This is a genomic window from Streptomyces sp. NBC_00984 (assembly GCF_045162475.1).
GTDB lineage: Bacteria > Actinomycetota > Actinomycetes > Streptomycetales > Streptomycetaceae > Streptomyces.
Genome location: NZ_CP108734.1, coordinates 5,948,102 through 6,063,444 on the forward strand (window position 1 = coordinate 5,948,102; position 115,343 = coordinate 6,063,444).

Annotated in this window: 96 protein-coding genes and 2 tRNA genes (2 of these 98 running past the window's edge); 37 read left to right on the forward strand and 61 right to left on the reverse strand. The window is 70.8% G+C overall.

What is annotated here, in order from left to right:
• Both OG520_RS26615 and OG520_RS26620 read right to left on the reverse strand, forming a co-directional pair.
• Positions 1 to 273, reverse strand: partial view of an HNH endonuclease family protein gene (locus tag OG520_RS26615; RefSeq protein ID WP_406014876.1) — the beginning only. It extends 1,365 nt beyond the left edge of the window; the window shows 273 of its 1,638 coding nt (coding positions 1–273); the start codon lies at positions 271 to 273; its stop codon lies beyond the left edge, outside the window.
• Positions 274 to 680: 407 nt separating this feature from the next.
• Positions 681 to 1,049, reverse strand: a complete 369-nt coding sequence (locus OG520_RS26620; RefSeq protein ID WP_406014877.1) for a hypothetical protein — start codon at positions 1,047 to 1,049, stop codon at positions 681 to 683.
• A 214-nt stretch (positions 1,050 to 1,263) separates the two neighbouring features.
• Here OG520_RS26620 and OG520_RS26625 point away from each other — a divergent pair, with 214 nt between their 5' ends.
• Complete coding sequence (locus OG520_RS26625) at positions 1,264 to 1,491, forward strand: hypothetical protein (RefSeq protein ID WP_406014878.1); 228 nt, start codon at positions 1,264 to 1,266, stop codon at positions 1,489 to 1,491.
• An 859-nt stretch (positions 1,492 to 2,350) separates the two neighbouring features.
• Here OG520_RS26625 and OG520_RS26630 read toward each other — a convergent pair.
• The 4 genes from OG520_RS26630 to OG520_RS26645 form a co-directional block, all read right to left on the reverse strand.
• Positions 2,351 to 2,695: a hypothetical protein gene (locus OG520_RS26630; RefSeq protein WP_406014879.1), complete on the reverse strand. Its 345-nt coding sequence runs from the start codon at positions 2,693 to 2,695 to the stop codon at positions 2,351 to 2,353.
• A complete protein-coding gene (locus OG520_RS26635) occupies positions 2,692 to 3,423 on the reverse strand; it encodes a GntR family transcriptional regulator (protein ID WP_406014880.1) in 732 nt (243 codons plus the stop codon). The genes OG520_RS26630 and OG520_RS26635 overlap by 4 nt, the downstream gene beginning before the upstream one ends.
• Positions 3,424 to 3,431: 8 nt before the next feature.
• Complete coding sequence (locus OG520_RS26640) at positions 3,432 to 3,656, reverse strand: hypothetical protein (RefSeq protein ID WP_406014881.1); 225 nt, start codon at positions 3,654 to 3,656, stop codon at positions 3,432 to 3,434.
• Between the two features lie 508 nt (positions 3,657 to 4,164).
• The gene (locus OG520_RS26645) at positions 4,165 to 4,443 is read right to left on the reverse strand and encodes a hypothetical protein (protein WP_406014882.1); all 279 of its coding nucleotides are present in this window, start codon (positions 4,441 to 4,443) and stop codon (positions 4,165 to 4,167) included.
• A gap of 77 nt (positions 4,444 to 4,520) precedes the next feature.
• On the opposite strand from OG520_RS26645, the gene OG520_RS26650 reads away from it, so the two are divergent.
• Complete coding sequence (locus OG520_RS26650) at positions 4,521 to 5,276, forward strand: GntR family transcriptional regulator (RefSeq protein WP_351253872.1); 756 nt, start codon at positions 4,521 to 4,523, stop codon at positions 5,274 to 5,276.
• A gap of 25 nt (positions 5,277 to 5,301) precedes the next feature.
• Here OG520_RS26650 and OG520_RS26655 read toward each other — a convergent pair whose 3' ends face one another.
• The gene (locus OG520_RS26655) at positions 5,302 to 5,769 is read right to left on the reverse strand and encodes a DUF4240 domain-containing protein (protein ID WP_406016570.1); all 468 of its coding nucleotides are present in this window, start codon (positions 5,767 to 5,769) and stop codon (positions 5,302 to 5,304) included.
• A 457-nt stretch (positions 5,770 to 6,226) separates the two neighbouring features.
• Here OG520_RS26655 and ettA point away from each other — a divergent pair, with 457 nt between their 5' ends.
• Genes ettA through OG520_RS26670 form a run of 3 tightly spaced genes read left to right on the forward strand, consistent with a single transcriptional unit; the run spans position 6,227 to position 9,005 of the window.
• Positions 6,227 to 7,891, forward strand: a complete 1,665-nt coding sequence (gene ettA, locus OG520_RS26660; protein ID WP_406014883.1) for an energy-dependent translational throttle protein EttA — start codon at positions 6,227 to 6,229, stop codon at positions 7,889 to 7,891.
• 5 nt (positions 7,892 to 7,896) lie between these two features.
• Positions 7,897 to 8,319: a thioesterase family protein gene (locus OG520_RS26665; RefSeq protein ID WP_266419053.1), complete on the forward strand. Its 423-nt coding sequence runs from the start codon at positions 7,897 to 7,899 to the stop codon at positions 8,317 to 8,319.
• A complete protein-coding gene (locus tag OG520_RS26670; protein WP_399329501.1) occupies positions 8,316 to 9,005 on the forward strand; it encodes a hypothetical protein in 690 nt (229 codons plus the stop codon). The genes OG520_RS26665 and OG520_RS26670 overlap by 4 nt, the downstream gene beginning before the upstream one ends.
• A 49-nt stretch (positions 9,006 to 9,054) precedes the next feature.
• On the opposite strand, the gene OG520_RS26675 is transcribed toward OG520_RS26670, so the two are convergent.
• From OG520_RS26675 to OG520_RS26700, 6 genes are all read right to left on the reverse strand, one after another.
• Positions 9,055 to 10,251 (reverse strand): serine hydrolase domain-containing protein, encoded by a 1,197-nt coding sequence (locus tag OG520_RS26675; RefSeq protein ID WP_406014884.1) that lies wholly within the window; start codon positions 10,249 to 10,251, stop codon positions 9,055 to 9,057.
• A complete protein-coding gene (locus tag OG520_RS26680; RefSeq protein WP_406014885.1) occupies positions 10,248 to 11,807 on the reverse strand; it encodes an alpha/beta hydrolase in 1,560 nt (519 codons plus the stop codon). Before OG520_RS26680 ends, OG520_RS26675 begins: the two co-directional genes overlap by 4 nt.
• 112 nt (positions 11,808 to 11,919) lie before the next feature.
• A complete protein-coding gene (locus OG520_RS26685) occupies positions 11,920 to 12,882 on the reverse strand; it encodes an ATP-binding cassette domain-containing protein (protein ID WP_406014886.1) in 963 nt (320 codons plus the stop codon).
• Positions 12,879 to 15,692, reverse strand: coding sequence for an FtsX-like permease family protein (locus OG520_RS26690; RefSeq protein ID WP_406014887.1), 2,814 nt, complete (start codon positions 15,690 to 15,692; stop codon positions 12,879 to 12,881). The genes OG520_RS26685 and OG520_RS26690 overlap by 4 nt, the downstream gene beginning before the upstream one ends.
• Position 15,693: 1 nt before the next feature.
• On the reverse strand, positions 15,694 to 18,996 hold the full coding sequence (locus OG520_RS26695) for an FtsX-like permease family protein (RefSeq protein WP_406014888.1): 3,303 nt from the start codon (positions 18,994 to 18,996) through the stop codon (positions 15,694 to 15,696).
• A 169-nt stretch (positions 18,997 to 19,165) separates the two neighbouring features.
• Complete coding sequence (locus tag OG520_RS26700; RefSeq protein ID WP_266419070.1) at positions 19,166 to 19,570, reverse strand: globin; 405 nt, start codon at positions 19,568 to 19,570, stop codon at positions 19,166 to 19,168.
• A gap of 113 nt (positions 19,571 to 19,683) precedes the next feature.
• Between OG520_RS26700 and OG520_RS26705 the strand changes: the two genes are divergently transcribed.
• A complete protein-coding gene (locus tag OG520_RS26705) occupies positions 19,684 to 20,664 on the forward strand; it encodes a methyltransferase domain-containing protein (protein WP_406014889.1) in 981 nt (326 codons plus the stop codon).
• A gap of 6 nt (positions 20,665 to 20,670) precedes the next feature.
• Here OG520_RS26705 and OG520_RS26710 read toward each other — a convergent pair whose 3' ends face one another.
• From OG520_RS26710 to OG520_RS26775, 14 genes are all read right to left on the reverse strand, one after another.
• Positions 20,671 to 21,939 carry an FHA domain-containing protein gene (locus tag OG520_RS26710; RefSeq protein WP_406014890.1) on the reverse strand — a complete coding sequence of 423 codons (1,269 nt, stop codon included), beginning with the start codon at positions 21,937 to 21,939 and terminating at the stop codon, positions 20,671 to 20,673.
• Positions 21,940 to 22,072: 133 nt separating this feature from the next.
• A complete protein-coding gene (locus OG520_RS26715) occupies positions 22,073 to 23,431 on the reverse strand; it encodes a vWA domain-containing protein (protein ID WP_406014891.1) in 1,359 nt (452 codons plus the stop codon).
• Positions 23,432 to 23,553: 122 nt separating this feature from the next.
• Positions 23,554 to 24,954: a protein phosphatase 2C domain-containing protein gene (locus OG520_RS26720; RefSeq protein WP_406014892.1), complete on the reverse strand. Its 1,401-nt coding sequence runs from the start codon at positions 24,952 to 24,954 to the stop codon at positions 23,554 to 23,556.
• Positions 24,955 to 24,956: 2 nt separating this feature from the next.
• A complete protein-coding gene (locus OG520_RS26725; RefSeq protein WP_406014893.1) occupies positions 24,957 to 27,779 on the reverse strand; it encodes a tetratricopeptide repeat protein in 2,823 nt (940 codons plus the stop codon).
• Positions 27,780 to 27,840: 61 nt separating this feature from the next.
• Positions 27,841 to 29,166 (reverse strand): hypothetical protein, encoded by a 1,326-nt coding sequence (locus OG520_RS26730; RefSeq protein WP_399329490.1) that lies wholly within the window; start codon positions 29,164 to 29,166, stop codon positions 27,841 to 27,843.
• 104 nt (positions 29,167 to 29,270) lie between these two features.
• Entirely contained in the window at positions 29,271 to 30,314 is a 1,044-nt protein-coding gene (locus OG520_RS26735) for a glutamate ABC transporter substrate-binding protein (protein ID WP_406014894.1), read from the reverse strand.
• Positions 30,315 to 30,325: 11 nt separating this feature from the next.
• Positions 30,326 to 31,720 (reverse strand): hypothetical protein, encoded by a 1,395-nt coding sequence (locus OG520_RS26740; RefSeq protein WP_406014895.1) that lies wholly within the window; start codon positions 31,718 to 31,720, stop codon positions 30,326 to 30,328.
• 313 nt (positions 31,721 to 32,033) lie between these two features.
• Complete coding sequence (locus OG520_RS26745; protein WP_399329487.1) at positions 32,034 to 33,008, reverse strand: N-acetylglucosamine kinase; 975 nt, start codon at positions 33,006 to 33,008, stop codon at positions 32,034 to 32,036.
• Positions 32,999 to 34,264 (reverse strand): 6-phospho-beta-glucosidase, encoded by a 1,266-nt coding sequence (locus tag OG520_RS26750; protein WP_406014896.1) that lies wholly within the window; start codon positions 34,262 to 34,264, stop codon positions 32,999 to 33,001. Before OG520_RS26750 ends, OG520_RS26745 begins: the two co-directional genes overlap by 10 nt.
• A gap of 3 nt (positions 34,265 to 34,267) precedes the next feature.
• Positions 34,268 to 35,170: a carbohydrate ABC transporter permease gene (locus OG520_RS26755; RefSeq protein ID WP_329838480.1), complete on the reverse strand. Its 903-nt coding sequence runs from the start codon at positions 35,168 to 35,170 to the stop codon at positions 34,268 to 34,270.
• Between the two features lies 1 nt (position 35,171).
• Entirely contained in the window at positions 35,172 to 36,113 is a 942-nt protein-coding gene (locus OG520_RS26760; protein ID WP_406014897.1) for a carbohydrate ABC transporter permease, read from the reverse strand.
• A 7-nt stretch (positions 36,114 to 36,120) separates the two neighbouring features.
• Positions 36,121 to 37,458 carry an ABC transporter substrate-binding protein gene (locus tag OG520_RS26765; RefSeq protein WP_406014898.1) on the reverse strand — a complete coding sequence of 446 codons (1,338 nt, stop codon included), beginning with the start codon at positions 37,456 to 37,458 and terminating at the stop codon, positions 36,121 to 36,123.
• Between the two features lie 62 nt (positions 37,459 to 37,520).
• A complete protein-coding gene (locus tag OG520_RS26770; protein WP_266419105.1) occupies positions 37,521 to 38,744 on the reverse strand; it encodes an ROK family transcriptional regulator in 1,224 nt (407 codons plus the stop codon).
• Between the two features lie 218 nt (positions 38,745 to 38,962).
• Positions 38,963 to 40,027, reverse strand: coding sequence for a mechanosensitive ion channel family protein (locus OG520_RS26775; RefSeq protein ID WP_406014899.1), 1,065 nt, complete (start codon positions 40,025 to 40,027; stop codon positions 38,963 to 38,965).
• Positions 40,028 to 40,369: 342 nt separating this feature from the next.
• Between OG520_RS26775 and OG520_RS26780 the strand changes: the two genes are divergently transcribed.
• Positions 40,370 to 40,906 carry an HNH endonuclease gene (locus OG520_RS26780; RefSeq protein WP_406014900.1) on the forward strand — a complete coding sequence of 179 codons (537 nt, stop codon included), beginning with the start codon at positions 40,370 to 40,372 and terminating at the stop codon, positions 40,904 to 40,906.
• 44 nt (positions 40,907 to 40,950) lie between these two features.
• On the opposite strand, the gene OG520_RS26785 is transcribed toward OG520_RS26780, so the two are convergent.
• A complete protein-coding gene (locus OG520_RS26785) occupies positions 40,951 to 43,965 on the reverse strand; it encodes a beta-N-acetylglucosaminidase domain-containing protein (RefSeq protein ID WP_406014901.1) in 3,015 nt (1,004 codons plus the stop codon).
• 311 nt (positions 43,966 to 44,276) lie between these two features.
• Here OG520_RS26785 and OG520_RS26790 point away from each other — a divergent pair, with 311 nt between their 5' ends.
• From OG520_RS26790 to alc, 5 genes are all read left to right on the forward strand, one after another.
• Complete coding sequence (locus tag OG520_RS26790; protein ID WP_399329480.1) at positions 44,277 to 44,546, forward strand: hypothetical protein; 270 nt, start codon at positions 44,277 to 44,279, stop codon at positions 44,544 to 44,546.
• Positions 44,547 to 46,739, forward strand: coding sequence for a 4-alpha-glucanotransferase (gene malQ / locus OG520_RS26795; protein WP_406014902.1), 2,193 nt, complete (start codon positions 44,547 to 44,549; stop codon positions 46,737 to 46,739).
• A 67-nt stretch (positions 46,740 to 46,806) separates the two neighbouring features.
• Positions 46,807 to 47,037: a hypothetical protein gene (locus OG520_RS26800; protein ID WP_124717671.1), complete on the forward strand. Its 231-nt coding sequence runs from the start codon at positions 46,807 to 46,809 to the stop codon at positions 47,035 to 47,037.
• 110 nt (positions 47,038 to 47,147) lie between these two features.
• Positions 47,148 to 48,071 carry a LysR family transcriptional regulator gene (locus OG520_RS26805; RefSeq protein ID WP_406014903.1) on the forward strand — a complete coding sequence of 308 codons (924 nt, stop codon included), beginning with the start codon at positions 47,148 to 47,150 and terminating at the stop codon, positions 48,069 to 48,071.
• A gap of 55 nt (positions 48,072 to 48,126) precedes the next feature.
• Positions 48,127 to 49,266: an allantoicase gene (alc, locus tag OG520_RS26810; protein ID WP_389971426.1), complete on the forward strand. Its 1,140-nt coding sequence runs from the start codon at positions 48,127 to 48,129 to the stop codon at positions 49,264 to 49,266.
• A gap of 157 nt (positions 49,267 to 49,423) precedes the next feature.
• Here alc and pepN (OG520_RS26815) read toward each other — a convergent pair whose 3' ends face one another.
• The 5 genes from pepN (OG520_RS26815) to pepN (OG520_RS26835) form a co-directional block, all read right to left on the reverse strand.
• Positions 49,424 to 52,000 (reverse strand): aminopeptidase N, encoded by a 2,577-nt coding sequence (pepN, locus tag OG520_RS26815; protein WP_399329477.1) that lies wholly within the window; start codon positions 51,998 to 52,000, stop codon positions 49,424 to 49,426.
• A 146-nt stretch (positions 52,001 to 52,146) separates the two neighbouring features.
• Complete coding sequence (locus OG520_RS26820; protein ID WP_406014904.1) at positions 52,147 to 53,187, reverse strand: aspartate-semialdehyde dehydrogenase; 1,041 nt, start codon at positions 53,185 to 53,187, stop codon at positions 52,147 to 52,149.
• A 190-nt stretch (positions 53,188 to 53,377) separates the two neighbouring features.
• A complete protein-coding gene (locus OG520_RS26825) occupies positions 53,378 to 56,689 on the reverse strand; it encodes a S8 family serine peptidase (protein ID WP_406014905.1) in 3,312 nt (1,103 codons plus the stop codon).
• Positions 56,690 to 56,877: 188 nt separating this feature from the next.
• The gene (locus OG520_RS26830; RefSeq protein ID WP_406014906.1) at positions 56,878 to 57,948 is read right to left on the reverse strand and encodes a hypothetical protein; all 1,071 of its coding nucleotides are present in this window, start codon (positions 57,946 to 57,948) and stop codon (positions 56,878 to 56,880) included.
• 188 nt (positions 57,949 to 58,136) lie between these two features.
• Positions 58,137 to 60,752, reverse strand: a complete 2,616-nt coding sequence (gene pepN, locus OG520_RS26835) for an aminopeptidase N (RefSeq protein ID WP_406014907.1) — start codon at positions 60,750 to 60,752, stop codon at positions 58,137 to 58,139.
• 133 nt (positions 60,753 to 60,885) lie between these two features.
• On the opposite strand from pepN (OG520_RS26835), the gene OG520_RS26840 reads away from it, so the two are divergent.
• Positions 60,886 to 61,533, forward strand: a complete 648-nt coding sequence (locus OG520_RS26840; protein ID WP_399329472.1) for a DsbA family protein — start codon at positions 60,886 to 60,888, stop codon at positions 61,531 to 61,533.
• A 128-nt stretch (positions 61,534 to 61,661) separates the two neighbouring features.
• On the opposite strand, the gene OG520_RS26845 is transcribed toward OG520_RS26840, so the two are convergent.
• Positions 61,662 to 62,912: an MFS transporter gene (locus OG520_RS26845; protein WP_406014908.1), complete on the reverse strand. Its 1,251-nt coding sequence runs from the start codon at positions 62,910 to 62,912 to the stop codon at positions 61,662 to 61,664.
• 74 nt (positions 62,913 to 62,986) lie between these two features.
• Between OG520_RS26845 and OG520_RS26850 the strand changes: the two genes are divergently transcribed.
• Complete coding sequence (locus tag OG520_RS26850; protein ID WP_406014909.1) at positions 62,987 to 63,964, forward strand: ArsR/SmtB family transcription factor; 978 nt, start codon at positions 62,987 to 62,989, stop codon at positions 63,962 to 63,964.
• Positions 63,965 to 64,041: 77 nt separating this feature from the next.
• Positions 64,042 to 64,695 carry a hypothetical protein gene (locus tag OG520_RS26855; protein ID WP_406014910.1) on the forward strand — a complete coding sequence of 218 codons (654 nt, stop codon included), beginning with the start codon at positions 64,042 to 64,044 and terminating at the stop codon, positions 64,693 to 64,695.
• A 245-nt stretch (positions 64,696 to 64,940) separates the two neighbouring features.
• Here the strand turns inward: OG520_RS26855 and OG520_RS26860 are convergent, their stop codons facing one another.
• Both OG520_RS26860 and OG520_RS26865 read right to left on the reverse strand, forming a co-directional pair.
• Positions 64,941 to 66,122 carry a serine hydrolase domain-containing protein gene (locus OG520_RS26860; protein WP_406016571.1) on the reverse strand — a complete coding sequence of 394 codons (1,182 nt, stop codon included), beginning with the start codon at positions 66,120 to 66,122 and terminating at the stop codon, positions 64,941 to 64,943.
• A 350-nt stretch (positions 66,123 to 66,472) separates the two neighbouring features.
• Complete coding sequence (locus OG520_RS26865; RefSeq protein WP_406014911.1) at positions 66,473 to 67,900, reverse strand: erythromycin esterase family protein; 1,428 nt, start codon at positions 67,898 to 67,900, stop codon at positions 66,473 to 66,475.
• 699 nt (positions 67,901 to 68,599) lie between these two features.
• Here OG520_RS26865 and OG520_RS26870 point away from each other — a divergent pair.
• Positions 68,600 to 69,676 carry a protein kinase family protein gene (locus OG520_RS26870; protein ID WP_406016572.1) on the forward strand — a complete coding sequence of 359 codons (1,077 nt, stop codon included), beginning with the start codon at positions 68,600 to 68,602 and terminating at the stop codon, positions 69,674 to 69,676.
• A 162-nt stretch (positions 69,677 to 69,838) separates the two neighbouring features.
• Here OG520_RS26870 and OG520_RS26875 read toward each other — a convergent pair whose 3' ends face one another.
• Positions 69,839 to 70,306: a nuclear transport factor 2 family protein gene (locus tag OG520_RS26875; protein ID WP_406014912.1), complete on the reverse strand. Its 468-nt coding sequence runs from the start codon at positions 70,304 to 70,306 to the stop codon at positions 69,839 to 69,841.
• Positions 70,307 to 70,616: 310 nt separating this feature from the next.
• On the opposite strand from OG520_RS26875, the gene OG520_RS26880 reads away from it, so the two are divergent.
• On the forward strand, positions 70,617 to 71,537 hold the full coding sequence (locus OG520_RS26880) for a hypothetical protein (RefSeq protein ID WP_406014913.1): 921 nt from the start codon (positions 70,617 to 70,619) through the stop codon (positions 71,535 to 71,537).
• Here the strand turns inward: OG520_RS26880 and OG520_RS26885 are convergent.
• Complete coding sequence (locus tag OG520_RS26885; RefSeq protein WP_406014914.1) at positions 71,494 to 71,838, reverse strand: hypothetical protein; 345 nt, start codon at positions 71,836 to 71,838, stop codon at positions 71,494 to 71,496. The genes OG520_RS26880 and OG520_RS26885 overlap by 44 nt on opposite strands.
• On the reverse strand, positions 71,835 to 72,239 hold the full coding sequence (locus OG520_RS26890) for an ATP-binding protein (RefSeq protein WP_406014915.1): 405 nt from the start codon (positions 72,237 to 72,239) through the stop codon (positions 71,835 to 71,837). Before OG520_RS26890 ends, OG520_RS26885 begins: the two co-directional genes overlap by 4 nt.
• 211 nt (positions 72,240 to 72,450) lie before the next feature.
• Between OG520_RS26890 and OG520_RS26895 the strand changes: the two genes are divergently transcribed.
• Positions 72,451 to 73,332, forward strand: a complete 882-nt coding sequence (locus OG520_RS26895) for a helix-turn-helix domain-containing protein (protein ID WP_406014916.1) — start codon at positions 72,451 to 72,453, stop codon at positions 73,330 to 73,332.
• Entirely contained in the window at positions 73,329 to 73,538 is a 210-nt protein-coding gene (locus OG520_RS26900; RefSeq protein WP_406014917.1) for a DUF397 domain-containing protein, read from the forward strand. The genes OG520_RS26895 and OG520_RS26900 overlap by 4 nt, the downstream gene beginning before the upstream one ends.
• A gap of 20 nt (positions 73,539 to 73,558) precedes the next feature.
• On the opposite strand, the gene OG520_RS26905 is transcribed toward OG520_RS26900, so the two are convergent.
• From OG520_RS26905 to OG520_RS26925, 5 genes are all read right to left on the reverse strand, one after another.
• On the reverse strand, positions 73,559 to 74,212 hold the full coding sequence (locus OG520_RS26905; RefSeq protein ID WP_406014918.1) for a TOPRIM nucleotidyl transferase/hydrolase domain-containing protein: 654 nt from the start codon (positions 74,210 to 74,212) through the stop codon (positions 73,559 to 73,561).
• A gap of 189 nt (positions 74,213 to 74,401) precedes the next feature.
• Positions 74,402 to 74,638, reverse strand: a complete 237-nt coding sequence (locus tag OG520_RS26910; RefSeq protein ID WP_406014919.1) for a tectonin domain-containing protein — start codon at positions 74,636 to 74,638, stop codon at positions 74,402 to 74,404.
• A 248-nt stretch (positions 74,639 to 74,886) separates the two neighbouring features.
• Positions 74,887 to 75,507: a DJ-1/PfpI family protein gene (locus tag OG520_RS26915; RefSeq protein WP_406014920.1), complete on the reverse strand. Its 621-nt coding sequence runs from the start codon at positions 75,505 to 75,507 to the stop codon at positions 74,887 to 74,889.
• Positions 75,508 to 75,552: 45 nt separating this feature from the next.
• Positions 75,553 to 76,392 carry an MOSC domain-containing protein gene (locus OG520_RS26920; protein ID WP_406014921.1) on the reverse strand — a complete coding sequence of 280 codons (840 nt, stop codon included), beginning with the start codon at positions 76,390 to 76,392 and terminating at the stop codon, positions 75,553 to 75,555.
• Positions 76,389 to 77,048 carry a CatB-related O-acetyltransferase gene (locus OG520_RS26925; protein WP_406014922.1) on the reverse strand — a complete coding sequence of 220 codons (660 nt, stop codon included), beginning with the start codon at positions 77,046 to 77,048 and terminating at the stop codon, positions 76,389 to 76,391. The genes OG520_RS26920 and OG520_RS26925 overlap by 4 nt, the downstream gene beginning before the upstream one ends.
• Before the next feature lie 77 nt (positions 77,049 to 77,125).
• On the opposite strand from OG520_RS26925, the gene OG520_RS26930 reads away from it, so the two are divergent.
• The 3 genes from OG520_RS26930 to OG520_RS26940 all read left to right on the forward strand — a co-directional run bounded on the left by OG520_RS26930 (position 77,126) and on the right by OG520_RS26940 (position 80,341).
• Positions 77,126 to 77,794, forward strand: coding sequence for an O-methyltransferase (locus tag OG520_RS26930; protein WP_406014923.1), 669 nt, complete (start codon positions 77,126 to 77,128; stop codon positions 77,792 to 77,794).
• A gap of 394 nt (positions 77,795 to 78,188) precedes the next feature.
• Positions 78,189 to 79,400, forward strand: coding sequence for an enoyl-[acyl-carrier-protein] reductase FabV (gene fabV, locus OG520_RS26935; protein ID WP_406014924.1), 1,212 nt, complete (start codon positions 78,189 to 78,191; stop codon positions 79,398 to 79,400).
• Positions 79,401 to 79,468: 68 nt separating this feature from the next.
• Positions 79,469 to 80,341: an alpha/beta fold hydrolase gene (locus tag OG520_RS26940; RefSeq protein WP_406014925.1), complete on the forward strand. Its 873-nt coding sequence runs from the start codon at positions 79,469 to 79,471 to the stop codon at positions 80,339 to 80,341.
• A gap of 122 nt (positions 80,342 to 80,463) precedes the next feature.
• Here the strand turns inward: OG520_RS26940 and OG520_RS26945 are convergent, their stop codons facing one another.
• The 9 genes from OG520_RS26945 to OG520_RS26985 form a co-directional block, all read right to left on the reverse strand.
• Positions 80,464 to 81,105, reverse strand: a complete 642-nt coding sequence (locus OG520_RS26945; protein ID WP_356479639.1) for a superoxide dismutase — start codon at positions 81,103 to 81,105, stop codon at positions 80,464 to 80,466.
• A gap of 115 nt (positions 81,106 to 81,220) precedes the next feature.
• Positions 81,221 to 82,636, reverse strand: a complete 1,416-nt coding sequence (locus OG520_RS26950) for an FGGY family carbohydrate kinase (protein WP_406014926.1) — start codon at positions 82,634 to 82,636, stop codon at positions 81,221 to 81,223.
• Positions 82,637 to 82,650: 14 nt separating this feature from the next.
• Positions 82,651 to 83,697, reverse strand: coding sequence for an NAD(P)-dependent oxidoreductase (locus tag OG520_RS26955; RefSeq protein WP_406014927.1), 1,047 nt, complete (start codon positions 83,695 to 83,697; stop codon positions 82,651 to 82,653).
• Positions 83,694 to 84,770, reverse strand: coding sequence for an ABC transporter ATP-binding protein (locus OG520_RS26960; RefSeq protein ID WP_406014928.1), 1,077 nt, complete (start codon positions 84,768 to 84,770; stop codon positions 83,694 to 83,696). Before OG520_RS26960 ends, OG520_RS26955 begins: the two co-directional genes overlap by 4 nt.
• A gap of 20 nt (positions 84,771 to 84,790) precedes the next feature.
• Positions 84,791 to 85,609, reverse strand: a complete 819-nt coding sequence (locus tag OG520_RS26965) for a DeoR/GlpR family DNA-binding transcription regulator (protein ID WP_266419210.1) — start codon at positions 85,607 to 85,609, stop codon at positions 84,791 to 84,793.
• A complete protein-coding gene (locus tag OG520_RS26970) occupies positions 85,606 to 86,727 on the reverse strand; it encodes an ABC transporter ATP-binding protein (protein ID WP_406014929.1) in 1,122 nt (373 codons plus the stop codon). Before OG520_RS26970 ends, OG520_RS26965 begins: the two co-directional genes overlap by 4 nt.
• Entirely contained in the window at positions 86,724 to 87,554 is an 831-nt protein-coding gene (locus OG520_RS26975) for a carbohydrate ABC transporter permease (RefSeq protein WP_266419216.1), read from the reverse strand. Before OG520_RS26975 ends, OG520_RS26970 begins: the two co-directional genes overlap by 4 nt.
• Entirely contained in the window at positions 87,551 to 88,522 is a 972-nt protein-coding gene (locus OG520_RS26980) for a carbohydrate ABC transporter permease (protein ID WP_406014930.1), read from the reverse strand. Before OG520_RS26980 ends, OG520_RS26975 begins: the two co-directional genes overlap by 4 nt.
• A 3-nt stretch (positions 88,523 to 88,525) precedes the next feature.
• On the reverse strand, positions 88,526 to 89,953 hold the full coding sequence (locus tag OG520_RS26985) for an ABC transporter substrate-binding protein (protein ID WP_406014931.1): 1,428 nt from the start codon (positions 89,951 to 89,953) through the stop codon (positions 88,526 to 88,528).
• Between the two features lie 156 nt (positions 89,954 to 90,109).
• On the opposite strand from OG520_RS26985, the gene OG520_RS26990 reads away from it, so the two are divergent.
• Both OG520_RS26990 and OG520_RS26995 read left to right on the forward strand, forming a co-directional pair.
• Positions 90,110 to 91,549 (forward strand): FGGY-family carbohydrate kinase, encoded by a 1,440-nt coding sequence (locus tag OG520_RS26990; RefSeq protein ID WP_406016573.1) that lies wholly within the window; start codon positions 90,110 to 90,112, stop codon positions 91,547 to 91,549.
• A gap of 64 nt (positions 91,550 to 91,613) precedes the next feature.
• Positions 91,614 to 92,291, forward strand: a complete 678-nt coding sequence (locus tag OG520_RS26995; protein WP_399326692.1) for a histidine phosphatase family protein — start codon at positions 91,614 to 91,616, stop codon at positions 92,289 to 92,291.
• Here OG520_RS26995 and OG520_RS27000 read toward each other — a convergent pair.
• Positions 92,281 to 93,705: an amino acid permease gene (locus OG520_RS27000; protein WP_406014932.1), complete on the reverse strand. Its 1,425-nt coding sequence runs from the start codon at positions 93,703 to 93,705 to the stop codon at positions 92,281 to 92,283. The two genes, OG520_RS26995 and OG520_RS27000, sit on opposite strands and share 11 nt — an antisense overlap.
• 605 nt (positions 93,706 to 94,310) lie before the next feature.
• On the opposite strand from OG520_RS27000, the gene OG520_RS27005 reads away from it, so the two are divergent.
• Positions 94,311 to 94,907: a biotin transporter BioY gene (locus OG520_RS27005; RefSeq protein WP_406014933.1), complete on the forward strand. Its 597-nt coding sequence runs from the start codon at positions 94,311 to 94,313 to the stop codon at positions 94,905 to 94,907.
• Here OG520_RS27005 and OG520_RS27010 read toward each other — a convergent pair.
• The gene (locus OG520_RS27010; protein ID WP_406014934.1) at positions 94,888 to 96,195 is read right to left on the reverse strand and encodes an FAD-binding oxidoreductase; all 1,308 of its coding nucleotides are present in this window, start codon (positions 96,193 to 96,195) and stop codon (positions 94,888 to 94,890) included. The two genes, OG520_RS27005 and OG520_RS27010, sit on opposite strands and share 20 nt — an antisense overlap.
• 72 nt (positions 96,196 to 96,267) lie before the next feature.
• Positions 96,268 to 97,749, reverse strand: a complete 1,482-nt coding sequence (locus OG520_RS27015) for an amino acid permease (protein ID WP_399326687.1) — start codon at positions 97,747 to 97,749, stop codon at positions 96,268 to 96,270.
• Positions 97,750 to 98,033: 284 nt separating this feature from the next.
• Between OG520_RS27015 and OG520_RS27020 the strand changes: the two genes are divergently transcribed.
• Together OG520_RS27020 and OG520_RS27025 are read left to right on the forward strand one after the other, a co-directional pair.
• Positions 98,034 to 98,522, forward strand: coding sequence for a ribose-5-phosphate isomerase (locus OG520_RS27020; RefSeq protein WP_351204603.1), 489 nt, complete (start codon positions 98,034 to 98,036; stop codon positions 98,520 to 98,522).
• A 107-nt stretch (positions 98,523 to 98,629) separates the two neighbouring features.
• Positions 98,630 to 99,439, forward strand: coding sequence for an Fpg/Nei family DNA glycosylase (locus tag OG520_RS27025; RefSeq protein ID WP_406014935.1), 810 nt, complete (start codon positions 98,630 to 98,632; stop codon positions 99,437 to 99,439).
• Between the two features lie 7 nt (positions 99,440 to 99,446).
• Here the strand turns inward: OG520_RS27025 and OG520_RS27030 are convergent, their stop codons facing one another.
• Positions 99,447 to 100,679, reverse strand: a complete 1,233-nt coding sequence (locus tag OG520_RS27030) for a GNAT family N-acetyltransferase (RefSeq protein WP_406014936.1) — start codon at positions 100,677 to 100,679, stop codon at positions 99,447 to 99,449.
• Between the two features lie 105 nt (positions 100,680 to 100,784).
• Here OG520_RS27030 and OG520_RS27035 point away from each other — a divergent pair, with 105 nt between their 5' ends.
• The gene (locus tag OG520_RS27035) at positions 100,785 to 101,930 is read left to right on the forward strand and encodes a PP2C family protein-serine/threonine phosphatase (RefSeq protein ID WP_406014937.1); all 1,146 of its coding nucleotides are present in this window, start codon (positions 100,785 to 100,787) and stop codon (positions 101,928 to 101,930) included.
• Between the two features lie 164 nt (positions 101,931 to 102,094).
• Here OG520_RS27035 and OG520_RS27040 read toward each other — a convergent pair whose 3' ends face one another.
• Positions 102,095 to 103,291: a cation:proton antiporter gene (locus OG520_RS27040; protein ID WP_389971347.1), complete on the reverse strand. Its 1,197-nt coding sequence runs from the start codon at positions 103,289 to 103,291 to the stop codon at positions 102,095 to 102,097.
• 328 nt (positions 103,292 to 103,619) lie between these two features.
• On the opposite strand from OG520_RS27040, the gene OG520_RS27045 reads away from it, so the two are divergent.
• From OG520_RS27045 to OG520_RS27055, 3 genes are read left to right on the forward strand one after another with little or no spacing between them, the layout of a single operon-like run.
• Positions 103,620 to 104,465, forward strand: coding sequence for an ABC transporter ATP-binding protein (locus OG520_RS27045; protein ID WP_406016574.1), 846 nt, complete (start codon positions 103,620 to 103,622; stop codon positions 104,463 to 104,465).
• Positions 104,465 to 106,939, forward strand: coding sequence for an FtsX-like permease family protein (locus OG520_RS27050; RefSeq protein WP_406014938.1), 2,475 nt, complete (start codon positions 104,465 to 104,467; stop codon positions 106,937 to 106,939). Before OG520_RS27045 ends, OG520_RS27050 begins: the two co-directional genes overlap by 1 nt.
• Before the next feature lie 9 nt (positions 106,940 to 106,948).
• Positions 106,949 to 107,455 (forward strand): HD domain-containing protein, encoded by a 507-nt coding sequence (locus OG520_RS27055; protein WP_406014939.1) that lies wholly within the window; start codon positions 106,949 to 106,951, stop codon positions 107,453 to 107,455.
• A gap of 18 nt (positions 107,456 to 107,473) precedes the next feature.
• Here OG520_RS27055 and OG520_RS27060 read toward each other — a convergent pair whose 3' ends face one another.
• Complete coding sequence (locus OG520_RS27060; protein WP_406014940.1) at positions 107,474 to 108,625, reverse strand: acyltransferase family protein; 1,152 nt, start codon at positions 108,623 to 108,625, stop codon at positions 107,474 to 107,476.
• 478 nt (positions 108,626 to 109,103) lie between these two features.
• On the opposite strand from OG520_RS27060, the gene OG520_RS27065 reads away from it, so the two are divergent.
• Positions 109,104 to 109,298: a hypothetical protein gene (locus tag OG520_RS27065; protein ID WP_266419258.1), complete on the forward strand. Its 195-nt coding sequence runs from the start codon at positions 109,104 to 109,106 to the stop codon at positions 109,296 to 109,298.
• Between the two features lie 125 nt (positions 109,299 to 109,423).
• Here OG520_RS27065 and OG520_RS27070 read toward each other — a convergent pair.
• A tRNA-Gly gene (locus OG520_RS27070) sits at positions 109,424 to 109,497 on the reverse strand.
• Positions 109,498 to 109,663: 166 nt separating this feature from the next.
• Here OG520_RS27070 and OG520_RS27075 point away from each other — a divergent pair.
• From OG520_RS27075 to clpX, 5 genes are all read left to right on the forward strand, one after another.
• Positions 109,664 to 109,740 (forward strand) — tRNA-Pro (locus tag OG520_RS27075).
• Between the two features lie 210 nt (positions 109,741 to 109,950).
• The gene (tig, locus tag OG520_RS27080) at positions 109,951 to 111,357 is read left to right on the forward strand and encodes a trigger factor (RefSeq protein ID WP_406014941.1); all 1,407 of its coding nucleotides are present in this window, start codon (positions 109,951 to 109,953) and stop codon (positions 111,355 to 111,357) included.
• 265 nt (positions 111,358 to 111,622) lie between these two features.
• Positions 111,623 to 112,228: an ATP-dependent Clp protease proteolytic subunit gene (locus tag OG520_RS27085; protein ID WP_177328013.1), complete on the forward strand. Its 606-nt coding sequence runs from the start codon at positions 111,623 to 111,625 to the stop codon at positions 112,226 to 112,228.
• A gap of 80 nt (positions 112,229 to 112,308) precedes the next feature.
• Positions 112,309 to 112,989 (forward strand): ATP-dependent Clp protease proteolytic subunit, encoded by a 681-nt coding sequence (locus OG520_RS27090; protein ID WP_323180181.1) that lies wholly within the window; start codon positions 112,309 to 112,311, stop codon positions 112,987 to 112,989.
• A 157-nt stretch (positions 112,990 to 113,146) separates the two neighbouring features.
• Positions 113,147 to 114,445: an ATP-dependent Clp protease ATP-binding subunit ClpX gene (gene clpX, locus OG520_RS27095; RefSeq protein WP_072483632.1), complete on the forward strand. Its 1,299-nt coding sequence runs from the start codon at positions 113,147 to 113,149 to the stop codon at positions 114,443 to 114,445.
• Positions 114,446 to 114,517: 72 nt separating this feature from the next.
• Here the strand turns inward: clpX and OG520_RS27100 are convergent, their stop codons facing one another.
• Positions 114,518 to 115,343, reverse strand: partial view of a hypothetical protein gene (locus OG520_RS27100; protein ID WP_406014942.1) — the 3' portion only. Its footprint extends 182 nt past the window's final position; only the last 826 of its 1,008 coding nucleotides appear in the window; the start codon falls outside the window, past its right edge; its stop codon occupies positions 114,518 to 114,520.

Consider the following 115,343-nt stretch of genomic DNA (forward strand, 5'->3'; position numbering starts at 1 on the left):
ACTCTTAGGGGAGCGCCATAGAATGACAGCCGGAATTAGGTCACCCTCTAGGAAACTTCGAACCAGTGCGGCTACTTTGTCAGGCGTCCAATTCGCGGTTTCTCTCTGAAAATCCGGCTTTCGAAGGACGTTATACATGAAACTCTCGGGGCCCAACTCGGATACACCAAGATTTGCCATCAGGCCCGATGGTTGAGCAAGCACATCAGGTGCTGCAGCATCGAAATCTTCACGACGGATCAGAGCGTCAAGGTTGACCAAATGTTTCGCCATACAGTGCTCCCATGGAGTGACCGCGCTGATATCCCGCTAGCCTAGCGGTTCCAGAGTAAAAAGATACCGGTCTCGCAATAAATCGTCTGGGCATGGGAGCGCGGTTGCGCTCTCGCGATCGAATCAGCCTCTGATGCAACGCTGTACTTGGGGACCTTTGACATCCACTTCTGACATAATGGGTGCGGTCGCTCACGGCTGGGACGCTGCTTGAGCATGTGGTCCAGGTTACTCACGGCCTCGCACTGAACGTCCTGGACGACGTGGGTATAAATGTTCATCGTGACCGCGATCGGGCTGTGGCTGAGGATTTATCGGCCATCCGGTCCAGGTAGTGAAGGCGAAGCGGGTACAGACCCGGAGTGTGCTAGTCCTCAAACCGTGATTACGTAAGAGGCCGCGTGCGATCACATCCAGAGGATCAACGCGACAATCACAATGAGCACCAGAAAAGGGCCGGCTACTGCCTTGCGGAGCTCCCGTTCTCCTTTTCCGGAGAACATCGGGTCGTCGCCTTCGTCGGTAAACCTTGTGGGTCCGCTTGCCGCGCTGGTCAAGATATCGCTGGCCTCCTTGACAATCGCCGCCGCCGATTTTACGTCGCCGGACTCCTTTAGCATCGCATCCAGCTTGGATAGCATCTCAGGTGATGCAACCGCGAGACGCCGCACTTGCTGCTTGGTCGCCTCATCGACTCCCGTATTATTGATGATCGTCTGGTAGACGCTTCCGTTGTTCGTCTGAATGTACTGATCAATTGCCGGAATTTCTGCCACCCCCGCCACACTTCGTTTTACTCACAAGCGAAGGTGCCTTATTTAAACTCAGTTGAAATGAAGATTCGCATTCACCCTTGGATCGAGACTGTCCGAGTGGGCCCGCCAAAATAAGCGCCACCAGTACGGCCGCGACGGCTGAGACGGTAGCTACGCCAATCCTCGCAAATGGGTTAAGGGCCTGGCCCGCTGTCTTGATCAGGGTTGGCCATTTATGCGTAACCCACAGAAGGAAAGCGACGCCAACGACAGCGAAGACGAGGATCCGATCACGCGCAAAGGTGGCAACATGTTCATCAGACGAGAGTTGCACCACGTAATCTATGAACTTCGCGATTTCGGGAACCGCGTTGGGAAAAAACCTATGAATCAGCCCAATGCTGAAAAAAATCATCAATGCCGCGAGGATGACGCGAAGAACCGAGTAGGCTATCTCGATTAGGCCTTCGCCTGGAAATCTCAACGCTTACCGTCTCGGTAATTCGTTTGCGAGACGGTGCCGTTATTGTTCTGAATGTACTGTCCAGCGTTAATCGAAGCATCCGGCTGAGAGTTCCCGTGTGCAGGGGGCGTGTTCGGGCTTGAATTGCTCGATCCGGTATCGCTGGTAAGGGCTGGCTGGTTCGATGTAGAGTCACTGGCTGAGCGCGATCGCGCCCACCGCACAGTGACTACAGCAGCTCCGACCCCGAACACTCCAGTGACGAATGCTGCAATGATCTCGGTCATGACGTTCCCCCCTGGAATTGCTCGACTCATCAGCAAAGCCCCGCTCGGGGACAGCGTTTGGCGAACGCCACTGAAGATCAACGGCTGAGGCGACGAGACGCTAGATAGCATCATCAAGTCAATTGCCGCCTGTCGCCGCCCCAACGACCCCTGGTTCAACAACCACTCCCCGACCTCTGATTTTGACACATCGTGCGCCAACTGGTTAGAGAAACCTGCCGAAGTGGCTGGATCTTGTATCACGGCATCCGGAAACAGGCAGGTCAGCGGCCGCCCAGAACCGTGGGTTCCCTCGCGCCTTGCGCAGCCGTGATCGAACTTACAAGCAGATGTCGGTGGTTCGAACCGCCCACTCCAACCATTGCGAAGGCCCCGACCAGCCACGGGCGTGCCACTTCTGGTGGCCGGCGGGTTCAGCGGTCCGCTGCCGGGGCGCCGGGAGGAATCTCTTCGGATCCGCTCGTTGTCCTGGCCTTTTGTCCGCGCTGTCGACTGGCGGTGAGCAGAGGAGCGGACCCAACCGAGGAGCCCCAGAACCGGTCTGAGGCTCCTCGGTTGGGTGTGTGTTACCGCTAGCCGAAGGCTGCCGCAGGGAGCCGAGGGCCTTCGTTGCCTCCTTCGTGGGCGGGCGTCGGTATCGGTAGGCGTTGGCCGCGGCTTGTTGCCACACGGAGCACGTTGTGGAGGGCTTCAGTCAGGTCCGTCGCCAGGTGTCGCAGCTCTTCTGGCTCGGCCTCTTCGTCTCCGAGTACTTCGGACGCGTGCTCCAGGAGCTCGGCCGTCATGCCGAGTTGTACTGCTTCGATGTTGTCTGCCAGGCGGGACAGGTGGCCGCTGTTGTCGTCGGTGCTCAGGAAGCAGGGCTTGCCCTCGGGGCTCGGCCACGGGAGGAGTCGCATTTCGTTGTGGGGTGTCATCCTTCTGTCCTCCTGCCTCCGCTCATCGTGTGGTGCGTGAAGAGCGCATCGGCGCGATCGCCGGGAAGTACTAGGCGCGCTGCCTCGACGACGCGTCCAGTGGTGTCGGTCGCCACGCGGGTGACTGCGAGTACGGGGAGGGCTGAGCTGATGCGAAGGGTTGCCGCCTCTCTAGGGGTTGGGAAGCGTGCGCCGACCCGCTCCTGTACCTCGGCAAGCGGGGGGCGCAGATCCGTCAGCCTCACCAACACCCCCTCGCAGAAGGATGACTCGCTTGGACCGTCGGCCGGCGCCAAGTCGCGGGGGACGTAGATCCGAGCCAGGCTGTGCGGTGACTTCCCCTCGTGGCTGAGGCAGAGGAATTCGGTCAGTGGGCTGCTCGCTGACACCCTCAGAAGAACGGTCAGGTTTCCTCGCGCCGGGAGATGCCTGGTGCGGACGGTCATGCGTAGTGCCGCATCGGTCGCGGTCTGAGCGTCGGGCGTGCGACCGCCGCCGACGTACGTGATTCTTTGGACGGGGTGGCGGACGAAGTTTCCTCTGCCGTGAACCTTCTCGACGAGCCCTTCGCCTTGGAGTACGGCGAGGGCGCTCCGCAGCGTCGGCGTGCTGACTGCATAGCGGGAGGCGAGTTGTGCCTCAGAAGGGAGGCGTTCGCCGGCCTTGATTCGTCCGGTTGAGATCTGCGTCCGGAGGTCGTCGGCGATGGCATGGCGGCGGGAAGCCATGGATTGAATCACCTCCTTCTCAGCATTCGAAGGGCGACGAATCGAGTCCGGGAGTGCATGGTCAGCAGCTCGCCCGTCTCGAAACGAAGTCGCTTTGCCTCACCTGGCAGTTGGAAGAGGTCTGCCACGCGGCACGGCTGACCGCCGATCTGGATGACGTCGCCACGCTGCACGCTGGCCGAGGTGATCTCGACGTTGGCGGCCAGTGCGCCGCTGGGTGCCCATCTCCTCACTGGGTCACCTCTCCCGGTGCGATGGGGGCGACCGCCGGGTGGCAGGGGCAGTCGCATGCTTCGTAGACCACGGGGACGCCGACCGGTGCCACGGCGGGGGAGGAATGCGCGCACTGACGGTGCGTACCAATCAGGCACGAGCTTGACCTGTAGGGAGTGGCATTCGCCTTCGTCACGCCTGGTCGCTTGTGAGAAGGCATCAGTTCGCCTCCATCGGTGCGGGCCAGGTTCGCGCGAAGGGTGTGTGAGCTACGGACGTTGAGCGCTGCCTCGCACCTTCGCAGCTGGCTAGCACGTACGGGCGGACGAGCTGGTTCTCCTCGTCGGCGAGGACGTCCATTCTGTCCCGAAGCTGCCCCATGCGCAGAGTGGGGGAGTCGGTGAGGTCGAGGGGAGCGACCCCGGAGCAGAAAGCCGTTAAGGGGCGGCGGTGACGGCCCCTCGGGAAGTACCGCTCACTGGTGCGTGAGACGGCACCGCGGATACGGTTGAACATGCTGATCAGCTCCTATCGCTGATGGCCAGGTCCCCGGACATCGCCCGTCGCGGGGACCGCTTTGTGTACGGCGGCCCATAAGACGCGGCCGTCCACGTTGCTCGCGAAGAGGCCGAATCGATCGGCCTTCGCCACTGCATCCAGGACCTCCCGCCATGAGTCGGCGGGGAAGTCGTCCGGCACCTCCGCTTCGATCGATATGTGGTGGTCGTGCTGTGTTACGCGTGTGGTCAGTCCGGCGGCGGACAACCGGGCGGCGATGTCCTCGACGCTCAGTTCAGAAGCGGGCACAGGTATCTCCGTCGCCGAGTGATCACGTTACGTGAAGCTAGTTAACTAGGTTAGAGCTAGTGGACTAGATTTTCCATATGCCTGAGCAGCCGCCTTATCTCCGCATCGCGGACGTTCTCCGACAACGGATCGCGGAGCATGAGTGGACACCGGGGGACCGGCTGCCCTCACGTGCTCAGATCGGCGAGGAGTGCGGCGTCGGCGAGAACGTGGTCCGTCGGGCGCAGGAGCTGCTGATCTCGCAGGGCGTTCTGGAAGGCCGCGCAGGTTCCGGTACGTATGTCGCCGAACCACGTCGGCGTGTCCGGGTGGTGCGTTCCTCGGCACGCGAGCAGCGTGACGATTCCCCGTTCCGTGCGGACATGCAGGCTGTGGGCAGGCACGGGGACTGGGAGAGCCGGACCGAGGCCAAGATCCCGGCACCGGCGGAGATCGCGGCGCGGCTCGGTGTCGCCGATGGCGATCTGTGTGTCCGGACCGTGTATGAGTTCCTGGCCGACGGGAAGCCGGTGCAGTTGTCGACGAGCTGGGAGCCGTACGACCTCACTGCCGGCACGCTCGTCGTCCTCCCCGAGGGAGGGCCGCACGCCGGGGCGGGCGTCGTGAACCGTATGGCTGCGATCGGCATCACGGTCAGCCACGCCGTCGAGCAGCCGGAGCCGCGGCAGGCGACTGCCGAGGAGGCATCGCTCCTCGGCATCCAGAAGGCAGCTCTCGTCACCCACATCAGGCGGACGTACTACAGCGACCAAGGTCGACCCGTGGAGACTGCGGACATCGTCGTGCCCGCAGCCCTGTGCGAGATCGTTTACGAGATTCCCACCGGGCGATAGCGGGGTAGCTGTGGCTGTGCCGACCTCAGTTCTGCAGGTGCGGCCAGCCGTCCTTGTTGGAGAAGGTCTCGAAGCAGTACCGGGTTGAGCGGTCCCACTCCTGGCCAGTGGCCAGCTCGTATGCCTTGTCCGGCACGTAGAGCAGCCACTCGGCGTCGTACTTGGTGGAGGTGTACGGGGCGAACTTGTCGACGTCGAAGAAGACGCTTTCCCAGACGGCTCGGCCAGCGGCGACCACGGCGCAACGCGTGTACAGGAACTGGTCGGTCGACTGAGGGAACGGGCTCCCGTCGCGATCCGTCAGGTCGGCGACTGGCAGGACACCGAACTTTTCCTGGTCCAGACGGTAGAGAGCCTCGGCATGGCGTTCGGTGAAGCCCACGATGTCCGCGACCGAGCGAGAGCCCAGCTCTTCGGCGAGCCGCTGGCAGTTCGCCTCGCTGGCCTCACCGTTCAAGGTGTCTATAAGTGCCCAGAAGGCGACCCATGTCATTCTCACGGACGCAGGATGCCAGGTTGGGAACCGACCGTACCCGGCGGGCCGAGAAGCTGTCTGTCAAGGACGGCCTTGCAGTCTTTCCGCTCCGGACGGTCTTGATGGTCCTCGACCGCTTTCCGGAGGCGGCGGCACTGGCCGCAACCGGAGCTGCCCGCTCTCAACCCCCACGTGGGCGGTGACGTCCTCCGGCGCGCCGGGCACAACCACCACAGGTGCAGGCCGGGCTCGGCGAGGGGACGACGTACGCCGAGTGATCGTTCCTGGGCCGTCCCTGGGCCGTGCGAGGGCGCTCAGTACTGATCGAGGGCGACAACGAGTGACAGGTCAGCTACCAGCGTGGATGGCGAAGGGGCAGGTCACAGGTCCCTGCTGATACGGGTTTCCGTCAAGAGGTAGCCGTCAGGCAAGATGGGGTGTATCTGCCCACACATCGATTGCCGGACGGTTTCTCTTGGCTGAGTACATCTACACGATGCGCAAGACGCGCAAGGCGCACGGCGACAAGGTGATCCTTGACGACGTCACGCTGAGCTTCCTGCCCGGGGCGAAGATCGGTGTGGTGGGTCCCAACGGTGCCGGTAAGTCCACGGTGCTGAAGATCATGGCGGGCCTGGAGCAGCCCTCCAACGGTGACGCGTTCCTGACGCCCGGTTTCAGCGTCGGCATCCTCATGCAGGAGCCGCACCTCGACGAGACCAAGACGGTCCTGGAGAACGTCCAGGACGGCGCCGCCGAGGTCATGGGCAAGCTCAAGCGCTTCAACGAGGTCGCCGAGCTCATGGCGACCGACTACTCCGACGCGCTCATGGACGAGATGGGCAAGCTCCAGGAGGACCTGGACCACGCCAACGCGTGGGACCTGGACGCCCAGCTGGAGCAGGCCATGGACGCGCTGGGCTGCCCGCCCGGCGACTGGCCGGTCAACAACCTCTCCGGTGGCGAGAAGCGCCGTGTCGCGCTCTGCAAGCTGCTGATCGAGGCCCCCGACCTGCTGCTCCTCGACGAGCCCACCAACCACCTCGACGCCGAGTCGGTCAACTGGCTGGAGCAGCACCTCTCGAAGTACGCGGGCTGCGTCATCGCCGTCACGCACGACCGGTACTTCCTGAACAACGTCGCCGAGTGGATCCTCGAACTCGACCGCGGCCGCGCCATCGCCTATGAGGGCAATTACTCCACGTACCTGGAGAAGAAGCAGGCCCGCCTCAAGGTCGAAGGCCGCAAGGACGAGAAGCGCGCCAAGCGGCTCAAGGACGAGCTGGAGTGGGTCCGCTCCAACGCCAAGGGCCGGCAGACCAAGTCCAAGGCCCGTCTCGCCCGTTACGAGGAGATGGCGGCCGAGGCGGACAAGATGCGGAAGCTGGACTTCGAGGAGATCCAGATCCCGCCGGGCCCGCGGCTCGGTTCCATCGTCGTCGAGGTCGAGAACCTCTCGAAGGCCTTCGGCGACAAGGTCCTCATCGACGACCTCTCGTTCACGCTGCCGCGCAACGGCATCGTCGGCATCATCGGTCCGAACGGCGCGGGCAAGACCACGCTGTTCAAGATGATCCAGGGCCTGGAGACCCCGGACACCGGCTCCATCAAGGTCGGCGACACGGTCAAGATCTCCTACGTCGACCAGTCCCGCGCCAACATCGACCCGAAGAAGACCCTCTGGGCCGTCGTCTCGGACGAGCTGGACTACATCAACGTCGGCCAGGTCGAGATGCCCTCGCGCGCCTACGTCTCCGCGTTCGGCTTCAAGGGCCCGGACCAGCAGAAGCCGGCCGGTGTCCTCTCCGGTGGTGAGCGCAACCGCCTCAACCTGGCGCTGACGCTCAAGGAGGGCGGCAACCTGCTGCTCCTCGACGAGCCCACCAACGACCTCGACGTCGAGACCCTGTCCTCGCTGGAGAACGCCCTCCTGGAGTTCCCGGGCGCCGCAGTGGTCATCTCCCACGACCGCTGGTTCCTGGACCGCGTCGCCACGCACATCCTGGCGTACGAGGGCGACTCCAAGTGGTACTGGTTCGAGGGCAACTTCGAGTCGTACGAGAAGAACAAGGTCGAGCGCCTCGGCGCGGACGCGGCCCGCCCGCACCGTGCCACGTACAAGAAGCTCACGCGAGGCTGATCGTCTTGGCTCGTCACATCTACAACTGCCCGCTGCGCTGGTCGGACATGGACGCCTTCGGCCATGTGAACAACGTGGTCTTCCTCCGTTACCTGGAGGAGGCACGCATCGACTTCATGTTCCGGCTGGCGCCGGGGGACGGTTCGCCGTCCTTCTCGGGCGGTTCCGTCGTGGCCCGGCACGAGATCGACTACGTACGGCCGCTGGTCCACCGGCACGAGCCGGTGACCGTCGAGTCGTGGGTCACGAAGATCGGCGCGGCGTCGCTGACGATCGCGTACGAGGTCAAGGACCCGGACCAGGTGTACGTACGGGCCTCGACCGTCGTCGTGCCGTACGACCTGGCCGAGGAGCGGCCCCGGCGGATCTCCGCCGAGGAGAAGCTCCACCTCCAGCAGTACCTGGCCGAGGAGCCGGCCGCAGCATGACGGTGCCCGTACGGTCGCTGGAGTTCGCCGACCCGAGGGAGGCCGCGGATCTCGCGGCCTTCCTCGGCCGGCTGCTCCACTACGACCGGGCCGCCGCGGTGCGGATGCAGGCGGGCGGCGGTGCGCTGGCCGTGTTCGGCAGGCCGCCGTCGTTCGAGGTCCTGGCGATCCGGGCGGCGCGGCTGGCCGTGCCGGACGACTTCGACATCACCGTGTCCGCCGGTGAACTCCTCGAATCCCTCGACGTCGAGGGCACGGCAGCCGGTTCGGGCACCCTGCCCGCACCCGTCACCGGGCCGCCGTGGACGGGTGTCCTCCCGCCCCGCGGGGGCTGGCACGAACTGCCGGGCCTGCCCGACCCGGTCTCCCTGCGCACAGCGGTCACCGCCGCGGTGGCGGAGTTCCGCTCCCGCGACGAGGCCCTGCCCGAGGACCGCCGCACCCGGGCCGAGCGGGACCTGATCGGCCGCGAGATCTGGTCGCGCACGGTCGCCGGTACCGAACTTCCGCTGCGGGCCGTGCACGCCGCCCAGTCCCTCGGCTTCCTCCGCCCGGCGCCGGACTTCCCGGTCGCCCTGCTCGCGGCAGGGGCCTGGCTGCGGCTGCGCACCCCGTTCGGCTCGATCGCCCTGCGCGGCCCCGGCAGCGGACTCGGCACGCTCGCGGTGACGGTCGGCGCGGGCTGAACGACCGGCCCGACGACAGGACCCGTCCGGACGGACCGACTGACAGGACCTAACCGGTCAGGGCCCTGTCCACCAGCCGGAGCGCGGCCAGGTCCTGGGCGTCCTGTGCCGGATCGCCCATCCGCAGGGTGAACGTGGCGCTGGTCGCGGCCCGCGCGCCGTCCGGCGTCACCCCGCTCTCGGAGACGATCCCCAGATGGGTTCCGCCGTGGAACCAGATCCCGCCGCTGCTCCCCGCCACCGGGCGCCAGGCGATGCCCAGTCCGTAACGCACCCCCGGCGCCGGACTCCAGTCCTCTGCCACGACCGTCTCCTTCATCGCGGCCAGCTGGGCCGGGCGCAGCAGCCGGCCGCTCATCAGGGCGCGCAGGAAGACACCGTGGTCATGGGTGGTGCTGATGACGGAGCCGTCCGCCCCGCCGCCGGACGTCAGCGTCGTGTCGGTCGGCCGGGCGCAGCCGGGGAACCAGGTGTACGAGGTGGCCGTGGGGCGGGGGACGTACGGCGAGGTTCCCGGTGTGACCGTGTGGCGCAGGCCCAGGGGTTCGATGATCCGGTCGTGGATCTCCTGCGCCCAGGGGTTGCCGGTCACCTGCTCGATGATCAGGCCCGCCACCACGTAGTTGGTGTTGGAGTATCCCCAGCGCCGTTCCCCGGTGGGTTGTCCGGGGTCCGGCACCCACAGGGGCGGCCGGCCCAGAGCCGCCTTCAGCTGGTCCTCGGGGGCCGTGGTGCGGAACCGCGACCGGCGGTAGCCGTCCGGGGTGAACGCATCGGCCGAGTCCGGTGCGACGGCGAGATAGTCGTTCAGCCCGCTGGTCTGGCGCAGCAGATCGGCGACCGTGATCCTGCGGCCGTCGTTTCCGTTGCCCCGCACGGCACCGGGCAGCCACCGCTCGACGGTGTCCGTGAGCGCGAGCCGCCCCTCACCCGCCAGTTGGAGGGCGAGCGTGGCCGTGAAGGTCTTGGTGTCGCTGCCGATCCGGTAGTAGGCGTCCCAGGGGACCGGGTGGTGCGGGGCCCGCAGGCCGGCGGATCCGGCACGGGCCGTCGTCCGGCCGTGGGCGCTCTGCACCTCGGCCAGTACGCCGGTGGCGCCGGTGGCCAGGATCGCGTCCGCATCCCTCTGGAGACGGCCGCGGAGGCCGGGGGCGCGGTGGGGTGCGGCGGCCGTCGCCGCGGTTCCGGACGCTCCGGTGAGCAGGGCGGCCGCCGTGGCCGCCAGGCCCGTACGTCTGCTGATCACCGGTCCTCCCCGGTGCGGGGACAGGTCAGGTCGGCGCCGGGCAGTGTGCCGTCGCGCAGATAGTCGTCGACGGCTTCGTCGGCGCAGGGTACGGGGGTGAGGCCGTCGAGTCCGCGCCCGTACACCCCGTGCGAGCGGATGTCCGCCGTCACCAGCCGTGAACCGGTCAGCCGGTGGTGCAGAGCCAGCGCCCCTTCGTAGGGGACGTTGTTGTCCCGCCGGGCCTGGAGCATCAGTACGGGTACGTCGTTGCCGATCACCGTGGCGGGTTCACGGGATGTGCTCGTCCAGAACGCGCACGGGGCCATCATGCTGTTGACGAGCGGGCCGAAGACGGGCTGGGTGGCGCGGCTGCGCTCCATGTTCTTCCAGTACGTCTCCGGGTTCTTCGGCCAGCCACCGGCCGGCCAGCCGTTGTCGCCGCACATGAAGAGGGCCCCGCCCAGCATGCTGTCCGCCAGCTCGGGCGACGCGAGCAGTTCGAGCATGGCGGCGAGCTCCGGACCGGGCTCGACCGGCCTGCCCGCGGCGGCATCGGTCAGGTCGCGCACCGTACCGGCGAGCGCCGGGTCGTACTCCTCGTGCTGGATGAGCTGCCGCAGCACCAGCCGCAGCAACGGCGCGTCGAGCCGGACGCCGGAGACGGTGACCGGGCGCTGCTCGGCCCCGTCGAGCAACCGCTGGACATTCGACCGCACTTGGGCGGGCGTCCTGCCGAGCCGGTACGTGCCGTCGTGCCGTGCGGTCCATCCGGCCCAGGCGTCCAGCGCCTCTTCCAGCGGCCTGCCGGCCCGCTGGAAGAGTTCGTACTGGGTGGCCGTCGGGTCGGTCGAGGAGTCGATGACGATGCGGTCGGCGCGGCGGGGGAACATCTGGGTGTAGACGGCGCCCAGATCGGCACCGTACGAGACGCCGTAGTACGACAGTCTGCGCTCGCCCAGCGCCGCGCGGATCGCATCCATGTCGCGGGCGACGTTCCTGGACGTGGCGTGCGGGAGGAGCCGTGCGTTGTCCCCGTGCTCCTCGCAGCGGCGTGCGGTGTCGCGGGCGGACCGTACCGACCGCTCGAAGTCCTCGCGGCGGGTCGTGGCCGGGCCGGGCGCGGGCGTCGGGGCGGCGGGGTCGCAGGCGATGGGGGTGGACTCGCCGAGGAAGCGGGGATCGAAGCCGATCAGGTCGTAGCGGTCCGCGACGTCCTTCAACGCGGGCCGCAGGTAGAGGGTGTTGGCGAGACCGGTGCCGCCCGGACCGCCCGGATCGGACAGCAGGACGCCCCGCCGCTTCCCGTGCTTCGCGCCGGCCTTGATGCGGGAGATCGCGATCTCGACCGTCGGGCCGCCGGGGTCGGAGTAGTCGAGGGGAACGGTCACCTTCGCGCACTGTGCGCCCGCCTCGTTCAGCTCCTGCTGCTGCGGCGAACAGGGGCCCCAGACGAGCCGCTGGTGGGCGGGTGCGGCGGGTGCGGCGGGTGCGGCGGGGGTGGCCGACGCGGGCACACCGCCCGCGAGTAAGCCGGTCAGGCCGAGACCGGCGGTGAGCAGTGGGGCGACGCGCATCGTGCTCCTCGGATCAGGTGGATGACTCCCGCACGACGCTAGGGGCGTACGCGGTGCGAGAACATCGGGCCACCCGGCCGAAGCGACCTGGGGCCAGCACCACCAACACCCGTCACGGGCGCGACTGGTCGTCCGGCCAGACCCCGATGTGGTCGTGCTCCAGCTCCAGCATCACCCGGTGCTCCATGCCGAGCGCCTCCGTGTAGTCGGCGGGCAGTTGCAGCCGGCCCGCCCGGTCGAGCATCGCGTACTCCCGGGCCACCTGGGACTCCAGGCCCGTCGCGGCGTCGACCTCGGTGCGGCGCAGCACCTCGGAGGAGGTACGGCCGTCGCGGATGGCGACCGTGCGGCGGACCTCGTCGGCCACCGCCTGGTCGTGCGTGACGATCACGATCGTGGTGCCGAGCTCCTCGTTGGCGCGGCGGAACGCCGCGAAGACCTGCTCGCCGGTGGCCGAGTCGAGCTCGCCGGTCGGTTCGTCGGCGAGCAGCACCGACGGGTTGTTGGCGAGCGCGACCGCTATCGCCACCCGCTGCTGCTGGCCGCCGGAGAGCTGCTGCGGGCGCCGGTCGCGGCAGTCCGCGACCTCCAGGATCCGGAGCAGTTCTTCGGCGCGGGCGGCCCGTTCGGCACCCCGGACCCGGCCCCGGCCGCGCAGCTGCATCGGCAGGGTGACGTTCTGGATGGCGGTGAGGTACGGGAGCAGATTGCGGGCGGTCTGCTGCCAGACGAACCCGACGACGTCCCGCCGGTAGCGGAGCCGTTCCTTCGGCCCCATCGACAGCAGATCGCAGCCCGCCACCTTCGCCGAACCGGCCGTCGGCACATCGAGGCCCGCCAGGATGTTCATCAGGGTCGACTTGCCACTGCCCGACGCGCCGACCAGGGCCATCAACTCGCCCTCGGTGACCAGGAGATCGAGGCCCTGGAGGGCCTGCACCTCCACCCCGTCCGCCGAGAAGATGCGGACCAGCCGGTCGCAGGCGATCAGCGCGTCGTGCCCGTACGAGGGCCGGTCGCGGCGCGTCGCGGCGCGCTGTTCGAGCTCGGCGAGCGTGGTGTCGGGCGACGTCATCGGGGGTCTCCTGACCTGAGTTCGTTGATCGGTCCGCGGCGGCCGGCCCACCAGGCCTGGACGGTGGCCACCGCGGCGGTGAGGACGACCACGCCGAGCGCCGGGAGCGTCAGCGACCACGGATCGGCCCGCAGCGGAGCGGCGTCGAGTGCGGTGGAGCCGGGCCCGGCGGAGAGCGCCAGGTCCAGCAGATCGACGCCCGGCGCCAGCAGGGCGATCGTCGCCCAGCCGACGAGCACCCCGCCGAAGGCCGCCAGCAGGGCCTGCGGCAGCGATTCGAGGCCGAGCAGCCGCCTGCCCTGCCGGGAGGTGAGGCCCATGGTCCGCAGCCGGGACAGCAGGGCCGTGCGTTCCGGGGCGGTCCGCAGCAGCGACAGCAGCACGGCGATCAGGGCGTAGCCCGCGCCGGCCGCGATCGCCGCCGCGTAGATCGCCCAGGCACCCCGCTGCAGGGGGGTGTCGACGAACGTCGCGCGCTCCTGGGAGCGCAGCCGGACGGAGAAGCCCTCGCCCGCGTGCCGTGCCGCCGCCCGCAGCGCCTTCGCGTCCGGGGAGCCGCCGGTGACCAGCAGGGCGGTGGTCTGCTTGCGGGTCAGCGACGCGGCGTCGACGATCAGGAAGTCGCTGTCGGGGACGGCGGCGGTGCGCGGGACGACGCCGGCCACCCGCACCGTGAGGTCCCCGGCCGGCGTGGACAGCTCGCGCGGCCGGTCGCCGAGCTCCGCGGCGACGGACGGCGACGCGATCACGGGCAGCACCGCGTCCTTCGACGGGGCGGCCCCCTTCGCCGCCGCGCCGCCCGCGGCCCTCAACCGGTCGGCGGGGAACGGGCCGAGGCCCGTCGACCGGGCCAGCCGGGCGTACGCCGCCGGGTCGACCCCCAGCACGGTGGCGCTCTTCATGCGGCCGTTCCCGTCCTGGTCGGCGGGCAGCGGCACGCCGGACACGACCTGGACCGCCGCCACCTCCCGTACGCCGTCCGCCGCCCGGACCTCACGGATCAGCCGCTCCGGCAGTGGCACGGCGTCGAGCACGCCGCTGATCCGGGCGTCCGCGCCGACCGTGTGCAGGGCCGCCCGGTCCCGCGCGTCCGCGACGCCCGCGAGCACCGAGCCGCCGAACGCCGCCGTGGTCAGCGCGAGCAGCAGCGCCAGCAGCGGCAGCGCGCCGCCTGCCGATCCCCGCCCGGCGCGGGCCAGCGACAGGAAGCCGACCGCACCGCGCCGCCGGGCGACGGCGCGCGAGGCGAGACGCAGCGGCAGCGGAAGGAGCCGTACCAGGACCAGGGCGGCGATCAGCCCGACGAGTACGGGGGCGGCGCTGACCAGCAGGTCGCTGCCGCCGTCGCCGCCCGTGCCGCGTCGGCGCAGGCCGACGACCGCGCCGACGGCCAGCACCAGCAGGGTGAGTTCGGCGACCGTGCGCCGCCGGGACGGGCGGGCGTCCATCAGGTCGTCGCGGGCCCCGGGCAGTCGCGGCCTGCGGTGCGGCAGCACCGAACCCAGCGGCAGGGCGACGCAGACCAGCGCGGCGACGGCGGCCGGCCCGACGACGGAGGGCCACAGCCGGGCCCGGTCGAAGACCGCCACGGCGATCAGCAGACCCAGTGCCGCCGCGGGCACCGCGATCACCACCGTCTCGGCGAACAGCCGGCCGCCGATGCCGCGCAGCGATCCGCCGCGCGCACGCAGCAGCGCCAGTTCGGCGCGGCGCCGCCCGCCGATCAGCCCGGCGATCATCAGCAGCACGACGCCGGCGACGGCCCCGATGCCCACCGCGGCGACCGTGACGACCGGGCCGATCGCCGTACGCAGGGTGTCGTACCCGGTGAGAATCTTGTCCAGATCGGTGGTGAAGGTGGCGTTGTCGCCGGCCACCGCGCGCATCCTGACCAGCCCGGGACCGCCCTCCAGCGAGGCGATCGACGAGCGCAGCCCCGTTACGTCGGAGGCGGTGAGGCCGGAGGCGTCCGGCGCGAACCGCCAGAACATCTCCGGCTCGCCCGTCGTGGCGAGCAGCGCGGGCGCGGCGTCCGGCGGCAGCAGCACGGCCGCGGTCCAGTAGTTGCGCGGGGGGTACAGATTCGGTTCGGGGACCAGTGCCGGGGTCCGCAGCAGCGGCTGGGCCGACCAGTAGGCCGTCCGGGGGTGCTTCGGGGCGACGATGCCGGTGATCCGGACGGTCAGCCGCTTCCCGTCCTGGGTCGGTACGGTGACGGCCGCGCCGGGCTTCGCCCGCAGCGCCTTCGCCGTCTCCTCGGTGACCGCGCCCTCCACCTCGGGCGTGTTCTCGGTGACCTCGCCGCGGACGGCGGGCCATTTCCCGGCCCGCAGGATGGCGTGGCCCGGGAGGTCCGACAAGGTGGAGTAGCTCAGCTGGGGGTCGACGAGGTCCGGCCGCGGCAGCCAGCGGTCCTGCGCGGCGATCGGCTTGCCGGTGCGGAAGCCGTACGCGGAATCGGCTGTGCCGGGCAGCACCGCGGCGGGCAGCACGGACCGCACCTGGTGATGGACGGACGCCAGCGCCGCCTCACGCACGGCCGCCTCGCGCTCGTCCGGAGGGCTCTGGAGTTCGGGCTGCGGATTGTTCAGCTCCAGCACACTGTGCCGGGGGTCCGCGGCGGCGATGTCGTGGCGCAGTCCCTCGTTCGCGTGCTGCTCGACGGCGCGCGGGAAGGCGGCGGCGAGGCACGAGGTCAGCAGTACGAGCAGGCCCAGCGCCCAGGCCGTGCCGGGAGCGGTGCGCAGCCGGGTACGGACCCAGGGCGCACCGGCGGGGGCGCCGCCGTCTCGAACGGAACGCGGAGTCATGTCAGTTGTCCCCCTGGACACGCAGCGAGGCCGCGGGGTCGGCGCCGCGCAGAGCGAGGGATACGACGATCACCAGCGGCAGCGCGGCCACGCCTGCGAGCAGCGCCGCGATCTGCCCGGCCGGCAATTGCACCAGCACCCCGGGCACCGGCGCGGTGGCCTGTCCGGTCAGTACGACGAGCGGTACGACGGCGCGGTTCAGCACCGCCCCGAGCACGGTCCCGACCAGCAGCGCGATGGCGATCAGCACGCCCTGCTCGACGGCGATCATCCTGGTCAGCCGTCGGCGCGGGGTGCCCAGCGCCCGCAGCACGGCGAACTCGGCGGCCCGTTCCCGCTGCGCGCCGACCGCGCTCACCGCGAAGCCGACCGCCGCCAGGGCCGCGGCGACCACCGCCACCGCGGGCAGCGCGGACTGCGGCCCGGCGCCCAGCGGATCGCCGACCAGCTCCCGCGCGATCTCGTCCCGCACCAGGACCTGGGCCGGCTCGGTGTCGGGCTGCGCGCGCAGCGCGGCGGCGGCCTTCGCGGTCTGTCCGGGGGCGGTGCTCAGCCACCACTCGTTGGCGGTGAGCACGGCGCCGGGGCGTTGCGCGAAGACCTGGCCGACGGCCCTGAAGTCGAGCAGCAGGGCCCCGCCGTCACGGTCCTTGACGCGCCCGGGAGCGGAGTCGTCCGCGCCGGTGCCGGTGGTCGGCAGCCGGCGCACCACGTCCACGATCCTCACCCGGACCGTCTCGCCGGCCAGCGTGACATCGACACTCTGTCCCTTCTTCGCTCCGGCGGCCTTCAGATACGCGTCGGTGACGACGGCCTTCGGCATCGGCGCCTCCGGGCGGGGCGCGGTGACCCGTACGGAGAAGGAGGGCGTGTAATCCCACATGTTCGGGGCGGAGCCGGTGTCGTACCCGAAGGCCAGCGGGCTCTTCGCGGAGGCCGTCGCGTCCACCGCTTCGCCGGGCTGCGCCTCGGCACCGGATCCGGTGGCGGTCATCTCGGCGTGCCAGCCGAACCCCTCGGGGACCGGGACCGGTCGCTCGGTGCCGTCGGCCGTCACGGTCCGCAGGCCGCTGACGTCGAGCCGGTGCGATTCTCCCGGGCCGGTCGGCCGGTTGCCGTTCAGCTCGAAGCCGGTTACGGCAAGGTCACCCGCGGCCGCCACCGCGAAGGTGACCGGATGCGCCTTGCCGTCCACGGGGACGGCTCCGGCCGGCACCCGGTAGGGCAGGCCGTAGCGGTCCTCCAGCAGCACGGCCAGGACCGGATCGTCGCCCTTCCCCGCGTGCGCCCCGGCCGTCGTGATCCGTACGTCGAACCGGAGCCGCTCGCTGTTCCCCGGCAGCGCCAGCCCGGCCCGCGCGGTCCTCGGCGGATCGAGCGGGTCGAACAGCCGCTCGCGCGGCCGGTCGCCGAGGTCGTCGCGGATCAGCATCCGCTCGGTGGCGTGCGCGGTGTCCAGGGCGAGGACCGCGGCGGTGCGGTCGCCCGAGAGTTCCGTGGTCGCGCGGAACGCGGGCGCGGCGTCCCGTACCCCCGGCAGCCGCGCGTACCGGCCCGACTTCGCCGGATCGTCGTCGGCACCGGTCAGCACGCGCACCGACGCACCGGCCCTGAAGTCCGCCTGGTCGCCCTGCGAACGGTCCCAGGACGCGCGCTGCCCGATGGCCAGCATGCCCATCGCCACCGCGAGGACCAGCAGCAGCACGGGCCCCGCATTGCGCAGCGGGCGCCGGCTGAACTGCCAGCCGGACAGCGCCGCGATCAGCCCCCGGCCGCCCGCCGCACCACGCTCCGCGAGCCGGGCCGCGGGCGGCAGCAGCCGCAGCGTCAGTACGGTGCCCGCCAGCAGCAGCAGCGCGGGAGCCGCGACCAGCAGCGGATCGACGCCGAGCCGGCCCTGCCGGTCCCCGCTCAGCGCACCGCCGCCGACATCCGTGGCCCGGCGGTCGAGTTGCCAGTACGCCACCGCCGCGATCACCAGCAGGCCGAGGTCGGCACCGGCCCGCAGCGGCGCGGGCAGCGATGCGGCACGGCCGCCCCGACGCTCCCCGGCACCCGCCGCCAGCGCGGGCGCCACGACGGCCAGCGCGCAGGCGAAGGCGGTGACCACGGCGACCAGCCAGACGGTGGCGGTGGCGCCGCCGTCGAGCCGCAGCCCGATCCGGGACAGCGCGCCGCGCCCCGCGAGCAGCCGGGTCAGCGGCCCGGCGAGCAGCGGGGCGACGAGCGCGGCGGGCAGCGCGAGCAGCAGCGCCTCGATCGCGGCGAGTGCCGTGATACGGCCGCGCGATCCGCCCCGGGCGCGCAGCACACGGGTCTCCCCGTCGCGCTCGCTGCTCAGCAGCCGGGCCACCAGCAGCAGCGCGTAACCCGCGAGCAGCACCAGCTGGACGGCCACGATCATCAGCGTCGAGCGGGAGACCAGCAGCGCCCGGTCGATCTGCTCCAGCACCCGGGGGAGCGAAGTCCGCGCGGTGGCCCCGCTCTTGAACTCGGGGGCCGAGGTCACCGTCTTCGGCGCAGCCGTGGCGGCGCTGTGCAGCGAGTCGATGCGGCCCGTGGTGACCGTGCGGAAATCGGCGGCGGCCAGCCAGGACATCGTCCCGGAACTGACCCGTCCGGAACCGGTCGTGCCGGGGGCGGTGAGCAGCGGACCGTAGGTCGTGAAGGCGAGTTTGCGGATGCCGCGCCCGCCCAGCTCGTCCAGCTGCCAGTACGGATCGGCCGGGTCGGACACCTCGTACACGCCCGTGACCAGGACATGCAGCGGCTTGTCGGTCAGCCGGTCGGTGACGGTGATCCGCGCACCGGGCTTCAGCTTCAGCGCCTCGGCGGCCGTCCGCGGCAGGGCGACCTGGACGGGATCGCCGGACTTCCCGCCGCCCGACGCCGGCATGCGGCCCGCGGCGATCCGGACCCGGCTGCGGTCGAGCGAGGCGAAGTGGGTGAGATCGGGCTCGCCGCCCCGGGCCCGGGGGGCCCGCAGATCGCGCGGCAGCGCGTACGCCCCCGAGGTCTCCAGCGTCCGGACGGTCACCGGAAGGCCGTCGAAGGCCTCACGGGCCGCTCTGCGGGCGATCACGTCGGCCGCGTCCCGCTGCGCGGGCGCCACCTGCGCGGACATCACGAGGGAGGCGGCGGCAGCCGAACGGTGGGTGAGGGCGTGGCGGAGCGCCGCGTCGCCGACGGAGCCGGAGAAGGCGGTGAGTGCGGCCAGCACCGATGTGGTCAGCAGCACGGCGAGGACGGCCGCGGAGAGCAGGAGCCGATGGGCCCGCACCCGGAGAAAGACGAACCCCGTCACTCACGCCCCCCTGGGCCCTCAGCACACACACGCCCCCCGGCGTTGTATGGATGCTTTCAAGCCGCAGGGGTTCTTGGAAACCGCTTGCGTACGTACTTGATGCGATTGTGATCGTTTATCGGTGATGGAAGACCGAATTCCGCGCCGACGGCGGCGGACGGGTGGGGGTTCAGCCCTGGGTGTTCACCATCGAGGCCGCGGCGTAGGTCAGGTAGTCCCACAACTGCCGCTCGTGCTCCGGCGCGAGCCCGAGCTCGTCGAGGGCCACCCGCATATGGCTCAGCCAGGCGTCGTGCGCCGCCCGGTCCACCCGGAACGGGACGTGCCGCATCCGCAGCCGGGGGTGTCCCCGCTGCTCGCCGTAGGTACGGGGCCCGCCCCAGTACTGGATCAGGAACAGCCTGAACCGCTCCTCGGCCGGGCCCAGATCCTCCTCCGGGTACATCGGCCGGAGCAGCGGGTCATCGGCGACCCCCTGGTAGAAGCGGTGCACCAGGCGCCGGAAGGTCTCCTCGCCGCCGACCTGCTCGTAGAAGGTCTGCTCCTGCAGCGTGTCGCGCGGAATCTCTGTCACCCGTCCATCGTCGCAGACGCACCGGCCGAGGACCCGGGTCCTAGGACTACCCGACGGTCCCTCGCCCGCCCGGCTTCCTGGCCCCCGGGCCCCCGGCGCAGGAAGGTGGAGACATGGACGCGCACACCGACCGGTTCGCCGCGGCCGCCGCCGAGGAGCGGTGGGCGATGGTGCGGGGCATCGTGGCCGGCGGGGCGCTGGGCGATCCCGGCTGGCGGGCCGCCTTCGAGGAGGTGCCGCGGCATCTGTTCGTGCCCTACTACTTCGTGGCCGGCGGCTACGACCGCCTGTGGTGCGAGGACCCCGACCCGGACCGGCGGGCCCGGTGGCTGCGCGGGGCGTACGAGGACGGGCCGCTGGCCACCCGGATCCGGGACGGCGAACTGATCTCGTCGAGCAGCCAGCCGTCGCTGATGGCCCGGATGCTGGAAGAGCTGGACGTACGGGAGGGGCAGCGGGTCCTGGAGATCGGCGCGGGCAGCGGCTACAACGCGGCGCTGCTCGCCCACCGGCTCGGCGACGACGCCGTGACCACCGTCGACCTCGACCCGGAGATCACCGAGTCGGCCCGCCGGCACCTGGCCGCGGCCGGGTACCACCCCGCGGTGATCACCGGGGACGGGACACGGGGCTGGCCCCGGCGCGGCCCGTACGACAGGATCATCGCGACCTGCACCCTGCCGTGCGTACCGTGGCCCTGGCTGGAGCAGTGCGTACCGGGCGCCCGGATACTGGCCCCGTTCGCCACCGGACTGATCGCGCTGCGGGTACGGGAAGGGGCGCACGGGAAGTACGCCGAGGGCCGGTTCCTGCACACGGCCGCCTACTTCGTACCGCTGCGCGGCACACCGGCGCAGACCGCACGGCGCCCGCACACCGGCTCGGTGCCGAGGCGCATCAGTGAGAACGATCTCTTCCGGTTCATGCTGGCGCTGACCGGGGGCTCCCTCGATCCGCGCGAGGCCCACTCCCTCTGGCAGCGCGAGAAGCGCCCCGAGCGGGAGAGATTCGGCATCACGGTCACGGACGGGCGGCAGTGGGCCTGGCTGGACGACCCCGAGGGACCGTACGCCTGGCCACTGCCCACCGTGTGACGCGGATCAGCCCCGGCGGATCGTGATCGTCGTCCACGCCCCGACATGCACCCGGTCACCGTCCTGGAGCGGGACGGGGACATAGGGCTGGATCGGGTCCTCGGCGCCGTTGAGCGTGGTGCCGTTGGTGGAGTTCTGGTCGACCACGGCCCAGCTGCCGTCGGGCTGCTGCACCAGCACCGCGTGCTGGTGCGAGACGCCCGGGTCCTCCGGCGGCACGGACAGATCGATGTCGGGGGACTCGCCGGTGCTCTGCCTGCGGCGACCGATGGTGATCTGGTTGCCGGACAGCGGAAGCTGCTGTTCCGGGGAGTACGCGGGCAGGTTCAGCCCGGTCGCCTCGGGACCGCTGCGCTGCATCATCGCCAGGAAGTACTCACGGTCCGGGGCGATGACCGCGGTCCAGCTCGCGGGCGGCTGGTTCTGGCCCTGCCCCGGGAACGGCGGCTGCTCCTGTTGCGGCGGGCCCGGCTGCTGCTGCGGGGCCTGGGTACGCGACGGCGGCGACAGCATCCAGTCGTCGTCGCTCTGCGGCCCCTGCGCTCCCTGCGGCCCCTGCGGCGGGGCGGGCGGCTGCGGAGCCGGTGGACCGGGCTGCTCGAACACGGGCGGCGCCGACTGCCGCTGGAACGGCGGCGGTGCGGACTGCTGCTGGAACGGCGAGGGCGGCGGGGACTGCTGCTGGAACGGCGAGGGCGGCGCGGACTGCTGCTGGAAGGAGGGCGGAGGCGGCGGAACCTGCTGCTGGAACGGCGGCGGGGGCGACTGCGGGCCGGGGGCCGGGTGCGACTGCGGGCCCGGACCGGGCGCCGGGGGACCCGGGCGGTTTCCCTGTTCGGAGGAGAGCGGCTCGGCCGGGCGGTTCATCTGCGAGGGCCGCGAGCCCTGGTACTCGAACGGATCGCGCTGCTGCGGCGGAGCCGGCGGCTGCTGCGCCTGGAAGCCGGGCGGCAGGTTGAGTCCGGGCGGCGGGCCGGGAACGCCGTGGGCCGGGGCCAGCGGCGTGTACGACGTCGCGGTGTTCGTGAGGAAGTTCCAGCGGCACTCCTCGCAGAACGGCGCCATCGCCTCGCGGGGCGTCCGGCACTGCGGGCAGAGCTCCGCCTGCTGGGTCGCGTCGGATCCCGGGCCCGGCGGGTAGCCGTAACCGGGAGCGGGCGGCGGAGGCGGCGGGGGGACCGCACCCGCAGGCGCGCCCGCGCCGGTCATGCGATGGCCGCAGACCTCGCACCAGTCATCGGAACCCGACTGGTGTCCGTTCGGGCAGGTCGGCATGTCGGCGCTTCCCCCTCTCCTGGGCCGGCCCCGGGGCCGGCGATTTTTCTTGCTCTTCGCCTCCCGGTGGATCGCTCCCGGCCGGGCGGCTCGACTGTGTGGCTCTGTGGTTACTTGCTGTACGGCTCTGTGTTCACTTCTTGACGCGAACGGTCTTGGTCGAGCGCGTTTCGAGCGTCATCTCGTCGGCGTCCGCGACCTTGGCCTTCAGCCGCACAGTACCGGTCGCCGCGTCCACGACGTCCACCACCTTCGAAAGCAGTTTCGCAGTGTCCTCGTTCCCGGACGCCGACGCCAGCTGCACCGCGCGGCCCAGTTTCGCGGTCGCGCCGTCGAAGTCTCCCGACTTGCGGGCATCGAGCCCCTGCTGGATGACTTGTGCCAGTTCCGCCTGGCCGGTGTAGTGCGCGACCTGCGGATTGATCGAGGTGGACGCCACCATGTCCTCGGTCCACACGGCCCGGACCAGGCCCTGCGAAAGCGTCTGCGGAGCCCCGCCCGCGGGGTCGGGGAGGACCAGCGAGACCCGGGACGCCAGCATCTCCTGCCCGATCCCGGCCTGCGGCACCTGCACGCACACGTGGTAGTCGCGGGACTCGTCGCCCCAGGAGCCCGTGGGGTAGTCCCCGGCGCGGGGGCCCGCCTCGGTGCGCCGGCCGGTCAGGTCGACGACCGTCGGTGCGACCTGTTTCACAAACTTGATCTCGACCCCGACGGGCGTCCAGAGCCGCAGCGCGACATCCGCGACCTCCTTGCCCATCGCGTTCTCCATCATCTGCGTGAAGTCGGTGGCCAGCCCCGAGGGGTCGGCGACGATGTCGGCCGTGCCGAGCAGCGCGGAGGCGATGGCTGTGACCTCTTTCACCTCCCAGTCGGTGCCGACACCGCGGGCATCACAGGTGAAGCGGCCCGCGCAGGATTCGAGCGCGGCCCGCAGGTCCTCCGGCGCCTCGTGCTCGTTGCGGCCGTCGGTGAGCAGGATGCCGTGCCGGATGTTCACATCGGCCGCGCCGAGCAGCCGGTCGGCCAGCCGCAGCCAGGTGCCGATCGCCGTACCGCCACCGGCGCTGAGCGCGCGCAGGGCCTCCTTCGCCTGGGCCTTGGTCCGCGAGTCGGCGATGGCGAGCCTGCCGTTGCCGGGGTAGACCTCCTTGGCGACGTGCGTACCGCCGACGACGGCGAACGAGGTGCCGTCGCGCAGGGTGTCGATGGCCGCGGCCGTCGCGTCGCGGGCGTTGCGCATCTTCGTCGGCGGATAGTCCATCGAGCCCGAGCAGTCGACCATGATCACCACAGCGGCGCCCGGCGCCTGCCCGGGAACGCGCGGGGGCGGCACGGCCGCACCGGACAGCGGGACGCCGCCGGTGGTGCCGCCCCCGGTCGAGGTGACCGTGACGATCGCGTTGACCTCGCGACCGCCTTCCGGCAGGCACTCGTTCTGGTACACCTCGACGGAGAACTGCGGCACGTTCGACTTGGAGAAGTTGGCCATCTGGTCGGCTCCTTGGGGCTCCAGGTGTCGGATGAAGACAGCTGTGAGCGAAGAAAAACGGGCGAAGGCGGCGGTGGCGGGCTGGGCGGTCGGAACTGGAACCAAGCGTTACGGAACGGGACTCACGTGGTACCGCAGGCCGATCCTGCCCCCTGAGGCTCCACGGCGAACGGCAGCAGAGCCACTGTTACGTTGTCGTGGCCCCCACCGTCGAGCGCGTGACCCACCAGCACCTGGGCGCCGTGCAGCGGCCGTTGATGCGCGTCGGCCGGCACCGCCGCGGCCATCTCGGCCGCCGACTCCGCGTAGTTCCACAGGCCGTCCGTGCAGACGACCACGAGACCGGACCGGTCCGGTTTGAAGGACGCGGTGTGCGGTTCCAGCTCGTACGCGTCGGCGCCGAGCCATCCCGTGATGGCGTGGGCGCGCTCGTCCGCGTACGCCTCGGCCTCGTTCATCAGGCCCGCCGCCACCATCTGCGCGGCCCAGGAGTCGTCCTCGGTCAGCCGGGCGGGCGGGTTGGCGCGGTCGTCGGGCACCCAGTAGACGCGGCTGTCGCCGACCCAGCCGACGACCAGCAGGTCGCCCGCCATGATCGAGCCGACCAGGGTGCACGCCGGGGCGTTCTGGTGGCGGTGCCGGTCGTGCTCCATGGCCCGGCCGGGCTCCTGCGCCAGCACGTTGACCGCCTCGGCGGCCACGAGGATCGCCTCGTGCATCGCCTGCTGCGGATGGGTGCCGCGCGGCAGCGACTCCAGAAGCGCCTCGTTGGCCGCGCTCGCGGCGGCCGCCGACGCCTCGTCGGGGCGGCTGGCGGAGGAGACGCCGTCGCAGACGATCGCGACGACGGCCGGCGAACCGTCGGGCAGGGCGGTGGTCGACACCGCGAACGAGTCCTCGTTGCGGTGATGGCGCAGCCCCCGGTCGCTGACGGCGGCCACCGAACCGAGCTCCTGCTCCATGTGGTCGCGCTCGCGCGGCTGGGCGTGACCGCAGTTCTCGCAGTAGCCGTCGATGTCGACACTGCCGGCCCGGCAGGCCACACACAGTCTGGTGCCGGCCGACGGCGTGGCCGCCACCGGTTCCGCGGCGGGGGTACGGGGGTCGGGCGCGGGCGCCGGGACATCGGCGGACGGCGTACCGGCGGACGGCGTACCGGCCGGCGCGGGCGCGGCCAGCTCGAAGTCGCCCGAGCCGCCCGGTCCGGCCGATTCAGGCGGCCCGTCCGATTCAGCGGGCCCGTCCGGTCCGTCCGATCCAGCCGGTCCGTCCGATCCAGCCGGTCCGTCCGATCCAGCCGGTCCGTCCGATTCGGCCCGCCGGTCGAAGCGGACCTCCGCCGCGCGGCCCGCCGCACCGTTCTCCGCCGGTGCGGCCATGGCGATCGTCGGGTGGTCCTGCGGAGCGGGGGGCACGGCCGACAGGTCGTACCCGCACGCACCGCAGAACAGGTCCCCCGGCTCCAGCGGCTCCTCGCAGCCGGGGCACTTCGACAGGGCCGTCTCCTGGGGCTTCTGCGACATTTTCACACCCACGTCCGGGGGCGGAAACGGTTGGCCCGCTCCACCAGTTCGATCCTCTCATCGCCTGGCTCCGCAAGCCTGGCGAGCATCCGGTACGAACGCTCGAGCCCGAAGCGCAGGCCCCGCTCGTCCAGCTCACTGCCGAGCAGCGTTCTCGGCCCGGTCGTCCCGGCAGGCGCGGGCGACTGGGCCGAGGGCCGGGCCGTGGGGCTACCGGAGAGTACCCAGTCGAGCGCCGTACCCAGCACCTCGGTCGACAACTGCTCCCGGCGCACCGCGTCCAGCCCGAAACCGGCCAGCCCCGAGACCTGGGCCGAGGCGGCCATCAGATCGACGATCAGCGGCTCGTCCGGGGCCCGCTCACGCAGCCGGGCACGTACCGCGGCGACCCGTGCCGCGGTGTAGTGGATCGACGCCTCCGGCACCGACTCCAGCGCCCCGACGGCCCCGGCCCGGTCCCCGGCTGCCATCTGCACCCGGGCCAGCCCGAAGGCGGCGCTGACGAAGCTCGGGTCGGTCGTCCACACCAGCCGGTAGTACTCGGCGGCGTTGTCCAGCTGGCCCAGGACCTCCGCGCAGATCCCGAGCGCCAGCTTGGGCGCCGGCTCGCCGGGGAACGCGTCGTACACCGCGTCGAAGGAGAGTGCCGCGTTCTCGTTGTCACCGGTCACCAGCGAGGTGATGCCGCGGTACCAGACGACCCGCCAGTCGTCCGGGTACTGGCCCTCCAGCGCCGTCAGGGTCTGGCCCGCGGCGCCCAGCTCGTTCATCTCCAGGCGGGCCCGCAGCTCACGCAGCCGGGTCTCCAGCGAGGCCACCGGCACGGCGCCCAGCGCGGTGATCAGCTCGGACGGGGCGGTGGTCATCAGCCCGGCGAGGAACCCCGCGTTGGGGTCGCTCGCGTCGACCCGGGGCACGGGCAGCGCGAGCGAGGTGGACCGCACGTCCAGCCTGACCAGCCGGGGGCCCTCCGGGACGGGTGCCCCCGACGGCGCGCCGGGGGCACCGGCCGGGACCCGGGGGGCCGGGATCACGGCCTGCGTCTGCGCGTACGCGAGGACCTCGCCGCTCCGGCCCGGCGCGCCGCCGGGGCGGACGTGGGTGGGCGGAGCGGTCAGCGGACCGGCCCCCGGCGCGACGTACCCGGGAGCGGGCGGGGCCCCCGCGGGCAGCGCTCCCGACACAGGCGCGGCGGCCGTCACCGGCGTCATGGCCGGGGCGGAGCCCCTCGCCGCGCCGCGCCGCCGCCCGAACCGGACGGACGGAGCCGGAGCGGCTGCGCGGGCCCCCAGCCGCGACACATCGTCCATCAGCTCGGGGAACAACTGCGTGTCCGTGACCCGTACTTCCGTGCCGAACAGCGTCGACAGCGCCGGGCGCGGCCGTCCCGTCTGCAGCGACACCACCTCACGCAGCACACCCGTCAGCTGCTCGGCCATCTCCGCCGCCGAGGCGAACCGCCGCGCCGGATCCGGGTCGGTGGCCCGCACCAGCAGCCGGTAGAACGACTCGTAGGTCCGGAACACCTCGATGTTGTCCGGGTCCGGCAGCGAGTCGACGAAGACGTTGGTGTAGCCCTGGAAGTCGAAGGTGAGCACCGCGAGCGTCCGCGCGACCGTGTACAGATCGGAGGCGACCGACGGGCCGACCTCCGCGACCTCCGGCGCCTGATACCCCACCGTGCCGTAGATGGCCGACTCGTCGTCGTCCATCCTGCGGACGGCGCCCATGTCGATCAGCTTCAGCTGGTCCTCGGTCTGGATCGCGTTGTCGACCTTGAAGTCGCAGTACAGCAGGTTGCGGCTGTGCAGATGGCCGAGCGCCTCCAGCGCCTCGATGCCGTACGCGCAGGCCTGCTCGACCGGCAGCGGATCCCGCTTCCCGGCGGCGGTGCGCCGCTCGTTGGCGATGTCCTTGAGCGCCTTGCCGCCGACGTACTCCATCACGATGTAGCCGTCGAGCGAGCCGGTGCGCTGGTCGAGATGCTCGACGAAGTTGTAGATCCGGACGATGTTGGAGTGCTCGATCTCGGCGAGGAAGCGGCGCTCGGATATGGCGGCCGCCATGGCGTCCTGGTCGCCGGTGTCGAGCAGGCCCTTGAGGACCACCCAGCGGTCGGAGACCGCGCGGTCGACCGCGAGATAGACCCAGCCGAGCCCGCCGTGCGCCAGACAGCCCGCGACCTCGTACTGGCCGTGCACGATGTCGCCCCCGTGGAGCTTGGGCACGAACGAGTAGGGGTGACCGCACTTGGTGCAGAACCCCTCCGTGCGGCCCACCCGTTCACCGCGGGACCGGCCGACCGGGGCCCCGCAGTCGGAACGCGAACAGAATCGCTTCCGCTCCGGCACCTCCGGGTTCTCCATCACCGCCGAGCGTGGGTCGGGACGCGGTACGTCCGGCACCTGCACCAGGCCCACACCCAGCCTGCCCCGGGCGGAGGCGCCCGAGGACGAACCCGAGGAACGCACCGAGACCGAGGGGGAGGTGGCGGCGCCGGACAGCGAACGCGAGAGCCGCCCCGACACCGAACGCCGCGAGGTCGACGAACGGGACGAGGCCCGCGAGGACGCCCGGGACGAGGACCGCGAACTGCTGTTGCTGCCCCGACTGCCCCTGCTGCCCCGGCTGTTCGCGCCGCCGCCCGCGATCCCGGTCGGCGGCGAGCTCACCATTCCATCCCCAAGTTCTCGGCTGTGCTCGAACAGGGGAGGCCCCACTGGCGACACGACCGGAGCCAGACCGCAGGTGTCGCAGTACAGCTCACCGCCGCCCATGTCCTCGTAACTGCCCTCGCACGCGGGGCGCTGGCACTGCGTACTCATGGTCGGTCCCCCTGATCGCCCCGCCGCCGCAGCGGCCCTTCCACCTTGCGTACCCCTGTGATCATCGCCGGTCCTCCGGCCCCGGTGCCCGGCGCTGGGACAGCAGTTCGGCCGCCGCCTCCTGGTAGCGCAGCACCGCCTGTCCGGCGACCCGCAGATCGCACGGCGCGCTCCACAGCATCCGGCGCGCCGCGTCGTACCGCTCGATCAGCAGCGGGTCCTCGGCCAGACCGTGCCGGGCGACCTTCGCCTTGTACGCGTCGAGCCTGCCGCGCAGCTCCGCCCGTACCGCCAGCGGGGCCGTGACCGCGGTCAACGACTCGCGGGCCCGCAGCAATTCCTCCTCGGCCTCCCGCTCCAGCGTCTCCAGGAGCGGGGACAGCCGGTGCCACTGGGCATGCCTGCGGTACTCCGAAGCGGCGGCCAGCCGCTCCTGGAGTACGGTCGCCGGGCCGCTGACCGCGGGCACCTCGGAGGCCGCGATCTTCGCCAGCACCTCGCCGCGCGCCGACCGGGCCTCGGTCAGGGTGCGGTCCGCGCGGGAGAGCACGTCGCGCAGCTGGACCAGGCGCTGCTCGGCGTCCTGCCGGACCGCGAGCACCGCCTCGATCTCGCGGCGCACATCGTCCAGGGCGCGGGCCGCCCGGTCGTAGCGCGCCGTGTCGGGACGGCCGCCTCCGGGCGCCGAACTGCCCGGTCCCGGCAGCCAGAACGCCAGCGGATCGGAGATCACCTGCACCCGGAGCGTGGTCAGTTCGTGGGTGATCGCCTCCAGGTCGTCGCCCGCCGGGTGCTCACCGGGCCGCACCCCCACGGAGTGCGCCAGCGAACGGGTGCGGTGCAGCTCGGCGGCGAGCAGATCTATCCGGGCGGGCAACGCGGACCATACGGAGTCGGAGGCGACGACCATGTCCAGCGAGCGGGCGTACAGCTCGTTCATCCGGGCGACCAGCTCCTCCAGCGTGAACCGCTCGGAGAGCCTGGCGGGACCGGAGATCGACGGATCGGGGCGCGCCGCGGCGTGCGCCACGGTGACTCCCTGGCCGCGCAGCAGCTCGGTGAGGGCCACCAGATCGTCCCGGTTGGGATAGCGGCGCCGGGCCCGCACCGCACGCGCCTGGGCGAGCGCCCCCGCGTAGGCGTCGAAATACCCCCACAGCAGCGTGATCGCCTGATCGGTCGAGGCCCAGCGTTCCTTGGTGACACCGGTCAGATCGGCGCCCTCCAGGAGCCGGCGGCCCGCGTGGTCCTGGAGGGCGAGGAGCGAGGTCTCGATCGCCTCGTGCTCCGCGCCGAGCCGGGCCAGCGCACGGTCCGCCTCGTCCCGGTCCATGACCGGGACGGGGGGCCCGGCCGCATGGCCGGGAAAGGGGCCCGCGACGCCCATCGATCACCTCTCCGCTCTTCCTGCCGGGACGGGGCCCGGCAGGATCAGTGCCACTGTCTCTCCGGCCGGGTCCGCTCCGTCGCGTCCACCCGGCCGGCCCGGTGTCAGTTGCTCCGGTACTTGGGGGCCGGCGGCCCCGCTATCCCCGGCAGACCGTCCTGCAGCCAGTCCCGGTACGACTGCATCCAGCGGCTGTCCTTGCCGCCACTGCGGTAGTCGACCAGTACCTGGTTGACCCGGGCCACCAGATCGTTCGCGCCGCGCTTCGTCGCGACGCCGTAGTACTCGGTGGTGAACGGCTTGTCGCCCTTGAGCTCGACCGCCGGGTCCTGGGCGGCCTGGCCGGCCGCCAGCGCGTTGTCCGTGACCACGGCGTCGGCCTCGCCCAGTTGCAGCCGCACCAGGCAGTCCAGCTGGTTGGGGACGGTGAGCTGGTTCTCGTCCTTGTCGGTGCCGTCGTGCGGATCCTCGAAGACCGCCCCGAACGACTGCTTCTTCAGCGCGTCGTAGGCGGTCGAGCCGTTGGCGGTGCACACCCGCTTGCCGGCCAGGGACTTGTCGTACCCGGTGATCGTCGATTCCTTCGGCGCGAGGACCTGCTGCCCGGCCTGGAAGTAGGCGGTGGAGAACGAGACCTTCTGCAGCTGCTTGCAGTTGATCGTCATCGTGCGCACGACGACGTCGACCGTGCCGTTCGCCAGGAGCTCGGCCCGCTTGTTGGTGGGAATCGCCCGGAAGATGACCGCGTTCCGATCGTTCAGGATGTTCTCGGCGATGGCCCGCACCAGATCGATGTCGAAGCCTTCGATCCTGCCGCTCTCCGGGTTGCGGTACCCCCAGCTGAAGCTGTTCTGGTCGATGCCCGCGATCAGCTTTCCGCGCGCCTTGATCTTCTCGATGCTCGGACCGCTGTCGGACCGCGGTGGAAGGCTCGCCTCCGGGTCCGTGCACTCGTCGGCCCTGGTCTGGACCGCCTGTGCGGCACCCTGGCCCGCGACGGCCCCGCGGAACGCCTCGGCGCCGCCGTGGGAGAGCGGCAGCAGGGTGAGCGAGGCCGTCACCGCGCAGGCCGCGGCCATGGCCGTCACCCCGCCCCAGCCGCGCAGCCTCACCCGGGCGGACCACGCGCCCGCGCGCTTCCTGGTCATCGCTACCCCTCTCACCGGTACTCCGAGAGCCTGCGGTTGACCCCGACGATCGCGGCCACGGCCCCCAGCGCGGCCAGCGCCGCGGCCCCGGCCGGCAGACCCCACAGCGCCCCGCGCCCGTCCTCCGCGGCCCGGGTGAACTCGTCCTGCTCATGGGCGAGCGCCTGCTCCAGGGCCTTGTCCACCCGTTCGAAGGACTCGCCCGTGGAGTCCTTCGCCCCGATGATCTGCGTCCGCGCGCCCTCGTAGTCGCCGCTGTCGTCGGCCGTGCGGGCGGTCCGGTGACGGCCCTGCCACTCGGAGACGGCATCGACGGCCTTTGCCACCGGTCGGCTCCCCCCGTCGTCGTCACCGGCGAGCTGCCCGGCTCTCCTCAGCTCTTCACCGAGGGCCTTCATGCCCGTGTTGTAGTCGGTCTCGTACTTGTCGTGCTTGCCGTCCGGGGTGAGCACCGCGCCACGGGCGACCAGCGTGAGGTTCTCATTGGCGCGCGCCTTCAGCGAATCGATCCGCGCGTGGTTGAGCACATCGAGGGACTGCTGCCCGTTCATATCGGCGGCATGCAGCTCGGACCGCGCCACCGTGTGCCCCACGGCCAGCCACAGCAGCACCACGGTGGACGCCGCGGTCGCGACGAGCAGCCCGTGGTTGAACACCCGGTTAGTCCGGCGGTAGTTGCGCCGCTGCGCCCAGCACAGCGCGGCCAGCGTCACGACACCGAGCCCGAACGAGAAGAACGGCCAGGTCCTGGCCGAATCGCTGTCCTCGCCGAGCCGGCCGGTCTCCGCCGCGTACAGCCGCTCGGCGGCCGGCAGCAGCACATTGCTCATCTTCTGGTTGGCGTACCGGAGATAGGCCCCGCCCAGCGGCAGGCCCTGCCGGTTGTTGGCGCGGGCCCGCTCGATCAGGCCCGTGTAGCGGGGGAGTTCCACGTTGAGCGTGGTGATCTCCTGCCCGGACTCCGTCGACGCGTCCGTGTTGGCGGCGGCCCTCACCAGCAGGCGGGACGCCTCCTTGATGTCCTTTTCGTACTGGGCGTGGACATCGGCCGGCTCCTGCGCCCCGGCCAGGAAGCCGCTCGCCGCGGCGGTGTCGGCATCCGCCAGCGAGCGGTAGACGGCCGCCGCGTCGGCGCTCAGCGGCTGGCTGCGGCCCACCACGTCGTCGGCGGCGGACGCCCGGTCGGCGATCTCGAAGGCCGTCACGGCCCCGAACGCCACGACGAGCAGGGCCAGCACGGCCCCGATGATCTGGAGCCTGCCCGGCTCGGTGGTGGCCGCGGCCCGCACCTTGTCGGCCGTCACGGACAGCGCACCGCGCTGCGGCGGAGCGGGTACGGTCGCGGGCACGGGCGGCTGTGCCCGCTCGTGTTCCGGCGCCGTGCGCACATTCGGCGGGTATGTCACTCGACCTCCCCCTCGGTCACTGACGGTGGCCCGACCCCGGCCGATCGGGGACTGGTGCCCGGCCATGAAGTATGGCCGCAGGGACCGACATCCACACCAGGAACGTCTGGATCGTGCATCGGCCCATGGATGCGATCACACGCATTCGATCAAGGCCTGCGCCGCCGATCAAGCCGATCGGCGGACCAGTACCCGGTGCGGGCCGATCTCCCCACTCATGAACACGTCCGGGACAACTGAACGGTTCCCGTGCGCAAGGGGCGTCCCGCGGCGCGAGAACGCCGCGGAACGCCCCTTGGCCGGGAACGACCTGTCAGCTGTACTGTGCGCGCAGCCTCTCGTGGACCGCGGCGGGCGCGCCCGTGCGGTCCAGGCCGAGCAGCGCGGCTCCCAGCACCGGCGGTTCCGCCACCACCCGCAGCACCGCCTTCGGGGCGCGTACCGCGAGGAGTTCGGTGATCTTCGCGTCCAACTGCGGGTGGCGGGCCGCCAGCACGCTGCCGCCCAGCACCACCGGCGCCTCCTCGCCCAGCAGGTCCAGCCTGCCCAGCGCGACCGACGCCATCGCGACGACCTCCTCCGCCAGCCGGTCCACCAGCGCGCCCGCCACCGGGTCCCCGGCCGCCGCGGTCGCGAAGAGCACCGGAGCCAGCTCGTGCCGGCGCTCGAACTCGATCCGGCCCAGATGCAGCGCCTCGATCAGCGCGTACATCGAGCCGAGCCCGAAGTGCGCGGGCAGGGTGCGGGCCAGCTCGGTCGGTTCACCGCGGCCGTCCTCCGCCCGCGAGGCGAACCACATGGCCTCCTCGGCCAGCCCGGCGCCGCCGCCCCAGTCACCGGACATCCGGCCTATGGCGGGGAACCGCGCGGTCCGCCCGTCCGGCACCATGCCGACACAGTTGATCCCCGCACCGCAGACCACGGCCACACCGCGCGGCTCGTCCACCCCCGCGCGCAGTATCGCGAAGGTGTCGTTGCGCACCTCGACCGTGCGGCCCCACTCCCTGCGGACCAGGGCCTCGGTCAACTGGGTCTCCTCCACCGGGAGATCGACGTTGGCCAGGCACGCCGACACATGCTCCACGCCGTCGACGGGCCGCTCCGAGCCGGCCAGGGCCTGTGCGAGCAACGGGGCCAGGACGTCCAGCGCGGCCTCCACGCCGACGACCGGCGGCTGGAAACCACCGCCCCGGGCCGTCGACAGCACCGTCCCGTCCGCACCGATCAGCGCCACGTCGGTCTTGCTGTTCCCCGCGTCGATCGCGAGGACCAAAGCGTTCACGCCCACGCCAGGTGCTCCCGGTTGTGCGCGATCAGCTTGTCGGTGAGCGCCTCGGCGTACTCGAACTGGCCGATCAACGGGTGCGCGAGCAGCGCCTTGAACACCCGGTCCCGTCCGCCGCGCAGCGCGGCCTCCAGGGCGAGGTCCTCGTACGCCGTCACGTTGGCGATCAGACCGGCGTACAGCGGGTCCAGCCCGGGAACGGCGAGCGGCGTGGCGCCCGTGCCGTCGACCCGGGCCTGCACCTCGATCACCGCGTCGTCCGGCAGGAACGGCAGCGTTCCCCTGTTGTAGGTGTTGACCACCTGCACCGGGGAGCCGCCCGAGCCGAGCAGCGAGGACGCCAGGTCCACGGCCGCCTCCGAGTAGAAGGCGCCGCCGCGCTTGGCGAGCAGCGCGGGCTTCTCGTCCAGCGCCGGATCGCCGTACATGGCGAGGAGTTCCTTCTCCATCGCGGCGACCTCGGCCGCGCGGGACGGCTTGGTGCCGAGCTCCCGCACGACCGCGTCGTGCGCGTAGAAGTAGCGCAGGTAGTACGAGGGGACGACGCCGAGACGGTCGGTGATGGCCCGGGGCATGCGCAGGTCGTCCGCGATCGCGTCGCCGTGCTCGGCGAGCAGCTTCGGCAGGACGTTCTCGCCGTCCGGGCCGCCGAGACGCACCCCGAGCTCCCAGGTCAGGTGGTTGAGCCCGACATGGTCGAGGTGGACCTCGGCCGGGGTGACGTCGAGCAGCCGGGCGAACTTCCGCTGGAAGCCGATCGCCACGTTGCACAGGCCGACGGCCTTGTGCCCGGCCTGGAGCAGCGCCCGGGTCACGATGCCCACCGGGTTGGTGAAGTCGATGATCCAGGCGTCCGGGTTGGTCCGGCGGACCCGCTCGGCGATGTCCAGGACGACCGGCACGGTGCGCATTGCCTTGGCGAGACCACCGGCGCCGGTGGTCTCCTGGCCGATGCAGCCGCACTCCAGCGGCCAGGTCTCGTCCTTGTTGCGGGCGGCCTGGCCGCCGACGCGCAGCTGCAGCAGGACGGCGTCGGCGTCGGCGACGCCCGCGTCGAGGTCCGAGGTGGTGACGATCCGCCCCGGGTGGCCCTGCTTGGCGAAGATCCGCCGGGCGAGGCCGCCGACGAGCTCCAGGCGGTCGGCCGCCGGGTCGACGAGCACCAGCTCCTCGATGGGCAGCGTGTCCCGCAGCCGGGCGAAGCCGTCGATCAGTTCAGGTGTGTAGGTGGACCCGCCACCAACTACTGCCAGCTTCATAGGTCAGCCCTTTACTCCGGTCAGTGTGACGCCCTCGACGAACGCCTTCTGGGCGAAGAAGAAGACGAGGATCACGGGGGCCATGACCAGTACGGTCGCGGCCATGGTCAGGTTCCAGTCGGTGTGGTGTGCGCTCTTGAAGGACTCCAGGCCGTAGCTGAGCGTCCAGGCGGCCGGGTTCTCCGAGGCGTAGATCTGCGGGCCGAAGTAGTCGTTCCAGGCGTAGAAGAACTGGAAGAGGGCCACGGCGGCGATGCCCGGCTTGGCCATCGGCACGACGACCTTGAGCAGGGTGCGCAGCTCGCCGCAGCCGTCGACCTTCGCCGCGTCGAGGTACTCGTTCGGGATGGTCAGCAGGAACTGCCGCAGCAGGAAGATGGAGAACGCGTCGCCGAAGGCCATCGGGATGATCAGCGGCCAGAGCGTGCCGGACAGGTCCAGCTGCTTCGCCCAGAACAGATACATCGGGATGACGACGACCTGCGGCGGCAGCATCATCATCGAGATGACCAGCATCAGCGACAGATGCCGGCCGCGGAAGCGGAACTTGGCGAGCGCGTACGCCACGGGCAGCGAGGAGACGACCGTGAGGACGGTGCCGAGCCCCGCGTACAGCAGGGTGTTCTTCCACCAGGTCAGAAAGCCGTCGGTGTCGAACACCCGCTGGTAGTTGCTCCACTCGAAGGGGTGCGGCCACAGATCGCGGGTCAGCGCCTGCTGGCCGTTCATCAGCGAGGTGAGCACCAGGAAGACGAACGGCAGCACGAAGAAGAGCGCGGCGGCGACCCCGAGCGAGTGCACGGCGATCCAGTTCAGCAGCGACTTGCGGCGCGCCCTGCGTTCGGCCGGGGTGACCGGGCCGGTCGCGGGGTCGGCTTCCTTGACGGCGTCGAGTACCTGCGCCACGTCACTCACCTGCCTGGATCAGTCCGCTGCGGCGTCGCATCAGCAGTGCGGTGAACGCCATGGCGAGTACGAAGAGAACGAGCGCGACCACGCAGGCGGAGCCGTAGTCGAAGCGCTGGAAGCCGAGGTTGTAGACGACCTGCGGCAGCGTCAGTGTCGACTTGTCGGGATAGCCCGGTTCGAACTGCTGCCCGGAGCCGCCCATCACACCCGAGGCGACCTTCCCGGCCACGAACGGCTGGGTGTAGTACTGCATCGTCTGGATGATCCCGGTGACCACCGCGAACAGGATGATCGGCGAGATGTTCGGCAGGGTGACGAAGCGGAACCGCTGGGACGCGGTCGCCCCGTCCAGCTCCGCCGCCTCGTACTGCTCCTTCGGTACGTCGAGCAGCGCGGCCATGAAGATCACCATCAGGTCGCCCACCCCCCAGACCGCGAGCGCGGTCAGCGCCGGCTTGGACCAGGTGGCGTCGGTGAACCAGCCGGGCGTGGGCAGCCCGATCTCGCCGAGGATCGAATTGACCGGCCCGGTACCCGGGTTGAGCAGGAAGACGAAGCCGAGGGTCGCCGCGACCGGCGGGGCCAGGTACGGCAGGTAGAACAGGGTCCGGAAGACCCCGGCACCCGTCTTGATCTTCGTGATCAGCAGCCCGACACCGAGGCCGAACACCACCCGGCAGGTGACCATCACCACGACCAGCCAGAGCGTGTTGCGCAGCGCCGGCCAGAACAGCGGGTAGTCGTTGAAGACGAACGACCAGTTCTTCAGCCCGCTGAACTCGGGGGCCGAGAAACCGTCGTAGTCGGTGAAGGAGAAGTAGACGGTGGAGATCAGCGGGTAGGCGAAGAAGACGCAGAACCCGATCAGCCACGGCGACATGAAGGCCGCTGTCCGCAGCGCCGACCGGCGGCGCTTCGCACGGAGTGTGTACGTGGTCATCGCGGCGCTACTTCGCCTGCGCGATGGCTGCGTCGATCTCCTCGGCGGTCTTCTTCAGGCCCGCCTCGATGTCCTTCTGCTTGCCCGTCTCGATGTCGAATCCGAGGTTCTTCAGGGACACCAGGTACGCGCCGCCGTTCACCGAGGGCGGGGTGGTGGTGCTCTTCGGGTTCGCGGCGATGTCGAGGAAGGTCTTGAACCGCGGGTCGTACTTCAGCTTCGGCGACTTCAGCGCCGCCAGGGTGGAGGGCACGTTGTGGATGGCATTGGCGAAGTTCACCACGGCGTCGGTGTCGGTCGTCATGAACTTCACCAGCTCCCAGGCCGCGTTCTGCTTCTGGGAGGTGGCGGCGATACCGGCGATGGTGCCGGTCAGATAACCCTTGCCGTAGGTGTCGGCCTCGTCGTCGGCGACGGGCATCGGGGCGACGCCGATCTCGAACTTCGGCTTGGTCTCCTCGGCCATCCCGAGCCGCCACTCGCCGTCCAGCTGCATGGCCACCTGGCCGGTGTGGAACGGGTGCTTGGCGCCCCACTCGTCACCGAACGACGTGCGGTACGTCTCCAGCTTCTCGTAGCCGCCCAGGTCGTCGACCAGCTTCTTCTGGGTCTTGAGCATGGCGGCGAACGCCGGGTCCTCGGCGATGTTCGACTTGCCGTCCGCGTCGAAGTACTTCGGGTCCCAGCCGCCGAGGTAGTGCTCGGTGGTCGTCTCGTAGCCGTGGTAGTTCGGCATGAAGCCGAGCTGCTCGTACGAGTCGCCCTTGGTCTTCGTCAGCCGCTTGGCGGTCGCGGCCAGCTCCGACCAGGTCTGCGGGGGCCGCTTTATGCCGGCCTTCTCGAACGCGTCCTTGTTGTAGTAGAGGCCGTACGCGTCACCGAGCAGCGGCACGGTGCAGCGCACCCCGTCGAACTGGGTGTACTCGTTCATCGCCTTGGGGAAGGTCTTGTCCGGGTCGATCCCGTCCTTCTTCAGGAAGGGGTCGAGATCGACGAACGCCTTCGACGAGCAGAACTTGCCGACGTTGTCCGTGGTGAACGACGAGATGACGTCCGGGGCCTTCGAACCGCCCGCCCGCAGCGCCTGGTTGATCTTGTCGTCGGTCATGTTGCCGATGACCTTCACATGGATGTTGGGGTGCGCCTTCTCGAAGGCGTCGACCGTCGCCCGGATTCCCGCGACCTCGTTCGGGGAGACCCAGCCGTGCCAGAAGTTGATGGTCGTCTCCTTGGACGGGTCATCACTGGCACCGGAGTTGCTCTGACCGGTACAGGCCGAGGCGAGCAGAGATATGGCGGCGGTCGCGGCGAGCGCGGCGGCCGTCTTCCGGCGGTTTCCGGACATGGCGGTCTCCCGGTGAAGGATGGGGGCGGGGGTACGGAGGAAGAGGGCGGGCCGAGAAGGGGTCAGCGGGACGTGTCGAAGACTTCGTCGCGGGTGGTGGCGAGTGCGCTCTCCAGCGCGCCGCGCAGTACGGGGCGGCGCTTCACGTCCCCGGCGATCAGCCGGGGCCGGGAGGCCGCCAGCTCGGTGAGCTCGGACGCCACCCGGCAGCGCAGCGGCTCCCCGCCGGCCGCGATCACCTCGCCGGACAGCACGACGACTTCCGGATCGAGCACGGCGATCATGGAGGCGAGACCGGTCGCGAGGCCGGTGGCGAACAGATCGAGCAGCCGGGGGTACGGGCCGTCCTCGCCCGCCTCCGCGGCCTCGGCGGCGCGGGCGAGCAGCCGGGCGGCGACCTCGTGGTGGGTACCGGGGGCGCGGATCAGCTCGTCGTCGATGCCGAGCTCCCGGCCCAGCCGGGACAGCACCTGCGCGCCCGCCAGCTCCTGGAAGCCGCCCGCGTTCACCTTGGTGACCTGACGGACCAGCGGGGTACCCGGCACCGGCAGGAAACCGACCTCGCCCGCGCCACCGGTGAAGCCGCGGTGCAGCCGTCCGTTGATGACGAGGGCGGCACCGAGCCCCTCCTCGTTCCACAGCAGGACGAAGTCCTCGTGCCCGCGCGCCGCGCCCGCCCGCTGCTCGGCCACCGCGACCAGGTTCACGTCGTTCTCGTACTCCACCGGCATCGGCAGGAAGGCGGCCAGCTCCTCCAGCAGCGTGGGGGAGTGCCAGCCCGGCAGGTGCGAGGCGTACCGCAGCCGTCCGGTGCCGGGGTCGAAGGCGCCCGGGGTACCGATGACGACCCGGTGCACATCGGAACGGGTGAGTCCGGCGTCCTTCACCGCCCCGTCCAGCGCCTCCGCCACCTGCCGCACCACGCTGTCGGCGCGCCGTCCGGGGGTGCGCAGCTCGAAGTGCCCGACCGTCTCCCCGGTCACATCGGCGACGGCGGCGACGATCCGGCGGGCGTTCACATCCAGCCCCGCGACATGGGCGGCCCGCGCGTTCACCCCGTACAGCTGCGCGTTGGGCCCCGGCCGCCCGGCCACGGTCCCGGTCGCGACGACCAGCCCGGCCGCCTCCAGCCGTGCCAGCAACTGCGAAGCGGTGGGCTTGGAGAGCCCGGTCAGCTTCCCGATCCTGGTCCGCGAGAGGGGACCGTGCTCCAGCAGCAGATCGAGGGCGGCCCGGTCGTTCATGGCCCGCAGAACGCGGGGGGTACCCGGTGTGGTTCCGGCCATGAGTGCTGCACCTGCCCTCTGTTAGGAAAGTTTCCTATTCGGTGAGAGGACGGTATGCGCGCGTCACCTGGCCGTCAATGGGAAGCGCCGCGGTGGCAACCAAAGCGTTACCTGGAACACTTCCGGAATGTTCGGGTCCATGGTGACGCATGCCCAACCGGTCGTCGGCGAACCGAGTTGAGCTCCCATCGGCCCGCCGGACACCCGTACGGTGCGTACTACTTCGAGATGTTCGGCGGGGTGATCGGGGTCGTGGCCAGGGACTGGGGGGAAGTGGCGGAGGCGTAGGCCGAGGGGGCGGCCATGCCGGCCGCCGGGTCGGCCGTGGAGGGCTCGTCCGCCTGGGCCGGGACGCCGCCGACGATGCGGATGCCCGCCTCGTCGAAGGCCCGCTTGATCCGCCAGCGCAGCTCGCGCTCCACGCCCAGCGCCTTGCCCGGCATCGTCTTCGCACTCAGCCGGACCGTCATCGAGTCCAGGAGCACGGCGTCCAGGCCCAGGACCTCCACCGGCCCCCACAGGCGCTCGTTCCAGGGGTCCTCCTTGGCCATCGCCGCGGCGGCCTCGGTGATGACCGTACGTACCTTGTCGAGGTCCTCCGTGGGACGCACCGTCACATCGACGCCGGCCGTCGACCAGCCCTGGCTGAGGTTGCCGATCCGCTTCACCTCGCCGTTGCGGACGTACCAGATCTCGCCGTGGTCGCCGCGCAGCTTCGTGACCCGCAGGCCGACCTCGATGACCTCGCCGGAGGCGACGCCCGCGTCGATGGTGTCGCCCACGCCGTACTGGTCCTCCAGGATCATGAAGACACCGGAGAGGAAGTCGGTGACCAGGTTGCGCGCACCGAAACCGAGTGCCACACCGGCCACACCGGCGGAGGCCAGCAGCGGGGCCAGGTTGATCTGGAACGCGCCCAGGATCATCAGGGCGGCCGTGCCGAGGATCAGGAACGACGCGACCGAGCGGAGTACCGAACCGATCGCCTCCGAGCGCTGACGGCGGCGTTCCGCGTTGACCAGCAGCCCGCCGAGCGCGGTGCCCTCCACCGCCTGGGCGCTGCGGTTCATCCGTTCTATGAGCTTGGTGAGAGCACGCCGGATCGCGATCCGCAACACGATCGCGATGGTTGCGATGAGGATGATGCGCAGACCGGTGTTCAGCCAGGTGGACCAGTTCTCCTCCACCCAGCCCGCGGCGTCGCCGGCCTGCTTGGCGGCTTCGTCCAACGAGCTGCCGGGCTCGGGTGACGGGGCTGCGGCCAACAGGGCGGACAGGGACACGGTGGAACCTCCAGATGGGCGACGGCGGCCCGACCACACTAACGGGGCATCGGGAGTACTCCGTTGTCGCGACCGAAGGGAGAGACGCGTCTCACGGGGGGATGCCGGGGGCCGGCAGCGGCCTTCTGTGGCCGATCGCACACCGGCCGCGGGCCGCCGCGACAGCGGGCCCGAAGCGCCCGTTCCGCCTGTGGCCGCGGCGCGAGCGCGGGGGACCGGGGCAAAAATCCTTCCGGCCCGTTACCCGCACGTGGTGGCGCTTCCACCAGGCAGGAGTAGAGACTGAGATCGGATCGTCCCGGCGCGAGCCACGCGCCGCCGGCGTACAAGGAGGCATCCACCGTGCCGCATGTCCTGGTTCTCAACGCGTCGTACGAGCCACTCGGCGTCGTACCGCTCCGCCGCGCGCTCGTCCTCGTCCTCGAAAACAAGGCCATCTGTCTCGAGGAGTCCGGCGCCTTCATGCACAGTGCCAGCCGGGCCGTCCCGGCCCCCAGCGTCGTCCGCCTGAAGCGGTTCGTCCGCGTTCCCTACCGGGGACCCGTACCGCTGACCCGCAGGGCGCTGTTCGCCCGGGACGGGGGCCGCTGCATGTACTGCGGCGCCGCCGCGACCAGCGTCGACCACGTGATTCCGCGCAGCCGCGGCGGACAGCACGTCTGGGACAACGTCGTCGCGGCCTGCCGCCGCTGCAACCACGTCAAGGCGGACCGGCACCTGCCGGAGCTCGGCTGGCGGCTGCACCAGCAACCCGCCCCGCCGACGGGCCTCGCCTGGCGGATCATCGGCACGGGACACCGCGACCCGCGCTGGTTGCCGTACTTGCAACCGTTCGGCGCGGACGACGCCATGGCCCGGATCGACGGCATTTCTGCCTGAGGATCCGGGCCTTCGTCGTCCCGGGGCGGCAACGGCCCGGATCGCTACTCCGTCGCGGCGACGGCGTACGCCTCCACCGACCAGAGCGAGTAGCCGAACTCGGTGCCCCGGGCATCGCCCTGGACCCGGAGGTAGCGGGCGTCCTTCGCGTCCATCCGGACCGACTCGCGCCCGCCCCTGCCGTCCCGGACGGTCGCCGCCGTGCGCCAGCTGCGGCCGTCCGAGGAGACCTGGACGCGGTAGCGGGCGGCGTACGCGTCCTGCCAGTGCAGCACCACCTGGCCGATCCGGGCGGGCCGCGGCAGTTCCGCCTGCCACCAGGCGCCGTCCTCGGCCGGTGAGGACCAGCGGGTCCCCGGATCCCCGTCGGAGGCGGCCGCCGCCGGGAAGTCCGGGGTCTCGTCGCCGGACGAGGACGCGGTGGCGGTGCCCAGCAGATCGGGGCCCGCGGTGCGCGGGAACGCCCGGACGGTGAGCGTGCTGCGTTCGTCGCCGAAGCTGAACGGCACCTCGTACTCCCCGGCCGGGGTGCCCGCCGGGACCGTGATGTCGACGGGGACGTCGGTACGGGAACCGCGCGGCACCCTGGTCTGCTTCGGGACGTCCACCTTGATGCCCTTGGGCGCCTTCGCGGTGAGCGCGCCCCGTACCTCCGCCGGGCGGCGGGCGGCGAGGCGCGCCTCGACCCGCTGCGGCCCGCCGCCGATCTCGGCCTCCGTCTCGCCGCCCGCGAGATCGAGCCGGGCCGCGGGCTCGTCGCCGAACCAGGGCACGAGCGCGTGCACCCGAGGAGCCGGTACCCGGGCGCTCCCGGAGACATCGCCGCCCGGGGCCATCGGCGCCAGGGTGCGGGAGAGGACCGGGGGCAACGACGGATCGCCCGTGGGCCAGCTGATCCGGATCGCGTCGGCCCGCAGCCCCTTCGCCGCCGTGTGGGTCCAGCCGGTCGCCGACAACGCGCCCAGGCGGCGCCAGCCCTCGCCGGGCACCCGGGCCTCCAGCGCCGCGCCGGCCAAGGTGCCGCCGCCGGGCAGGGTCATCGCCGTCACGGCCTCCACCGGGCGGGCCCGGTCCAGCCGGACCGTGTAGCTGCCCGGAGCCTTCGTCACCGTACCGTCGCCGCGGTCCGCGCCCGTCCAGGCATCGGCCTCCCGGCGCACCCGGTCCAGGAACGGGCCCAGGACCCCCTTGCCGACCGTGGCGCCGTCCGCCTTCGCGGCCTTGCGCACCGGTTCCAGGGCCAGCGAAGCCTGCCAGGCGGCGGCGCCGTCGCCGCGCGACTGGGCCTGGAGCAGATCGACGGCCAGCTCGCCCGCCCGGCCGTACCGGGACAACTGCTCGGACCACGGCCGCACTTCGTCGTCCAGACGCCCGTCCGCCAGGCCCTTCAGCCGCTGCGGGGCCTCCCGCATCACGGTGAACGCCGCCCGCAGCCTGCGCGCCGCGTCGGCCCGCGCCGTGGCGTCGTGCGCCGCGCGGGACTTCCAGAACGCGGCCAGCAACGGCCGCAGATACGCGGACTCGTCACCGCCCAGCACGGACGTCGCGCTGTTCCCGGCCAGCGCGCGCAGCGCGTCCCCGGTGCGTGCGTCACCGCCCGCCAGATCGTCGATCGCCGCCTGCCAGGACTCCTGCGGCCGGTAACCCTTCGGGTTCCAGGCGAAGTCGGCGGCGGTGAAGAGCGGAATGCGGGACGCGGACGGCTGCTCCATCGCATTGGCGAGGAGCGCCGCGGAACCCGTGGCCACCGCGGGGTCCCGGCCGGTGTACGGGCCGAGGAAGATCCGGTCCTGGGCGTAGTCGTTGACCGGGTAGTTGTCCATCGTGACCAGCGGATGCCCGAACGCGGCGCGGGCCCCGGCCAGCTCCCCGCCGGTGATGGTCCTCGGTACGACCCCGACACCGGTCCAGGCGATCTGGACCCGGTCGTCCAGTTCCTCGGCGAGCGCTTCGCGGTAGTCGGTGGAGCCGTCCTGGTAGAACTCCGTCGGCATCACCGACAGCGGCTGCGAACCCGGATAGCGGTCCGCGAGATGCCGCGCCACCTCGCCGGCCACCCGCGCCTGCGCCCTGGCCGCCGCCTGCGGGCCGCTGCCGAAGGTGTCGGCGTCGCTGTCGCAGTGCCATTCGCTGTAGCTGACGTCCTGGAACTGCAGCTGGAAGGCGCGCACACCCAGTGCCCACATCGCGTCGAGCTTCTTCGTCAGCGCCTTCACGTCGCCGGCCGAGGACATGCACATGGCCTGGCCGGGGGCGACGGCCCAGCCGAGCGTCACATGCTCGGCGCGGGCCCGCTCGGCCAGCGCCCGGAAGCCGGCGCGCCGGTCGGCCGGGTACGGGTCGCGCCAACGGGCCTGCCGGTACGGATCGTCGCCCGCCGCGTACAGATACCTGTTCTGCTTCGTACGCCCCATGAAGCCGATCTGGGCCAGCCGCTCCTGGAGGGTCCACGGCTGCCCGTAGAAGCCCTCGGTCGTTCCGCGTACGGCGGTGCCCGGCCAGTCCCTGACGGTGACCCCGGCGACGCCCCCGTCCCGGATCAGCTGACGCAGTGTCTGCACGCCGTGGAAGAGGCCGTCCTCGCCGACACCGTCCAGGGCGACGGTGTCCCGCCCCGCGACCCGGCCGACCGCGATCCGGTAACCCCCGGAGGGCAGATCGCCGCGCTCGGGGGCGTGCAGCGTGCGCAGCGCGTCCCGGGCGCCGTCGCCGCCGAGCCGGATCACCGGGCCGCGGCCGGGCAGGGCCTCGTGGACGGTCCGCACGCCCGCGTCCCGCAGGACCTTCCGGAGCGCGTCGACCGCGTACGGATCGGCGTGCGAGCCGGCGACGAGGGTGACCTCGGCGGAGAGCGGTACGGACGCCCCGGCGGCCTCGATGGACTGCGGCCGGGGCCACACGGCGGGCAGCGCGGCGTCGCCCGTGCGGTCGGGGGTGGCGACGGCGGTGGAGCCGGGCTCCGAAGGGGCCGCGACGGCGGCCGGGGCTCCCGTGGAGAGCAGTCCGCCGAGCACGGCGACCGCGATGGCCGCTGCCTGCTTTCCGCGCCTGAGCCGCATCGCTCGTCTCCCTCGTCACCGCCGGTGGGCTCCGAGCCCACCACCCGGGCGCGAGGGTGTCAATGCGCGTGGGTGGTGTGCCGGAAATGCCCGATGCGGCAGGTGGGGCACGGGCCGGCGGGCCGGGGCGGCGGACGCCAAAGATGACGCCGGATGGCCGAAAACAGCGGACAACTTACGGAGAACGGGCCTACGGGGAACGGAATGTGACCCAGAGCACGTTGAATTCGTTGTGATAACGCCTACGTCTGTGGTCGAGCCCGCCGGGTAGGCCTGCTGTGTCCTGCTTTCCCCACGGCCAGGAGGCCGCCATGCCCGCCGCCGCGAAGCTTCTGCTCCCCGCCCTCTCCGCACAGGTACCCGGCCCCGCCGCCCCGTGGCCCGACGCGTTCCCGGCTCCCGCGCCCGGCCCGCTGACGAGCGAGCCGCCGCTCGCCGATGCCATACCCCTCACCAGCGAGCCGCCGCTCGCCGACGCCACACCTCTGACCAGCGAACCCCCGCTCGCCGCACATGCCCCGCTGACCAGCGAGCCGGCCACGTCCGGCGGCGCGTGGGGCACGGAGTTCCCAGGAGTCTGAATGGGCTTGTCCCGGCTTGCCGCACTGCACGGCGTCGCCACCTCCTACTCCCCGTCCGCCGATGTGACGGTGTCCGTTCCCGACGAGACGGTCGTCGCCGTGCTCGCCGCGCTCGGTGTGGACGCCGGCACGCCCGGAGCGGTACGGGAATCGCTCGCCGCCGCCGAGTCCGCGGCCCGCTCCCGGCTGCTTCCGCCGACGGTGGTGGTGTGGTCCGGTGAGCCGCTGCCCGATGCCCTGACCGCCCTGCCGCCCGGCACCACGCTGGACATCGGCCCCGAGGACCCCGGTTCGGCCCCGCCCCCGCGGATGCGTATTCCGGCCGGCCGACCGGATCCGGCCGTTTCGGTACGGGGCGCCGTCGACGGGCCGGCGGACGCGGCGGGGGCGGGAGCGCCCGCGGTCCCCGCCTGGTGGGCCGAGCCGCCGTTCGGGGTGCACCGGCTGGCCGTACGGGCCCCCGGCGGCCGGCACGCGACCGGCACACTCGTCGTCGCCCCGCCCCGGGCGCCCCGGCCGCCCGCCCGCGGTCACGGCTTCCTCGTCCAGCTCTACTCCCTGCTCTCCGCCCGCTCCTGGGGCATGGGCGACCTCGGGGATCTCGCCGACCTCGCCGCCTGGTCCGGACGGGCCCTCGGCGCCGGATTCGTCCAGGTCAACCCGCTCCACGCCGCCGTGCCCGGCCGCCCCACCGACCCCTCCCCGTACCGCCCGTCGTCGCGGCGCTTCCCCGACCCCGTGCATCTGCACCTGGAGTCCATCCCCGAGTACGGGCACGTGACCGACCGGGGCACCCTCGACGACCTGCGCCAGGACGCCGCGACGCTCAGCGACACCGTCCTCAACAAGGGCGCCCTGATCGACCGTGACGCCGTCTGGGAGCTCAAGCGCCAGGCTCTCGAACTCGTGCGTCGGGTGCCCCTCACCCCGGGCCGTCGCGCCGCGTACTGCGACTTCCTGGCCGAACAGGGGCAGGCCCTGGAGGACCACGCCCTGTGGTGCGCCCTCGCCGAGGTGCACGGCTCCGACTGGCACGGCTGGCCCGCCGGGCTGCGCGACCCCCGCTCCAAGGAGACCGCCCGCGCCCGCGGCGAACTGCTGGACCGGGTCGACTTCCACTGCCGGCTCGCCTGGCTGACCGACGGTCAGCTCGCCGATGCCCAGCGCGCCGCCCTCGACGCGGGCATGGCCGTCGGCATCGTCCACGACCTCGCCGTCGGTGTGCACCCCGGCGGCGCCGACGCCTGGGCCCAGCAGGACGCCTTCGCGCACGGCATGTCCGTCGGGGCGCCCCCGGACGCCTTCAACGCCCGGGGCCAGGACTGGGGCCTGCCCCCGTGGCGCCCGGACGTCCTCGCCGCCTCCGGCTACGCCCCGTACCGCGGACTGCTGCGCGGGCTCCTCGCCCACGCGGGCGCCCTGCGCATCGACCACGTCATGGGCCTGTTCCGGCTCTGGTGGGTGCCTGAGGGGCGTCCGCCCACCGAGGGCACCTATGTCGCCCACGACGCCGAGGCGATGCTCGCCGTCCTCGTCCTGGAGGCGCACCGGGCCGGCGCGGTCGTCATGGGGGAGGACCTGGGCACCGTCGAGCCGGGGGTCCGCGAGGCGCTGGCCCGGCGCGGCGTGCTCGGCACCTCCGTCCTCTGGTTCGAACGGGACTGGGCCGGCACCGGCCGCCCACTGGCCCCCGAGGAGTGGCGCGAGGGCTGCCTCGCCACCGTCACCACGCACGATCTGCCGTCCACCGCGGCCCGGCTGACCGGCGACCATGTGACGCTCCGCCACCGCCTGGGCCTGCTCACCCACCCCCTGGACCAGGAACTGACGGCGGACGCGGCCGACACCACCGAATGGCTGGGGTATCTCGCCAGGCTCGGGCTGCTCCCCGAGGGCGAGGGCGACGAGGAGGGCGCCGTCCGCGCCGTGCACCGCTTCCTGCTGCGCACCCCCGCCCGCCTGACCGGCGTCTGGCTGCCCGACGCGCTCGGCGACCGCCGCCCGCAGAACCTCCCCGGCACCTGGGACCAGTACCCCAACTGGCGCCTGCCCGTCGCCGACGCGGAGGGTCACCCGGTCACCCTGGAGGAGCTGGCCGCCGCACCCCGCCTGCACCGGCTGATGGAGGTCTTCCGCCCGAGCGGGGACCGCCCGGAAGGCCACCCGGAAGTCCGCCCGCACCCCCGCCCGTGATCCGTTCCCGACCCCGTACGGCACCCCCGGGCGCGCGCCCCTCGCAGGCGTTCGCTACGTTTGCACCGTGGACAAGAAGAACGCTATGCGCGCCGGCGCCGTCGCGGCCGGAACGACGCTGATGATGCTGCTCATGTCGTCCCCCGCGCTCGCGCTCACCCGCGACGACGGCGACGACCCGGGGCCCGGCCTGAGCGCGATGGAGACCATCGGCCTCTACGTCGTGGCACCCATCGTCCTGTTCCTGGTCATCACGGGCCTGGTCATGGTCCTGGACAAGTCCAAGAAGCAGGCCTAGTACCCACACGCTCGTCCCGGGTGCGCCGCAGGTACTCCATGAGTACCGCGCGGCGCACACGCATGTCCGCGGCCGGGCACCCCGCCCTCGGCGCCGGGTAGGTTGCGGCCATGATCGAGTGGGACCTCAAGAAGCTCCGCATCCTCCGCACCCTGCGCGACCGGGGCACGGTCACCGCGACCGCGCAGGCCCTGCTGATGACGCCCTCCGCGGTCTCGCAGCAACTGTCCAGCCTCTCCAGGCAGCTCGGTGTGCCGCTCCTGGAGGCCCAGGGCCGACGCGTCCGGCTCACCGACGCCGCGCATCTCGTGCTGCGCCACGCCGAGGCCGTCTTCGCCCAACTGGAGCGCGCCGACGCCGAACTGACCGGCTATCTGCGCGGTGAGGCCGGGGAGGTGCGGATCGCCGCGTTCTCCACGGCCGTGCCCGTCCTCGTCGTACCGGCGATCCAGCGGCTGCGCGCCGAGGAGCGCCCGGGGCCCGATGTGCGGGTGCGGGAGGCGGAGGCCGCGCAGGCGTACGAACTCCTGGTCGCCGGTGACGTCGACCTCGCCCTGTCCCTCGCCGCGCACGCCCCGACGGCCCGCGACCCCCGGTTCGCGGTGCTGCCCCTGCTCGCCGACCTGCTGGACGTGGCCCTGCCCGCGGACCACCGTCTCGCCGCCGCGCCCGCCCTCCGCCTGGCGGACCTCTCCGGCGACCCGTGGATCTTCGGTGGTTCGGGCCCCTGGTCGCAGATCACCACGGCGGCGTGCGAGGCCGCGGGATTCGTGCCCGAGCAGGCGCACAGCGCCTCCGGCTGGACGGCGATCCTGGCCATGGTCGAGGCGGGTCTGGGGGTGGCGCTGATCCCGCGCATGGCGTCGGCGGAACGGCACGGCCGGGGCGGCGTGGTGATGCGCGCGCTCGACGCCGACCAGCCGCGCCGTCATGTGGTGGCGGCGGTGCGGCAGGGCGCCGAACGGGGCCCCGCGGTGGCCAGAGTGCTCGCGGCACTCACCGCGACCGCCGAATCGTTCACTTCAACTGAATAAACGATGCAAAAACTTTCGATGGACCTGATGGGTTATGGGCCGTGACAGTAGGTGCATGACCTTCGACCAGAATGAGAACCACCACGACGACCCCCACGCCAACGACGCGGCCCCGTACGGCGGTGGTGACCCGTACGCCGACTACCGCGGCACCGACCTGCCCTTCACCGAACTCGTCGACCTCGCCGACCGCCGCCTCGGCGCGGGCGTGATCGCCGCCAACGACGAGTTCTTCGCCCAGCGCGAGAACCTCCTGGTCCGGGAGCGCGCGGCCTTCGACCCCGAGCACTTCGGCCACAAGGGCAAGATCATGGACGGCTGGGAGACCCGCCGCCGACGCGGCGCGGACGCGGACCACCCGTTCCCGGCCCCCGACGAGCACGACTGGGCCCTGATCCGGCTCGGCGCCCCCGGCATCATCCGCGGCATCGTCGTCGACACGGCCCACTTCCGCGGCAACTACCCGCAGCGCGTCTCGATCCAGGCCACCGCGGTCGAGGGCTCGCCCAGCCCCGCCCAACTCCTCGCCGACGACGTGAAGTGGGAGGAGATCGTCCCGCCGACCCCCGTACGCGGCCACGCCGCCAACGGCTTCGAGATCACCGGTGGCCGCCGCTGCACCCACGTACGCCTGTGCCAGCACCCCGACGGCGGCATCGCCCGCCTCCGCGTCCACGGCGAGGTCCTCCCCGACCCGTCCTGGCTCGCCACGCTCGGCACGTTCGACCTGATCTCGGTGCTGAACGGCGGCAGTTACGAGGACGCCTCGGACCGGTTCTACTCCTCGCCGACCCAGATCATCCTGCCCGGCACCTCCCGCAAGATGGACGACGGCTGGGAGAACCGCCGCCGCCGGGTCCGCGACACCAACGACTGGGTCCGCTTCCGCCTCCCCGCCCAGGGCGCGGTCCGCGCGGTCGAGATCGACACCGCCTACCTCAAGGGCAACGCGGCCGGCTGGATCGCACTCCAGGGCCGCAACGGCGAGACCGGCGAGTGGTTCGAGATCATCCCCCGCACCAGGCTCCAGCCCGACACCCCGCACCGCTTCCCGCTCCGCGCCCAGGCGATCGTCACCCACGTCCGCCTCGACGCCTTCCCGGACGGCGGCGTCGCCCGCATGCGCCTGCACGGCAGCCTGACGGAGTCCGGCGCGGCCGAACTGGCCCGCCGCTACGAGGAGTCCGGCGCGTAACACCCCCGGCTCCGTGCCCCCTGCTCCCGCCCGTCGGACGGCTGCGCGACCGCGCCCGCCCGGCGGGCGGGTTTCCAGCGCCGGGCCGTCCGGAGCACGAACGAAGGGGCGCCCCCCGTCGCGGGAGGCGCCCCTCACTGTCTCACCGGTCAGCGCGTCACGCCGTGGCCGCCGCCGCGTCCGCGGCCTGGGCCCTCAGGGCGCGCTCGACGCCCGAGCGGGACTCCGACATCAGCCGGCGCAGGGCCGCGCTCGGGTCCGTCGAGGAGAGCCAGGTGTCCGTGGCGTCCAGCGTGGCCTGCGAGACCTGGAGGGTCGGGTAGAGGCCGATGGCGACCTGCTGTGCCATCTCGTGGCTGCGCGAGTCCCAGACATCCTTGACCGTGGCGAAGAACTTCTCCGTGTACGGAGCCAGCAGTTCGCGCTGGTCGGTCTGGACGAAGCCGGCGATGACCGCCTCCTGGAGGGAGTTCGGCAGCTTGTCGGACTCGATGACCGAGGCCCACGCCTCCGCCTTCGCCTCCTCGGTGGGGCGTGCCGCGCGGGCGGTCGCCGCGTGGCGCTCGCCCGCCGCCGTCCTGTCGCGCTCGTACTCGGCGGCGATCTCGTCCTCTTCGAGGAGACCGGTCGCGGCGAGCCGCTCGACGAACGCCCAGCGCAGCTCCGTGTCGACGGCCAGGCCCTCGACCGTCTCCTTGCCGTCGAGCAGCGACTGCAGCAGGTCCGTCTGCTGCGGGGTGCGGGCCGTCTCCGCGAAGGCGCGGGCCCAGGCCAGCTGGTGGTCGCTGCCCGGCTCCGCCGCACGCAGGTGCGCGAGGGTGGCCTCGGTCCACTGCGTCAGCCCGGCCTCGCGCCACTCCGGCGCCGCGTACAGGTCCAGCGCCAGCTTCACCTGGCGGTGCAGCGACTGGACGACGCCGATGTCCGACTCCTTGCCGATGCCGGAGAGCACCAGGGCGAGGTAGTCGCGGGTCGCCAGCTCGCCGTCGCGGGTCATGTCCCAGGCGGAGGCCCAGCACAGGGCGCGGGGGAGGGACTCCGTGAAGTCGCCGAGGTGCTCGGTGACGACGCGCAGCGACTCCTCGTCGAGCCGGACCTTCGCGTACGAGAGGTCGTCGTCGTTGAGCAGGATCACGGCGGGGCGGGCGGTACCGGCCGGGAACGGCACGGTCGTGCGCGCACCGTCGACGTCCAGCTCGATGCGGTCCGTACGGACCAGCTTGCCGGAGCCGTCGAGGTCGTAGCAGCCGATGGCGATGCGGTGCGGGCGCAGCGTCGGCTCGCCCTTCGCACCGGCGGGGAGGGCCGGGGCCTCCTGGAGCACGGTGAACGAGGTGACGTGACCGTTCCCGTCCGTGGTGATCTCCGGGCGCAGGATGTTGATGCCCGCCGTCTCCAGCCACGCCTTCGACCAGGTCTTCAGGTCGCGGCCGGAGGTCTCCTCCAGGGCGCCCAGCAGGTCGGACAGCCGGGTGTTGCCGAACGCGTGCGCCTTGAAGTACGCCTGGACGCCCTTGAAGAACTCGTCCATGCCGACGTACGCCACCAGCTGCTTCAGGACCGAGGCGCCCTTGGCGTAGGTGATCCCGTCGAAGTTGACCAGCACGTCGTCCAGATCACGGATGTCCGCCATGATCGGGTGCGTGGACGGCAGCTGGTCCTGGCGGTAGGCCCAGGTCTTCTCGGAGTTGGCGAACGTGGTCCAGGAGTTCGGCCACTTCGAGCCCTGCGCGTACGCCTGGCAGGCGACCGAGGTGTACGTGGCGAACGACTCGTTCAGCCACAGGTCGTTCCACCACTCCATGGTGACGAGGTCGCCGAACCACATGTGCGCCAGCTCGTGCAGGATGGTCTCCGCACGCCGCTCGTACGCCGCGTCCGTCACCTTCGAACGGAACACGTACTGGTCGCGGATGGTGACCGCGCCCGCGTTCTCCATCGCGCCGGCGTTGAACTCCGGGACGAAGAGCTGGTCGTACTTGGCGAACGGGTAGTCGTAGTCGAACTTCTCCTGGAACCAGTCGAAGCCCTGCCGCGTGACGTCGAAGATCTCGTCCGCGTCGAGGAACTCGGCCAGCGACGGACGGCAGTAGATGCCGAGCGGGACGGACTGGCCGTCCTTCTCGTAGCTGCTGTGCACCGAGTGGTACGGGCCGACGATCAGGGCCGTGATGTACGACGAGATGCGCGGCGTCGGCTCGAAGGACCAGACGTTGTCCCGCGGCTCGGGCGTCGGCGAGTTCGAGATGACCGTCCAGCCCTCCGGCGCCGTCACGGTGAACCGGAACGTCGCCTTCAGGTCAGGCTGCTCGAAGCTCGCGAAGACCCGGCGCGCGTCCGGCACCTCGAACTGGGTGTAGAGGTACGCCTGCTGGTCGACCGGGTCGACGAAGCGGTGCAGGCCCTCGCCCGTGTTGGTGTACGAACAGTCGGCGACGACCTTCAGCTCGTTGGAGCCCGCGACCAGGTGCGGGAGCGTGATGCGCGAGTCGCGGAACACGGCCGCGACGTCCAGCGCCTTGCCGTTCAGCTCGACCTCGTGCACGGCCGGGGCGACCAGGTCGATGAAGGTCTCCGCACCGGCTTCGGCGGAATCGAAGCGCACGGTGGTCACGGACCGGTAGGTGCCGCCCTCCTGCGCTCCGGAGAGGTCGAGATCGATCTCGTACGCGTCCACGGTCAGCAGGCGCGCCCGCTCCTGTGCCTCTTCGCGGGTCAGATTGGTGCCAGGCACGCGGTCATCTCCTTGGTATGTGACGTTTCCGGTCATCCTTCCACGTCGCGCGCTCCGGCGGGGGGCCCCGGTCCGCGGTGGGTGCGCGCATACGAAAGGGCGGCCACCGCACACCGGTGGCCGCCCGTTCCCGCATGCCTCAAGCGTCAGCTGCGTGCCTCGGGCGTCAGCTCCGCCGCGACCAGCTCCGCGATCTGCACCGCGTTCAGCGCCGCGCCCTTGCGCAGGTTGTCGTTGGAGACGAAGAGCGCGAGGCCGTTCTCCACGGTCTCGTCGACCCGGATCCGGCCGACGAACGCGGCGTCCTTGCCGGCCGCCTGGAGCGGGGTGGGGATCTCCGAGATCTCGACGCCCGGCGCGTCCTTCAGCAGCTCGTACGCGCGCGCCACGCTGATGGGACGGGCGAAACGGGCGTTGACCTGGAGCGAGTGACCGGCGAAGACCGGGACCCGGACACAGGTGCCGGACACCTTCAGCTCCGGGATCTCCAGGATCTTGCGGGACTCGTTGCGGAGCTTCTGCTCCTCGTCGGTCTCGAAGGAGCCGTCGTCCACGATCGAACCGGCCAGCGGCAGCACGTTGAAGGCGATCGGACGCTTGTAGACGCCCGGCTCGGGGAACTCGACGGCCTCGCCGTCGTGGGTGAGCCTGTCGGCGTCGGCGACGACCTTGGACGCCTGGCCGTGCAGCTCGGCGACGCCGGCCAGACCGGAACCGGACACCGCCTGGTAGGTGGCGACGGTCAGCGCCTGCAGACCGGCTTCGTCGTGCAGCGGGCGCAGCACGGGCATGGCGGCCATCGTGGTGCAGTTCGGGTTGGCGATGATCCCCTTGGGCCGGTCGGTGATCGCGTGTGCGTTGACCTCGGAGACGACGAGCGGGACCTCGGGGTCCTTGCGCCAGGCGGAGGAGTTGTCGATCACGACGGCACCCTGTGAGGCGACCTTCTCGGCGAGCGCCTTCGACGTCGCGCCACCGGCCGAGAACAGCACGATGTCCAGTCCGGTGTAGTCGGCCGTCGAGGCGTCCTCGACGGTGATCTCCCGGCCCTGCCATTCGATCGTCGAGCCCGCGGAGCGTGCGGAGGCGAAGAGCCGCAGTTCGTCGGCAGGGAACTTCCGCTCGGCCAGGATGCTGCGCATGACTGTGCCGACCTGACCGGTGGCGCCGACGATTCCGACCTTCACAGGGACTCCTTCGGACGTACGAACTGAGACGGTTGCCGCTCCATGATGCGTATGTCCACGGCTTTCTTGTCCAATCCATTGTCCGCGGTACGGACGGTGCCCGCCCGGCCGGGCACACGGCAGTGGGGCGGGAGCTCCACCGAGCGCCCGCCCCACTGCTGTACATGTTGTACGGATCACACGGTGGCCGTTACGGCGTGACCTTCTCGATCACGACGCTGGCAGTGCCCGCGGCGGTGCCGCGGCCGTTCACCAGGTGGACCTCGCCGAAGAACTGCCGGCCCTCGGGGGCCGCCCCGGCGACCGCGACCTCGGCGGTGATCTGGGCGGAGGCGCCGTTGGCCAGGTTCACGGCCTTCGACTCGTCGACCTTGATCGTGCCGAGCGACGGTGCGTAGTACACGTCGCGGTAGTCGTACGTGGTGGTCCCGGCCGGGACGTCGTAGCCGTCGATCACGACGGTGTACGTGCCGGCGGCGGGCTTCGCCAGGCTGACCGCCTCCTCGGAGCCGGCCGTGGTGGACTTGCCGACCGTGGCGCTGCCCCGGTAGACGTACAGGTCCAGGTCGGCGTTGGCGTCCGCCGTGCCGCCGATGGCGACGTCCAGCTTCTCGACGCCCTCGCCGATGGTGACCGTGTACTCCTGGCGGTCGCCCGTCCTGATCGACGGCTTCGCGACCTTGGCCGAGCCCAGCGAGCCGCCCTTGAGCGCGCCCTCCAGGTCACCCGCGTTGTTGGTGACCTTCCAGTTCACCGCGGCCGGCGTGCCGATCTTCGCCTCGGCGATGGTCTGCACCGCCGGGTCGAAGGTGGCACCGAGCAGCGAGACATCCAGCTTGTACGGGTTGTCCAGCAGCGGCGACGTACGCCGTGCCTCGACCTCGATCTCCCAGACGCCCGGCTGCGGGTCCTTGTACGAGCGCACGTCCGGACGGCAGGTGTTGGCCGGGTTCTCGTAGTTCGGGTAGCAGAACGGCGTACCGCTGTCCTCCATCTGCACCCCGTACGGGTGGATGGAGATGAAGCGGGTCTGGCTGCCCGAGCGCAGCGCGCCCATGGCGACCTCAAGGGTCTTGGCGCCCTCCGGCACGGTCACGAAGTACGACGTGGTGCTGTTGCGCTGCACCGAGCCGGACGCCTTGAACGCGTAGGCGGGCTTCACGAGCTTCGTGGAGACGACCACCGTGGTGAGGATCTGCTGGTCCACACCGACGGTCTTGCTGTCGTCCACCTTCAGGATCGCGCTGTGCACGCCCGCGCTGCCCGGCTTCGCCTGCACCTTGACGGTGACGGGCTTGCCCAGCGGCAGCGAGACCGTGCTCGAACCGGTCAGCTTGAAGGTGCCGTCGTTGTTCTTCCACGACAGCTTGTGCTTGACGGCCTTGTCCGGGCCCGTGGTGCGGGTGATCGTGACGTCGTACGACTTCGTCTGGCCGGCCTTCAGGCCGCCCTCGCGGTCGTACAGACCCGTCCCGAAGCCGGGGGTCTTCAGCGCGAAGTCGATCGCGGTGTCGACGGGGGCCTTCACCGAGTACTCGTGCGCCGGGGCGCCCTGCTTCTCGATCTGCTTCCAGGCGCCGACGATGTCGATCAGACCGGAGCCCTGGGCGTGCGCGGGCACACCCTTGATGTGGGTGGCGGTGCTGGTCAGCGCGGTCCGCAGATCGGCCGGGGGCAGCTCGATGTGCTTCTGCTTCGCGGCGGACAGCAGCAGCGCGGTCGCGCCCGCGGCCTGCGGCGAGGCCATCGAGGTGCCCTGCAGCATGGAGTAGCCGGCCGGGAGCGAGTAGCCCGACTCCTTGACCGGGCCGCCGGGCAGCCAGGTCTGGGTGGTGTTGATGGCCGCGCCCGGGGCCGTCAGGATCGGCGCGAAGCCGCCGTCCTCACGCGGACCGCGCGAGGAGAAGGGCAGCATGTCGTACTTCTTGGTGACGTTCGAGCCGTAGTTGGCGGCCCAGGTCTCCTTGGAGATCGACGCACCGACGGAGATGACGTGGTCGGCGAGGCCGGGGTCACCGATGGTGTTGACGCCCGGACCCTCGTTGCCGGCCGAGATGACCAGCTGGACGCCGTAGATGTCGATGAGCCGCTTGTAGAGCTCGGCACGGGCATTGTTGCCGTCGTTGAGCGGGGGCAGTCCGCCGATCGACATGTTGACGACATCGACACCGCGGTTCACGACGAGGTCGATCATGCCCTCGGTGAGCGCGATGTTGGTGCAGCCGCCGTCCCAGGTGCAGGCCCGCGAGGAGACGATCTTCGCGCCCGGCGCGGCACCGTTCATCTTGCCGCCGAACAGGCCGTTCGCGGCGGTGATGCCCGCGACGTGGGTGCCGTGCTCGCTCTCGATGACGCCGATGCTGACGTAGTCGGAGGTGTCGCCGGCCGCGTTGTAGACGACGTCCTTGCGGGTCTCGACGACGAACGGGATCCGCTCGACGACATCGGTCCGCGGGTCGTCCTTGCCGAAGTAGGAGACCTGGTGCTTCTCCTTGTACGGCTTCAGGACGGCGTCGTCGGAGAAGTCCGCGTTGTTGTTCAGGTCGACGCGGGTGGTGCCGGTGACCGGGTCGTAGAGCACGGCCCACACATCGGTGGTGTCGCCGTCCCGGTTCAGGTCGCCCTTCATGTCGCCGCCCTTGGTGGCGGCCTCGGCGAACAGCTTGATCCGGTAGTCGCCCTTGGGTGCCTTGTACGTACGGCCCTCGTACGTGAACGTCGGGCCGGACACGCCGTCCGTCATCCGCAGCCAGGTGCCGTCGTCGTCACTGACCGGGTCGGTCGCGGTCACCCAGTCGACGATCTTGCGCTCGCCGGTGGTGGTCTTCTGCAGCGCCGGGTGGCCGAGGTCGACACCCGAGTCGAGGACACCGATGGTCACCCCGCGGCCGTCGGCCTTCGGGTGCTGCTGGACGAAGTCGACCGCGCCCGTCTCGAAGGACGGGTTGTACGGGTTCTTCGCCGGGGTCTTCTTGCCGGGCGCCGGGTAGGAACCGGTCGACCTGGTGGCGGCCTTGGCTCCGGTCGCCCGGTCGCCGGTGGGCGTCGGGTCGTCCAGCTTGATCTCCTGCTTGAGATCGATGCCGTGGACGGACGGCAGCTTGGCGGCCGCCTTGATGGTCGCCTCGGCGGTCGCGGTGGGCACGGTGGCCCGTACGTAGCCGAGCTTGTCGTACGCACGGCCCAGCACGGAGCCCTTGACGGCGTCCAGCTGCTTGGTGACCTGCTCGGTCGCACCGGGAGCGGTGGCGACCATCATCGTGACGTTCTTCTGGCCCTTGGCCTTCGCCTTGGCCAGAAGCTGCTCGTCGTTGGTACCGAGCTTGTCGGCCGTGGCACCCTCGGCGGCGGACTTGACCGGAGCCGGGGCAGGAGCGTCGGCGGCGAAGACGGGGGCGGCGCCGGTGGCGGCCAGCGCGGCCACCAGGCCGGCGGCAGCCGCGACTCGGGCCGCGCGTCTCGCCCCGGGTATGGAACTGGGGGACTCGGTGGTCATCAGCATCCCTGGATATGAAAGAGAGAGTCCGGAATTCGGTACCGGATGACCGCTCACCCTTTCGTAGATGACAGGGGTTTGTGGAGAGTTGGAGGGGGCGAGATGGGGACATGGCGGGCTTCCGCCAGCGGGGCTGATGCGCCATCAGGGACGAAGTGACAGATAAGTGACGCCTGTGATTCACTCCACCGTTCTCAGCGGGGCAGGATCACCACATACGCCGCCGGTTCACGGTCGGCCGCCGCCATCAGCGCCGTGCGCACCACGACCGCCTGCTCCTCGCTCGCGTCGCGGAGCTTCCTCGGCGCGAGGCGGACGACGGTGACGCCGAGCCGCTCCAGATGCTCCCGCTCCGCGGTGTGCCCGGACCGCTCGGTCCCGTGCTCCCGCTCCTCCCGGCACCGCCCGTCGTCGGGCCCGTCGCGCCTCGGCGCCCTGATGTCCAGCTCCACGGCGACCGCCTGCTCGGGCCAGTAGGCGTCCACGCCGCCGAGACAGGGGCCGCCGGGCAGCCGCAGGTCCACGTTCCACAGCGGCTCCGGCAGGCCGTACGTCCGCACCATGTCGTACAGCCGGGCCTCCGCCAGCGCCCGCCCCTCGGCGAGGAAGGAGTCGACGGCCTGCACCACCTGCGGCCGGCCCAGCAACTTCGCGCGACTCAACTCGCGTACGACGGCGGCCGGTTCGCAGTGCCCGCCGCGCACCGCCTCGATCAGCAGCCCGCGCACGGCCAGGGGGTCGCCGAGCCCGGCGACCGCGTCCGCGAGCGCCCGCTCCACGGGGGCCACCGGCAGCCCGCGCACCTGCTCGGCGCGGGGCGTTCCGGAGGAGCGCACCAGATGGACGTACCCGACCGAGCGCAGCCGCCGGGTGCGCGGCACCAGGACGTCGATCCCGGCCGCCGGCGCGGCGGCGAACCCGTGCAGGGCGAGCGCGGCGAGCCCGGTGAGCATGGCCTCGCCGTAACCGGACTCCGGCTCGGCCTCCCGCCCCGGCTGTGCCGGTACGCCCCGGCGGCCGGAGGCCGGTGGCCGGCCGGCGTACAGCAGGGCGGAACGCAGCCGTTCCTCACCGGTGGGCGGCTCCGGGTGCAGGACATACACGCCGGGCAGCGGCTGCTGCCACGGCCCACCGGCCCGGCAGTGCGCGGCGGCCTCCGCGGCGGACACCCCCTGCGCCCTCAACTGCGCCGCGGACAGCACGCGTTGGCGGACATCGTCGGCGATGCGGGGGTGGCAGGGGGAGAGTGGGGTGTTCTGGGTCATGTTCCGGGGTATCCCGCATGCCGTGGCGGAGCTAACCCCTGTTACACGCTCGTCGACAATTCAGGACAACGCCGTCCTAAAGTACGCACGTTCGACGACCGAAAAGGCCCGACCCGGCCTCTTCCGGCCGCTCACGCCGGTCGAGGACGGCGCCGGGACCACCCGGCCCCGGCGCCGTCCGCCGGACGTCAGATCCCGGCCCCGGCCTCCGCCGCGCCCGCGTCGCACGCCTGCGCCCGCAACGCCCGCGCCAGGTCGTCCCGGGCCTCCAGCACCAGCCTCCGCAGCGCCGGCGCCGCGTCCTCGTGGGCGGCCAGCCACGCGTCCGTCGCGGCCAGCGTCGACGGGTCGTCCTGAAGCGCCGGGAACAGGCCCTTGACCACGATCACCCCGATCTGGATCGACCGCTCGGCCCAGACCCGCTCGATCGCGTCGAAGTACTTGCCCGCGTACGGCGCGAGCAGCTCCCGCTGCGACGACTGCATGAAGCCCGAGATCGTCGCCTCCACCAAGGCGTTGGACAGCGCGTCCGACTCCACGACGCCCGCCCAGGCCTGCGCCTTCACCGCGGCGGAGGGCCGCGAGGCCAGGCACCGCACCTGGTGCCGCTTGCCGGACGCCGTGTCGTCGCGGGCCAGCTCGGCATCGATCACCGACTCGTCGGCCACCCCGTGCGAGGCCAGCGGGGACAGGAACGCCCACCGCAGCTCCTGGTCGACGTCGAGCCCGTCGATCCGGGCCGAGCCGTCCAGCAGCCCGGACAGCAGCTGGAAGTCCGCCGCCGAGTCGGCGACCGACGCGAAGAACCGCGCCCACGCCAGCTGGTGCTCGCTGCCCGGCTCGGCGATCCGCAGCTCCCGCAGCGCACCCTCGGACAGCGCCCGGCCGCCCTCCTCGCGCCACCCGGGCGTCGCGTACTGCACCAGCGAGGTCCGGGTCCAGGTATGCAGCATCTGCAGCACGCCGATGTCGGATTCCCGGCCCGAGAAGGCCAGCACCAGGGAGACGAAGTCGCGGGCCGGCATCAGCCCGTCCCGGGTCAGGTTCCACAGCGCCGACCAGCACAGCGCCCGCGCCAGCGGGTCCGTGATGTCGCCCAGGTGGGCCCGCAGCGTGGCCAGCGACACCTCGTCGAAGCGGACCTTGCAGTACGTGAGGTCGTCGTCGTTGACCAGGATCAGCTCGGGCCGCTCGGCCCCCGCCAGCTCCCCGACCACCGTGCGCGGCCCCGCCACGTCCACCTCGGCGCGCGCGTACCGCACCAGGTCGCCGTCGGCGGTCCGCCGGTACAGCCCGACCGCGACCCGGTGCGGCCGCAGGTCCGGGTGGGAGTCGGCCGCCTCCTGGAGGACCGCCAGTTCCGTGATCCGGTCCGCCGCGTCGTACGTCGCCACCGGCGTCAGCGAGTTGACGCCCGCGGTCTGCAGCCACGACCGCGACCAGGCGGCCATGTCACGCCCGGACGTCTCGGCCAGCACGGACAGCAGATCGCCCAGCTGCGTATTGCCGTAGGCGTGCTTCTTGAAGTAGCGCCGGGCGCCCTCCAGGAACGCCTCCCGCCCCACGTACGCCACCAGCTGCTTCAGGACCGAGGCGCCCTTGGCGTAGGTGATGCCGTCGAAGTTCAGCTTGGCGTCCTCCAGGTCACGGATGTCGGCCGTGATCGGGTGCGTGGACGGCAGCTGGTCGGCGCGGTACGCCCAGGACTTGCGGTTGTTGGCGAAGGTGATCCAGCCGTCCTCGAAACGGGTCGCCCCGACCATCGCGAAGACGCCCATGAAGTCGGCGAAGGACTCCTTCAGCCACAGGTCGTCCCACCACTGCATGGTGACGAGGTCGCCGAACCACATGTGTGCCATCTCGTGCAGGATGACGTTGGCGCGGCTCTCGTACGCGGCCTGCGTCACCTTGCCGCGGAAGATGTACTCCTCGCGGAACGTGACACAGCCCGGGTTCTCCATCGCGCCGAGGTTGTACTCGGGCACGAACGCCTGGTCGTACTTCCCGAACGGGTACGGGTAGTCGAAGTTGTCGTGGAAGAAGTCCAGGCCCTGCTTGGTGATCAGGAAGACGTCGTCCGCGTCGAAGTGCCGGGCGAGCCCCTTGCGGCACATCGCGCCGAGCGGGATCTCCAGGGTCGTACCGTCCTCGAACGTACGGCTGTAGGAATCCGTCACGTAGTGGTACGGACCGGCGACGACCGCCGTGATGTACGTGGCGATCGGCTTCGTCTCGGCGAACCGCCAGGTCCCGCCGTCCCGCGACTCCTCCGCCCCGTTGCTCCAGACCGTCCAGGCCTCCGGCGCCGTCACCTGGAAGCGGAAGGGGGCCTTCAGATCGGGCTGCTCGAAGTTCGCGAAGACGCGCCGCGCGTCGGCGGGCTCGTACTGCGTGTAGAGATAGACCTCGCCGTCCTCGGGGTCGACGAACCGGTGCATGCCCTCGCCGGTCCGGCTGTACGCGCACTGCGCGTCGACCACCAGGACGTTCTCGCCCTCCGGCAGCTCGTCCAGCGCCACCCGTGCGCCGTCGAAGACGACGGCGGGATCGAGCGACCGCCCGTTCAGTGTCACCGCGTCCACGGACGGCGCCACCAGGTCCGCGAAGGTCGACGCCCCCGCCCGCGCGTTGCGGAACCGGATCGTGGTCACCGAGCGGAAGGTCCGCGGACCGGCGGCGGCGTCCCCGTCACCGTCGGGCCCGTCCACGGCGGAACGCAGATCGAGTTCGACCTCGTAACCGCCGACGGTCAGCAGCTCGGCCCGCACACGGGCCTCGTCACGGGACAGGTTCTCACCGGGCACGGGCACACTCCTTTGTGTCACGTTCGAATGGTTTTGATCCTCCCATGCCGCTGCTCGGCCCGGAACTGGGGAATGGCGGGCGCCTCCGGGGACGTTCCGTGCACAGATGCGATCACCCTTATGAGGAGAGACGATGCCCGACAACAGCACGGCGACCGGCAAGACCCCCGTCGATTTCTGGTTCGACCCGCTCTGCCCCTGGGCCTGGATGACCTCCCGCTGGATGCTGGAGGTGGAGAAGGTCCGCGACGTCGAGGTCCGCTGGCACGTGATGAGCCTGTCCGTCCTCAACGAGGACAAGATCGACGAGCTGCCCGAGGAGTACCACGAGCTGCTGGAGAAGGGCTGGGGCCCGGTCCGCGTGGTGATCGCCGCCCAGCAGAAGCACGGCGACGAGATCGTCGGCCCGCTGTACACCGCGCTCGGCACCCGCTTCCACAACCAGGGCGAGGGCCCCACCCGCGAGGCGGTCGTGGGGGCGCTCCAGGACGTCGGCCTGCCGGCCGAGCTGGCGGACTTCGCGGACTCGGACGTGTACGACGCCGAGCTGCGCGCCTCCCACAAGGAGGGCATCGACAAGGTCGGCCAGGACGTCGGCACCCCGGTCATCGCCGTTCCGGGCGCGGACGGCGAGCAGATCGCCTTCTTCGGCCCGGTCGTCACCCCCGCCCCGAAGGGCGAGGAGGCGGCGAAGCTGTGGGACGGCACGCTGCTGGTGGCGTCGATCCCCGGCTTCTACGAGATCAAGCGGACCCGGACCCAGGGCCCGATCTTCGACTGACCTGCCGGGCGCGGTGCGGGTCCCGGCAGCCGCCCGGCCCCGCGCCGTCCTCGACCCCGCCGCCGACGGTGAACCACCAGCGGGCACCGTCCCGCCGCGGGTCCCTGCCGCACAACAGCAGCAGCCGGTCATGCCCGTCGATCAGCAGAACCCGTGACGTCCACCGCTGCCGAAGCTCCATGTTCCGAAGTCCCATGGGGCGCAACGCTGTCCACCGCTCCCGCGGCCCGGCGCCCGGCCGCGGCCAGAGCCAGGGTGACCGTGATCGAGGCCGCCGCCATCACGGTCATCGCCGTCGCGGGGGAGGTCCACTGGGCGACGGTGCCGGCCAGCGCTGCCGCGACGCCCTGCATGGTGAGCATCCCGGAGGAGTGCAGGCCGAGCGCCTGGCCGGTGAACTCGTCCGGGGTCAGGGCCATCAGCCGCTCCTGGAACAGCAGACTCGCCGAGAACCCGACCGAGGCGAGCACCGCCAGGGCGAGCGCCAGGGGGAGCGCCGGGCGCGCGGCGAAGAGCAGATACGGGACGGCCAGGAGCAGTTGCAGGGGAGTGGCCAGCCGCCCCCGCCACTGCCGTGCGAAGAACCGGCCCGCCGCGGTGTCCCCGATGAGCATCCCCAGCGCGGCGAAGGCGAAGAGGAGCCCGGCCTGCTCGGGGGCGTACGGGACGAAGAGCGACTCGCAGCCGACGATCAGCCCGTTCGGCACCCAGAGCGCGAGATAGACCCGGCGGCGCGGGCCCGAGGACCACAGCACGGCGTTGACCCGCCAGGTCTCGGCGGCCGACGGCCGCCCGGAGGCGCGCGGCGCCCTGCGCACCAGCCCGAACCGGGCGACGGCCGCACCCGTCAGATACAGGGCGGCGGCGACCAGCAGCGTGCCGCGCGCGGACAGCGTCGCCACCAGGAGCCCGCCGAGCGCGAACCCGCCGATCTGCATCAGGCCGGAGCACATGTTCAGTACGGAACGCCCCAGCAGATAGCCGTCCTTGGGCAGCACCTCGTTGAGCAGTCCGTACCGCACACCGCCGCCCACGGCCGCGACCACCCCTTCGGCCAGGATGATCGCGAAGACCACGGGCAGCGGCAGCCCGGGGACGGCCAGGACGGCGGTGGCCAGTCCGAAGGCGAGCGCCATGCCGGTCATCGCGGCCCGGGGCGGCAGCCGGTCCGCCGCCGACATCAGCAGGGTCGCCCCGATCATCTGGGCGAGCGAGGAGCCGAACATGGACAGGGCGGCGAGCAGCGGCGAGTCGGTCGCGGTGTAGACGAGGGTGCCGAGGGCCAGCCCGCTCGTCGTCGACGCGGCGACCTGGACGGCGCTGGTCGCGAAGAGCGGTCCGAACTGCGGCGTACGGAAGAGTTCCCGGTAGGTGCGCATGCGGGGAGTCTCGGCGGCGGTCCGGGACGACCGTTACAGTTTCGCGCGGAGGCGAAACGTGGAGGCATGACGTCGTGGGCCTGTGGCAGATCAACACGGACACGCTGGCCGGGAGCCGGTTCGTCGTCTCACCGCTCGCCGAGACCCTCTCCGCCCTGAACTCCCTGGAGCGGGGCCGGCCCGAGCACCCTGGCCAACGGGCCTGGCTCGACGCCCATCTGCCCGCCTACCGCGCCCGGCAGGCCGCCGACCCGGTCGCGGCCCTTCTCGTACCGGCGGCGCTCGGCGGCAGCTGGAACGCGGACTTCATCACCCCGACACCGACGGGCGAGGGCGCCCCGTCCTTCGAGGAGGAGCTGGCCCCCGTCCGGGCGACCACCCCCGAGCGCGCCCGAGCGGACCTGGCGGTGTCGCTCGGTGGCGGCCCCCTCCCGGCGCTCCTGGACCGCGACGACCTGGCCCGGCGGGCCGCCGACGCCCTGCACTGGGTCTGGCTGCACACCGTCCTGCCGGACTGGCCGCGCCGCCGCCGGATCATCGAGGCGGACATCGTCGCGCGGACCGGACAGCTGAGCCAGGGCGGCTGGGCGGCCGCCCTGAGCGGTCTGCGCCCGGGGATGCGGTGGCTGGGCGACAGCCGGCTCCAGATCAACGCGCACGACTACCCGCCGAAGCAACTGTCCGGCGTACGGCTACTGTTCGTCCCGGTCACCCAGCGCTCGGGCTGGGTCTCCTGGGACGACGAAGCCCGGCGCTACGCGGTCGTCTACCCCTGCTCCGGCACCCTGGCCGACGCGGACCGGGCCCGGGTCCCGGACAGCCTGTCCCGCCTCCTCGGCCCCGCACGAGCGGCCGTCCTCGTCCTCCTCGCCGACCCGAAGAGCACCACCCAACTGGTCGCCCTGACCGACCAGGCCCTGGGCTCGGTCGGCCGCCACCTCAAGATCCTCCTCGACGCGGGCCTGGCAGACCGCCGCCGAACCGGCCGTTCCGTCCTGTACTTCCGCACGGAGGCGGGCGACGTACTGGTGGGGGCTCAGGGGGGCGGTTGAGGGCGCACTCTCTTCGCCCTCGCTCGCGAACTTGGGGTCGTGGTCATCCCTGGATGCCTCTCTGGCAGGGTTGGCGGATGGTCGAGCGCGAAGAATCCGACCCGGACGACCGGTCGGCACAGGCACTCCAGTCGTTCCTCGCCACGCTGTGGGGCATGGTCGTCGATGAGGACAGTTACACCGATGGTTACCCGTCCTGGCTCGAACCCGAGCTCAGGGGCCACCAGCAGGGCAGCGGTCCCGCCGACGTGGGGGCGAGTGCGCTCCAGCGGGTTCTGGCGTGCGGTGTGGACCCGGACGATCTGACCGACGTAGTACGGGAGGTGCAGCACGCAGTCCTCTACAACGTCTGCCAGTTGATCGACGATCCCGGACTGTTGGGAATCGGGCTCGACCACGAGGGGGCCCGGCCCGCGGATTTCCGCTGGGAACTCGTGGCGGTCCGCGACGAGGAGCCGGCCGGGCGAGCGCCGGTCCACGGGCTGCACTCCTCGCTCGACGAACTCGACCCCAGCGGCCGCCACGGCGAGCCGCGCGGCCGCCCGATTCCCGCCCGGCTGCCGGGCCACCCGCTCCACGCGAGGCTCGCCCTCGCCCACGCGCGGGCGGGTGACCGCATCCAGGCGATCAAAACCTGGCGCAAGGCGACCGGTGCGACCGTGACGGAGGCGAAGGCGGCCATCGATCTTCTGCTCGACCGGGCGGGGGAGGGGCCGGGAAGCGCGCCCTGAGCCGACTCGGGGTGAACAGGAGGTGGGCGCCGCGGTATTCGCACCGCCACCGCCACCAACGCGACCGCCGACCCGGTGATCCTTCTCGGCGGCATCGAAGTCACCCGAACCCGCCGGCCACAGACCTGAACCGACCGCGAAGTACGGGTCCAGGGGAAAGAGCCTGTTTCCACGGGTCAGGGCATGACCAGCGTGACGTGACGGATGTGGCATGCCGACTCACTGGTCATGCGCTGTGCTTCCTCTCATGAGGCGAAGGCCGCGGAGAGGATCTGGTTGACCAGGGCGAGATCATTTCCTCCGCCGTTGGTGGGGTTGAAGGAGTACACCAGGCGGCGACGCAGGTCACGGGTCGTGAACATGCCGTCGGTGTAGCCGAAGGTGCTGCCGGTCTTGCCCCATACGGTCACTCCGTTGGACAGGGTCGCGCGCATCAGTCCGGCGCTGTAGTAGGCGCGGCCGTGACCCGGGTCGTGGGCGTTGCCGTCGAGGTAGGAGACATTGGGGACGGTGAAGAGTTCCGCTTGCTCGGTCGGTGGCAGGAGTCGTCCTCGGAAAAGGGCGGTCAGGAAGTGGTCGAGGTCAGCCGTGGTGGCGATCATGCCCCCGGCGCCCGGGTTCTGTTCGGTGATATCGACCAGTTGCGTCCCGCCGTCCGGCTGGGGCACGGCAATGTAGCCGTGGGAGTGAGGGCCCGGGATCGTGGGGTCGGTCTCCGGGGCGGTGGTGTCGCGCAGGTGCAGCGGCCGCAGGATCCGGTTGGTGATCTCCTGCTGGTAGGTGTGTCCCGTGAGGTTCTCGACGAGCAGTGCGGCGACGTAGTAGCCGGTAGCTCCGTACGCCTGCATGGAGCCGGGCACGGCGAACGGTCGCTCATGCTGAACGGCCTTGGCGATCAGTTCCGCGAGCGGGTGGTCGTCGAAGCGGTGCTCGACGATGCCGTCCGGGGTGGTGGGGATGTCGTCCGGTGTCAGTTCGGGAAGGCTGCTGGTGAAGTTGAGCAGGGTGCGAACCGGGATCGGCGGGTAGCTGTCAGGCAGTACGTTCGGCAGGTACCGCTGGACGGGCTGATCGAGGCCGACGCGGTCTTCGGAGGCAAGCTGCAGCACCACGGTGGCGATGAAGGTCTTGGTGACGCTGCCGAGGCGGAACCTGCCGTCGGCCGGAACCGACGCCCCGGTCGCAACGTCGGCAGTCCCGTACGTGCCGACCCAGTGACCGTCCGGGCCACTCACCCGCGCAAGCACTCCTGTGACCCGGTCAGGTGCGCTCGAGAGCGCCCGTTGTAAGACCTGCGGGTCCAAACCCGGCAACTGGCCACTGGCGCGCTCGACCGCCACCGTGGGCCGCTCAGCAGGAGTCGCTGCCGCCGGAAGGGCCGTGCCCAGCGCCACCGCGGCAAGAACCGCGCAGGCAAGTGCCGCCACCGGTACCCGCCTGCGCCGGACCCTCGTCGTAGTTGCCTCGGTATCGGAAAGACATGGCTTGGAAGTCATGCCTACGACGGTGTCGCACAACCGCTGTGTGACTCATCAGGGAACACCCCCGAGAGGACCCGCATTAGCCCCTGAGACCGCTTCAGCTTGATTCGGTGGGTGGTCAGGGCCGACACGGGCCGGTACGGGTGGGATGCTCGCGCCGATCGGGGCGGGAGACCGCCGATCCAGCCACCCGATCCACACGAATCAACGACCCGCGAAGTACGGGGCTGGCGTCATTCGTTGGGATCAGGCCAGACCCCTGCGCCGCGAGCACGCCCGCCACCAGAGCGCCGAGCTCAGTGGTCCAGCAGACCGGCCGCGTCGATCCGGTGCAGATGGATGAGCACATCGTGCGAGGGCAGCAGCGATACGGGGTACACCGCGTGATCCGGGTACGAGGTGCCGATGCTGCGGGTCGGCCGGGCGACCGCCAGCCAGTTGCGGGCCGCCGTCGGCGTGGTGCGCAGGTCCACCATGTAGTCCCGGTAGCGCACCGCGTCCAGGGTGCGCTCGTTGCTGCCCTGCTCGGCGGGACCGACGGTGTACCGGGTCGGCGCGCCGTTCGGCCCGTCGGCGTTGAACGAGCCCTGGTCGAAGGTGAACCCCACGCTCAGATAGGACGAGCCGATCTCGTCGCGGATGAACGCGCCCTGCATCCTCGGGTACTCCTTCGGGGAGTAGGTGTCGTAGGCGACATGGGCGTTGTGCGCGGAGAGCAGCACCCGGTCCCCGGTGTGCCGCTGCCACCACACCGTGTTGTCCGCCATCACCTGGTCGCGGTAGCGCATGGCCGCGGCGCCCTGGGTGGGCTTGGTGAAGTCGTAGCTGTACCCGGTGGCGGTCTGGTCGATGGCACGGGCATGCTGCACCGCCCGGGTGTACGCCTCCTGCTCGGCCTTCCCGCCGCCCGGCCGTTGGCCCTGCAACAGTGCCAGCGCCCGCCCGGTGCGCTGCGCCATCTCCTTCCGCTCGGCGATCGGCCTGGCCAGATAGGCGTGGACATAGGTGTCCACGTCGGTGGTCGGGCGCAGCCCCTGGTACAGAGCGGTGAACTGGGGCAGTAGTGCGGGGAAGCGCTGCCCGACGTACGAGGTCACCAGGTCGTACAGGTCGGGCCCGGCGTAGCCGAAGTCATTGCCCATGAACTGCACCGGGTCGCCGGGGTGCGCCACGTTCCACGAGCGCATCCACTCGATCAGCCGCAGGTATTCCTGGTTCTGCCAGACCTGGTAGGAGTTGCGGAACTCGTCCCGCATGATCTGCCGCGGGTCGCCCTTGCCGTACCGCACATAGTCGTTGAGTCGCTGACCGGTGCTCCAGGGTGCCTCCAGCGCGAAGGTGCGGAAGCCCTTCTCCTGGACCAGATAGCGGAACGCGCGGTGCTTGAAGGAGAAGAACTCGTGTGAACTGTGGGTGGCCTCGCCGATGCCCACGATGGTGGCGTTCCCCACCATCCGCCCGAACGGGCGCAGATCGCGGAAGCCGCCGGTGGGTTCGGTGGACAGCAGCGGATGCGCGGCGCGCTCGATGGCGCGCACCGCGTCCTTCTCCTGCGGATCGCCGGGGGTGGCCGGGCCGCGGAGGTGAGCCGCGGAGGTGGTGGCGGGGGCGTACGTCGGTGCCGGCCCCATCGCCTGGACCGGGGCGGCGGCCACCACCAGTGCGCTGGTGCACAGGGCCGCGGAGACCAGGAGTCTGTTCTGCTTTCGCGTTAGCCGTGTCATGGCTTCCAGCGTGGCGAGCGGCCCGGTGACGATCCATCCGCCCCACTCCCGGATCCGGGGTGGGGCTGGGTCCACCGGGGGGTGGAGGCAGCCCCACCCCGCTGCTTGCTGTGCGCCTGGACGAGTAGTTCCGATGTAATCAGTGGTCATAGGCGATCAGTGAGCGGTGACTGCTGCGCCGATCAGATTGATGTGCCAGATACCGACGGCCATCGTGAGCACACGCTGGGTCACTCGGATGGCCACGCCCTCGAAGGTCCGTCCGCCGTGTCGCTCCAGGTCAAGCTGCCTTTGAGGGTGTCGTTGAACGACTCGATCAGCTGGCGGACCTTCTTGAGCATCGGCTCTCCGTAGCGCTTCTTCTCCCGCTTGAGAGACGGCCGCAGCAGCTCGATGCCCTGTGTGACGAGGTCCTTCTCGAACGGCTTGGACGCGAATCCCTTGTCCGTGATGAGCAGGATGCCCTGAGCAGCGGCGGTCTACCGAGGCGCCGGGTTCCTCCAATTTCGTCGTCGATCTTCACGTAGAGTGCGGTCAGGAGGGTGTTCAGGTCTGTGGTCACACACGGGTCTTGGGCGCCTTCTGCCCGCTCCGGAGGCCAAACGCAGAGCCACGCGTCGTTGCGCTCGGCGGGACTGTGCGTAGCCATTTCAGGATCGAGGTCGGCACCAGGTGGAGGCCGCAGTGAAGTGCCCTGACATGTCGCGCGGTGCGCGTCTGACCGCCCATAGTGCCGTGTCCACATCCCTGGCCTTGTGCAGTGATCGCGCCCTGCGCGAGCTCGTGGACACGGCCGTGCCGATCGGATCCGGCATCGGCGGGAAGTCGGCCCTGCTGGAGGTCGCCGGAACGCCGGTCTTCGTGAAGCGGGTGCCCCTCACCGATCCGGAGAGGCAACCTGAGCACGTCCGGTCCACGGCGAATCTGTTCGAGCTGCCCGTCTTCTGCCAGTACGGCATTGGGACCATCGGCGGGCCGGGCTGGGGGGCCTGGCGAGAGCTCGCCGTGCACACTATGACGACGAACTGGGTGCTCGCGGCGGAATACGAGGGCTTCCCCCTGATATATCACTGGCGGGTGCTGCCGGACTCAACGCCCCTGCCCGAAGAACTGGCCGACATCGAACGGGCCGTCGCCTACTGGGGCGGCGGATCGCAGGTGCGCCGCCGGATCGAGGCTCTCCAGCAGTCCTCGGCGAGTGTCGCGCTGTTCCTGGAGTACATCCCGCAGAACCTGCACCAGTGGCTGGGCACCCAGGTCGAAGCAGGAGACGAGACCGCCAACCGAGCCTGCGCCATGGTGGAGAGGGACCTGGCAGCCGGCACCTCGTTCATGAACAGCCGCGGGCTCCTGCACTTCGACGCGCACTTCGAGAACATTCTGACCGACGGCCGGCGCCTCTACTTCGCGGACTACGGCCTCGCTATTTCCTCCGGGTTCGAGCTGTCGCAGGACGAAGCCGATTTCTTCGACCGGCATCAGACCTACGACCGCTGTTACACCGCCACGTATCTGGTGAACTGGCTGGTCACCGGTCTGTACGGATACCAGAAGGAGGACCGGGAGGGCCGCTACGCGCTGGTGCGCGCATACGCAGAGGGCAAGCGCCCTGCAGGAATCCCAGAGGTGGCCGCGGCGATCCTCGCCCGGCACGCGCCGATCGCCGCACTGATGTCTGACTTCAACCTCAAGTTCCAGCGCCAGAGCAGGCAGACCCCATACCCGCTGGAGGAGATCCGTCAACTTGGCGGGCTGTACAGCTCCTTCATTTACTGACGGACGCCTGGAGGCCGGCACTCGACATGGATCAGTCACCCTACGTCGGCCTCCAGCAGCGCCCCGGAGCGTCCTAATAGCGGAGCTATTCGGACGTTTCGGCAACGCTGCGAGGTGCCGTGTCAGCCGCCGCGACCCCGGCCGTGATCCGCCGGACAGGCCCTAGCGGTGGGCTGATCCCGAAGCATCGGCCGGGCGGGGCGGTGAGCCGGCCAGCGGCGAGGCGTCTTCGTAGCGGACCTCGTAGACGCGCTCCGTGAACCTCCAGCCGTCGCCGGTGCGCTGGTAACGGTCGTGGTAAATCGCGTAGTTCAGACCTCCGCGGCCGTCGCGGCCGCGCACCACCTCCGATATGTACGCGCGGCCGGACGCGGTGTCGCCGTCGAGCCGGATCACGCCCGGGTGCGTGTTCTGCACAAAAAATTCCACAACATCCGGCACCCGCCTGCCCCAGGCGCGGATCGCCTCCCGCCCTTCGAGTTCAACGGGAATGTTGGGCATCCGCAGAACACCGTCCGGTGTGAACAGCGAAGCGATGCGGCCGTAGTCGCGCATCATCGCCCCGTCGGTGAACTCGCCGCGCAGCGCCTCGATCTCCACGCGGTCCGCGATGGCCTGAAAGTCAGTCATCGGTCTCCTCCTTGTCGCCTTGGACCCGGTGGACGAACGACACCTCTTGGATGGCGCGTCCGTCCCGGCAGTACGACGACACGGACCTCCGGAATGTGACACGGCCCCGCTCGGAGCGCACCGCGATGACGATCCGCCGGCACGAACGAGGGTGCGGACAGAGCGCACGACGACCGAGCGGGTGCGGGCCTCCTGCCCGGTCGCGGACGGGGTTAGGCTGCGGCACGGCGTCGAAGGAGCGTGCGCCGAAGGGCGGCCGAAGGGAAACCTAACTCGCCCTGGAACCAGCGGGATACGACGGAGGACCGGGATGGGGGCCATGGTAGATCCGGGCAACGGGAACGACGAACGGCGGCGAACGGCCGATCCGGAGGAGCTGGGGCCCGTTCTCGCGCGCTACCGGGAACGCCCGACGATGGGCAAGCTCGGCCTGACCGTCATCCCGGTCGCCGCCTTCCTGCTGTTCGGCGGCATACCCGACTCCATGCCGGGCACCGGCCACCTCATATTCGACGTCATCTGCCTCCTGCTGTTCGTCTGGGGCGTGTATGAGCTGCCCCACTCCCTCGCCTCCTGGCTGATCCTGCACGAGGGCGGAATCGTCTACCGGGGCCGGCGCAAGGTGCGGTGGGCGCACCACTGGGAGGACTTCAAGGACGTCGTCCTCTCCCGTGAGGCCACGTACGTCGGCCCGTCCTCCCGGCCGATCTCGGACAAGATCGTCGCGCGGCTGTGGACGGCGACCGGCCAGGGCGCGCGCGAACTGTCCGGCAACTACTTCCTGACCGATGTCGGCGCGGGTCTCCTGCGCACGTTCCTGCGCTCCCCGGGGAACCTGACGCCGATGTTCGCAGGCATCATCGACCGCGTCGCCGAGGCGCGTGTGCGGCACGACCTGCGCGAACTGGCCACCGAGGGCGGCAAGGTCCAGTACGACCACTTCGAGCTCGGCGGTACGTACCTGTACGTCAAGGGCGCCGCCGACGAGATCCCGTGGGACGAGGTCACCCGCCTGGCCGTGGACGCCAACCAGGTCGCCATCACCGTTCCCCACCTGCGACGCCGCATGAAGGGCCTCAAGCTCAAGGCGGACGGCCGCCGGGAGAACTACCGGGTCGGCGCGGACAACACCCTGTACATCGAGGACAAGGGCCTGAGCAACTGCCGGAAGGCGATCATCTGGTCCGTCATGTCCCACATCGCGGAATCCATCGACGCGGAACCGCGGTGACCGTGGCTACGGGCAGGACCCGCACGGGGCGCGCGGACCAGTCGACGACGCGTCCGCCCGCGCGAGCGGTGTAGGCGTACGGCTCGCCGGCCCTGAGCCGTATGACGGCCTCCCACTGGCTGTGGTCGAGCCAGCCGAAGGTGCGGTCGCGGTGCTCCGCGTCGAACCCGGAGAGCAGGGTCCGTACGGAGACCCGCATCCAGATCAGTGCCTGTGTGGGGGTGGCGGCGTGCTCGGCCCGTACGAGCAGTCCGTCGGCGGTGACCTCGCACCGCCAGGCGGTCCTGAGGGGCCGCCTCACGTCAACTCGGTTTGACCGATGGTCAGATGGACCCAGACGGTTTTGCCGGGGTCGCGCGGCCGTACGCCCCACTTCGCGGCGACCGCGTCCACGATGACCAGGCCACGGCCGGAGAGGTCGTCGAGCGTGGGGGTGCGGAGCGTGGGCATTCGCCACTGGTACGAGTCGGAAACCTCCAGTAGGAGCGTGCCGTTGCGACGGCGTAAACCCAGCTCGAAGTAGTCGCCGGCCCCCTTGGCGTGGTTGACCACGTTGGTGCTCAACTCGCTTGCCAGGAGGGTTGTTTCGTCGATGAGCCCGCCGAGTTTCCACTCGGTCAGGATGCTCTCGACGTGGCGTCGAGCGGCGGGGACGGAGTCCCTGCGGGCCCGGAATCTCTTGATGTGCGTGCGCCCGGACATGGGTCCCCCAAGGTCGTGGGTGGGCAGGCGGATTCATGGTCACGGAGTGCGCCCATTCCGCGGCGCGGTGTGACGCAAGCCACGCTAGAGGTAGGTTCTGACGAAAGGCAAGCGAGTCGTAGGTGCAAGCTTGCATTCACCCGCGAGGGTCAAGTCGCTAGCGTCTGCGAACAGTTAGTGGGCACACTGGCTTGGAGAGTGAGGGGGACGTATGCCCGCAGGTGGGAAGCCCACGGTGCGCAGCCGCCGGTTGGGGGCGGCGCTGAAGCGCCTGCGCTTGAACGCGCTCCTGGACCAGGAACATGCCGCCGAGGCGGTGGCGTGCTCAACGGCCAAGATCAGTCGGATCGAGTCCGGGACGGTCAGCGCGCGTGTGGGTGATGTGCGTGTGCTGCTCGACCTGTACGAGGTCGAGGACGCGGCAGAGCGCAAGAGGCTGGAGAAGCTGGCCCGTGACAGCAACAAGCGTGGTTGGTGGCTGAACTTCCCGTTCCAGTCGCCCGCACTCGACCGGCTGGGCGACTTCCTCTCACTGGAGACGGACGCCACGTACATCCGTGCCTGGCAACCGGTCTTCATCCCCGGCCTGCTCCAGACGCCGGACTACACCCGGGCATTGACCGAGGCCAACCCCGAAGTGCTCAGCAGCGAAGCGGCCGATGAGATCGTGAAGGTGCGACAGGAGCGGCGCCGGGTGTTCGAGGAGTCGGGTGCGCGGTTTGCCGCAGTCATCTGGGAGCCGGCCATATCCGGCCCGATGCCCTCGGCGAACGTTCATCGCGATCAACTTGCCCATCTCATCAGGATGGCCAAGCAGCCGAATGTGACGCTCCAGGTGCTGCCCCACACGGAGTGGGCGGCAGCACGCGTCGCGCCGGCCTTCGTCGCACTGTCCTACGCGCACGAAGCCTCGCCGGAGGCCATCGTGCAGGACACGCTGGTCAACAGCGTCATTCTGGAAGATCATGAAGACATGGCGGGGTACGTCCACGCCTTCGACGCGCTCCGGTCCGCAGCTCTCACTCCGGACCGGAGTCTCACCTTCATCCGGAAGACCATGAACGGCATCATCGCGGAGAACGAGGAATCGTGAGCAGCCAGGAAGTTGTCAGCCCATTCGTGAAGTCGTCCTTCTCCGGCGGCGGGTCGGCCAACGAGTGCGTCGAAGTCGCCCGGACCGCCGACGGCGGCCGGGCTGTGCGGGACAGCAAGAACCCTGGCGGCGGGCTCCAGTTCTACGCCCCCGAGGGGTGGGCCGCGTTCGTCGACGGGGTGAAGGGCGGGGCCTTCGGGCGCTGACGCACCCGGGGCGGGCTACGCTAGACGTGGGTGAGCAGGCGCTCCAGCGGCCCGGGTACGTGCTTGAGGTCCAGGTGTGCGATCAGCGCCTGCGCGTAGAGCGCCTTGCGGCCGCTGTGCGTGCCCATGAACCGTCGTAGCTGGTGTTCCACGGGGCGCTCCCGCTGTGCCGGCTGGCCCTGGAACGTATGGAAGGGGCGCATCTCGCCCTGGTCCTCGATGACCTGCTGCACGCCCTCGGCCCCGAGGGCGCGGATCAGCTCGTCCTCCAGGTCGGCGACGCACACCTGGAACCCGAGTGCCTCCAGCCCGGCGTGTGTGAGACCGGACCCGAGCCCGACCCGCTCCAGATGGCGCCGGAAGTGCCGCTCCTCGCCGATGTCGCAGAGACCCGCCAGTGGGAGGCCGAGCCCCGGAGGGCCGCACACGTCCAGGAAGCGCCCGATGCTCATCGCGCCACCGAGCGGTACCACCGCGACGCCCTCCGCGCCCAGGTCGCGGCCGTAGCGCGTGGCCAGGGCTTCGAGGGCGACCTGGTCGCTGCTTCCCTCGACGAGCACGACCGTCCGCACACCGCCGGCCAGCTCCCGCGCCACCGCGGCTGCCGCATCCGACCCCGCTCCGCCTGCCGCCCATACGACCGCCGCCTGGCTGAATCGCCTCAACTCGTCCACGAGACCTCGCCTCCCCGGCGCCATCCTGCACGGCGGGGATCCCGTACGCATACACGTTTTCCCGGCCCGTGTCGTCCAGGGTCACTCTGCCTGGGACCGCCGACCGGATCACCGGGCGACAGTCCCCGGCGGGAACGAATGCGGGCCCACGCGCACCACGCGTGGGCCCACAGTCGTCGGTGTCCGGGATCAGCTCGGCTGGTCTCCGGTGTACCGGTAGATTCCGCCTGCCGAGTTGACGTGCCATACGGTGCCGTCGGCTGCCGCGCCGATGTCGACGGCCCTGCCGGGGATGCCGACCCACGGATTGGAGTCGTGGCCCGTGTACCGGTACATCTGGCCCAGGGAGTTCACACCCCAGACATGAGTCCTGGACCCGACCGAGATCGAAGTGAGACCACCGGAGACGTTCTTCCAGTCAGCCACGTTCCTGTCCCCTTACCTCGAACCTTGCGAGGGGAATCTTGCTGCTCGGAGGGGTCACCCAAACGGCCTGATATGCCGATTGGCTACAGAGATAAACCAAAAATCGCCGTTTGGCCTTCCTCGCTCCTCTGCCTGCTGGGCGGGTGGCCCACTCGCCTCACCGCGAGGAGGCTGAATCTGCCGTAACCCACAAGGGAACGAGAGCGGCGCCAGGACTCCGGTCCGCCGGATGATCCGAACGAAACAACTCAGCCCAGGGTGCGGGCCCGTTCGAGCACTTCGGCCGGGGCCTTGGCCACCGAGCCGGTATCGAAGGGGGGTTGTGGGTCGTACTCGGTGTAGAGCTGGATCGCCTGGGCGGTCACGTCGTCGGTGAGCAGGGCGGCCAGCCGGACGGCCATGTCGATGCCGGAGGAGACTCCGGCCGAGGTGATCACCCGGTCGTGCCGTACGACCCGTTCGGGGGTGTAGACGGCGCCGTACGACTCCAGGTCGGCGGCCGCGCCCCAGTGGGTGGTGGCGGTCAGGCCGTTCAGCAGGCCGGCCGCGCCGAGCACCAGGGAACCGGTGCAGACCGAGGTGGTGAAGCGGGTGCCGGCGTGGATCCGGCGCACCCAGTCGAGGAACGCGGGGTCGTCCACCATGGTCCGGAAGCTGCCCCCGCCCGGGACCAGCAGGACGTCGCAGCGTTCCACGTCGGAGTACCCGGTCGGGACGTGCACCGGCAGGGATCCCAACACGTCCTGCACCAGGCCGGGTTCGGCTGTGACGAACTTGACGGTGGCGCCGGGCACGTACGCGAGGATCTCGTACGGACCGATCGCGTCGAGCGGTTCGAAGCGGTCGAAGAGCGGGATCACGATGTCCATGCTCGGCAGCCTAGCCATCGCCGGGGGCGGTGGAGTCCGGGGCCTTCACGCGCCCAGCCACTCCGCCACCTCGACCACGTCCCCGACGCTCACCGTGCCCTCGCAGACCACGGCGTTCTTCGCGCCGAAGCTGACCCTGTTCCCGTACTCCGGCTCGCGCCGGTAGGTCGACAGGGTGCGGATCGGTTCCGGGCCCGCGCGGTGGCCGGTGGCCTGGTCGACCATGGGGACGGCGCACCGCATCGCCCGTACCGAGTGGGCGAGTTCGACGGAGCCGATGGTCATCCGGCGTACCCGGTCCTCGAAGTGGGGTCCGTCGTTGCCGGTCAGGACGATGTTGGGGCGGAAGCGGTTCATGGGGACGGGCTTCGCGTCGCCCCGGGCGCTGATGCGGGCGTTGAGGTCGTCCAGGGAGGCCGTCGAGGCGACCAGCACCGCGTGCGCGTCGGCGAAGTTGACCTTGCCCGGGGTGTCGCCCCAGCCGTCCCGGTCGAAGCCGGGAGCCACGCGTACCAGGCGGGACTTCACGCCGAGCGCGTCGGAGAACCACTCCGCGACCGCGTCCCCCTGGTCGATGGCCGCGCCGAGCGGGCGGTCGAACATGCTGACGTCGAGGCGCGGGCCGTGCGGGTCGACGTCGAGGTGGAGTGGTTCGACGCCGGCGGTCGTCAGGGCCAACGTCGCGCCCGCGTCCAGGACTTCGACGCTGATCGCGGCCATCGCGGGGTGGGTGCGCTGACTGCGGAAGGCGCCGTCCGCCACGTCCACCACCATGAACGTACGGTCGTGTTCGAGGCCGGTGCCGAAGACCTGCGCGGAGTCGACCGTGGTCCCGGCGCAGCCCTTGACCGGGTAATAGGCCAGCTCGCGGACGGTGATTGTCATGGTGTCCCCTCCGGGGCGGCCGCTTCGAGGGCGTCGACGCTGCCGGACATGATGGTGCGTATGTGGCGGGTGAGGTGCTCGGTGGGCCAGTCCCACCAGGCGACGGCGAGGAGCCGGGCGACGGTCTCCTCGTCGTACCGGGTGCGGATCAGCCGGGCCGGGTTGCCACCGACGATGCCGTAGTCGGGTACGTCGGAGGTGACGACGGAGCCGGCGCCGATGATCGCGCCGTGCCCGATCCGTACGCCCGGCATCACCATGGAGTTGTAGCCGAACCAGACGTCGTTGCCCACGACCGTGTCGCCCCGGCCCGGCAGCCCGGTCAGCAGGTCGAAGTGGTCGGCCCAGGAGCCGCCCATGGAGGGGAACGGGAAGGTGGACGGGCCGTCCATCCGGTGGTTGGCGCCGTTCATGATGAACCGCACCCCGGTCCCGAGCGCGCAGAACTTCCCGATGACGAGCTTCTCCGGACCGTAGTGGTACAGCACGTTGCGGGACTCGAACGCGGTCGCGTCGTCGGGGTCGTCGTAGTACGTGAAGTCCCCGACCTCGATCAACTCGGACTTCACCAGGGGCTTCAGCAGGACGACCCGGGGCTGGCCCGGCATCGGGTGCAGGGCGGTGGGGTCGGCGGGGGTCGGGCTCGTGGCGTTCATGGCGCTCATCATCGCATTCGCCTCGCATGATGTAAGTTCCCTTTGGGAACCCATTGGGATCGAGAGAGGAACTTGCCGTGACGCTGGCGCGATGGACCGAGGTCGACGACTACTTCAACGGTCTGCTGGTGGGCCCGGACGAGGCCCTGGACGCGGCCGTGGAGGCCAGTGAGGCGGCGGGACTCCCGGCGATCCAGGTCGCCGCCAACCAGGGCAAGCTGCTGAACCTGCTGGCCAGGCTCCAGGGCGCGCACACCGTGCTGGAGATCGGCACCCTGGGCGGCTACAGCACCATCTGGCTGGCCCGCGCGCTCCCCGAGGGCGGCAAGGTCGTGACGCTGGAGGCCGATCCGGGGTGTGCCGAGGTGGCGCGCGGGAACATCGAGCGGGCGGGGCTCGCGGATGTCGTCGAGATCCGGGTCGGTCGCGCCCTCGACACACTGCCGGAGCTGGCGGCGCAGGGGTACGGACCGTTCGACGTCGTGTTCATCGACGCCGACAAGCCGAGCAACCCCGACTACCTGGCCTGGTCCCTGAAGCTGACCCGGCCCGGCAGTCTGATCGTCGCCGACAACGTCGTACGCGACGGAGAGGTGGTCGACGGCGCCAGCGAGGACCCGAAGGTGCAGGGCGTACGCCGGTTCACCGAACTCGTCGCGGCCGAGCCGACGTTGACCGCGACCGCGCTGCAGACCGTCGGGAGCAAGGGGTACGACGGGCTGCTGATGGCGCTGGTCACCGGCTGACATCCGCCGGCGTCGGCCGGGAAGCCCGCGGTGAGTGGTCCGGGCGGGGCGCCCGCCGGGCGGGGACGCCCCCCGTACGCGCAACGTGACAGGGAGACCCCCACCTGCCACGTTTCGGGCAGGAGGCCCCTCATCCCACCGGCCCGGCGCCCTCCTCCGTACCCCCTCGATGTCCCGACCGGGGACGCGGGCAGTCCGAAGCGCGCCCGGAACGGGTCGGGCGCCGACGTTTCCGGGCCGGCCGAAATGGTGGAAAGCCTCCAAGGACTGGTGAGTATTACTGTGTCCGGCGAGGTGACCACCTGTGTTCGTACGGTCGCAGACTTGCGGGGTGCGGTGCATGCCCTCGCGGTCGCCGCTTCCTCGTCCGTGACGAACCGAAGGACCCGAGCCCGTGAGCGAACGCGTCATCGCCCCCAAGAACCGCGGTTTCCTCTTCCTCGACTCCCACCCGGCCGGCTGCGAGCGCCTGGTGGAGGACATGTGGCAGGCCGTCCCCGCCCCTTCCCGCGTGCCCGACCGGGCACCCGTGGCGCTGGTCATCGGCTCCTCCGCCGGGTACGGGCTGGCCGCGACGATCGCGGGTCTCGCCCGTGCCGGGATCCGTGGGATCGGGGTCTGCTTCGAGAAGGCCCCCGGACGGCGCACGGGTACGGCCGGTTGGTACCGCACGGCCGCGACCGCCGAACTCGCCCGTCGGCACGGTCACGACATGGTGTTCCTCAACGGAGACGCGTTCTCCGACGAGATGAAGAACCAGGTCGCGCAGGTGCTGGAGGAGCGCTTCGGCGGCCGTCTGGACCACCTGATCTACTCGGTGGCTGCCCCACGCCGTACCGACCCCGACACCGGGACCACCTACGCGTCCGTCCTCAAGCCCATCGGTGAGGCGTACAGCACCAAGACCCTCGTCTTCGACGACGGGGGCACCGGCGAGGTGCGGGAGGTCGGGACGCAGCCGGCCGACGGCGACGACATCGAGCAGACCGTCGCCGTCATGGGCGGAACCGACTGGGAACGGTGGATCGACCACCTCGCCGACCGCGGACTGCTCGCCGAGGGATTCACCACCGCAGCCCTCTCCTACATCGGCTCCGCCCTGACGGCCGCGATCTACCGGCAGGGCACCATCGGCGCTGCCAAGTCCCACCTCGAACAGACCGCCCGCACCCTCGACGAACGGCTCGGCAAGCTGGTCGGGGGGCGCGCGGTCACCTCGGTCAACGCGGCTGCCGTCACCCAGTCCTCGACCGCGATCCCCGGCATCGCCCTGTACGTCGGGCTGCTGCGCGGCGTCCTCGGTGATGCCATGGTCCCGCCGATCGGGCAGCTCACCGATCTGTGGGACCAGCTCACCGGTGTCCGCCCGCTCGACCTCGACGACGAAGGGCGGGTGCGCCTGGACACCTGGGAACTCGCCCCCACCGTCCAGACGGCCGTCACCGAGCGGTGGCAGGCCGCCACCACCGAGAACATCACCGAACTCGCCGACCTCGACTGGTTCCACACCGAAGTGCAGCGCCTGTACGGATTCGCCGTGCCCGGCATCGACTATGCCGCGCCGGTCGAGACCGACGTCTCCTGGCCGGACACCGCCGCCCCCTGAGGCGGTCCGGTCCGGGCTCCGGGGAAAATCCTTCGACGCGGGCAGCGGATCCGATCATGATCGGGTGCATGTCTTCGAGTGTGAGTGACCCGGTTCGTGTCGGTACGGAACAGCTCCCGGGCGGGCGGTCGCTGGGCTGGGCCGAGTGGGGGCCGGGGGACGGGGTGCCGGTGCTGTTCTCGCCGGGTGCGGCCACCAGCAGGCATCTCGGGTTCGGCGCCGATGTGCTGGACGGGCTCGGGGTGCGGCTGATCGCCGTCGACCGCCCCGGTCTGGGGGTCTCCTCGCCCGTGCCGGGGCGTACGTTCGGTGACTTCGTCGACGACGTCCGCGCGTTCGCCGGCCTGCGCGGCCTGGGGCGGCCCCTGATGGTCGGCAACTCTCAGGGGGCGCCCTTCGCGCTGGCGTGCGCCGCCGCCGGAGCGGTCCGGGCGCTCGCGGTGGTCTCCGGTGCGGACGAGGTCGCCGAGCCGTGCTTCGCCGACGTGCTTCCGGAGGAGTTGCGCCGCCTCGTCGGCCTGGCCGTGGCCGACCCGGCCGCCGCCGAGCAGGTCTTCGCCGGGTTCACCCCGCAGGGGATGTGGGACATGGTCATGTCCAACAGCCCGGAGTGCGACCTCGATGTGTACCGGCAGCCCGCGTTCGCCGCCGCCTACCGGCGTGCCCTCGACGAGGCCTTCGCGCAGGGGGCGGCCGGCTACGCCCGGGACACCGTCCTGGCCATGGGGCAGTGGGGGATCGGGCTGTCGGACATCGCCGTACCCGTCGACCTCTGGTACGGGGAGAAGGACACCGGTCACTCGCCCGACCAGGGGGTACGGCTGGCCTCGCGCATCCCGGGCGCGGTCCGGCATCTGGTGCCGGAGGCCGGCGGGGCAGTGCTCTGGACCCATGCGGAGCAGGTGCTGAGCACGTTGCTGGGGCGCGTCGCGGCCCCCTGAGTCCTCGAACATGACAGAAGGGCCCTCGCCTGTCACGTCCAGGCGAGGGCCCTCCCTTCATCCGCCTGCCCGGTGAAGGTTGAGAAGACGATCACGAGGCAGGACGTATCTGCGCCTCCCGGTCAGGGGGCGAGCAGCAGCACGTCGGCGCGCTCCTTGGCGGCCGCGTAACGCTTCGCCACGTCCTGCCAGTTGACGACGGCCCACATCGCCTCGATGAAGTCGACCTTCTGGTTCTTGTACTGGAGGTAGAAGGCGTGCTCCCAGGCGTCGAAGACCAGGACCGGGACGGAGCCCTGGCCGACATTGCCCTGGTGGTCGTAGACCTGCTCGACGATCAGCTTGCCGCTGACCGGCTCGTACGCCAGGACGCCCCAGCCGGAGCCCTGCGTGGTGGCCGCGGCCTTCGTCAGCTGGGACTTGAAACCGGCGAAGGAGCCGAACGACTCGGTGATCGCGTCCGCCAGGTCACCGACACCGTCCGCCGCGAGCGGCTCGCCGCCGCCGTCACCGGTCATGTTGTGCCAGTAGATCGAGTGCAGGATGTGGCCGGAGAGGTGGAACGCGAGACTCTTCTGGAGCCCGTTGATCGCCCCCCAGGCCTCCTTGTCGCGGGCCTCCGCCAGCTGCTCCAGGGTGTCGTTCGCACCCTTCACATAGGCGGCGTGGTGCTTGTCGTGGTGGAGCTCGATGATCTGCGGATTGATGACCGGTTCGAGCGCCGCGTAGTCGTACGGGAGTTCCGGGAGCGTGTACGTGGCCATGTGGTCGAACCCTCCAGCTGCTGTCCTGTTGTTATTGCAACCTATATGCAGGAGCAGGCTAACAGTAGGAGGGGGCGATAGTGATCAGCCCTTCGACGTAGGACCGGGCGCGCCCTCACGCACGGGCGCGCGTAAGGGCCTCCGCGAGTCGGTTCAGGTGGTCCTCGTACTCCTTCGCGTAGTGCGCCGCGTGCGCCGGGTCCGGTTCGACGACCGAGGTCGGGGCCGTCCACGCGGCCGTGTCCAGCTCCGCGCCGAAGCGCCGGGCCGCCGCGAGCACCGCGCCGCGCGCACCCACCTCGCCCTCCACGATCCGGACTGGGCGGCCCAGTACATCGGCGAACAGCCGCATCCAGGCGGGGGAGCGGGTGCCGCCGCCGCACAGGGCGAGGGTGCCGGTGAGGCCCGCGGCCTCCAGGCAGTGCCGGGCGGCGAAGCCGATGCCCTCGCAGACGGCGCGGATCAGATCGGCGGGGGTCGTCTCCAGGGACACGCCGGTGAACTCGGCGCGCAGCCTCGGTTCGACGAACGGGGCGCGTTCGCCGGACGGGGCGAAGTAGGGGAGCACCCGGACCCCGTTCGCGCCGGGCGGGGTGGCGGCGAGCAGCGCGTCGACCTCGGTGTGGCGTACGCCGGTGGTGGTCAGGACCCAGTCCAGGGCCGCGGTGCCGACCATCGCGGGCATGGCGCGCAGCCAGTGGCCCGGACGGTCGGTGGAGATGTGCAGCCCCGCCGGTTCGCCGTCCAGGTCAAGTCGTTCCGTGGCCACCAGCGCGGCCAGACAGGTGCCGACGATCAGCAGTCCGTCGCCGGGACGGGTGACGCCCGCGCCGAGCGCGCTGGCCGGCAGGTCGTACGGGCCGTTGGAAATCCGTAACCCGCAGGGGAGTTCGGCGGTGGCGACCGGGTCGCTGACCGGGGCGAGGAGCGGGGACCGGTGGGCGAGGCCGAGCGCGGCCACGACATCGGGGGCGTACGCACGGGTCATCGGGTCCAGGAACGGCATCGACGCGTCGGAGACATCCGTGGCCCGGACCCCCGTCAGCCGCTGGAACACCATGTCCTTGCAGTACAGGGCGGTCGTCGCGGCGTCGAGCGAGGCGGGTTCGTGCCGGTCGAGCCAGGCCAGCACCGGGCCGGGACAGCCCGGGAACATCGCGCTGCCGGTGCGCCGGTAGACCGTCTCGAAGACGCTGGACGCCAGCCAGGCGTCGACCAGTTCATGGGCCCGGCCGTCCATCCAGGAGATCGCCTTGCGGACCGGCCGGCCCGCCGCGTCGACCAGCCAGACGCCGTCGCCCTGGCCGGTGAGTCCGGCGAACGCCACCCCGTCGGAGCCGAGCGCGTCCAGCACCTCGCGGACCGCCCCGTAGACCTCGTCCATGTCCTGCTCCACGAACCCGTCGTGGATCGCCAGCCCCACCGGGCGGGACTCGACGGCCAGCGTGCGGCCGAGCGGGTCGAAGGCCGCGGCCTTCACCACGGACGTGCCGACATCGATGCCGATGTAGCGAGGCTCGGTTCCGGTCATGGTCACAGCTCCCCTCACAGCGCGTGGGCGAGCGGCTCGCCCCGCACGTAGCGCGCCACCTCGGCCGCCGCGATCCGGGCCGCCTTCTCCGCGACGGCCCGGCTGGCCCCCGCCACGTGCGGGGTCATCAGCAGATGCGGGGTACGGAAGAGCCGCGACGAGGCCGGGGGCGGCTCCTGCTCGTACGTGTCGAGCGCCGCGGCCCGCAGCTGCCCCGAGTCCAGGGCGTCGCACAGCGCGTCCGTGTCCAGCAGCCCGCCCCGGGCCGCGTTCACCAGCACCGCACCGCGCGGCAGCAGCGCCAGCTCGCGGGCGCCGATCAGATGCCGGGACTCCGGGGTGAGCCTGGCGTGCAGGGTGAGGACGCGCGAGCGGGCCAGCAGCGCCTCCAGCGAACCGGCCCGCATCCCGAGGACGTCGCCGCGCACATACGGGTCGTACACCTCGACCTCGGCGCCGAACGCGGAGAGCACCCGGGCCACCCGGCTGCCCACCGCGCCGTAGCCGATCAGGCCGACCGGGGTGTCCTCCAGTTCCAGGCCGCAGTTCTCGTACGTGTAGTGGGAGGCGTCCCAGCGGCCGTCGGAGGCGAGGGAACGGTGCGCGTCGGGGATGCGGCGCAGCGCGGAGAGGATCAGCCCGACGGTGAACTCGGCGGTCGCCGCCGCATTGCGCCCCGGCGCGAAGCACACCCGCACGCCCCGGGCGCGTGCCGCGGCCGCGTTCACATTGACCGGGCCGCCCCGGCAGACCACGATCAGCCGCAGATCGGGGGCGGCGGCCAGTACCCGCTCCGTGAACGGGCCCATCTGCGTCACGCACACCTCCACCCCGTCCAGGGCGGCGATCAGCGCGTCCTCGGCGTCGCTCGCCTCGTCGACCTCGGCGACCTTGCCGAAGGGTTCCAGGGGCCAGGGCAGAGTGAGTTCGCCGAGCTGCGGCTCCGTGCCGAGCGGGTCGAGCACGTGGTGCAGGGCCTCGGCGAGCAGGGAGTTGAGGACGAAGTGGTCACCGGCGAGCAGAATCCTCGTCGCGGGGCGGACCGTCTCGGGGCGGGTCATCGCAGAGCGTCTCCTGTCTGGGCGTCGAAGACATGGACGTGCCGGGGATCGGCGGTGATGCGTACGGTGTCGTCCCGGTCGAGCCGTACCTCCGGACCGGTCACGACGACCAGCGGCTTCGCCACCCCGTCGAGCGACAGCGTGGCGATGCCGGATTCCAGCAGGGGTTCATGGGCGGCGACCCGGGCCCGTGCACCAGTGTCGTCCAGGCGCAGGTCCTCCGGGCGGATGCCGAGCACCACCGCGCGTCCCGCCGCGATCCGGTGCGGTACGGGGACGCGCACGGAGTCCGAGAGGCGCACCCCGCCCGATCCGTCGGCCGTGCCCGGCAGCAGATTGACCGCCGGCTCCCCGACGAAGTCGGCGACGAACAGATTCGCCGGGGCGTCGTAGATCTCCTCGGGCGTGCCGAGCTGCTGGATCTCGCCGTCCCGCATCACCGCGATCCGGTCGGCGAGCGACAGCGCCTCCTCCTGGTCGTGAGTGACGAGGATGGTGGTGTGGCCGCTGTCGCGCTGGATGCGTTTCAACTCCCGCCGGGTGGTGTCCCGCTGGGCGGCGTCGAGATGGGAGAGCGGTTCGTCCAGGAGGAGGACGTCGGGGACCCTGATCAGCGCGCGGGCCAGCGCGACGCGCTGCTTCTGGCCGCTGGAGAGCCCGGCCGGGCGGGCGCCCAGGAGGTCGGTGATCCCGATGCGTTCGGCCATCCCCGTGACCCGGCGGCGGATCTCGGCCCGGCCGCACCCGCCCCGGGCGGCGAGCCCGAAACCGAGGTTCTCCGCGACCGTCAGCGGCGGATAGAGCGCGTAGTTCTCGAACGCCACCCCGATATTGCGCTGCCGGGCCGGGAGCCGGACCACCGACGAACCGCCGATGAGGATGTCGCCGCCGGTGACCGTCTCCAGGCCGGCGATCATCCGCAGGGTCGTGGACTTGCCGCAGCCGGACGGGCCGAGCAGCCCCAGCAGCTCGCCGGAGCGCAGCTCGACGTCGATGGACCGGACGGCCTCGACGGCGGCCCGGCCCCGCCCGGTGTAGGTCTTGCGCAGTGCGCGCAGGGCCAGTTCAGTCATCCGTCATCGCCGCCTCGCCCTCACCCGTCATCGCCGTCCCCCGCTCCGGAGTCCCGGCCGGTGGAGCAGACCTCGTAGGGCACCTTGTGCTCGTCGAGCTCGCGCAGCGCCTGCGGGGACGCCCCGTCGTCGACCAGCAGCAGATCGAAGCGGGACAGCGGGGCGAGGCGGTGCAGGGCGACCCGGCCGAGCTTGGAGTGGTCGAGCAGCAGCACATTGCGGCTCGCCGAGTCGAGCATCGCGCGCTTCACGGAGATGATGTGCTGCTCCTGGTGGTAGGCGAAGCCGCCGGACGCGGCGGAGGTGGAGGTGAAGCAGATGTCGACCTGGAGCGACTGCACCGCCTCCACGCACGAGACGCCGAGGAACGAGGAGTGCAGCGGGTCGAAGTCCCCGCCGAGGCCCATCAGATGGATGCCGCGCTCCTGCGACAGCAGGTTGATCGCCTCCAGGAAGTTGGTGACGACGGTCAGCGGGGTGATGGAGCGCAGCCTGCGCGCGATCTCCAGCGTGGACGTCGAGTCGTCGAGCATCACCGCCATGCCCGGCTCTATGAGCTTCAGGGCCCGTTCGGCGACGGCGGCCTTCTCGGCCCGCATCGTCTTCAGCCGGTAGGAGACGTTCGACTCGAAGACACCGGACGGCTGGGCGGTGACGCCGCCACGGAACTTGCGGACGATGCCCTGCCGTTCCAGCTCGTCCAGATCGCGGTGGATGGTCATCAGGCTGACGTCGAAACGCTCCGCCAGTTCGGCGGCGCTCACCTCGCCCTGTGCGAGGACGTACTCGGCTATGGATGCCTGGCGCGGGGCGGGACCCCGCTGCGGAACGTTGCTCACGTGCTGATCCTTCGTCCTGGACGTGCCGGCCGGTCGGCCTCGAACAGCAGCAGACTCTCAGGCGGTACGGAGAGCCGGACCGGATGGTCGGGGCTCAGGCCGGCCGCCTCGGCGCGCGGGACGACGAGGGACAGCTGCTGCCCGCCGATCCGGACGGTGACCTCGGTGGCCCGGCCCAGCAGCTCGGTGACATGGACGGCGCCGGTCAGCTCCAGGGCCGGGCCCCCGCCGCCGGTCTCCGCCGGTCCCCGGAGCCCGATGTCCCGCGGCCGTACGCCCAGTTGGACGGCGGTGCCGGGCGGTGCGGGCACCGTCAGCGGCAGCTCGTAGGCCCCGTCGGGCGACCGGAAGTGCCCCTCGGGCGTCACCGTCCCCGGCAGCAGATTGATCCGCGGCCGGCCGAAGGACCGGGCCACGAAGGTGTCGTGCGGGCGGTGCCACAGCTCCTCGCGGGTGCCGGTCTGCACCATGCGGCCGTCCCTGATCACCCCGATCCGGTCGCCGAGCGCCAGCGCCTCCACCGAGTCGTGGGTGACGTACAGCGTGGTGGTGCGCCGGACCGCGCCGATCGCCCGCAGCTCCGCGCGCATCGCCTGCCGCAGCTTCGCGTCGAGGTGCGACAGCGGCTCGTCGAGCAGGAACGCCCTGGCCGGCCGCACCAGCACCCGGCCGAGCGCCACCCGCTGCCGCTGGCCGTTGGAGAGCCGTCCCACCTGGCGGTCCAGCAGGGCGCCGATGCCCAGGAGTTCGGCGATCTCCCCGATCCGCTCGCGCGCCTCGTGCGCGGGGAGGCGGTGGCGCGGCGAGCGGAGCGGGGAAGCGAGATTGTCGTACGCGGTGCGGTGCGGGTAGAGCGCGTACGACTCGAAGCACATGGCCACGCCCCGGTCGTAGGGCTCCACGCCCGCCATGTCCGCCCCGTCCAGCTCGACCGTCCCGGCCTGCGGCTGCTCCAGGCCCGCGATCGTCTTGAGCGTGGTCGTCTTCCCGGCGCCGGACGGGCCGAGCAGACAGAAGAACTCGCCCTCCGCCACCTCCAGGTCCAGGCCGTCGAGTGCGGTGCTCTTCCCGTACCGCTTACCGACACCGCGCAGTGCGATGGCTGCCGGGCCGGTCATGACTTCACCGCCCCGAACGACAGTCCGCGCACCAGATACCGCTGGATGGTGAGCGCCAGCAGCAGCGGCGGGATCACCGAGACCAGGGCCGCCGCGGCCGTCAGGTTGTACTTGGGCCGGTCGCCGCCGAGGAAGGACAGCGCGCCGACCGTCACCGTCTGCGCGTTCGACGAGGTGAGGATCAGCGGGAAGACGAAGTTGTTCCACGCGAAGATGAACGCCAGCAGCGAGACGGCCGCGATCCCCGGCTTCACCAGCGGCAGCGCGACCTTGAAGAACGCCTGCTTGCGGGTGTAGCCGTCCAGCAGCGCCGCCTGCTCCAGCTCGGGGGAGAGGTCGGAGAAGTACGACCGCATGATCCAGACGATCAGCGGGAGCGTCACCAGCTGCAGCACCCACACCATGCCGACATAGGTGTCGAAGAGCCCGAGCTGCTGGTAGAGCACGAACAGCGGGATGATCACGGTGAGTTCGGGCGCGAAGCGGAACGAGAGCAGGGTGAACATCAGGTTCTCCGAGCCGCGGAACCGCCACCGCGCGGCGGCGTACGCGGCGGGCAGCCCGATCACCAGCGACAGCGCGACCGCGCCCAGCGACACGACGAGGCTGTTCACGAAGAACCGGAGGAACGGCACGCCCTGGTCGTCCCCGGCGCCCAGCACCGTGCGGTACGAGTCGAGGGTCGGGGTGAACGAGAAGTACGTGCTGAACAGCTCGTTCGTCGGCTTCAGCGACAGGACCACCATCCAGGCGACCGGGAACAGCGCGAAGACGAAGTAGGCGATCAGCGCCAGGTCGGCGACGACGGAGAGCAGCCCGCGCTTCATCGCGCCACCTCCGCGGCCCGGCTCTGGATCCGGCCCAGATAACGCACCAGCACCATCGTGACCAGGTAGACCACGGCCCACAGCACGATCATGTAGCTGATCCCGAACGAGTAGCGCTGGAAGCGGATCGCCTCCAGATAGGCGCGGATCTGGAGCACCATCGTCGAGTCGCCGGGGCCGCCCTCGGTCAGCGCGTAGATGATGTCGAAGACCTTCAGCGAGTCCATGAACCGGAAGATCACGGCGACCAGGACGTACGGCCAGAGCATCGGCAGGGTCAGGCGCCGGAAGGTGAACCACCAGCCCGCCCCGTCGACCGCCGCCGCCTCGAACGGCGAGGCGGGCAGCGAGCGCAGACCGGCCAGCGCGAGGATCGCGACGAACGGTGTGTAGACCCACACGTCCACGGTGATCGACGAGAGCAGCGCGCCCGTCGGGGTGTCCGTCCACTGCACCCCGCCGAGGCCGAACGGCTCCAGGAGGTGGTTGATGACGCCGACCGAGGGCTGGAGCATCAGCTTCCACATGATCGCGGCGATCACCGGCGCGATCATCAGCGGCAGGATCAGGACCTTCTCCAGCACCCGCCCGACGAGGCTCGACCGGTGCAGCAGCAGTGCCACGGCCACCCCGAGCACCGTCTCGACGGCCGCCGCGCCGACCGCGTACGCCACCGTCACCCGCGCCGAGTCCCAGAACGCGGGCTGGGTGAAGATCCGCCGGTAGTTCCCGAGGCCCACCAGGTCCGGCTGCGGCTTGCTCGCCGCGAAGTCGAACACCGTGTAGTAGAGGCCGAGGCCGAACGGGTAGAGGATGCCGCCGGTCAGCAGCAGCGCGGGCACGATCAGCAGATACGGCCGCAGCGAGCGGCGCCAGGCCGGCACCGCCCGCACCGCACGCTTCCCGGTCCCCGCGCCGGAGGCCGCCCCGTGGTCGGCCACCGGTACGGGGGCCGCGCGTCCCGGCACCGGTCAGCCGACCTTCGACGCCAGATCGCCGGCCAGGCCGTTCAGCACGGACGAGGCGTTCTTCCCGCCGTAGATCTCCTGGAGCGCGGCGGCCCAGCTGGTCGTCGCGTCGAAGAACTGCTCCTGCGGGGTGAACTGGATCCGCGTCCGGTCGACGACCGTCTCGAAGGTCTCGATGAAGCCGGGGATGGCCCGCATCTTGTCCTTGTACGCGGCGTCCTGGCCGACCGACTTCCGTACCGGGTCGATGTGGTTGTGCTCGATCGCGCCCTTGCGCAGATGCTCCTTGCCGGTCGCCCACTGGAGGAACAGCCAGGCGGCGGACTTGTTGCGGCTCCTGGCGTTCATACCGAGCGACCAGATCCACATGTTCGTGGCCAGCGAGCCGTCGGGGCCCTTCGGCCCGGGGTGGAAGGCGATCTTCCCGGAGGCGGGGGAGGCCCCCTTCACCGCCTGGAAGTAGGCGGCGGTGTCCGCGTCGAAGAGCATCCCCGCCTTCTTCGCCCCGAGGTCGCTGGAGCACTGGTACCAGGTGTACGAGGTCCAGGACGGCGGCCCGCCCTTCCGGACCATCTCCGCCCAGTCCCGGGTGAACGCGACCGCCTCCGGGGAGTTCATCGCGGGCTTCACCTTCCCGCCCTCGACGGTGAAGTCCTTCAGGCCGTTGCGGGCGTACATCGTCATGAAGCCGGGATGGATCGTCGCCCAGCTGCGCGAGCCGCGCACCGCGACCCCGTACATCCCGTCGAAGCCCGCCCCCGGCGCCCGGCGGGTGATCGCCCCGGCGACCTCGCGCAGCTCGTCGAAGGTCTCGGCGGGCTTCAGGCCGAGCTTCTTGAACACCTCGGTGTTGTACGCGACGACATTGGTCTCCCAGCCCCACGGCAGCGCGTACTGCCCGCCCCGCCCGAGCGGCGCGCCCGCCTTCAGTGACCACTGGTCCGCCGAGAGGAGGTTGGGGAAGAAGTCCTCCTGGTCCCATTCGGCCCCGGTGGCCGAGGAATTGCGCATCCACGGGCCGAGGTCCTCCAGCCACCCCGGCGGTCCGTACTGCCACACCATGTACGCGCCGAGCATGAACACGTCGTAGGAGGCGCGTCCGCTGGAGAGGTCGACGGTGAGCTTGTCGAAGTAGTTGTCCTCCGGGAAGACGTCGTACTCGACCTCGATCCCGGTCTTCTCGGTGAACGCCTTCAGATCGGCGATCAGCGCATCGGTGTACGGATGCTTGTTGAGCAGCGCCTTGACGGTCCTGCCCTTGGCCCGCTTCCAGTCGAAGGAGCCGGTGATGTCGTCGGCCGCGGAGCCGTCGTTCCCGGCCTTGTCGCCGCCGAAGCCCGCGCCGCAGGCGGTCAGCAGCGGGGCGGCGGACGCGGCCGTGGCCGCGCCGATGGCGAGGAACCGTCGCCGGTCGTGCGCGTGCATGTCCATCCGTGACCTCCACGGTCCGGCCGGAGATGGGTGGGGGGCCCGTTCACACGTTGAATCGACTGGTTAACAGAGCTTGGAACAACGGAAGTTGGCCGTCAATCCCTCGCGCAACGGAAATTCTCGGTGCAGAGTGAGAAGTTCACAGAGGGGACCGATATGTGGATGGGCATCGATCTCGGCACGCAGAGCGTCCGGGCGGTGGTGGCAGGAGACCGCGGTGAGATCCTCGGCAGCGGCTCGGCCCCGCTCACGGGCAGACGTGACGGCGTACGGCATGAGCAGCGGCCCCTCGACTGGTGGACGGCCGTGTGCGCGGCGGCCCGTCAGGCGCTGCGCGACTGCCCCGCCCCGCGCGCGCTCGCCGTCTGCGCCACCTCCGGCACCGTGCTGCTCGCCGACCGGGAGGGCCGGCCGCTGACCCCCGGGGTGATGTACGACGACGGGCGGGCCGTCGCGGAGGCGGCCAGGGCCAAGGCCCCGCCGAGCTGGGCCCTGCCCAAGGTGATGTGGCTGCTGCGGGAGTACGGGGGAGCGGCGGACGGTGCCGTACGGGTCATGCACCAGGCCGATCTGGTCCTGGCGCGGCTCGCCGGAACGCCGCTGCCCACCGACTCCAGCCACGCCCTGAAGACCGGCTACGACCTGGCACGGGACGACTGGCCGCGGCGGAGATTCGGCAAGCTGGGCCTGCCCGACGGGCTGTTCCCGGACGTGGTGCGGCCGGGCACGAGGATCGGTGAGGTGGGGCGGGCGGCGGCCGAGGAGACCGGGATTCCGGCGGGCACGCCCATCGTGGCCGGGATGACGGACGGGTGCGCGGCGCAGCTCGCCTCCGGTTCGCTCACCGTCGGCTCCTGGAATTCGGTGCTCGGCACGACGCTGGTCCTCAAGGGGGTCACCTCGTCACCGGTCGAGGACCGGGCCGGGGTCGTCTACAACCACCGCGCGCCGGACGGGAGCTGGCTGCCGGGCGGAGCCTCGGGGGTCGGCGGCGGGGTGCTGACGGCCGCCTTCCCGGCCGTGGACCCGATCCGCATGGACGCGCTGGCCCGCGCTCACGAACCGGCGCGAGTGGTGGCGTATCCGCTGGTGGCGACGGGGGAGCGGTTTCCCTTCGTGGCGCCGGAGGCCACCGGGTTCCTGCTCGGCGAGCCCGCCTCCGACGCCGAGCACTGGCTGGCCCTGCTGACCGGGGTGGGCCTGATGGAGCGGCTCTGCCTCGACTACCTCGACCTGCTCGGCGCCCAGCAGTACGGCCGGCTCACCTTCACCGGCGGCGCGGCCCGCAGCGGCTACTGGAGCCGGCTGCGCGCCGACATCCTGGGCCGGCCCGTGTATATCCCGCAGTACAGCGAACCCGCCCTCGGCATGGCGATTCTCGCCGCGTACGGGGCGGGGACCGGGACCGGGACCGGGACCAGCCTGATCAGGACGGCGGGTGCGATGGTGCGGCTGCGCCACGTGCTGCACCCGCACCCGGTGCGCACGGCGTGGTACACCGAGCCGTACCTCACGCTGGTGGACGAACTGGAGCGACGCGACTGGCTCCCCGGCCCGGTCGCCGCCCACGCCCGCACCCGAACGGAGCAGCCGTGACCACCCGCGACCACCGGAACCCGAACGGAGCAGCCATGACCGCCCGTACCCGAACGGAGCAGGCATGACCAGGAACCCGGCCACCCTGCTGCTCGCCCGCCACGGTCAGACCGTCTGGCACGCGGAGAACCGCTACGCCGGGGTCAGCGACATCGCCCTGACCGACGAGGGCCGCCGCCAGGCCCGGCAGCTGGGCGAGTGGGCCGCCCGGAGCGAGGTCGACGCGATCTGGACCTCCACGGTCAGCCGCGCGATCGAGACCGCACGGCCCGCGTGCGAGGCGCTCGGCCTCACCCCCCGGCGCGAACACGAGCTGCGCGAATGCGACTTCGGCGAGGTGGAGGGGCGCACCCTGGCGGAATTCGCGGCCGAGCACCCGGAGCGGGCCCGGGAGTACCGCGCCGACCCGGTGGCCCATCCCTTTCCCGGGGCCGAGGACCCGCGGGCCGCGGCGGCCCGGGGGACGGCGGCGCTGCGCCGGATCGCGGACGGACACCCGGGGCAGCGGGTGCTCGTCGTCGCGCACAACACCCTGCTGCGGCTCGTGCTGTGCGAACTGCTGTCGATTCCGCTGGGCGCCTACCGCCGGGTCTTCCCGCGGCTGCGGAACACGGCGGTGAGCGAGGTGCGGATCGGGGCGGAGGGCGGTGCGCTGCTCTCCCTCAACGTGCCCTGCGCACCGGACGGCCTCGGCGCACAGGGCGTACCGGACGTGCCCCGCGTACCGGGCGTCAGCCCTTGACGGCCGCCGCCCGCCGCTGCCGTACGAGACCGATGACGCTCAGCACAAGGGTCAGTGCGCCGGACGCCACCAGCTGGTCACGGGTGCCCGGCTGGCGCAGCATCAGGACGAAGACGCCGGCCATCGCCAGGAGCGCCAGCACCGTCAGGACCGGGAAGAGCCACATCCGTACGACGAGCTTCTCCGGGGCCTCGCGCTCCAGCCGGCCGCGCAGGATCAGCTGGGAGACGGCGATGAAGATCCAGACGACCAGGATCACCGCGCCGATCATGTTGAGCAGCCAGGGGAAGACGTCGTCGGGACGCCAGTAGCTGAGCAGCACGCACAGGAAGCCGAACACGGACGAGACCAGCACCGCGGTGCGCGGAACACCCGAGGAGACCTTGCCGAGCCGCTTGGGGCCCTGGCCCCGGGCGACCAGCGAGCAGGCCATCCGCGAGGCGCCGTAGATGTTGGCGTTCATCGCGGAGAGCAGGGCGACCAGGATGACCACGTTCATGATCTCGGCCGCGCCGCTGATGCCGAGGTGGTCCAGGGCGGCGTAGAACGGACCGACCTTCACGACCTTCGGGTCGTCCCACGGGACGAGCGTGACGACGACCGCCATCGAGCCGACGTAGAAGAGCGCGATCCGCCACATCGCCGTCCGCACGGCCTTGGCGACACCCCGCACCGGGTCCTCGGACTCCGCTGCGGCGATGGTGACGGTCTCCAGACCGCCGTACGCGAAGACGGAGGCGAGCAGTCCGATCACCAGTCCCTCGGCGCCGTTCGGCATGAAGCCGCCCTCACCGCTGAGGTTGGCGGTGCCGGGGGCGTCCGTACCGGGCAGCACGCCCAGGACCGCCAGCACGCCCAGGACCAGGAAGAGCGTGATCGCCACGACCTTGAGGGTGGCGAACCAGAACTCGAACTCGCCGAACTTCGTCACCGAGGCCAGGTTGGTGCCCAGGAAGACCACCATGAACAGCGCGACCCAGGCCCACTCCGGGGTGCCGGGCAGCCAGCCGGTGACGATCTTCGCGGCGCCGATGCCCTCCAGGCCGACGGCGACACAGAGCAGCACCCAGAACGCCCAGCCCGCGGTGAACCCCGCCCACGGTCCGATCGCCCGCTCCGCGTGGACGGAGAAGGAACCGGAGGCCGGGTTCGCGGCCGACATCTCACCGAGCATCCGCATCACGAGCATCACCAGCAGCCCGGAGACGGCGTACGCGATGATGATCGACGGTCCCGCGGCGGCGATGCCCGCGCCCGAGCCGACGAAGAGTCCGGCGCCGATGACACCGCCGAGGGCGATCATCGACAGATGGCGCTGCTTGAGCCCGTGGGTGAGAGCCGAATCGGCCCCGGCCCCGGTGTCGGAGACGGCGACCGGGGAGCCGGTGGGGGGAGACGCGGAAATCCGAGACATGGACAAGCTCTGTTCGGTAGGCGAGACGTGGGGACGTGGGGGGACATGCGCGGACAGTCTGGGCACGCACCCCGCCGACGGGGAACCAGTGTCCGCCATACGGGCACGATGCTCACACAAGGTGCACACCCGGACACAGGGGGGCGATGGCCCGGGTCGCGGCCGGCCCGGCGCCCGGTCGGCCGCCGGTCGATCCCGGGTGGAATTGGCGGGAACCTACAGTCCCTCCCGGTGGCCGCTTCCGGCCGGATCCAAGCCACTCCGCCCCCACCTCAGTGACGAGCATCACGCCCCCGCGTGATTGCGTACCGCCCTTTGTTCGAACCCCACCAATGCCTCGGTCATCGCTTTGTGGGCCACTGATGGTGATCGGGCGTTAACCCGTGGGCTAACGTCGGGCTCAGAGGCTGTCGGATGACCTCGGACCGGAAAAGCGGACGCGGTCCGGTGCGTGCGATTCCAAGGCGGAGGAGGGAGGCGACGCGGAGCGTCGTCGACCGACGACAACGCGGGAAGCGTGCGTGCCAGGGCGTGGCCGCCCGGTCCGAGGTCACCCGACAGCCTCTCAGTCTGTCCCCACCTGCCCTCACCCCCGCGGAGTCCCGATGAGTACTGCTGCCGCCGCCCCTGCCCGCACCGGAGCGGTCCTCGCCGACCTGCTGCCCGCCGTCAGGCACCGTTACGCCGTCGACACGGCCCTGGTCCTCGGCGGCGCCGCGCTCACCGGCATCGCCGCCCAGATCGCCGTGCCGGTCCCCGGCTCCCCGGTCCCGGTCACCGGCCAGACCTTCGCCGCGCTCCTCGTCGGCACCGCGCTCGGCGCCCGCCGCGGCTTCCTCTCCCTCGCGGTGTACGCGCTGGTGGGCATGGCGGGCATGCCGTGGTTCTCCGAGGGCACCTCGGGCATGGGCTTCCCCTCGTTCGGCTACGTCCTCGGCATGCTGCTCGCCGCCTCCGTGGTCGGCGGCCTCGCCCGACGCGGCGGCGACCGCTCCGTGCTGCGCACCGCGGGCACGATGGTGCTGGGCTCCGCGATCATCTACGCGGTCGGCGTCCCGTACCTGGCGCTGGCCACCGGCATGTCGGCGAGCGCCGCCATCGCGGCCGGCCTGGTGCCGTTCCTGCTCGGCGACGCGCTGAAGGCGGCGCTGGCCATGGGCGCGCTGCCCGCGGCCTGGAAGCTCATCGGCCGCCGGGGCTGATGCCGTAACTCCCTCCGAAGAGGCTCGCCGGGTCGTGACGCGACACCAGACCGGCGAGCCTCCGCTGTGTCCGCGGGTCGTGGAAGCCCTCGGTCCGGTCCCCGCCGCCGAACGAGAAGTTCAGCGAACGGCCCAGGGCGACCGGGGCGAGCACCTCGGCCACCTCCGCGTACAGGGCCCGTACCGAGGCCACGTCCGTACCGTCGAGCGGTGAGAGCAGCCGCACCAGGAACCCGGCCTCGCGGTACGGCACCGCGTTGTCGACGGCGGGCCGCGCGGCGAGCGCACCGCCCAGGTGGTTGATCTGGACCACGGTCATCATCGGGGCCTTCGGCCCGGTCAGCTCCAGCACGCGCCCGGCGCGGTCCTCGTCCAGGCCGCCGAGCACCACGCTGTCGCCGTAGTAGGCGTGCGGGAACGGCGGGTCGCTGTGGATGGTGTGGCTGTCGGTGTACGGCATCTCCCGCAGCGAATCCGCGAGCGCGGGCCCGATCGCCCGCAGCGGCGCGACCAGCCGCTCGCCCTCGGCCGCGCTGCCGGTGTACGCGACCCGTACCGAGATCACGTACCGCCCCCGCAGCGGCTCCGGCAGCTGCGGGACGTCGGGGTACCGGATCGCCGCCAGCGAGGAGGTCAGCGTGTCGGGCACGGCCCCGGCCCACTCCAGATAGCGGCCGACCACCTCGGCGGCGCTCGTCCCGGCCGCCTCCCCGTCGAAGGCGACCGAGCCGCCGTACAGCCGCCCGGCCCGGACCAGACCGATCTCCATGCCGGTCACCACGCCGAGCCGGTGGCCGCCGCCGCGCAGCGCCCAGAAGAGATCGGGCTCGCTGTCCGGGGAGACATGGCGCACCGCCCCGTCGGCCGTCACCACGTCGAGCGCGTGCACATGGTCGGCCGCGTAGCCGAACTCCCTGGCCAGCACGCCCAGCCCGCCCCCGAGGGTGTAGGAGACCGCGCCGACCGACGGGGACGAACCGTTCAGCGGGGCGAGCCCGTGCGGTGCGGCGGCCTCGATCACCTGCCCCCAGGTGGCGCCCGCGCCGATCCGCGCGGTGCGGCGGACCGGGTCGACCTCGACGGAGTCCATCCGGCGGGTGCTGATCAGGACCCCGCCCTCGACGGCCCCGGGCAGCCCGTGGCCGGTGGCGTGGACGTGGACCGGGAGTCCGCGCGCGGCGGCGCCGGCCACGGCGGTGCGTACGTCGTCGGCGTGGGCGGCCTCGACGACGAGGTCGGGCCGGACCGCGAAACCGGTCTGGAAGCCGGCGGGGGCGGTGGTGGTCATGGAAAGGCTCTCCGATCGCTCGCTCGGTGGCGTTGCGAGGGAGAGTCTTTCCGGTAAACCTGACAAGGTCCGTCAGGTATTGGCGGGCGTTTCCAGGGCCGTGCGGTTCTTGCGGTTCCTGGCCTCACGGACCAGCGAGATCGTTACCACCAGCGCCGCGACCAGCAGCGAGAGCAGTACCTGCTGACGTCCGTCGTCGTCGGTCAGCATGTAGACCAGGACGAACGAGATCATCGCGATGGTCGCCCAGGTCAGATACGGGAAGAGCCACATCCGTACGACCAGCTTCTCCGGCGACTCGCGCAGGATCATGCCGCGCATCCGCAGCTGGGTGAAGCAGATGACCAGCCAGACGAACAGGGCGACCGCACCGGAGGAGTTCAGCAGGAACTGGAAGACGGTGTCGGGCCACTGGTAGTTGAAGAACACGGCGACGAAGCCGAAGACGACCGAGGACAGGATGGCTGCCTGCGGCACGCCCCGCTTGTTCGTCCGGGCGAACGCCTTCGGCGCGTCCCCGCGCCCGCCCAGCGAGAAGGCCATCCGCGAGGCGGTGTAGAGGCCGGAGTTCAGGCAGGACAGCACGGCGGTGAGGACGATGACGTTCATGACCTGGCCGGCGTGCGGGATGCCGATGGAGTTGAGGGCGGCGACATAGCTGCCGTCCTTCACGATCGACTTGTCGTTCCACGGCAGCAGGGTGAGCACGATGAAGATCGAGCCCAGGTAGAAGACGGCGATCCGCCAGATCACGCTGTTGGTGGCCTTCTGGACGGCGCGCTGCGGGTTCTCGGACTCACCGGCGGCGAGGGTGACGATCTCGCTGCCCATGAAGGAGAAGACGACCATCAGCACCCCGGTGAGGATCGCACCCGGGCCCTCGGGGAAGAACCCGCCGGTGTCGGTGAGGTGCGCGAAGCCCGCGCCGGGGTTGTCCGAGCCGGGCAGCACCCCGAAGACGGCGAGCAGTCCGACGACCACGAAGGCGCCGATCGCCACGACCTTGATCCCGGCGAACCAGAACTCGAACTCGCCGTACGACCCGACCGAGACCAGGTTCGTCGCGGTCAGCACCACCATCACGATCAGCGCCCACGCCCACTGCGGGACGCCCGGCACCCAGCCCTCCAGGATCTTGGCACCCGCCGTGGCCTCGACGGCGAGCACCACGACCCAGAAGAACCAGTACAGCCAGCCGATCGAGAAACCGGCCCAGCGGCCCAGCGCCTGGTCGGCGTAGGCGGAGAAGGAGCCCGAGCTGGGGCGGGCCGCGGCCATCTCGCCGAGCATCCGCATCACGAAGACGACCATCAGGCCGACCAGGGCGTACGACAGCAGGATGGCCGGTCCCGCGGCGGCGATACCGGCGCCGGAGCCCACGAAGAGGCCCGCGCCGATCACCCCTCCGATGGCGATCATCGAGAGATGCCGGTTCTTGAGTCCTGCCTGGAGTCCGTCCGAGGAGCCCGGGGAGCCCGGGGCGTCCGGCCCGTTCGACCGGTCCGGCTCGTGGGGGTGGTGGCCCGGTCCGGCCGTAGTCGTCTGCGACGTCATGGATCGAATCCTTACGTTCTCGGATCACGCGATGCGCGTGCCCGGCCGCGGCAGTGGGGTGCGGCAGCGAGTGATGCATTGAAGCCCGGCGAACCCGAAAAGCGGAACCCTTTCCTCCGAATCGTTGACCAAATCGTTGCCCGGATCGTTGCCCGGGTGGCCTTGCTCACACCGGGCCCGCACATTGCGATCACATGAGGTCCGCCGCAGGTCCCCGGCGGACCGGTCGGAGCGTTCCGACCCCGATGGCGGCTACCCGGTGTCGCACGTGCCACACTCGGAACATGCGCGTGTACCTCGGCTCGGACCATGCCGGCTATGAACTCAAGAACCACCTCGTCGAGTGGCTCACGGCCCAGGGCCACGAGGCCGTCGACTGCGGTCCCCACATCTACGACGCCCAGGACGACTACCCGCCGTTCTGCCTGCGTGCCGCCGAGCGGACGGCCGCGGACCCGGACAGCCTCGGCATCGTGATCGGCGGCTCCGGCAACGGCGAGCAGATCGCCGCCAACAAGGTCAAGGGTGTCCGCGCCGCACTGGCCTGGAGCGAGCAGACCGCCGCCCTCGGCCGCGAGCACAACAACGCCAACGTGGTCGCCATCGGTGGCCGGATGCACTCGGTGGAGGAGTCCACCAAGTTCGTCGAGATCTTCCTCGCCACCCCGTACTCCGGCGAGGAGCGTCACACCCGTCGCATCGAGATGCTGACGGCGTACGAGACGACCGGCGAGCTCCCCCCGATCCCGGCCCACCACCCGCAGCAGGGCTGACCGGCCCCACCCCTGTGCCGCCGGTGCTCCCGGCGGCACAGCCATTTCTCCGCATCACCGCATCACCCCGTCGCCGCGTCCCTACGTCACCGAGGAGAGCCGCCGCCGTGCCCGAGGGACATACGATCCACCGCCTCGCGGCGGACCACCGGGACAGGTTCGCCGGGCGGCCGGTGCGGGTGAGCAGCCCGCAGGGCAAGTTCTCCGCCGGCGCCGCGCTGCTCGACGGCCGGCCCCTCACCGGCGTCGACGCCCACGGCAAGCACCTCTTCCTCGGCTTCGGGGGCACCGGCTGGGTCCACATCCACCTGGGCCTGTTCGGCAAGCTCGGATTCGGTACGGTCCCGGCCCCGCCGCCCACCGACACGGTCCGGCTGCGCCTGCTGAACGAGGAGCACCACGCGGATCTGCGCGGTCCGACGGCCTGCGCGCTGCTCACCGATCCGGAGAAGCGCGCGATACACGACCGCCTCGGGCCGGACCCGCTGCGGACCGACGAGGACGGCGAGCGGGCCTGGCTGCGGATCTCGCGCAGCCGGATCACCGTCGCGGCCCTGCTGATGGACCAGAAGGTCATCTCGGGGGTCGGCAACGTCTACCGCGCGGAGGTGCTGTTCCGGCACGGGATCGACCCGTACCGCCTCGGCAGGGACCTCACCCGCGCGCAGTGGGACGCGATCTGGGCGGACCTGGTGGCGCTGATGCGCGAGGGCGTGCGGAACAACCGGATCGACACGGTCCGCCCCGAGCACCTGCCGGAGGCGATGGGGCGCCCGCCGCGGGTCGACGACCACGGCGGCGAAGTGTACGTGTACCGCAGGGCCCGCCAGTCCTGCCACATCTGTGGCGGCGAGATCCGCACCGCCGACCTCGCCGCCCGCAATCTCTTCTGGTGCCCGGGGTGCCAGAAGGCCTAGGGATTTCCTAGAACCCCCGGGGCAGCCACGGGGCCGTGTCCGACAAGAACGCCGACGACGTCTCCGCCAGCGTGCCCGCCCGCAGCTCCCGTACCCGCCCGGCCAGACCCAGCGAGCTCAGCGACTCGCCGCCCAGGTACGCGGAGCCCAACTCCCTTACCGAGAGCGCGAGATCGGCCGGGTCGTCGGTGCGCCGGCACGATGCGACGCCCTTCTCGTCGGCCGTGAGCCGCCAACGCCCCGCGTTCCAGGGGCAGAACGCGTCCTCCACCTCGAACACCACGTCCAGCGGGCCCCGGTACGTCCGGGCCTCCAGCGCCGCCCCCAGCTCCACCAGACGCACATGGAGCGAATCGCGGACCCGGATGTTGCACCGCCGCACGTCCGACACCAGGTGCAGCACCGCGTCGTCGACCGGGCGGTTGCGGGCCACGATCGTCGTCATCAGGTCGATGTCGAAGACGAACCGCCACAGCGCCGCGTACGCCGCCGGGTCCAGCGCGGCCAGGTCGTTGACCACGACGGTGCCCTTGGGGCCGGCCGGCTCCCACTCCGGCTTGATGTGGTACGTCACATTGCCGACGATCTTCCCGTCCCGCTCCGCCAGCACGCACTGCTGCGCCGAGGAGCCCTGCCGGTTGGCGACCGGGTCGACCATGGGCTTGCGCTCCCAGCCGGGCGCGTGGGCCGGGACGCCGGGACGGCCGGAGACCAGCTGCTCGTACACGCCCTCGCACGCCGCCATCGCCTCGTCCGGCTTCGCGTAGCGCAGCCGCACCTCGTCCGTGCCCGGCGGCACGTCCAGCCGGATCCGGTCCTTCTCGATCGTCAGGGACATCTGCCGCGAGGCGGCGCCGTAGCCGAACCGGCCGTAGATCACCGGTTCCGAGGCCGTCAGTACGGCGAACGGCTCGCCCAGCGCGCGGATGTCGTCCAGCTGCCGGCGCATCATCGAGGTCAGCAGCCCGCGCCTGCGGTGCGTGGAGGCGACGCTCACCATCGTGATCCCGGCGGCGGGCACCAGTGCCCCGCCCGGTACCGCGACCCGGAAGCTGAACGCCCCCGCCGTGCCGACCACGTCGTCACCGTCCCAGATACCGAGCGACCGCTCGGGCTCGGTCAGCTGCTCGAACAGCTCGCGCTCCTCGGGAGTCTCCGGGTCCCCGCCGAACGCCAGCTCCAGACACCCGAACCATTGGTTCCATTCGGACGGACGCAGTACACGAAGCTCAGTAGTCATGGGCCATGCCTACCAGGGGGCAGGACGGCGGGGCGACCCGATTTCGAACGCATTGTCACGGGGTCCCCCTGCACCTCGGGCCGCCGGGTAGATAGGGTCCCGGCAATGGCCCGTCGCGCAGGAGCAGACACGTACCCGGCCCGATTGCGGAAATCGGCGCACCGGGCACGCATCGCGCTGCGCAAATCCGGTGTCGACTACTTCCGCGGCGACGGCTCCGACTGGATCGCGCTGGTCGGCCTGCTGCTGACCATTCCCGCCATCACCTGCGCCACGCTCTTCTACCCGGTGTGGTGTTCACCGGCCGCGCTCGTCCTGCCGATCGTCGCGGGCGGCCTGCTGCTGCGCCCGGCCAGTCTGCTGGGCCTGTACGCGACCGCCGCCACGGCCCTGATCGTGGAGTCGATCGGACTGGGTCCGTACGACGACGGTCCGGCCCGGGTGACACCGGGAATCGTCCTGGTGGTCGCGGCCTGCGGCTTCTTCGGGCTGGTCCTCGCCCAGTTCCGGGCCAGGGTCGGTGTGCCGTGGCGGCGCGGCGGCACCATGCTCTTCGACCTGCGCGAACGCATCCGGGTGCAGAGCGCCCTGCCCAGGCTGCCGCAGGGCTGGCACCGCGAGATGGCGCTGCGCCCGGCGGGCGGGCAGTCCTTCTCCGGGGACTTCGTCGTCGCCGCCCGCACCAACGGCGGACGGACCCTGGAAGCCGTGCTCACCGATGTCTCCGGCAAGGGCATGGACGCGGGCTCCCGCGCCCTCCTGCTGTCCGGGGCCTTCGGCGGTCTGCTCGGTTCGCTGCCCCCGCACGGCTTCCTGCCGGCGGCCAACGGCTATCTGCTGCGCCAGGACTGGGACGAGGGGTTCGCCACCTCTATCCATCTGGTCCTGGACCTCGAATCGGGCGATTACGAACTCCTGTCGGCCGGGCACCCGCCCGCCCTCCAGCTCCACTCGGGCAGCGGTCAGTGGGAGGAGAAGGCGGCCGAGGGGCCGCTGCTGGGGGTGTACGACGGGGCGCAGTTCGACGCCGTGAAGGGCTCGCTGGCCCCCGGCGACGTGCTGATGCTGTTCACGGACGGCCTGGTCGAGGCATCGGACCGCGATATCGCGGAGGGCATCGACCGGTTGACCGGTGAGGCCGACCGCTATGTCAGCACCGGGTTCGAGGGCGCGGCCTGGCACCTGATCGAGGCGTGCGCCAAGGACGTCAACGACGACCGGGCGCTGTTGCTGTTGTCGCGCAGATCCTGAACCGTACGCAGATGGTGTCGCGCGGATCCTGAACCGTACGCAAACGGCCTGAACCGGGCGCGGGTCAACGGCGATCGGCCCATCACCGGAACGTGGACACCGGCATGTCGGGGTACGGGGACGGCGAGGCCCGTCCCCGTACCCGGAACACCGCGGGCGTCGTCTCAGGCCGGGACCGCGAGTTTCCCGGCGCCGTCGTCGCTGTCGCTGTCCTCGCCCCGGCCCCGCCCGCCCGGCAGGATGCGGGCCAGCCAGTGCGAGCGCCCGGCCGCCAGCGGTGCGAGGACCGCGAGGAGGAGCACATAGCCCGCGATGAACGGGGAGAGCCGCTCGTCCAGTCCCGCGGCAGCCGCCATCGTCGCGAGGATCAGGGCGAACTCGCCGCGCGCCACCAGCGTGGTGGAGATGTTCGCCGTGGCCTGCGGGCCGAACGCGTACACCTTCGCGGCGGCGAGCCCGGCGAAGACGTTCATGACCAGGGTCACCGCGACGGCGGCCAGCACCGGCCACAGCACGGTCGGCAGATCGCCCGGGTCGATGGAGAGCCCGAAGGCGAAGAAGAAGATCGCGCCGAAGGCGTCCCGCAGCGGGTGGACCAGCTTGAGGATGCGCTCGCCGGAGGTCGTGCTGCCGAGCATCAGGCCGACCATGAACGCGCCGATCGCGTCCGCGACCCCGAACCACTCCGAGACGCCCGCCACGAAGACCGCGGCGCCGAGGAAGGAGATGACGAGGAGTTCGTCGTCACGGGTGTTGATCAGCTTGCCGATGACCCGGGTGCCGAAGCGGGCGGCCAGCGCGAGCAGCAGCAGGAAGCCGAAGGCCTTGCCGCCGTCGACCGCCGCGGCGGACAGGCTGTCGGCGCCCGACAGGATGGGCTGGAGCGCGGCCAGGTAGAGGGCGAGGAAGACGTCCTCGACCACGATGATGCCGAGGATCGGCTTGGTCTCCGGATTGCCGATACGGCCCAGGTCGACCAGGACCTTGGTGACGATGGCCGACGACGAGATGCCGAGCACACCGGCGAGGACGAGTGCTTCCGACGTGCCCCAGCCGAGCGCGAAGCCGAAGCCGAGCCCGGCGCCGACGTTCAGGGCGAGATAGGTGCCGCCGGCGATGGCCATCTTGCGGCCGCCGGTCTTGAGGTCGTCGAGGTGGAATTCGAGACCGAGGTAGAAGAGCAGCAGCACCAGGCCGAGCGCGGAGAGCATCTCCAGCTCGTGCGGGTCGGCGACGAGCACGATGCCGGGTGTGTGCGGGCCGAGCAGGATTCCGGCCAGGATGAACAGGGGGATGGTCGGCAGTCCGATGCGGCTGCCCACGCGGGCGAGAACGGCGGCGGCGAGGAAGGCGCCGCCCATGGCGATGAGCGTGTCTGCGTGTCCGATGGGCCCGATCCTTCGATAGGTCAAGAGAGCGTCAAGGAAGCGTCAGTAATTAGTTTACCGAACGATTGACGTTGCAACTTTCCCCCTCCGGGAAAACGTCGGGAATGCCTCGGGAACCCCTCGCGAATCCGCCGGGAGAACGTCGGCGTTCCGTCCGCCGCGGTCCGCCTGCCCCCGATACGACCTGGGGTTTTCCCCACCCCCGATCCGCCAGCAGCCGCCATGTTCCGGACCCGCCCCCGATCCGTAGGTTCGAGTCGTGGTCGAAGAAGCGGCCGATGAGCGACGGAAGGCGGACATCATGGGGCTGCGACGCACCAGGCAGCGCACGCAGGACAGGCAGTACTCGACGGACATCCACCAGGGGTCCGGGCCCTCGGACCTCGCCGTCGAACTGCGCGGCGTCCGCAGGCAGTACGGCCGGGGCGGCTCCGCCGTCCACGCGCTGCGGGGCATCGACCTCGCCCTCCCGCGCTCCAGCTTCACCGCCGTCATGGGACCGTCCGGCTCCGGGAAGTCGACCTTCCTCCAGTGCGCGGCCGGACTCGACCGCCCCACCGAGGGCTCCGTACGCCTCGGCGGCACCGAGATCACCGGCATGAGCGAGAACCGGCTCACCGAACTGCGCCGCACCCGCCTCGGCTTCGTCTTCCAGGCCTTCAACCTGCTGCCGTCCCTGACGGTCGAGCAGAACGTCGTCCTGCCCATGCGCCTGGCCGGACAGCGCACCGGCTCCGCCCGCAGCCGCCGCGAAGCCACCGAGATGCTCACCCGGGTCGGCCTCGGCGACAAGGGCGACCGCCGCCCCGGCCAGCTCTCCGGCGGCCAGCAGCAGCGCGTCGCCGTCGCCCGCGCCCTGGTCACCCGGCCCGATGTGATCTTCGCCGACGAGCCGACCGGCGCCCTCGACACCACCACCGCCGCCGAGATCCTCGCTTTGCTCCGCAACGCGGTGGACAACCTCGGCGCCACCGTCGTCATGGTCACCCACGACCCGGCCGCCGCCGCCTACGCCGACCAGGTGCTCTTCCTCGCCGACGGCGCCATCGCGGACAGCCTGCCGCGCGCCGGCGCCGCACAGATCGCCGCCCGGATGACCGCGCTGACCGTGCGCACCGCCCACGCCCACGCAGGAGCAGCAGCCTGATGTCCATCCCGCACGCCCCGAACGGCCTCGCCCGCGCGGCCGTCCGCTTCAAACCCTCGTCGTTCATCGGGACCTTCGTCGCGCTCCTGCTGGCCGCGGCCGTCGTCTCCGCCTGCGGCATCCTGACGGAGTCCGGCCTGCGCGCCTCCGTACCCGCGGACCGCTACGCGAAGGCCTCCGTGGTGGTCGCCGCCGACCAGAAGATCCATCTGAAGTCCGGCAGCGGCGACAGCACGGAGGAGACCGACGTACTGATCCCGGACACCGCGCGGCTGCCCGAATCCCTGGTGGCGAAGGCCGCCTCGGCCTCCGGCGCGGCCACCGCGATCGGGGACGTCGGCTACGCGGTACGACAGGACGGCACCCCCCTCACCGCGCACGGCTGGGGCTCCACCGCCCTCACCGGCACGCGGCTGGTCACCGGCGACGCGCCCGGGGCCGGCGAGGTCGTCGTCCCGGCCGGCACCAAGAGCCGGGTCGGCGACACCGTCGCCCTCGACACGCCCGCGGGCGTAAGGGAGTTCCGGGTGTCGGGCACCACCGCCGCCGACGCCACCGTCTGGTTCGCCGACCGGCAGGCCGTACAGCTCTCCGGCCACCCCGGCCGGGTCGACGCCATCGCCGTGCTCGCCGACCGGGGCACCGCCACCGACACGCTCGCCGACCAGGTCCGCAAGGCCGTCGGCCACACCGCCACCGCCGAGGTCCACACCGGTGACGACCGGGGCGCCGTCGAGACCCCGGCCCTCGCGAGCACCAAGGACATCCTTCTCGGGCTCGGCCTCTCCTTCGGCGGCGTCGCCACCATGGTCGCCGTCTTCACCGCCGCCGGCACGGTCGCCCTCTCCGTGGGCCAGCGCAGCCGCGAGTTCGCCCTGCTGCGCGCCATCGGGGCCACCCCGCGCCAGCTGCGCCGCACCATCGCCACCGAGTCCCTGCTCGTCGCCCCGCTCGCCGGAGCGCTCGGCTGCCTGCCCGGAACCGCCCTGGCCACGTGGTGGTTCGGACAGCTCCAGGACCGGGGAGCGGTCCTCGACAGCGTCGCCCTGCACATCTCCTGGCTGCCACTGGCCATCGCGGCGGCCACCACCATGCTCACCGCGCTGGGCGCCGGCTACCTCGCCGCGCGGCGCCCCGCCAAGCTGAAGCCGGGACTCGCCCTGGCCCAGACGGCCGTGGAGCGCGCCCCGTTCGGCGTGATCCGCACCCCGCTCGGCATCGCCGCCTTCGTCGGCGGCGTGGTCCTCGCCGGAGTCGCGGCCTCCACCTCCGGCGGCGATTCGGCCAACGCGGCCCTGGGCGTCGTCATGCTCTTCATGGTCGCGGTCGGGCTGCTCGGCCCGGTGATCGCCCGGATCTGCGCCGCCGTCATCGGCTTCCCGCTGCGCGCCGCCGGCGCGTCGGGCTCGCTGGCCGCCGCCAACTCCCGCACCAACTCCCGCCGGCTGGCCTCCGCGATCACCCCGATCGTGCTCGCCATGGCCTTCTCGTCGACGCTCGTCTTCATGCAGACCAGCCAGGAGCGGGTGACCGCACACCAGCAGCGCGACGCGATCACCGCCGACCACATCGTCTCCGCCCCGGCGGGACTCGGCTCCGACGCGACCGGACGGGCCGCCGCCACCCCCGGTGTCTCCACCGCGGTCGGACTGCTCCGCGGCTCCGTCCTGGTGCCGGCCGGCGAAGGCCTGGCACTGCAGAGCGCCTCCGCGCAGGGCGTCATCGGCTCCGGCAAGGAGCTCGCCAGGGTCCAGGACCTCGACGTCAGGACCGGCTCCCTCACCGGCCTGCGGCCCGGAACCGTCGCCGTGGACACCACGCTCGCCGACACGGCGGACGTGCGCACGGGCGACCGGCTCGCCCTGCGGCTGCCGGACGGCACCAAGGCGAACCCGAAGGTCGTCGCGGTCTACGGACGCGGCCTCGGCACCAGCCTCGTCACGTTCCCCGCAGCCGACCTGAAGACCCATATGACCTCGCCGTACGCCACCGACATCCTGGTACGGGCCACCCCCGCCGCCGCTCAGAAGCTCACCGCGCTCGGTACCGTCACCGACTCCTCCGGCTACGCCGCGGCACAGGACAAGGACCGCGAGCTCAACGCCTGGGCCAACACCGTCATGGCCGCGGTACTCGGCGGATTCGCCGCGGTCGCCGCCATCAACACCCTGGTGATGACCGTCCTCGACCGCCGCCGCGAACTGACCATGCTGCGCCTGGTCGGCTCCACCCGCAGACAGGTCATGGGCATGATCCGCTGGGAGGCGCTGCTGGTCACGGTGGCCGGCGTCGCGCTCGGCACCGGCATCGCGATGGCCACGCTCTTCCCGATGATGAAGGGCCTGACGGGCGAGTCGCCGTACATCCCGCCGGTCCTGTACGGGAGCTTCGTCGCCGCGACCGTCGGCCTCGGCCTCCTCGCCATGGTGGTCCCGGCCCGAGCGGCCCTGCGCGGAACGGCCGCCCGTCCGTAGAGTCGGGCCATGACCGCGCCACACGCACACCTGACCCTGGCCGAAGTAGAAGCGATCGCCCGTGAGGCCCACGCCCGGCAGCGGGACAAGGCGGGACGCCCGTACACCGAACACCTCGCCGCCGTCGCCGAGGGGGTACGGATCAGGGGCGGCAGCGACGAACAGATCGCCGCGGCCTGGCTGCACGACGCGGTCGAGGACGACGCACTGTCGACGCGGTGGCTGGCCGACGCCGCGCTGCCGCAGCAGGTGAAGGACATGGTCCTCGCCGTCACCAAACGTGACGGCGAGGACCTCCGTTCGTACACCCGGCGCATCCTGGACACCCCGGGCGCGCTGCTGATCAAGGAGTCCGACCTGGCACACAACGCGGACCCGGCCCGCCTCGCCGTGCTGGAACCGGCGACCCGTACCCGGCTGACCGAGAAGTATGCGCTGGTACGGGGGTTGCTGGGTCTCACCCCGGGCGAATCGCCCGCCGAGCAATCGGTTCAAGCCAACACGGCGAAGGACTGATCCACTCGGCGGCTCGGCTCAGAGCCTGGCCGAGTCCCGCCGGAACGCCCAGTCCATATCGGGCTCGGTCACCGGGCGCAGCACCCGCCGCACCGGCGGCGTGCACATCAGCGTCACGGCAACGGCCGCGACCAGGGAGACGAGGACCAGGCCGACGGGCGCCGAGAGCCAGTCGTAGATGTCGAACACCCCGGCGTATCCGGCTCCCTTGATCAGGAAGCCGTGCAGCAGATAGCCGCAGATCGTCCCGGAGCCGAGCACCGTGAACCACATGTGGCGGCGCGGCACCCAGGACAGGAACCCGATGGTGAGCAGCAGCGCGCAGCCGAACATCGCCAGCGTCATCACGGCACCGGACCACCACGGGGCGCCCATCTCCTGCGCGCTGTTGCTGCGGTAGAACCAGCCCAACTGCATCCGTGGCGCCGCCCAGTACGCGAACACCAGGGCCCCGGCGAACAGCGGGAGCGCGAGCATCCGCACCTCGCGCCGGCGCACCAGCTGGAAGTGCTCGGGCCGCAGCCGGAGCCCCAGCACGAAGAACGGCAGGAACTGCAGAACACGCTGGAGATCGAGATCGTCGCCGATCGCCGGGGAGAAGGAGGCGAGTACGGCGATGGCGAGCGCGACCGGCAGCGGATGGCGCAGCGCCTGCCACAGCGGCGTGGTGATCCGCCAGATGAACAGCGCGATCAGGAACCAGGTGAGGTACCAGGGGTCGAGCAGGGTGATCGACAGATCGGCCTGGTCGTCCGCGTACCGCTTGAACAGCGAATACGCCGTCTCGAACACCACATAGGGCACGGCGACGCCGGTGACCAGGCGCTTCACCTTGGCGGCGGACATGTCGAACGAGCGGGAGAAGTAGCCGGAGACGATGATGAACGCCGGCATGTGAAAGGTGTACGCCACCATGTACAGCGCACGGGCGGTCCGGCTGCCGTCCATCACCGGTTCCCACGAGTGCGCCACCGCGACGAGCACGATGGCCAGATATTTGACGTTGTCGAAGTAGGCGTCACGCCTCTTCGCCGGTGCGGTCGCCGGAGGCTTGTTCGCCACCGGTGCGAGGGGTGCCGCGGTGGCGGTCGTCCCTCGGGGTCTGGGCTCCGACTCCCGGGTCGCCGATGGGAGCGGGGCCCTCTGAAATACGTTCGGAGCGTGGAACATCTCATGCACCTTAGACGCCTCGATTGGAATTCGTAAAACCGCTCAGGGATATCGCGTGTTCCCGACCAATCGAAAGTGAAACCACCGGCAACCGCCCGATATGCGCCGATTCATCCACCTTAAATGGTGCATATCGGGAGGCTGTTGAGGGGCGTGAATTTCATCGCACTTGAACCTTGGAATTGCATGTGAATGAAGTGTGTGGATATGGAAACCGTCACATTCGCACGTCATTGCGATTGATGGATTCACAGTTCGCTCACAGGTGTGCGGGGCATCGGCAGGGCCCCGTGCGACCCCTCGTGCGGGCGTGCGCCCCAGGCGCGCGCGGGGCGCAAGGATGGCGCGATCCCGTCAGTTCGATCCGTCACCTGGCAGCGACCACAGGGGAGTTGGTGGCACGATGGACGTGACGGAGGAGTGCTCGGATGCACCCCTCCGGGCCGGCAAGGCGGACCGACCAAGGGTGTGATCAGTCGTGGCCATTTCACTGTCTGTGGTGCTGATGTTGGCGATCATCCTGGTGGTCCTGATCCGGGGCGGCTCCATCAAAGCCGGGCCGGCGATCGTCGCGGTGCTCTTCGGCTTCTTCCTGGCATCGACCGGCATGGCGCCGTCGATCAACAGATTCATGAACTCGATAGCGGAGACCATCAACCAGATCTCCTTCTGATCCGGCAGATCGGGCCGAACCGGTCGAATCGGTCGCCTGTGCTCCGGCGCGGGCGACCCGGCACCACGCGGACAGAACGCAAAAGGCCCGGTCCGGCGAGGAATTCGCCGGACCGGGCCCAAGCATGGAGCGGGCGACGGGAATCGAACCCGCGTAGCTAGTTTGGAAGACTAGGGCTCTACCATTGAGCTACGCCCGCAAAGCCGCACCACAGGTCCGGAGGGCCGGCGGCACGTGAAGCATCGTAGCGGGTCACGGGCGCTGCCCGCACACCCGATTGCGGCCACCCGGTGTCGCGTTGGGTGCCGCCCGCGCAAAGCGGCCGATGCACTGCCTGACTGCATGTACCCTACGTGTCGCACCGACGGGGTGTGGCGCAGCTTGGTAGCGCGTCCGCTTTGGGAGCGGAAGGTCGTCGGTTCGAATCCGGCCACCCCGACCACCGGCAAGATCAGGGACCATCGCAAGCAGGACCAGGGACCACCCGCAAGATCGCAGACCACGGGCAAGATCGCATTGTGGGAGTCCGACTCCTTGCCGTTACTATGCAAAATGCGTGCCCGTGTGTCTGATGTACCGGGCTCGGTCCGCGAAGCCGCCTCCCGTGCGGCGGAGCAGAACCCCAAGAAGTCAGCCACAAGGAGACCGAACCGTGAAGAGCGCCGTGGAGACCCTGAACCCGACCCGGGTTCGGCTCACTGTCGAGGTGCCCTTCGAGGAGCTCAAGGACAGCCTCGACGCGGCGTACAAGAAGATCAACCAGCAGGTCACGGTGAAGGGCTTCCGCAAGGGCAAGATCCCTGCCCGGGTCATCGACCAGCGCTTCGGCCGCGGTGCGGTGCTGGAGGAGGCCGTCAACGACGCCCTCCCGAAGTTCTACACCGAGGCCGTCAACGAGGGTGAGCTCAATGTCCTCGGTCAGCCGGAGGTCGACATCACCGAGCTGAAGGACGGCGAGCTGCTGGCCTTCACCGCCGAGGTTGACGTACGCCCCGAGATCGAGATTCCGGACTACTCCGGCATCGAGGTCACCGTCGACGCCCTCGAGGTCAGCGACGAGGACGTCGAGAAGGCCGTGGAGCAGCTCCGCGAGCGCTTCGCCTCCACCAACCCGGTCGAGCGCGCCGCCGCCGAGGGCGACGTCGTGACGATCGACCTGCAGGCCAAGGTCGACGGCGAGGTCCTGGAGGACGGTGTGGCCGAGGGTGTCTCGTACACCATCGGTTCCGGAGAGCTTCTCGACGGCATCGACGCCGCCGTCACCGGCCTGGAGGCGGGTGGCGAGGCCACCTTCACCTCCGAGCTGAAGGGCGGCTCCGCCGAGGGCAAGGAGGCGGAGGTCACCGTCAAGGTCGCCACCGTCGCCGCCCGTGAGCTCCCCGAGCTGGACGACGAGTTCGCCCAGATGGCGAGCGAGTTCGACACCCTCGACGAGCTCAAGGCGGACAGCCGCAAGCGCCTCGAGAACACCAAGCAGTACGACCAGGCCACCCAGGCCCAGGAGCGCGTCCTGGACGAGCTGCTGAAGCTCGCCGAGGTCCCGATCCCGGAGAAGCTGCTCGCGGACGAGGTCCAGACCCGCAAGCACAACCTGGAGCACCACCAGCTCGGTCAGATGGGTCTGACCCTCGACAAGTACCTGGAGATCCAGGGCAAGACGGCCGAGGAGTTCGACGCCGAGACGTCCGAGCAGGCGATCAAGGGCATCAAGACCCAGTTCATCCTGGACGAGATCGTCAACAAGGAGAAGCTGAACGTCAACCAGGAGGAGCTCACCGAGCACCTCATGCGGCGCGCTGCTTCCTCCGGCATGAGCCCCGACCAGTTCGCCCAGGCCGTCGTCGAGGGCGGCCAGGTGCCGATGCTCGTCGGCGAGGTCGCCCGCGGCAAGGCGCTGGCCGTGGTCGTCGAGGCCGCCAAGGTCGTCGACACCAACGGTGAGCTCGTCGAGCTGGAGGACGACGAGGAGGAGGCCATCGAGGCCGTCGAGGCCGCCGAGGGCACCACCGAGGCCGCCACCGACGCCGCCGAGGCCGCCGAGGAGAAGAACGAGGCCTGAGCCTCGCGCTGAACCCGAACGACGGGCTCCGGACGCTTGTGCGTCCGGAGCCCGTCGTCGTATGGCGTACGGTGCCCCGCAACCCTTGTGCGGACTGCGGAGCTTGCGCTCCCAGCGAACAGTTGCGGAAGCGGGATGGCGTTGTCCTACCTGCGCGTTAGGGTCCATGAATAGGAAGGGCAGGGGAGTCCCCGCCCACCCGGTACGAAGACGCTGAGACGGCCGGAGCCGTCAGAGACGAGCAGGTGGATACGTGACGAATCTGATGCCCTACGCCGCCGGAGAGCCGTCCCTCGGTGGAGGCCTCGGTGACCAGGTCTACAGCCGGCTGCTCGGCGAGCGCATCATCTTCCTCGGCCAGCAGGTCGACGACGAGATCGCCAACAAGATCACCGCGCAGCTTCTTCTTCTCGCCGCGGAGCCCGAGAAGGACATCTACCTCTACATCAACAGCCCCGGCGGTTCGGTGACGGCCGGCATGGCGGTCTACGACACCATGCAGTACATCCCGAACGACGTGGTCACCATCGGTATGGGCATGGCGGCCTCGATGGGCCAGTTCCTGCTCACCGGCGGCACCGCCGGCAAGCGCTTCGCGCTCCCGAACACCGACATCCTCATGCACCAGGGTTCGGCCGGCATCGGCGGTACGGCCTCGGACATCAAGATCCAGGCCCAGTACCTGCTGCGCACCAAGCAGCGGATGGCGGAGATCACCGCCCGTCACTCCGGCCAGACCGTCGAGACGATCATCCGCGACGGCGACCGCGACCGCTGGTACACCGCGGAGGAGGCCAAGGAGTACGGCCTCATCGACGAGATCATCACGATCGCATCGGGCGTTCCGGGCGGCGGCGGCACCGGCGCCTGATCCGGTACCCACCGGATCCGGCTCCACCGCCCCGCGCACCTCTCGTACGCCGAGACACCCAGCCACAGAACGCCACCAGGATGGTGAACACCCACATGAACAACTTCCCCGGCGCCTCCGCGAGCGGCCTCTACACCGGCCCGCAGGTGGACAACCGCTACATCGTGCCGCGCTTCGTGGAGCGCACCTCGCAGGGCGTGCGTGAGTACGACCCGTACGCGAAGCTCTTCGAGGAGCGCGTGATCTTCCTCGGCGTGCAGATCGACGACGCCTCCGCCAACGACGTCATGGCGCAGCTGCTGTGCCTGGAGTCGATGGACCCGGACCGGGACATCTCGATCTACATCAACAGCCCCGGCGGCTCGTTCACCGCGCTCACCGCGATCTACGACACGATGCAGTTCGTGAAGCCGGACATCTCCACGGTCTGCATGGGCCAGGCGGCCTCCGCCGCGGCCGTGCTGCTCGCCGCGGGTACGCCCGGCAAGCGGATGGCGCTGCCCAACGCCCGTGTGCTGATCCACCAGCCGTCCTCGCAGACCGGCCGTGAGCAGCTCTCCGACCTGGAGATCGCGGCCAACGAGATCCTGCGGATGCGCACCCAGCTGGAGGAGATGCTGGCCAAGCACTCCACCACGCCGATCGACAAGATCCGCGACGACATCGAGCGTGACAAGATCCTGACCGCCGAGGACGCCCTCGCCTACGGTCTCGTCGACCAGATCGTGTCGACCCGCAAGCAGGCGGCCACGGCCGTCTGACGTCGGCCTTCACCCCTTGGCACGCCACGTTCGCCCGGTCTTGACCGTGTGAACCGTGCCAAGGGGGGCCCGAACGGGGGCCAAGGCAAGGTACCGTCGGATAGAGGCACCAGGAGCCGCTGAACCAAGCTGCTCCCAGGCGAAGGGGAAGCACCTCGTGGCACGCATCGGTGATGGCGGCGACCTGCTCAAGTGCTCGTTCTGCGGAAAGAGCCAGAAGCAGGTGAAGAAGCTCATCGCGGGACCCGGTGTGTACATCTGCGACGAGTGCATCGATCTCTGCAACGAGATCATCGAGGAGGAGCTCGCCGAGACCTCCGAGGTGCGGTGGGAGGAACTCCCCAAGCCGCGCGAGATCTACGAGTTCCTCGAGGGGTACGTCGTCGGGCAGGAGCCCGCGAAGAAGGCCCTCTCGGTCGCTGTGTACAACCACTACAAGCGGGTCCAGGCGGGTGAGAACGGCGGCGCCCAGGGCCGGGACGACGCCATCGAGCTGGCCAAGTCCAACATCCTGCTGCTCGGGCCCACGGGCTCGGGTAAGACGCTGCTCGCGCAGACGCTGGCCCGTATGCTCAACGTCCCGTTCGCCATCGCCGACGCGACGGCGCTGACGGAGGCCGGCTATGTCGGCGAGGACGTCGAGAACATCCTGCTGAAGCTGATCCAGGCCGCGGACTACGACGTCAAGAAGGCCGAGACCGGGATCATCTACATCGACGAGATCGACAAGGTCGCCCGCAAGAGCGAGAACCCGTCGATCACCCGCGATGTCTCCGGCGAGGGCGTGCAGCAGGCCCTGTTGAAGATCCTGGAGGGCACCACCGCCTCCGTACCGCCGCAGGGCGGCCGGAAGCACCCGCACCAGGAGTTCATCCAGATCGACACGACGAACGTGCTGTTCATCGTGGGCGGCGCCTTCTCCGGTCTGGAGCGGATCATCGAGTCCCGGGCGGGTGCCAAGGGCATCGGCTTCGGCGCCACGATCCGTTCCAAGCGGGAGATCGAGGCGAGCGACCAGTTCCAGGAGGTCATGCCGGAGGACCTGGTGAAGTTCGGGATGATCCCGGAGTTCATCGGCCGGCTGCCCGTCCTCACCTCGGTCCACAACCTGGACCGTGAGGCGCTGCTGCAGATCCTCGTCGAGCCGCGCAACGCGCTGGTGAAGCAGTACCAGCGGCTGTTCGAACTCGACGGCGTCGAGCTGGACTTCGACCGCCCGGCCCTGGAGGCCATCGCCGACCAGGCGATCCTGCGCGGCACCGGCGCGCGTGGCCTGCGGGCCATCATGGAGGAGGTCCTCCAGTCCGTGATGTACGAGGTGCCGTCCCGCAAGGACGTCGCCCGCGTCGTCATCACGGCGGACGTCGTCCGCAACAACGTGAACCCGACGCTGGTCCCGCGCGAGCCGCGGACGATCGGCAAGGGTGACGGCGGGCGGCACGAGAAGTCCGCGTAGCCGCGGTTCCGTACGTACGCGAAGGGGCGCCCGCCGGTTCAATCGGCCGGGCGCCCCTTCGCGTTGCGTGGGTCAGATCTTGGTGCGGGAGGTGTTGTAGAGCTTGGCGGTCAGGGCGGCCAGTTCGTCCTGGGGCATCGCCTTGTTGGTCAGAGCGCCGCCGACGTCCATGCCCACGACGACACCGACCGTGCTGTAGTCGGCCCACACACAGACGGGCATGACGAACTCCTTGGGGCCCTTCGCCGCCGTGCCGTCGCCCTTCTCGTTGATGCCCTTGAGGTTCTGGCACTTCATCAACGCGCCCTTGAAGCCGGGGGGAGTGACCTGTTCGGCGCTGCCGATCAGCGAGACATTGGAGTTCTCGCTCTTCTTCATCTCCAGCTCGGCGCTCGCGAAGGAGCCGTCGATGACCTTGGCCGGGTCGCTGACTTCGCCCCATGTACCAGTGAGGTAGAGGAACTTTGCGGTCAGCGGGTTGTCCTCGCTCCCGCTGAGGTACTGGGCGCCGGTCTCATGGGGGTTCTTGATTCCCATGGCCTCGGCCTTGGCCTTCTTCTCGCCTGTCACAGGACCCGACGGTTCGGCGGCCGAACCGCTGGTGTCTTTCTTGTAGTCGTCCACAGCCGCAGCCGGCGTCAGCTTGTACCCCTTGGTGGAGTCCGCGACGGAGCCGCTGCCCCCGCCCGACGTCAGGAAGTACACGCCGCCCGCGATGACCGCCAGCGCCACGACGACTCCGCCGATGATCAGGCCGGTCTTCTTCTTCGGGGCCTCGGGAGGCATGCCGTAGGGCTGCTGCGGACCGCCGTACGGGGGAGTCGGGGGCTGCTGGCCGTACGGGCCGGGCTGCTGGGCCTGCGGGTAGCCGTAGCCCGGCTGGGGCTGCTGCTGCGGG

Excerpts from the sequence above, each read along its gene's own strand:
- OG520_RS26955 (WP_406014927.1), bottom strand. The coding sequence starts at position 83,697 with ATGACCCGCCCCGAGACGGTCCGCCCCGCGACGAGGATTCTGCTCGCC.
- OG520_RS26680 (WP_406014885.1), bottom strand. The coding sequence starts at position 11,807 with ATGCGCGTCGCCCCACTGCTCACCGCCGGTCTCGGCCTGACCGGCTTA.
- OG520_RS26655 (WP_406016570.1), bottom strand. The coding sequence starts at position 5,769 with ATGACATGGGTCGCCTTCTGGGCACTTATAGACACCTTGAACGGTGAG.
- OG520_RS26990 (WP_406016573.1), top strand. The coding sequence starts at position 90,110 with ATGTGGATGGGCATCGATCTCGGCACGCAGAGCGTCCGGGCGGTGGTG.
- OG520_RS26925 (WP_406014922.1), bottom strand. The coding sequence starts at position 77,048 with ATGAACGCCACGAGCCCGACCCCCGCCGACCCCACCGCCCTGCACCCG.
- OG520_RS26720 (WP_406014892.1), bottom strand. The coding sequence starts at position 24,954 with ATGTCGCAGAAGCCCCAGGAGACGGCCCTGTCGAAGTGCCCCGGCTGC.
- OG520_RS26945 (WP_356479639.1), bottom strand. The coding sequence starts at position 81,105 with ATGGCCACGTACACGCTCCCGGAACTCCCGTACGACTACGCGGCGCTC.
- OG520_RS27005 (WP_406014933.1), top strand. The coding sequence starts at position 94,311 with ATGAGTACTGCTGCCGCCGCCCCTGCCCGCACCGGAGCGGTCCTCGCC.
- OG520_RS26690 (WP_406014887.1), bottom strand. The coding sequence starts at position 15,692 with ATGACTCCGCGTTCCGTTCGAGACGGCGGCGCCCCCGCCGGTGCGCCC.
- OG520_RS26960 (WP_406014928.1), bottom strand. The coding sequence starts at position 84,770 with ATGACTGAACTGGCCCTGCGCGCACTGCGCAAGACCTACACCGGGCGG.
- OG520_RS26630 (WP_406014879.1), bottom strand. The coding sequence starts at position 2,695 with ATGACACCCCACAACGAAATGCGACTCCTCCCGTGGCCGAGCCCCGAG.
- OG520_RS26865 (WP_406014911.1), bottom strand. The coding sequence starts at position 67,900 with ATGACACGGCTAACGCGAAAGCAGAACAGACTCCTGGTCTCCGCGGCC.
- OG520_RS27015 (WP_399326687.1), bottom strand. The coding sequence starts at position 97,749 with ATGACGTCGCAGACGACTACGGCCGGACCGGGCCACCACCCCCACGAG.
- OG520_RS26685 (WP_406014886.1), bottom strand. The coding sequence starts at position 12,882 with ATGACGTCGCCCGACACCACGCTCGCCGAGCTCGAACAGCGCGCCGCG.
- OG520_RS26880 (WP_406014913.1), top strand. The coding sequence starts at position 70,617 with ATGGGGGCCATGGTAGATCCGGGCAACGGGAACGACGAACGGCGGCGA.
- OG520_RS26970 (WP_406014929.1), bottom strand. The coding sequence starts at position 86,727 with ATGACCGGCCCGGCAGCCATCGCACTGCGCGGTGTCGGTAAGCGGTAC.
- OG520_RS26855 (WP_406014910.1), top strand. The coding sequence starts at position 64,042 with ATGGTCGAGCGCGAAGAATCCGACCCGGACGACCGGTCGGCACAGGCA.
- OG520_RS26940 (WP_406014925.1), top strand. The coding sequence starts at position 79,469 with ATGTCTTCGAGTGTGAGTGACCCGGTTCGTGTCGGTACGGAACAGCTC.
- OG520_RS26870 (WP_406016572.1), top strand. The coding sequence starts at position 68,600 with ATGTCGCGCGGTGCGCGTCTGACCGCCCATAGTGCCGTGTCCACATCC.
- OG520_RS26920 (WP_406014921.1), bottom strand. The coding sequence starts at position 76,392 with ATGACAATCACCGTCCGCGAGCTGGCCTATTACCCGGTCAAGGGCTGC.
- OG520_RS26670 (WP_399329501.1), top strand. The coding sequence starts at position 8,316 with ATGACGGTGCCCGTACGGTCGCTGGAGTTCGCCGACCCGAGGGAGGCC.
- OG520_RS26765 (WP_406014898.1), bottom strand. The coding sequence starts at position 37,458 with ATGTCCGGAAACCGCCGGAAGACGGCCGCCGCGCTCGCCGCGACCGCC.
- OG520_RS27050 (WP_406014938.1), top strand. The coding sequence starts at position 104,465 with ATGTCCATCCCGCACGCCCCGAACGGCCTCGCCCGCGCGGCCGTCCGC.
- alc (WP_389971426.1), top strand. The coding sequence starts at position 48,127 with ATGACCTTCGACCAGAATGAGAACCACCACGACGACCCCCACGCCAAC.
- OG520_RS27090 (WP_323180181.1), top strand. The coding sequence starts at position 112,309 with ATGGTGAACACCCACATGAACAACTTCCCCGGCGCCTCCGCGAGCGGC.
- OG520_RS26995 (WP_399326692.1), top strand. The coding sequence starts at position 91,614 with ATGACCAGGAACCCGGCCACCCTGCTGCTCGCCCGCCACGGTCAGACC.
- OG520_RS26825 (WP_406014905.1), bottom strand. The coding sequence starts at position 56,689 with ATGCTGATGACCACCGAGTCCCCCAGTTCCATACCCGGGGCGAGACGC.
- OG520_RS26735 (WP_406014894.1), bottom strand. The coding sequence starts at position 30,314 with ATGACCAGGAAGCGCGCGGGCGCGTGGTCCGCCCGGGTGAGGCTGCGC.
- OG520_RS26950 (WP_406014926.1), bottom strand. The coding sequence starts at position 82,636 with ATGACCGGAACCGAGCCTCGCTACATCGGCATCGATGTCGGCACGTCC.
- OG520_RS27045 (WP_406016574.1), top strand. The coding sequence starts at position 103,620 with ATGGGGCTGCGACGCACCAGGCAGCGCACGCAGGACAGGCAGTACTCG.
- OG520_RS26805 (WP_406014903.1), top strand. The coding sequence starts at position 47,148 with ATGATCGAGTGGGACCTCAAGAAGCTCCGCATCCTCCGCACCCTGCGC.
- OG520_RS26890 (WP_406014915.1), bottom strand. The coding sequence starts at position 72,239 with ATGTCCGGGCGCACGCACATCAAGAGATTCCGGGCCCGCAGGGACTCC.
- OG520_RS26840 (WP_399329472.1), top strand. The coding sequence starts at position 60,886 with ATGCCCGACAACAGCACGGCGACCGGCAAGACCCCCGTCGATTTCTGG.
- OG520_RS26875 (WP_406014912.1), bottom strand. The coding sequence starts at position 70,306 with ATGACTGACTTTCAGGCCATCGCGGACCGCGTGGAGATCGAGGCGCTG.
- OG520_RS26985 (WP_406014931.1), bottom strand. The coding sequence starts at position 89,953 with ATGGACATGCACGCGCACGACCGGCGACGGTTCCTCGCCATCGGCGCG.
- OG520_RS27030 (WP_406014936.1), bottom strand. The coding sequence starts at position 100,679 with ATGACTACTGAGCTTCGTGTACTGCGTCCGTCCGAATGGAACCAATGG.
- OG520_RS27055 (WP_406014939.1), top strand. The coding sequence starts at position 106,949 with ATGACCGCGCCACACGCACACCTGACCCTGGCCGAAGTAGAAGCGATC.
- OG520_RS27010 (WP_406014934.1), bottom strand. The coding sequence starts at position 96,195 with ATGACCACCACCGCCCCCGCCGGCTTCCAGACCGGTTTCGCGGTCCGG.
- OG520_RS26760 (WP_406014897.1), bottom strand. The coding sequence starts at position 36,113 with ATGACCACGTACACACTCCGTGCGAAGCGCCGCCGGTCGGCGCTGCGG.
- OG520_RS26830 (WP_406014906.1), bottom strand. The coding sequence starts at position 57,948 with ATGACCCAGAACACCCCACTCTCCCCCTGCCACCCCCGCATCGCCGAC.
- OG520_RS26790 (WP_399329480.1), top strand. The coding sequence starts at position 44,277 with ATGCCCGCCGCCGCGAAGCTTCTGCTCCCCGCCCTCTCCGCACAGGTA.
- OG520_RS26625 (WP_406014878.1), top strand. The coding sequence starts at position 1,264 with ATGCGTAACCCACAGAAGGAAAGCGACGCCAACGACAGCGAAGACGAG.
- OG520_RS27035 (WP_406014937.1), top strand. The coding sequence starts at position 100,785 with ATGGCCCGTCGCGCAGGAGCAGACACGTACCCGGCCCGATTGCGGAAA.
- OG520_RS26725 (WP_406014893.1), bottom strand. The coding sequence starts at position 27,779 with ATGAGTACGCAGTGCCAGCGCCCCGCGTGCGAGGGCAGTTACGAGGAC.
- OG520_RS26785 (WP_406014901.1), bottom strand. The coding sequence starts at position 43,965 with ATGCGGCTCAGGCGCGGAAAGCAGGCAGCGGCCATCGCGGTCGCCGTG.
- OG520_RS26895 (WP_406014916.1), top strand. The coding sequence starts at position 72,451 with ATGCCCGCAGGTGGGAAGCCCACGGTGCGCAGCCGCCGGTTGGGGGCG.
- OG520_RS27020 (WP_351204603.1), top strand. The coding sequence starts at position 98,034 with ATGCGCGTGTACCTCGGCTCGGACCATGCCGGCTATGAACTCAAGAAC.
- OG520_RS27000 (WP_406014932.1), bottom strand. The coding sequence starts at position 93,705 with ATGTCTCGGATTTCCGCGTCTCCCCCCACCGGCTCCCCGGTCGCCGTC.
- OG520_RS26915 (WP_406014920.1), bottom strand. The coding sequence starts at position 75,507 with ATGGACATCGTGATCCCGCTCTTCGACCGCTTCGAACCGCTCGACGCG.
- OG520_RS26715 (WP_406014891.1), bottom strand. The coding sequence starts at position 23,431 with ATGGCCAACTTCTCCAAGTCGAACGTGCCGCAGTTCTCCGTCGAGGTG.
- OG520_RS26770 (WP_266419105.1), bottom strand. The coding sequence starts at position 38,744 with ATGGCCGGAACCACACCGGGTACCCCCCGCGTTCTGCGGGCCATGAAC.
- OG520_RS26730 (WP_399329490.1), bottom strand. The coding sequence starts at position 29,166 with ATGGGCGTCGCGGGCCCCTTTCCCGGCCATGCGGCCGGGCCCCCCGTC.
- malQ (WP_406014902.1), top strand. The coding sequence starts at position 44,547 with ATGGGCTTGTCCCGGCTTGCCGCACTGCACGGCGTCGCCACCTCCTAC.
- OG520_RS27085 (WP_177328013.1), top strand. The coding sequence starts at position 111,623 with ATGCCCTACGCCGCCGGAGAGCCGTCCCTCGGTGGAGGCCTCGGTGAC.
- OG520_RS26750 (WP_406014896.1), bottom strand. The coding sequence starts at position 34,264 with ATGAAGCTGGCAGTAGTTGGTGGCGGGTCCACCTACACACCTGAACTG.
- OG520_RS26635 (WP_406014880.1), bottom strand. The coding sequence starts at position 3,423 with ATGGCTTCCCGCCGCCATGCCATCGCCGACGACCTCCGGACGCAGATC.
- OG520_RS26975 (WP_266419216.1), bottom strand. The coding sequence starts at position 87,554 with ATGAAGCGCGGGCTGCTCTCCGTCGTCGCCGACCTGGCGCTGATCGCC.
- OG520_RS26650 (WP_351253872.1), top strand. The coding sequence starts at position 4,521 with ATGCCTGAGCAGCCGCCTTATCTCCGCATCGCGGACGTTCTCCGACAA.
- OG520_RS27040 (WP_389971347.1), bottom strand. The coding sequence starts at position 103,291 with ATGGGCGGCGCCTTCCTCGCCGCCGCCGTTCTCGCCCGCGTGGGCAGC.
- OG520_RS26710 (WP_406014890.1), bottom strand. The coding sequence starts at position 21,939 with ATGCCGACCTGCCCGAACGGACACCAGTCGGGTTCCGATGACTGGTGC.
- OG520_RS26705 (WP_406014889.1), top strand. The coding sequence starts at position 19,684 with ATGGACGCGCACACCGACCGGTTCGCCGCGGCCGCCGCCGAGGAGCGG.
- OG520_RS26845 (WP_406014908.1), bottom strand. The coding sequence starts at position 62,912 with ATGCGCACCTACCGGGAACTCTTCCGTACGCCGCAGTTCGGACCGCTC.
- OG520_RS27060 (WP_406014940.1), bottom strand. The coding sequence starts at position 108,625 with ATGTTCCACGCTCCGAACGTATTTCAGAGGGCCCCGCTCCCATCGGCG.